Raw genomic sequence first — 114,215 nt, 5'->3', positions numbered from 1 at the left:
CGGCGTTTTCTGCGCGGTCAACGTGACCGACGATGGCAGCGTCGATGCCGGTTTCGCCAAGGCTCGCGCCGCGCATGGGCAGGAGCGGGTTCTGGTCAATTGCGCGGGCATCGCGCCTGCATCCAAGACCGTCGGCCGCAATCGCGAGACCGGGGCGCCGCGTGCGCATGACATGGCGCTGTTCGAAAAGGCCATTCTCATCAACCTCGTCGGCACGTTCCGCTGCATCAGCAAGTCGGCGGCGGGCATGGTGACGCTCGATCCGCTCGATGACGCCGGTTCCAGGGGCGCCATCGTCAACACCGCCTCCGTCGCGGCGCAGGACGGGCAGATCGGGCAGGCGGCCTATGCGGCTTCGAAGGGCGGCGTGCTGGCGATGACCCTGCCGGTGGCTCGCGACCTTATGAGCGAGGGCATTCGCGTCAACACGATCCTGCCCGGCATCTTCGAGACGCCGATGATGGCCGGTATGCCGCAGCAGGTGCAGGATGGGCTGGCGGCGATGGTGCCGTTCCCCAAGCGTCTCGGCAAGCCCGAGGAATATGCGAAGCTGGCGCTCTTCATGCTCGAACACGACTACATGAACGGCGAATCCGTCCGCCTCGATGGCGCGATCCGCATGGGCCCGAAGTAAGGGCGCGGGACTGAGAGATGGCGCAGGGCACTTCCTCGACCGAGCACGGCGCGCCGCCTCCCGGCGCGCGCGGGCAATTGCTGGATACGGCGAGCGCGATCATGCGGGATGGCGACGTGATCGACATCTCGCTGTCGGAGCTGTCGCTGCGTTCGGGGCTCAACTCGGCGCTGGTGAAGTATTACTTCGGCAACAAGGCCGGGCTGCTCAAGGCGCTGCTCGACCGGGACTGGCAGGCGATCGTCACCAGCGTGGATGCGCTGCTGGCGAAGGACGGCTGGGCGCCGGAGGCCAAGCTGCGGCGCCATCTCTGGAAGGTCGTCGATACCTTCTACGAAGTGCCTTATCTCAACCGTCTGACCATGCGCATGGTGCGCGAGAGCGACGATGCCGAAGCGCGCCGCATCGCCGACAGCTACCTCTCGCCGATCTACCGGGCCTACGAACAGCTTATCGGCGACGGGGTGCGGGCAGGGGTGTTTCGTGAAATCGATCCGCAACTCTTCTACTTTACGGTGACCGGCGCGGTGGACCGTTTCTTCTCGGCGCGGCTGGTGCTGAAGCATTGCTTCGACCAGGACACGTTGACCGAGGAGCTTCGCGACCGCTACCGCGAACACACGATCGACATCATCATGGCAGGTATCCTTGCGCGCTGAGAAAAGCAGCTTCTGGCATTTGGGCATCATCGGAGGTTCGGGTCTGGCGGCCGGAATCGAATTGGAGGACGCGCAGGAGATCCAGGTCTCCAGCCCGTTCGGGGCGGCCTCCGGGCCGGTCACGACGGGTCGGCTGGGCGGGGTGCGCTTCACGTTCATCGCCCGCCACGGCGCGGGTCATGCGATCCCGCCCTCGGCGGTGAACTACCGCGCCAATATCGACGTGCTCAAGCGCTGCGGGGTGACGGACGTGCTGGCGCTTTCCGCCATCGGTTCGTTGCGCGAGGAAATGGCGCCGGGGCACATGGTCATGGTCGACCAGTTCATCGACCGGACGACGGGGCGCGTCGGCAGCTTCTTCGGCACCGGGCTGGTCGCCCATGTCAGCCTGGCCGATCCGGTCTGCCCGCGTCTTTCGGGACTGGCAGGTGCGGCGGCGGAAGCGGCCGGGGCGAAAGTCCATCCTGCCGGGTGCTACCTCGCCATGGAAGGCCCGCAGTTCTCGACCCGCGCGGAAAGCCGCATGTACCGGGCCTGGGGGGCGGACGTGATCGGCATGACCGGCATGCCCGAGGCCCGGCTCGCGCGCGAGGCGGAGCTGCCTTACGCGATGCTCGGCATGGTCACCGACTACGATTCATGGCGCGAGGAAGAGGCGGGCGTCGAAGTCAGCCATGTCCTCGAAGTCATGCACGGCAATGCCCGCGTGGCGCGCGATTCGCTGCGCGCCCTCGCGGTAAGCCTGCCCGCCGAGCGCGCGCCAAGCCCGATCGACAGGGCGCTCGACCATGCTCTGATCACCGCGCCCGATGCGCGCGATCCCGGCCTGGTCGCGCGGCTCGATGCGGTGGCCTGCCGCTTGTTCGGCGAGCGGGGCTGAAAGGCTAGGCTAAAAGGGCGGTCAGCCGCCGCGTGTGACGGGAATCAGCGCGCCGGTAACCGCGCGCGCGGCGTCCGAGGCGAGGAAACCGATCACATCGGCAATCGCTTCCGGCTGAACCCAGGTCGAGAAATCGGCATCGGGCATGTCGGCCCGGTTGGCCGGCGTGTCGATGATGCTGGGCAGGATCGCATTGACGGTGACACTCGTGCCCGCGAGTTCTTCGGCCAGCGCTTCGGTCAGGCGGTGGACGCCGGACTTGGAGGCGGCATAGGCGCCCATGCCCATGCCGGCCTTGACTGCCGCCCCTGCGCCGATGCTGATTACGCGGCCCGCCGTCGATGCCTTGAGCCGGGGGAGGGCAAGCTGGGTGATCGTCGCCGTCGTCGTCAGGTTCATCGCCTGCATCCGCGCCCAGCTCGCCAGCGATCCGCCTTCCAGCGTCTCCCAGGTGAAGCCGCCCGCGACGTTGACCAGCACGTCGATGCCGCCGTGGGCCGCGACCACCTTGTCCAGCGCGGCCTGCGTGGCCTCCGCGTCGGTCAGGTCCACGCCGCCGATGTCCAGCGCGCCCGCAAGCGGTTCCTTGGCCACGGGCGCGAAGTCGATGCGGGTGACCTTGTCGCCGGCTGCGGCGAAGGCGGCGGCCACTGCCGCGCCGAGAATGCCGAAACCACCGGTGACGATAACCGAACGTGCCATGAGAACTCCTCGCTTTGACGCGACGCTAACCGCCTCTCGACGGCGCGGCAAGGCAGGCGGGACAGCCAACGCCCCGTCGATGCCGCGGATACGAAAAAGGGCGACCTTCCGGGAAGGAAGGCCGCCCCTCTTGCGCTATCGCGCCGAAATCAGAGCTGGCCGAGCAGGTGGTCGGCCGAGCTGACCTCGAAGGCACCCGGCGCTTCGACGTTGAGCTGTTCGACCACGCCGTCATTGACGACCATCGAGAAGCGCTTGCCGCGATGGCCCATGCCGAAGGCGGTGCCGTCCATCACGAGATCGATCGCCTTCACGAAGTCGCCGTTGCCGTCCGACAGCAGGGTCACGTCGGCCGAGCCATGGGCCTTGCCCCAGGCGCCCATCACGAAGGCGTCGTTCACGGCGGTGCAGGCGATCTCGTCGATGCCCTTGGCTTTCAGTTCTGCGGCCTTGTCGACGAAGCCGGGCAGGTGCTTGGCCGAGCAGGTCGGGGTGAAGGCGCCGGGCACGGAGAACAGCGCGATCTTGCGGCCTGCGAAGAATTCCGCGCTCTGCACGGGTTCGGGGCCGCTTTCACCGGCCTTGACGAGCTTCACGTCGGGCAGCGTGTCACCGATGGCGATGGTCATGGGGTAATCCTCCTCAAGCGTGGAAATATGCCGCGCAGATATAGAGGCGCGCGAGGCTCGGGCAATGCGGCTGCGCGATTTAGATGGCGATTACCCGGCTGGCGAGCCGGTCCACTTCGGCGCGGTCGTGGCTGACGTAGAGGATCGGCAGGGCGAGTTCGTCGCGAATGCGCTCGATCACGGTGAGGATCTCCTCGCGCCTTTCCGCGTCGACCGAGGCGAGCGGCTCGTCCATCAGCAGGAAGCGGGGGCCGGAGAGCAGGGCGCGGCCGATTGCCACGCGCTGCGCCTCGCCGCCGGAGAGCGTGGCGGGTCGGCGGTCCAGCAGATGGCCGATGCCGAGGAAGCCGAGCGCGGTGTCGAGGTCCATCCAGCACTGCTCGGGCGGGGCGAGGCGCCAGCCGTAGAGCAGGTTGTCGTGCACGCTCCGGTGCGGAAACAGGCGCAGGTCCTGGAAGACGTAGCCGCAGCGGCGCTGCTCGGGCTTGAGATCGATGCGCCGGGCTTTGTCGAACAGCACCCGATCCTCGACCATGATGTGCCCCTCGCTCGGCCGGGCGAGACCGGCGATGGCATCGAGCAGCGAGGTCTTGCCCGCGCCGGACGGCCCGAACAGGGCGGTCAGCCCGCCTTTCCCGGTCTGGAAGGCATAGTCGAGGCGCAGCTTGCCGCGCCGCAGGGCGATCGAGACGTCAAAGGGCATGGTGCGCGCTGCCCTGACCGCTTCGGCGGGCGAGCCATTCGGATGCGACGAGGGCGACGACCGAAACGAGGATCGACAGCACCGCTAGGCGCGTCACCTGCCACTCGGAACCGGGCATCTGGAGGGCGCTGTAGATCGCCAGCGGCAGGGTCTGGGTCTCGCCGGGGATGTTGGAGGCGAACGTGATCGTCGCGCCGAATTCGCCGATCGAGCGGGCGAGGCCGAGGACGAGGCCCGCCAGCACGCCGGGCATCGCCAGCGGCAGCGTCACGCTGGCGAACGTCCGCCAGCGCCCGGCGCCGAGTGTGCGCGCGGCGCTTTCGAGGCGGCGGTCGACGGCCTCGATCGAGAGACGCATGGCGCGCACCATCAGCGGCAGCGCCATGACCGCGGCGGCGAGCGCGGCGCCGGTCCAGCGGAAGATGAAGGTCAGCCCCAGCCAATCGGCGAAGAAGCGGCCGAGGGGGCCGTTCGTCCCGAAGGCGATCAGCAGCAGCCAGCCGGTGACGACCGGCGGCAGGACCAGCGGCAGGTGAACCAGCGCGTCGAGCAGGACTTTCCCCGGAAACCGCCAGCGCGCCAGCATCCAGGCGAGTGCGAAGGCGATCGGCAAGGCGGCGCCCATGGCCACGCCGCTGACTTTCAGCGACAGGACCAGAACCTGCCATTCCTCCGGAGTGAGCATCGCCACGCGCGTCGCGGGATCAGCGCGTACCGAAGCCGAAGCGGCGGAACACGGCCTTGCCTTCTGCCGAGATCAGGAAGCGGCGGAAGCCTTCGGCATCCTTGTGGCGCGAGGAGGCGAGCAGGGCGACCGGATAGCTGATCGGATCGTGCGATGCGGCGGGGAAAGTATCGACCACGCGCACGCCCGGTTCGGCGCGGGCGTCGGTGGCGTAGACGATACCGAGCGGCGCCGCGCCCCGGCTGACGAGGGCGAGGGCGGCGCGCACGTTCTCGGCCGGGGCGAGCTTGCCCTGCACCGAAGGCCAGACCTTGAGCCTGGTCAGCGCCTGCTTGGCATAGACCCCGGCGGGCACGGCATTGGGGTCGGCCACGGCCAGCCGGTTGGCCCCGAGCGCGGCGGCAAGGCGGAAGCCCGGCGCGATCTTGAGGCGCACGGGCTTACCCGCAGGAGCGATCAGCACGAGGTTGTTGGTGAGGAAAGACACGCGCGTCTTCGGCCGCAGCAGGCCTTTCGACTGCACTTCGTCCATCCACGGTTCGTCCGCCGAAACGAAGACGTCTGCGGGAGCCCCGGCCTCGATCTGGCGGGCGAGGGCGGAGGAGCCCGCGAACGAGATCTTCGGGCGCGGATGGCCTTTTTTCACCCAGGCGTCGGCAGCAGCGTTCATCGATTCCTGAAGGCTCGCCGCGGCCAGGATCAGCGGCCCGGATTGCTGCGCGGCGGCGGGCTGAACCAGCACCGCGAAAGCCAGGAAGAGCGAGGTGATGGAGGCAAGCAACCGGCGCATTACGGAACGTCTCCGGGAGAAAGTGGCTATATTCGCTCGTATATGGCCAAGGGCGGGCTTTGCAAGGCGCGGCACGAGGGAAAACGGGGCTTGTACGAGACTATGGGCAAGGCGCGGGGAAGATGTTAGCATCCCGATTCTGCGGGAAGGCTCGGGACGTTACGCCAAAAAGGTGGACGGCATCGAACCGGCGGAACAATCCGCCGCGCATTAGGGGATGTTGTGAATGAACGTCATTGACGAAGGTATGTTCGATCGCCGTTCGGATGGGTTCGCCGGCGTAAATCACGGAATCAGTTCAAGTCTCGTCTATGCCGCGCAAAGCGGAAGGCTGATCGATCGGGAGCACGATGCGCGCGGCCTCATCATCGCCGTCGCGCTCTGCGCCTGCTGCTGGCTCGGTCTGGGATATTTCCTGCTGACCTGAGGCGTTGCCGCTTACTCAGCGTGCGAGAAATGCCTTCACGTCGGCCATGAAGCGATCGAACTGGTCGTGATGCAGCCAGTGTCCGGCATTCTCGTACTCGATCAGCGTGGCACTCGGGAAATGGTCGATCCGACCGTCTTCCGCCGGGCTCTGGGCGAAGCTGTTCTTGCCCCAGAGCATCAGTACCGGACAGGTAATCGCCTGCCATAGGGAAACCACGTCGTCGGTAGGCAGGTCGGAAGCGGACCAGACGTTGACGTAGTTGTCGAACTTCCAACTCCAGGTGCCGTCCTCGTTGCGGCTGGCGCCGTGGATGGTGAGGTGTCGGGCCTGCTCCTCGGTGAGGAAGGAATTTTCCTCCTTCATGCGCTGGTAGGCGTCCTTGCGGGTCGCATATTTGCGCGGCGCCCGGCCCGAGGCGCGGCGCTTGTCCTCGATCCATTGTTTCAGCCGATCGCCGATCCCGCGTTCTTCCATCTGGCGGCGGATGTGCGGCGGCGGGCCGAGGCCCTCGATATTGACGAATTTCTCCACTTTCTCGGGGAACAGCCCGGTAAACCGCGTCGCGATGTTGCCGCCCAGCGAATGGGCGACGATCGTCACTTTCTCGTGCCCCAGCGTGTGGACCAGCTGCGCGAAGTCGTAGACGAAGGCGTCCATGCCGTAGTGCCCCTCGGGCGACCACTCGGAATCGCCGTGGCCGCGCAGGTCCGGACAGATGACGTGCCAGTCGTGCCGCAGCTCTTCGGCTACCCAGTCCCAGCTTCGGCAATGATCCCGCCCGCCGTGCTGGAGGATCAGCGGCGGCGCCTCCGGATTGCCCCAGTCGACGTAGTTAAGGCGCAGGCGCTGCGAGATGAAGCGGTTCGAGGTCGGTCCGAGCTGGCTTTTCATGACGGAACCGTGATCCGCCGCGTGACATAGGTCAATGGCGGGTTAGCCGGGATTTGCGGGGATCAAGATATTCCTTATGCCGCCTGCCGCTTGGCAAACCGGGGTGCTTGCCCCTATCTCGCGCCTCAACGATATTCGCCCATTCACGCCGGAGACTTTCACATGGCGACGACGCACAAGACCCGCATGCTCATCATCGGCTCCGGCCCCGCAGGCCTCTCGGCCGCGATCTACGCCGCGCGCGCCGGCATGGAGCCGATCGTGGTGCAGGGTCTCCAGCCCGGCGGCCAGCTTACCATCACCACCGATGTCGAGAACTATCCGGGCTTCCGGGAAGTCATCCAGGGGCCCTGGCTGATGCAGGAAATGGAGGCTCAGGCCGTCCACGTCGGCACCCGCATGATGTATGACATCATCACCTCGGTGGACCTTTCGGGGCCGCTCTTCACTGCCATCGCCGATTCGGGCGACGTCTACGAAGCCGATACCCTCGTCATCGCCACCGGCGCACAGGCGCAGTGGCTGGGCGTTCCCGGCGAGCAGGAACTGTCGGGCAAGGGCGTCTCGGCCTGCGCCACGTGCGACGGCTTCTTCTATCGCGGCAAGAAGGTCGTGGTGATCGGCGGCGGCAACACCGCGGTCGAGGAAGCGCTCTACCTCACCAACCACTCGGACGAAGTGACCCTGATCCATCGCCGCGACACTCTGCGCGCCGAGAAGATCCTCCAGGACCGCCTCTTCGCCAACCCCAAGATCAAGGTCGTGTGGGACAAGCGCGTCGAACGCTTCATGGAAGGCGAAAACGGCGAACTGCGCGCCCTCGCGCTGATCGACACCAAGACCGGCGAGCAGAGCGAAATCCTTACCGACGGCGCCTTCGTCGCGATCGGCCACGCGCCTGCGACCGAACTGTTCAAGGGCAAGCTCGCCATGGACGAGACCGGCTATCTCCTCGTCGAGCCGGGTACGCCCAAGACCGCCATCCCCGGCGTCTTCGCCTGCGGCGACGTGATGGACCACGTCTATCGCCAGGCGATCACTGCGGCGGGCACCGGCTGCATGGCGGCGCTCGATGCCGAACGTTACCTTGCGCATCGCGACTTTGCCGAAGCGGCGAAGGTCGAGGCCTGATCTAGGAACCGAAGGGAATCTGGGGGCTGAGCCCCCAGACCCGCGGAATGTCTACCTCGCGCGCGCAGCGTCGTTGGGTGCGCATCGTGACCGGGTGGAAGCGGCACGACCTTCTTGTCACTCTTCCCTCGTCATTGCGAGCGTAGCGAAGCAATCCAGAGCCGCGTAAACTGCCCCTGGATTGCTTCGCTACGCTCGCAATGACGACCAGGCTATTCTCCGTTCAGCACGTCCAGAATTTGCGCGACCAGCCAATCCTGCGCTTCGCGCTCGACATAGCTATGGGTAGCACCCACGCAGCGTCGCAGCCGCGTATCCGCCTTGTCCCAGTTTGCCAGGAAGGCGAGGCCGGTGCGGTCTCTTTCGGCAACTAGCAGGCGCACTTCGCCTGAGAATGACTCCAGCCCTTGCGCGATCTCCTGCGCCAGACCGGCGGGAGCCGCCGGAGCCGGACGCATTGCTGCAAGCAGGCTCCGCACCAGTCCACCGATCGCCACTTTCCCGGTCAGCAACCGCCGGATTGCCGCCGGATCGGCCAGGCGGCGGCGATAATGGTCGCGCACCACTTCGGCAGGCGCTTCCGCCGCATCGTTCTCGATGGTCCACGGATTGGACAATACCAGCGCATCCAGCCCTGCGCCCTGAGACAGCATGAGCGCACTGGCGGCATCGCAGTTGCCGAAACCCACCACGCGGCGGACTTCCGGGCATTCGGCGCGTAGGCCAGCGAGCGCGGCGCGGATATCCGGCCCGTTCGAACGGAAGCCGTGGTTTTCGCCCTCGCTGTCTCCCACTCCGCGCCGGTCGAAGCGGAGCACGGGGAACCCTCGGGCGGCGATGTCGGCGGCGAGACGCGCCTGTCCGTTCCACGCCCCGGCGCGCACTTCGTTGCCGCCGGAGACGATCAGCAGCGCCGTATCGCCTGCCGCTTCATCCAGCGTGGCGACAAGCTGCGCGCCCTCGCAGGCGAAGGTGAAATGCCGCCGCGTCATCCTTGCAGCGCTTCGGCAAGAATTGCGGCGAGAGCGTCGGCCTGGGCGGCATTCTCGTCCGGCTCGGCGCGTAGCCAGAGGCCGCTGCCGCCGATCCGGTCCTGCGCGATGACCTCTGCCGGACCGGCTTCCAGCGTTTCGAGTTCGCGGAAAAGCGCGGCGCCGAGCGGATATCCGGCCAGCACGATCCCTTCGCGCCGCGCCGTCTCGATCAGCGAATCGCGATTTTCCTCCAGCCCTGCCTCGCGGGCGGCGAGTATCCGGGCCCGGAGCAGACCCCGCAGGATTTGCGCGCCCTTGACCGGAGCATAGTGAAGGGCGGGCAAGTCCGGCGTGAACAGGCAGCCGCCGCGTAGGCCCAGCACATGGGTCGCAGCGAAATGACGCGCGGCATGCTGCATGGCTTCACGCCAGAGGCCCGCATCCTGCGTTTCGAGGCCGAGCAGGCTTTCGTTGGTGCCGGGCAGGTCGGGCAGCACGGTGTCGATTCCGGCCCGGTCTAGCCGCCGCATGACTTCCACCGTGAAGCGGCGCAGGCGATTGCCTTCGTCGAACAGCGCAGGGACGATCAGCAGGCGGCACGGGCGTGCACGATCGCAAACGAGGGCCATTTCCTCGCCTGTGTTTTCACCGGATAGCGGCCATGTCGCGGGAATCATGCGATGCTCCCCGCCAGCCGGATCATACCCCGAAGAGTCAGGCAGGGGCGCGCTTGGCTTTCGCGAATTCGAGCAGGCCGCCGAACGTCTCCAGCATCTCGCCGTCGATCTCGTCGTCCTCGATGATGATGTCCAGCCGGTCTTCCAGCTCGGTCAGCAGGCCGGCGACCGCCATCGAGTCCAGTTCGGGCAGGTGCCCGAACAGGCCGGTATCGGCATCGAACGTCTCGGCCTGACCCTGCTTGAGGCCCAGCACGTCCGTCAGGATGCGGCGCAGCAGCAGGTCGGTATCGTCTTGCATGGCCCCTCTCTTCGGGCATTTTTTCAGTACTCCGCGCCTCTAGCCGCGCTTCGCAGTTGCGGCAAGGTATTGCGCGCCCGATCTGAGCAGATCGCGACCCAGTATCGGCCAGTTTTTCAGCGACCATGGGCGGAACATGTCCAGCTTGTATCGCGGACGCACAATTTCCATCCAGTCCCGCTTGTAGGGATCGTCGCCGGTGCCGAAATCGACGAGATCGACCTGGTCCACGTCGATGACATGGCGCAGCAGCGCGGCGCTGAGCACCGAGCCGGGCGAGAGCGGCCTGGCCGCCTCGCGGTGCGCCAGCTTGTGGATCCATGCCGTGCCGCCCTCGACGGTCCACATCTGCGCCGCCACCGGCGCGCCCTCGGCAAGGGCGATTCCGAGCCGGAGCCTGCCCGCCTTGCCTTCCGCCTCGGCAAAGGCGCGCAGGAAGGCCGGGCTGCCTTCCTCGGGCTTCCAGCTTTCGGCATAGATCGATTCGTAGGCGCGCCAGACGTCCGCGTCGAAGCGATCGAGCACCCGCGTTTCGACTTTGCCGGACTTGCGCTTCAGCGTCGTGCGCAGCTTGCCGGGGCGCGAGACGAGATATTGCTCGTAGCTGCGGCCATCGACGGGCAGGACGTGGTTGCTGTCGCAGGGCTCGCGGCGGACCAGCCATCCGGTCTTGCGAAAGGCCTTTTCGAGGCGGGAGGCACTGCGGTCTTCCTCGGGAAGCCCCGAAAGCGTCACGCGGCGGGCCTTTCCGGCCAGATCCTGCGCGAGGGCGCCGAGCAAGGCGTCGGAATGCGAGGCGAGGGGGCGGTAGCGGAAGGTGTACCAGTTCGACAGCGCGTGGAGATGGTCCCCATCGCCCTGCAAAGGCAAGGCGGCTAGGTCGCCGCCTTCGCGCGCCACGGCGATCAATGGGGTCAGCCCGCAATGCTCGGCCAGCCCCGCAAACCATGCCAGCCGGTCGAAGGGCGCGCGCTGGTTGCTCTCGGAAAGCCATGCGGTTAGCTGGCCGTCCGATTGCACTTGCTTAAGATCGCGGTGATAATCGACCTGTACCAAACCCTTGTGGAGCCTTTCCCGTCATGATCCTGCCGCTCGACCATCTCGCACTGCGCGGAGAGGATTCGGCCGAGGCGCTCGTGCTGCGCGGAGATGTGCTGGACTACAAGGCATTAAGAACACGTGTCTCCCGACTTGCGGCATGGCTCGCGCAGGAAGTGCCGGAAAAGGGCGCGCGGGTGGCGTCGTGGGCGGCCAAGGGCGAACTGACCTGCCTGCTGCCGCTGGCCGCCGCGCGTGCGGGCCTCGTGCATGTGCCGATCAATCCGCTGCTCAAGCACGGGCAGGTCGCGCATATCCTGACAGACAGCGGCGCGGTCATGCTGATCGCCACGCCCTCGCGACTGGCCTCACTGGAGGAGGGCGACGTGCCCGCCGTCTGCCGCAGGATCGACGAAGGCGCGGCGCTGGCCGAAGCGCAGGCGCTGGGCGGGGACATGGCGCCCTCGCAGGCCGATCCCGAGGAACTCGCGGCGATTCTCTACACCAGCGGCTCCACCGGACGACCCAAGGGCGTGATGCTCAGCCATGCCAACTTGTGGCTGGGGGCGGAAAGCGTGGCCGACTATCTCGGCGTTACCCCCCAGGACCGGGTCCTGGCGGTCATGCCGCTTTCGTTCGACTATGGGCAGAACCAGTTGCTCTCGACCTGGCATGCGGGCGGCTGCGTGGTGCCGCTGGATTATCTGATGCCGCGCGACGTGATGAAGGCGGTGGACCGTCACGATATCACCAGCCTCGGCGCGGTGCCGCCGCTCTGGGTGCAGATCTGCGAGATCGACTGGCCCGTCGAAGTCGCCGCTAAGCTGCAGCGCCTGACCAATACCGGCGGGGCGCTGACCGTGGATCTCGTGCGCCGGATGCGTTCGTTGTTCCCCGAGGCGCGGCTCTTCGCGATGTACGGCCTTACCGAGGCGTTCCGCTCGACCTACCTCGATCCTGCGCTGATCGACACGCATCCGACCTCGATGGGCAAGGAAATCCCCCATGCCGAAGTGCTGGTGGTGAACGATGCCGGAGAAATCGCCGCCGACAACGAGGAAGGCGAACTGGTCCATTGCGGTCCGCTGGTCGCCCACGGCTACTGGCAGGACCCCGCGCGCACTGCCGAACGCTACCGGCCTGCGCCCACGGGATCGCGCTATGGCGGCATGGCGGTCTGGTCGGGAGACCGGGTGCGGCGCGATGCCGACGGCCTGCTCTATTTCGTCGGCCGCCGCGATGCGATGATCAAGAGTGCGGGCAACCGCATCAGTCCGCAGGAAGTGGAAGAGGCCGCGCTGGCCACGGGTCTCGTCACCGAGGCGGTGGCGCTGGGGGTGGCTGATTCGCGGCTGGGGCAGGCGGTCCATCTGGTGGTCCGCGCCGCACCCGGAACTTCGGACGGTGAGGCAGAATTGCCGCGTAAACTCATGCAGGAACTGCCGAATTTCATGCAACCCAAAGTGATTCACTGGCGTCAGGCCATGCCGATCGGGCCAAACGGCAAGATCGACCGCACCGGCCTTGCCGCGGAACTGGCGGGAGCCGGGGCATGAAACCGCTCGGTCCGCTTCCGGCCGGTTTTGCGCCCTTGGACGGCGTTCTTGCGATCGGCGGCAGGCCGGTGACGGGATGGGTGGAGCAGGCCGGAGATACCCCGCTGTTCCTCTACGAAGCGGACCGTATTCGCAGCCGGGTAGCAGAACTGCGCGCCGCCATGCCCGAGCGACTGGCGTTGCATTACGCGGTCAAGGCCAATCCGTTCCCGCCGTTGCTCTCGCTGATGAACGGGCTGGTCGACGGCTTCGACATCGCCTCGGGCGGCGAACTCGCCATCGTGACCGGCGCGGGAATCGATCCGGCGGCGGTCAGCTTCGCCGGTCCCGGCAAGCGCGACCGCGAACTGGAAGCGGCGATCCGGGCCGGGGTGACGATCAACCTCGAATCGGAAGCCGAGGCCCGGCGGGCCATCGCCATCGGCGAGAAACTGGGCCTGAACCCGCGTCTCGCCATCCGGGTCAATCCGGATTTCGACCTCAAGGGCTCGGGCATGAAGATGGGCGGCGGCGCCAAGCCCTTCGGCATCGATGCGGAGCGGGTGCCCGAACTGGTGCGGCATATCGTCGCCAGCGGTGCGGAATGGCGGGGCTTCCACATCTTCGCCGGAAGCCAGGCTCTGGACGCCGAGGCCATTGCCGAAACGCAGGGACAGGCGCTCGATCTGGCGGTGCGGCTGGCGCGGCAAAGCGGCGCGGCGCTGCCCCATTGCAACCTTGGCGGCGGGCTGGGCATACCCTACTTCCCGGGTGATACCCCGGTCGATCTGGCTCTGGTGGGCGAGCGTCTGGCCGCGCGTTTCGCCGATTTGCCCGATGTCTTGCAGGATACCGCATTCTGCATTGAACTTGGCCGCTATCTCGTTGGCGAATCGGGAATTTACCTGGCCCGCGTGGTCGATCGCAAGGAGAGCCACGGTGAGGTCTTCCTCGTCACCGATGGCGGCCTTCATCACCAGCTTGCCGCGTCCGGCAACTTCGGCACGGTGGTTCGCCGCAACTATCCTTCCGCCATCGCCACGCGCTTCGATGCGCCCGTGGAGGAGGAAGCCTCGATCGTCGGCTGCCTTTGCACCCCGCTCGACAAGCTGGCCGACAAGGGCGGTTTTCCGCGTGCCGAAGTCGGCGATCTGATCGCGGTGTTCTGTGCCGGAGCCTATGGCGCTTCGGCGAGTCCGGCGAACTTCCTGGGGCAGGGACCGGCGCTGGAAATGCTGGTCTAAGGGGGCTTCGATACCCGAAATCTCGCCGTTAGAACCCGACGTCCATGTTGTCCCATTCCGGGACCGCGCGGGAATCGCTGCCCCACGACTAACGCAATGTTCACCCTTTTGAGCGATAGGCGAGGCTGGAAATTTGCCCGGTCCGCCAGTCTGGTACGGCGGAAGAGACGGGCGCCTGAAGGGATTGGTCTATGCCGCATCGCCGCTTCACCGGACTGCTGACCGGCTCCGTGCTCACCAGCATGGTCTTGGCCGGCTGCGCCCATGCCGCGCCGAAGCCGGAGCTTCCGCCCGCGCAGTTCGTGGCCATGCAGGAAGGACCCAGCGAGGAATACGTGATCGGTCCGCTCGACCAGTTGACCGTGTTCGTCTGGCGCAACCCCGAACTCGGCGCCAAAGTGCAGGTGCGGCCCGACGGGCGGATCACCACGCCGCTGATCGCTGACATGCCCGCCGTGGGCAAGACGCCCGCGATGCTGGCCGAAGATATTCGCCTCCAACTCTCGCAGTACATCCAGGACCCGCTGGTCTCGGTGATCGTTGACGGTTTTTCAGGCACTTACAGCCAGCAGATCCGCATCGTCGGCGCGACAGAGAAGCCTGCCTCGATCCCCTATCGCGCCAACATGACCGTGCTGGACGCGATGATCGCGGTGGGCGGGCTGTCCGAATATGCGGCGGGTAATCGCGCCCGCCTGATCCGCTTCGACAAGGCGAGCGGCAAGCAGACCGAATATGCCCTGCGCCTCAGCGACCTGCTGAAGAAGGGCAAGAGCAAGGCCAACGTGATGCTCAATCCGGGCGATGTCATCATCATCCCGGAAAGCATGTTCTGAGGATCTGAGGGAGCGGCGCGGCGCGATGAACGGCCTCTACGAAGAACTGCTCGCGGCGCTGCACAGCGTCTGGCACCGGCGCTGGATCGCGCTGGCGGCGGCCTGGGCGATCTGCCTCTTGGGCTGGCTGGCGATCGCGCTGATCCCGAACACCTACGAGTCGCGCGCGCGCATCTTCATCCAGCTCGACGACGCGCTGGCCGAACAGGTGGGCATCGGCGTGGCCGACAAGAAGCGCGATATCGAGCGTATCCGCCAGACCCTGACCAGCGCGGTGAACCTTGAGAAAGTCGTGCGCGGCACCCGTCTGGGCGACACCATCCAGTCGCCCAAGCAGATGGAAGCGGCCGTGGCGGGGCTGGGCAAGAACGTCTCGGTGGTCGCCCAGCAGGACAACCTCTTCGAGATCACCGCGACCGCCAACTACGCCTCGTTTTCCGATGCCGAGAACGCCCAGCTCGCCCGCGAAGTGGCGCAGAAGCTGATCGACATCTTCCGCGAGGAAAACCTCTCGGGCGATCGCGGCGACATGGTCGAAACGCTGACTTTCGTGAACCAGCAGCTTCGCGCCCGCGAAAAGGAACTGGAAACCGCCGAGCAGCGTCGCACCGCTTTCGAGGCGCAGCATCCCGAGATGGCGCTCGGCGGCGCAGCGGTCGCGCAGCGGATGGAAAGCTCGCGCACCCAGCTACGCGATCTCGAGGCCGACCTTTCCGCCGCGCAAAGCTCGCTGGCGGCGATCGATGGACAGCTTGCCGGAACCCCGCGCTCTATCGCGGGCGGTGCGGCGGGCGGGGCTGCCGGCGCGCTTGCCGCTGCGCAGGCCGAACTGTCCAACCTAAAGGCCCGCGGCCTGACCGACAATCACCCCGACGTGATCGTGGCGCGCAACCAGATCGCCGGCCTTCGCAGCGCGGCGGCGCAGGAAGCGGCCAGCGGCGGCGGCACACCCAATCCGGCCTACAGCTCGCTCCAGTCGATCCGCGCCGAGCGGCTCGCCAATGTCCAGGCGCTGACCTCGCGCAAAGCAGCCTTGCAGTCCGATGTGGCCTCGCTGACCGCCTCGGCGATCCAGGACCCCGAACTCGCCACCGAGGCCCAGCGCATCAACCGCGACTATGACGTGCTGCGCCAGCAGTACGACAAGCTCCTCCAGGACCGCGAGGAACTGCGCCTGCGCGGCGAAGTGAAGACCGAGCGCGAGGCGGTGAAGTTCCAGGTGGTCGATCCGCCGACGACGCCGCGCAAGCCGGTGGCGCCGAACCGTCCGCTGCTGTTGGTGGGCGTGCTGATGGCCGGGATCGTCGGCGGTTGCGCGGGGGCTTTCGCGCTCGGCAAGGTTCGTTCGGTCTTCGCCACGACGGCGGGGCTGGAGCGGGCGACCGGCCTGCCGGTGCTCGGCGCGATCTCGCAGAACGTGACCGATCAGGTTCGCCAGCTTCGCCGCCGCCGACTCAAGTATTTCTTCGGCGCGGGTGCGGCGCTCTGCGTCTTTTGCGGGGTGCTGCTGGCGGTCGAATTCATCCAGCGCGGCATGGTGGCCTGAGGAACGGTTGATGACCCAGCACAGCAAGATTCCGCTCTCGGGCCAGAACGAAGCCGGTCAGGAAGAGTCCGGCCAGGAAGAGTCCGGTCAGGAAAAGCCTGGCACCCGGTCCGCGAAGACCCGCGCTCCGGGCGAATCGCTGATCGAGCGCGCCGCCGGACACTTCGATTTCAACGCGATGATCGCGCGCCCGGGACCGCTGCCCGCCGAACCCGTCCGCAAGGCGGCGGCTCCGGTTCCGGCTCCCGCTGAACCGGCCGTGCCGGTCGCCAGCGTTCCCGCCGCTTCTCCAGCGCCTTTCGCGCCTCCGCCGGGTGTCCGCACCGAACTTCCTGTCGAAACGCCGGGCCAGACTCCGGGCGAAACCGCGCCGCAGGTCGCGCCGGTTTTCAACGGCGAGCATCATCCGGTCGACCGCGAGCAGCTTCGCGAGCAGGGCCTGATCGTGCCGGAGGGCACCGTCACCACGCTGCTGGAGGAATTCCGCATCGTGAAGCGCCAGCTTCTGGTCCAGGCGGGAGACTTGCGCCGCCAGGGTGCCGGGGCCGCCGCGCAGCGCATCCTCATCAGCTCTCCCCATCCGGGCGAGGGCAAGACCTACTGCGCGCTTAACCTGGCTCTCTCGATCGCGGCGGAGAAGGAAAGCGAAGTCCTGCTGGTCGATGCCGATTTCGCCAAGCCCTCGATCCTTTCCGCGCTCGGTCTTCCGGGCGGGCCGGGGCTGATGGACGCGCTGATGGACGAGACGATCGATCCGGCGGCCTGCGTGCTCGGCACCGATATCCCCGGTCTCTGGGTCATGCCCGCGGGCGACACCACGATCAACGACAGCGAATATCTTTCGTCCTCGCGCACCGCGCGGGTGCTGGAGCGGCTGACCGAGAACGCGCCGCGCCGCATGGTGATCTTCGATTCGCCGCCCGCGCTTGCGGCTTCGCCCGCTGCCGAGCTTGCCAAGTACGTCGGCCAGACCGTCGTCATCGTGCGTGCCGACCGGACGGGGCAGGGTGCGCTGGAAGATGCGATCTCGCTGCTGAATGCCTGCCCCAATGTGCAGCTTCTGCTGAACGACGCGCAATTCAGCCCGAGCGGTCGCCGCTTCGGCTCCTATTACGGGTACAAGGGATGACGTCCCGCCAGATGAAATTGAGTACATTGAGTTTGGCGGCGCTGGCCGCTGCGTCTGCGCCTTGCGTGCAGGCGCAGACCGTGGGTTACGATCAGGTCGGCAGCGGTTCGGACGAAGCGACCGCCTCCTCTTCCGACGCGGGCGGGCATGGCAAGTCCGGTCGCGGCGAGCGGGGCGGGAAGCCGCGCCGCCTGGAAGTGACGCCCTATATCGAGATCGACCAGATCGTCGACGCGCAGCTCTCGCCCGGCAACGATGTGCTGACCTATACCCAGCTCGCGGCGGGCGTGGATGCGGGCATTTCCGGGCGCAACAACGCGGTTTCGGCCTCGGTCCGCTACGAGCGCTACATCGGCTGGGGGCGCAATGCGCGGGACGGCGACGCGATCAGCGGGCTGGTGCGCGGCTATACCACGATCACGTCGGGCCTGACGCTGGAAGCCGGCGCGCTGGCGACCCAGGCCCGCGTCGAGAACGGCGGCTCGGCGCTCTCCGGCGGGCTGGTGAACGACACCACCCGCACCAATATCTATTCGGTCTACGGCGGCCCTTCGTTCAAGACCCGCGCCGGGGACATCGACCTTTCGGCGAACTACCGTGCCGGTTTCACCAAGGTCGAGCAGCCCGACGCCTATGTCGCCATGCCCGGCGGCGCCGCAGCGGACCTCTTCGACAAGAGCGTGACCCAGATGGCCGATGTCCAGGCCGGTGTCGCGCCGCATGTGATCGCGCCGGTGGGCCTTGGCGTCGCGGGCAGCATCTACCAGGAAGACGTTTCCAACCTCGACCAGCGCGTGCGCGACATGCAGGCGCGCGGACTGGTGACGGTTCCGGTCAGCCGCACCGTGCAGGTCGTCGGCGCGCTCGGCTACGAAGACGTCGAGGTTTCCAGCCGCGATGCGTTGCGCGATGCCGACGGCAATCCGGTGGTCGGTCGCGACGGTCGCTACGTCACCGACAAAAGCGCCCCGCGCCAGCTGTCCTACGATGTCAGCGGGTTGCTCTGGGACGTCGCCGTCATGTGGCGGCCGAGCCGCCGGACCTCGCTTTCGGCGCATATCGGGCGTCGTTACGGCTCGACCAGTTTCGGCGGCACCCTGGCCTATGCGCCCGACGACCGCAGCCAGCTCAGCGTCGGCGTCTACGACAACGTCAGCGGCTTCGGCGGGCAACTCGGCCGGGCGCTCGACCAGTTGCCGAACGACTTCGTGGCCGTGCGCGACCCCGTGACCGGCGAATTGCGCGGCTGCGTGATCTCGCTCGACGGCAACAACTGCCTCTCCGGCGCGCTCGGCTCGGTCCGCTCGGCGGTCTATCGCGGGCGCGGCATCGCCGCGAGCTACTCGCGCGAGATCGGCCATCTGAACGCGGGGATCGGCGCCGGTTACGACCGCCGCGACTTCATCGCCGGGCGCAATACCGTACTCGCCGCCGCCGACGGCGTGATCGACGAGAACTGGTGGATCGCCGCCTTCGTCAACGGCCAGCTCGGCCGCGAGGCGGGCTGGTCGGCCAATGTCTACGCCAACTGGCTGAGCAGCACCGACGCCCTGACCGGCAATGTCGCGGGCTACGGCGCCACGCTCGGCTACTACCGCATGCTCGCCCGCCGTCTGCGCGCGAGCATGGCCCTTGGAATCGACGGGGTAACCCGCAGCGATCCGCTTTACGACGACTACTGGACCGCGTCTGCCCTGGCGGGCTTGCGCTACAGCTTCTGATTGCGAAGGAGAGCAGGGATGTTCGACCAATTCTACGGGTTCGAGGGCCGGCCTTTCCAGCTGACGCCCGATCCGGCCTTCTATTTCGAGAGCGCGACGCACCGCAAGGCGCTGTCCTATCTCGGCTACGGTCTGGCACAGGGCGAAGGCTTCGTGGTCATCACCGGCGAGGTCGGCGCGGGCAAGTCCACGCTGGTCTCGCACCTCATGGCGACGATCGATCCGGCGCGTCTTACCGCGGCCTGCATCGTCACCAGTGCGCTGGACGGCGAGGCGATCGTCCATGTCGTCGCGCAGGCCTTCGGACTTCCCGTGGCCGGACATGACAAGGCCTCGGCTCTCGGGGCGATCGAGGGCTTCCTCCATGCCGAAGCGCGCGCAGGCCGCCGCTGTCTGCTGATCGTGGACGAGGCGCAGAACCTGGCGATCGATGCGGTCGAGGAACTGCGCATGCTGTCGAACTTCCAGCTCGGTTCGCATCCGCTGCTTCAGACGCTGCTGCTCGGTCAGCCGGAGTTCCGCACGACCTTGCTGGAGAGCCCGCTGCTCGAACAGCTTCGCCAGCGCGTGATCGCCACCCATCACCTCACGGCGATGGAGCCGCGCGAGGTGCAGGCCTATGTCGAGCACCGCCTGAACTGCGTCGGCTGGAAGGGCAATCCGGGCTTCGACCACCGCGTCTTCGCCGAAGTGCACGAGGCGACCGGCGGCATTCCGCGACGGATCAACCAGATCGTCAGTCGCCTGCTCCTGCTGGGCGCGGTGGAGCAGCGTTCGCTGATCGATCTCGACATGCTGCACGACGTGCTCGACGAACTGGACGAGGACGGCACCCGCAACCTCGTCTGCCAGAGCGAATCTGTTGCAGAAGCCGAGGTGCCCGTCGCGGTCGCGCAAGGCGCTGCACCGCACGTTGACGCGCTCGATGCCAAGGCGGCCATCGCCCTGATCGAGGCGGCACTGGCCGGGCGCGATTCGCAGATCGACGAGCTTGAGCATGCGGTTCTCGAACTGGCCGCCAATGTCGAGCGCCAGAAAGATGCGGCCGCCCTCGGAGAAGATCCGCGCGTCACGACCTTGCAGGAGCAGCTTGCGCAGGCGGCCGCCGAAAGAGCCCGCATGGAAGAGCGTCTGGACGAGCAGGAACGCACCTTGCGCCACACGCTCACCATGTTGATCGAGTGGTTCGAGGGCGGCGAAGGCCATCGCCGGGCGGCCTGACCTCACACCCAGCCGATGAGGATGGACGCCATGAACGACACCCGCCCCATCAACGGCCTTTCGGTCGATGTCGAGGACTGGTTCCAGGTCGGTGCCTTCGAGACGGTGATCGACCGCGCCGACTGGCCCGCCATCCGCACGCGGGTGGAGCGCAATTGCGACGATATTCTCGCGCTGTTCGACGCGGCGGGCGTCAAGGGCACGTTCTTCACTCTGGGCTGGGTTGCGGTGCGCCATCCCCGGCTGCTGCGCCGCATTGCCGAGGCGGGGCACGAGATGGCCAGCCACGGCTGGGACCATGAGCGCGTGTTCCGCATGGACGCTTCGACGTTCGCGCGCGACCTTGACATGAGCCGCAAGGCTATCGAGGACGCCGCCGGGGTCAAGGTGAGCGGCTACCGGGCGCCCAGTTTCTCCATCGACGCACGCACGCCCTGGGCTTTCGAGGTGCTGGCCGAGCAGGGCTATGCCTATAGCTCCAGCGTCGCGCCGATCGCGCACGACCATTACGGCTGGCGCGAGGCGCCGCGCTTCGCGTTCCGGCCGTTGGCGGACAGTGCGCTCGTCGAGATTCCGGTGACGACCGCGACTTTTGCCGGACGGCGACTGGCGGCGGGCGGCGGCGGGTTCTTCCGCGTGCTGCCTTACCGCTTTTCGCGCTGGGCGATCCGTCAGGTGAATGGCGAGGGGCGACCGGCGGTGTTCTACTTCCACCCCTGGGAGATCGACCCGAACCAGCCGCGCGTAGCCAATGCGTCGCTGCGTTCGCGGCTGCGGCACTATACGAACCTCGGCGTCATGGCGGGCAAGCTGCGCCAGCTGGTCGGCGAGTTCCGCTGGGGGCGGATGGACGAACTCGCCGCCCGCGAGGCCGAGCGGGCGGTTCCGCTCGAAGCAGCGCTGGCGGCATGAACGCGCCTCTCGCTCCGCTTGCGGGCGCCGTGCGGCTTGTCGATCTGGACGACCCCGGCGAAGTCGCGCGGCTGGAACTGTTCACCGCCCACCATCCGCAGGCGACGCCGTTTCATCGACCGGCCTGGTTCGTCTCGGTCGCAAAGGCGACGGGTAACCGCGCGCTGGCGCTGATCGAGGAGCGGCAGGGCGAAATCCTCGCCTTCCTGCCGCTCGATGCCATTCATTCGCCGATCTTCGGGAGGCTCCTGGCCTCGTCCGGTTTCGCGGTCGGCGGCGGGCTGCTGACGGCCGAGGGCGCCGATTCCGCAGCGCTTTTCGCGGCGCTGGAGGAACTCGCGCTGCGCCAGTCCTGCCCGAGCATCGAACTGCGCGGCGGCGTGCTGCCCGAAGCGGGGCTGGGCTGGGCGCTCAAGACCGAAAGCCACTGCAACTTCGCACGGCCCCTCGCGGCGGACGACGAAGCGCAATTGCTCGACATTCCGCGCAAGCAGCGCGCCGAAGTGCGCAAGGCTCTGGCGAACGATCTCGACGTGGAGATCGGCACGTCCGAGCGCGACCGCGCCGCGCACTATGCGGTTTTCGCCGAGAGCTACCGCAATCTCGGCACTCCGGTATTCCCGCGAGCCTTGCTCGATGCCGTGCTCGATGCGTTCGGCGAAGAGGCTGACGTGCTGACCGTGCGTCACCAAGGGCGCCCCGTTGCCGGGGTCATCACCCTCTACCATCGCGGCGCGGCCATGCCTTACTGGGGCGGCGGCACCCACGAAGCGCGCGTACTGCGCGCCAACGATCGGATGTATTACGAGCTGATGCTCCATGCCCGGCGGCGCGGATGCACGACGTTCGACTTCGGCCGCTCCAAGACCGGCAGCGGGGCCTATCACTTCAAGCGCAACTGGGGCTTCGAGCCCGAACCGCTGACTTACGCCGCCTGGACCGCGCCGGGCGCGGCGAAGCGGGAGGCCGATCCGACCAGTTCGAAGCTCTCGCTTCAGATCAGGCTCTGGCAGCGCTTGCCGCTCTCCGTGGCCAACCGGCTCGGGCCGCTTATCGCGCGCGGAATCGGCTGATGGGCGAGATCCTTTTCCTCGCGCACCGCATACCTTTCCCGCCCGACCGGGGGGACAAGATCCGCTCGCACAACGTGCTCAAGGCACTGGCGTCGCTGGCGCCGGTGCACCTCGGCTGTTTCGCGGACGATGCTGCGGATCATGCCTGCGAGGGAGAAATGGCCGCGCTGGCGGCAAGCCATCTGCTGCTCGCTCGAGGCAAGTCCCTGCCGCGCGCCGGGATCGAGGCGCTCGCCGTAGGACTGCCGCTCAGCCTGACGGCTTTCCGCGATCCCCGCATGACGCGGTGGATCGAGGGGGTTCTGAAAAACCGCCCCATCGAGACGATCTTCGTGTTCTCCGGCCAGATGGCGCAATATGTGCCGGAGAGCTTTCGCGGGCGGGTGATCGTCGATCTCGTCGATGTCGATTCGGCCAAGTTCGAGGCCTATGGCGCCGTGGGACGAGGCTTTCGCAGCTGGATGGAGCGCCGCGAGGGGCGGCTCCTGCGCGCCGAGGAAGCGCGCATCGCGCGCCGTGCCGACCGCACCTTGCTCGTCAGCAAGGCCGAGGCGGCGCTCTTCGCTGCGCGACTGGACGATCGGGCCTCTACGGTCGAGGCCATGGGCAACGGCATCGACAGCGCGCTGTTCGATCCCACGGGCGTCGCACCGGAGCCGCGCATGGCGGCGATCTCGGGGCCGCGCCTCGTGTTCACCGGCCAGATGGACTACGCGCCCAATGTCGCAGCGGTGGAGCGGGCGATCACGCGCATCCTGCCGTTGGTCCGCGCCCGCTGCCCCGATGCCAGCCTGCATGTCGTCGGGCGCAATCCGCCGCCTTCGCTGCTCGCCCGGCACGGCCGCGAGAGCGTTCACGTCTGGGGCCGTGTCGAGGATATCCGGCCCTGGCTTACTGCTGCGGACATGGCGCTGGTGCCGCTGGAGATGGCGCGCGGCGTGCAGAACAAGGTGCTGGAGGCGATGGCGATGGAACTGCCGGTCGTGCTCTCGCCGGGGGCGGCAACCGGCATCGAGGCCGAGGATGGACGCCATTTCGTCGTGGCGGAAAGCGACGCGGCGCTGGCCGATGCCGTCATCGCACTGGCCGAGGACCGCGACCGCCGCCACGCCATGGGGCAGGCCGCCCGCGCGTGGATTTGCACCCATGCCAGTTGGGAGTCCGCGCTGGCTGTGCTGCCGCGCATGATCGGCATGGAGAAGGAAAGCCTGATCGATGCCGCCTGAAACCTTGGCTGCGAATGCGCCCCCGGGTTGGCACTGGCGGGACGTGCCCGCGCCGTGGCGCGCCGCTCTGATCCGCTGGAGTATCGCCGCATCCGCCTTGCTCGCCGCCTTCTTCGGCGACTGGGCGGCGATGGCGCGGCAGTGGTGGGATATCTCGACCTACAATCACATCGTGCTGATCCCGCCGATCCTCTGCTGGCTGGTCTGGCAGCGGCGCGGCGAATTGACGAAGCTGGTGCCGCTCTGCTGGTGGCCGGGACTGATCCCGATGGCGGGCGCGGCATTCCTCTGGCTGCTCGGCGCGCTGTCCGGCCTCGATCTGGCGCGGCAGGCAGGCGCGGTGGCGATGCTCGGCGCGACGGTTCCACTGGTGCTCGGGCCGCGGGTGACGGCGGCGCTGTTCTTCCCGCTCTGCTACATGGCGTTCCTGGTGCCGGTGGGCGAGGAACTGGTCGAAGTGCTCCAGACCATCACCGCGAAGATCACGGTAGCGCTCACCCATGTCAGCGGCATTCCCGCGACGATCGACGGCGTGTTCATCGATACCCCCGCCGGTCTCTTCGAAGTGGCGGAGGCCTGTTCCGGCGTGAAGTTCCTGATCGCGATGATCGCTTTCGGCGCGCTCGCCTGCAATGTCTGCTTCACCAGTTGGCGCCGCCGTGCGGCGATGATGCTGGCCTGCCTGCTGGTGCCGATCCTGGCCAACGGCGTGCGCGCCTGGGGCACGATCTACGCCGCGCAGATCGTCGGGGTGGAGAAGGCGGCGGGCTTCGATCATATCGTCTACGGCTGGGTTTTCTTCGCCGTCGTGCTCGCGCTGGTGATCGCGGGCGCCTGGCGCTTCTTCGACCGACCGCTCGACACGCCGATGATCGATGCCGCCGTCATCGCAAGTTCGCCGGTTTTGGGCCGGCTCGAACATGCGCGCGTGCCGGCCGCGATCGCACTGGCTGCTCTGGCGCTGATGCTGACGGGCGCAAAGGCCTGGGCGCATCTCGGTGACACGCTCGCCGCGCCGCTGCCCGACCGGATCGACTTGCCGCAAGTCCCCGGCTGGAAGCGCGTGGACTACACTCCGGCAATCTGGTGGGAACCGCGCGCGGAAGGCGCCGACCACCGCCTGCTCGGCCGTTATGCCGATGGCGAAGGTCGCACGGTCGATGTTTTCGTGGCGCTCTACGCCGGGCAGGGCGAGGGCCGCGAGGCGGGCGGCTTCGGGCAGGGCGCCCTGACTCCCGGCACCGCTTGGTCATGGCAGTCGCCCGGACCCGCATTCGGAGAAGGCCGCAGCGAGCGCCTGCTGGGCGGCGGCAAGGTCGAGCGGCTCGCCGTGACCTGGTATCGCACCGGAGACCTAGCGAGCGGCAGCAATGCGCGCCTCAAGCTCGCCGTCATCGGCGGAAACCTGCGTCTCCACGCACGGCCCACGGCCATGCTGATCCTCTCGTCGGAAAGCCGGGACGCCGCCGATGCGATTGCTCGTTTCCAGGCCGCGAATGGGCCGACCGGCACGTGGATGGACCGCGTGACCGGGCTCCGCTAGGCCAAGCACTTATGTGTGGCATCGCCGGTATCTATCATCTCGAAACGCCCAAGCCGGTGGACCCGGCGCGGGTAGAGGCCATGTGCGACGCGCTGGCGCATCGCGGGCCGGACGGCAGCGGCGTCTGGACCGCACCCGGCGTGGGGCTGGGCCATCTGCGCCTCTCGATCATCGACGTGGCGGGGTCGCCGCAGCCGATGCCCTCGCCGGACGGGCGGGCGATGCTCGTCTTCAACGGCGAGATCTACAACTACCGCGAATTGCGACGCGAACTGCGTGCGACAGGCGCGGAGTTCCGCACCGACGGCGACAGCGAGGTGATTCTCGCCGCCTGGCAGCGCTGGGGTCCGGACTGCGTCACCCACCTCCACGGCATGTTCGCCTTCGCGATCTACGATATCGAGGCGCGCACCCTGTTTCTCGCGCGGGACCGGTTGGGGGTGAAGCCGCTGTTCCTCGCACCGCTGAGCGACGGCAGCCTCGCCTTCGGGTCGGAACTCAAGGCGCTGCTCGCCCATCCCCTGCTGCGCCGCGAGATCGATCCGCTGGCGGTCGAGGATTATCTCGCCTGGGGCTACGTGCCCGATACGCGCTCGATCCTGAAAGGCGTGACCAAGCTGCCCGCGGGCCATTCGCTGCTGCTGCGCCACGGCGCGCCGCTGCCCCGGCCGGTCCAGTGGTGGGACATTTCCTTCGCCGAGCGCCGCAAGGGCAGGGTGGAGGACCTCGAAGCGGAACTGCTCCACCTGCTGCGCGAGGCGGTTACTTCGCGCATGGTTGCCGATGTGCCGCTGGGCGCCTTCCTCTCCGGCGGGGTGGACAGTTCCAGCGTCGTCGCCCTCATGGCCGAAGCGAGCGGGCAGCCGGTCAAGACCTGCTCGATCGGCTTCGACGTCGCCGCGCTCGACGAGAGCGGCTATGCGACACAGATCGCCCGGCAGTTCGGCACCGATCACCGCGCCCGGCAGGTCTCGCCCGATGATTTCGAGGCCATTGGCGGTCTTGCCGCGATGTTCGACGAGCCTTTCGCGGATGCTTCCGCGCTACCGACCTGGCGCGTCTGCCAGCTGGCGCGCGAATCGGTGACTGTCGCGCTCTCCGGTGACGGCGCGGACGAGGCTTTTGCAGGTTATCGCCGTCATATTTTCCAGCGCAGCGAGGATCGCGTGCGCGGGCTGATCCCGCAGGCGATTCGCGGGCCGGTGTTCGGCACGCTTGGGGCGCTCTATCCGAAGGCGGACTGGGCGCCGCGCCCACTGCGGGCAAAATCCACGCTGCTCTCGCTCGCGGCGGACAGTGCGGAAGGCTACGCCCGCTCCATCGGCTTCACGCCGCCGGAACTGCGGGACAGGCTCTATTCGGACGATTTCCGCCGCCTGCGCGGAGGCTATCGCGCCGAGCAAACCGTGCTCGACCTGATGCGTGCTGCTCCGGCCCGTTCGGGGTTGGACCGGGCACAATATGCCGATCTCAAGCACTGGCTTCCCGGCGATATCCTGACCAAGGTGGACCGTGCGAGCATGGCGGTCAGCCTCGAAGCGCGTGAGCCGCTGCTGGACCATCGCCTGATCGAATTCGCCGCGCGTCTCCCGGAAAGCATGCGCGTGCGCGGCGGACAGGGGAAGTGGCTGATGAAGCGCACCATGCGACGCTTCCTGCCGGAACCGATTCTCTATCGGCCCAAGCAGGGCTTCGTCACGCCGATCGCGCAGTGGTTCCGGGGACCTCTGGCGCAGTCCGCCCGCGAAATCGCTTCCAGCGCGACCCTGGCTCGAACCGGCTGGTTCGATGCACCGCGCCTCGGGGGGCTTGTCGAGGATCATATTTCCGGCAAAAGCGATCATTCGCGCCTGCTCTGGCAGCTGCTGATGCTCGAGCGGTCGCTGGCGCATTTGGGCATAGCCTGATTTTGCCCCTTTCCCCACGGTTTAGCTAAGCTAACCAGAGGCGGAAGAAATCTATCGTGAAGATGGATTAACCTAACTTCTTCTTAGGACCTTTGCTCTAGTCCGGGCAGCGACAACGCCATCGCAGGACGTCCATGAACAGAGCAGGTCGTCATTACACGATTGAAAAGCGGACGCTTTCCGCCGAGGACATCCATGTCCTGCGAATGAGCGCAGAGGGGAAGAATTTGCGAGGGCATGATGTCTGACCTCCGCGCGCGGATCGCGAAGATCTGGAAAAGCGCCCGGTTCCGGATCGTCTTCTGGGCGGCGCTGACCGGCGTCCTGCTGGGCGTGACCGGCGCGGCCCTGCCGCTCGAGGACGTTCTGGTGAACGGCCGCACCTGGCTGCGTATGCACCCATCCAAGGGCGAGATCGTCATGGTCTTGCAGGATGGCAAGACGCTTGAGGAACTGGAGGTTCTCGACGTTACTCGCGGGAACGATGCGCAGGTCATCCGCAACTTGCAGGGCGCCGGGGTCAAGCGCGTGTTCGTGGATCGCTTCCTGACCGATAACGCCAAGGATCCTGGCCGCGATGAGTTCCTGGAAGCACTCAAGGCGTTTCCAAACCGCGTGTTCCTGGGGGCCATGCCCGCCAAGGACGGGCCGCGGGGCAATTATGCCGCTGCGACCCCGTCGCACGCGTTTCTTGAGAATGCCGATGCCGTTTCGCTGCTGGCGCTGGATCATCCCTTCAACCTGAGCATCAGCCTGCCATTTTCGTCTGGAAGTCCGGTAGGCGACATACCGAGTCTGGCGGCAAAGATCGCCGGGGTGTCGAGACCCAGCGACCGCGTTTTTCGTCCGGATTACGCCATCGATTACACGACCATCCCGACAGTGAGCTACGTCGACATCCTGAAGGGACGGTTCGACAAGACAGCCATTCGCGGTAAGGACGTGATCATTGCACCGAGTGCGGAAGTCTATCATGACCTCCACACGTTGCCCGCGCAGGGTTATGCCCCCGGTGCATTTTTCCACGCTATTGCCGCGGAAACCCTGAAGGAAGGCGTTCCGATCGAATTGGGGTGGCTTCCCGCCTTCCTCGTGGTGTTTGGCGTCATCCTGACCGGCCTCGGACGCGGCCGTGTTCTCGATATCTATCGTTTTACGGGCCTGGTCGCCGTTCTGATCGTGGCGCCGCTGGCACTCGATCAGTTCCGTATCCAGGTGGACATCGTTCCCGCAATCGCCATGGCGGCCGTAGCTGTGTTCCGCATGCGCAATCTCGACCGTGTAGAGGTGGCTGGGGAGACCAATTCGGGTTCAGGCCTGCCCAGCGTGCAGGTCCTGCGCAAGTACGATGCGGTGTCGAGCCGCATTCTCGTGGCGCTTCAAATCCGCAACTACGGCGCGATCATCGGCAGTTTCGCGGAGCATGTCGAAGGCCAGGTCGCCAACGAGATCGTGCGCCGCATCCGCATCAGTGACAGCGAAGTCACGGTCTATCACGAAGGCGGCATGTTCATGTGGCTCTCGACGATCCGTAGTACCTTCGATTTGTTCGAGAATCTTGAAGGCCTGCACCGGATCGTCCAGAACGGCATTCAGGTCGGCGGACTCGATATCGACCTCTCGTTCAACTGCGGCATCGATTCGGAGTTTGACAGGCCGGTTTCCAGCCGCGTCGCCAGCGCCATGCAGTCGGCCGAGGAAGCCGTGCGCAACGACGAACTCGTCTACAAGTTCGACAGCCGCAAGCACGAGGCGCAGTGGGAAATCTCGCTGCTCACCCAGCTCGACCGCGCGATCGACAACGGCGAGGTATGGGTGGCCTATCAGCCCAAGCTCGACGTTGCCAGCAATCGGGTGACCGGCGCCGAGGCGCTTGTACGCTGGACCCACCCGGAGCGCGGTCCGATCAGTCCGGACAAGTTCATCCGCATTGCCGAGGAATTCCACCGAATCGAGCGAATCACGCGGTTCGTGATCGACGATGCCGTGCGCTCGGCGGTCGAACTGCGCCGCCATGGTTTCGACATGACGATGTCGGTCAACATCTCCGCCCAACTCCTGCGCAATCCGGGGCTACCCGGCATGATCGCGGAAATCCTCGCGACTTATGGTTTGCCCGCGGACAAGCTGATTCTGGAAATCACCGAGACCGACCGTCTCGACCGAAGCTCGCGGACGTTCCAGATGCTTCAGAAGCTCGTCCAGTCCGGTCTCCATCTCTCGATCGACGATTTCGGCACCGGCAACGCGACGATCGACTACTTGCGCTATCTCCCCGCGACCGAGGTCAAGATCGACAAGGTCTTCATTCAGGCGATGGAAGGGAACAAGGAAGACCTCCTGCTCGTGCAATCCATCATCGAAATGGCCCACTCGCAGGACCGGGTCGTGGTGGCCGAAGGTGTCGAGACCCAGGCGGCCCTGGAAATCCTGCGCGCGATGCAGTGCGACGCGATCCAGGGCTACTACGTCAGCCGTCCAGTCCCATTCCGGGATCTCCTCACGCAAATCGTGGGGAGAGAGCCGCGACGAACTGGTTAAAAAAGTCTTGATGACTTTTTAACCTATTGTTATCCATGTGCTCAGCCGCAACATAGCGGCGGTTCACATGGGGTAATGTTATGTACAGCTGGAACTGGGGCAGCCTCGGCCGCTAATAACCAATCGGGTGCGGCACTTCGCAAGAAGTGCCGCACTTTCTCGTTCTAGGCTCTCGAAAATCCAATGAATCAGGGCTTTAGTGCGGATATGGCGTGTTCGAAGAACATGCTGACGTCCTCTCCGACATCGGAGCAGGGCGTTTTTTATTGCTGCCAGTCTGTTAACGACTTGAAGCGGAGACGCTTTGTTCGGGCGAGAATCGTTGCTCGCGAAAGCATTTGGAAGCTCTCGCGTTAACGTTTGATTCGCAGACTGTTAACGATTTCAGTCTTCGCCGTGGCCCATGGCGAGGTAATCGGCGCTCTGCATCTCGTTGAGACGGCTGACCGTGCGCTCGAATTCGAAGCGGCCGTCTCCGGCCTCGTAGAGGTCTTCCGGAGCCGCATCGGCGGCTGCGATCAGCTTGACCTTGTTCTCGTAGAGCGCGTCGATCAGAGTCACGAAGCGCGCGGCTTCGTTGCGGCGGTCGGGGCCCATCTTCGGGATCCCCATGATGAGGACCGTATGATAGGCGCGGGCGATCGCCAGATAGTCCGCAGCACCGCGCGCCTCTCCGCAGAGGCGCTTGAAGCTGAACACGCCCACGCCCTTGAGGCTTTTGGGGACGTGCAGCATGCGCCCACCGCCTACATCGAGGTCGGCCGAGGGCACGTGTTCGCTGTCTTCCGGCGGATAGTCGGTCAGGCGATAGAAGACCTCACGCGCCTGTTCCGTGGCTTCCTCGCCCAGCGGATGGTACCAGGTCGCCATGCCGCCGAGGCGGTGTAGGCGATAGTCGGTCGGGCCGTTGAGCGTCAGGACGTCCAGTTCCTTCTCGATCAGGTCGATGAAGGGCAGGAAATGCTCGCGGTTGAGGCCGTTCTTGTAGAGATCCTTCGGCGCCCGGTTCGACGTGGTGACGATCGTCACCCCTTCGTCGAGAATGAGGTGGGTGAACAGCCGGCTCATGATCATGGCATCGGCTGAATTGTTCACGACCATCTCGTCGAAGGCGAGAACGCGCACATTACGGGCGATCGTCGCCGCGACGGGCGGTATCGGGTCGCCGCTTTCCTTGCGGCGCTCTTCACGCAGCAACGCGTGGACTTCCAGCATGAAGGCGTGGAAGTGAATGCGGCGCTTTTCTTCGATGTCGAGGGTCTGGTGGAACAGGTCCATCAGCATCGACTTGCCGCGCCCGACGCCGCCCCACATGTAGAGGCCGCGCGGGGAGGGGGCCTTCTTGCCCAGGAGCTTGCCGAACAGGCCGGTGGACGTCCGCGCCTTGTAGATTTCGCGCTGAAGCTGGTTCAGCCGCTCCGCGGCGGCGGCCTGTTCCGGATCGGAACGAAGCTCGCCGGTCGCGACCAGCGTTTCGTAGCGTTCGAGCATCGCGGTCATCGCACGTCCCCCTTGAAGGGACGGCCTGCGACGGGAGCTGGTTCGAACGACACGGGGTCAGTGCGCTTGAGAGAGGCCGGGTCCGAAGACTTAGACCTGACGCTCGGCCTGCATCTTCTTGATTTCGGCGATCGCACGCGCGGGCGAGAGGCCCTTGGGGCAGACGTTCGCGCAGTTCATGATCGTGTGGCAGCGGTAGAGACGGAAGGGGTCTTCCAGCTCGTCCAGGCGCTCACCGGTCATTTCGTCGCGGCTGTCGGCCAGCCAGCGATAGGCCTGAAGCAGGATCGCCGGGCCGAGGAACTTGTCGGAATTCCACCAGTAGCTCGGGCACGAGGTCGAGCAGCAGGCGCAGAGAATGCACTCGTAGAGACCGTCCAGCTTCTCGCGCTGTTCGGGGCTCTGGAGGCGCTCCTTACCCGAAGGCGTGGTCGAAACCGTTTGCAGCCAAGGACGGATCGAGGCGTACTGCGCGTAGAAGTGCGTGAAGTCGGGAACGAGGTCCTTGATGACTTCCATGTGCGGCAGCGGGGTGATGCGGATATCGCCCTTGAGGTCCTCGATCGCCGTCGTGCAGGCGAGGCCGTTCGAGCCGTTCATGTTCATCGCGCAGGAACCGCAGATACCTTCGCGGCACGAGCGGCGGAAGGTCAGCGTCGAATCCATCTCGTTCTTGATCTTGATGATCGCGTCGAGAACCATCGGGCCGCAGTTGTCGAGATCGATCTCGAAGCTGTCGTAGCGCGGGTTCTCGCCCGAATCCGGATCGTAGCGGTAGACGGTGAACTTCTTGACGCGGGCGGCGCCCTCGGCCTTGTGAACCTTGCCCTGCTTCTTGATCTTGCTGTTGGCCGGGAGGGTGAAGCTCGCCATGAAGAAATCCCCGTGATCTTGCACTGCGGCACGAACCGCGACTGTGAATGTCCCCTTAGCGATTCAACCGCGCGGGGCAAGGGCCAGAGTGCGTGTGATAGCGGTTTCGTGGTCTCAGGGTGTTGCAAATCGGTCCTGCGGGATTGCGGCAGGCGAATGATTCCCGGCGCGGAGCCGACGGAACGGGCGTATGATCGCCCGGTGCAATGGTCCGCGGGCCAGGCTCGCAGCCCAGTGCGCGGTCCCCAACCGATGGGAGAGCGACGATGATGAAGCGCTATGTGATCGAACGCGACTTGCCCGGCGTGGGCGCGATGAGCGGGGCGGAACTCGGCGGTGCGGCGCGGACCTCCAATGCGGCTCTGGCGCGAATACCCGGCGTGCAATGGGAGCATTCCTATGTCGCCGGCGACAAGACCTTCTGCATCTACCTGGCCGAGAACGAGGAACGGATTCGCGAACATGCGGAGCTGTCCGGCTTTCCGGCGACGCGCATTACCGAGATTGCGGCGATCATTGATCCGACGACCGAAAGCAGCTGCGCGATCTGAGAATTGGGCCAATCGGCCGGGATAACAAAAAGGCCCCGCACGCTGCCGTGCGGGGCCTTGATGATCTTGCCGGGAGGAGGGCGGCCTGGACCGCCCTCGCGCCGTCAATTGCCGAAGGTGCGCTGCCACCAGCCGCGACGGGGTGCCGAAGCGTCGTCCGAAGAATCGGCCGCGACGGTCTCGTCGTTGGCAGGGGCAGCCGTGACGGGCTCTTCCGTCACCGGCTCGGCAGCGGCCTTGGGGGCGGCAGCCTTGGGCTTCGCCCGGGTTGCGGTCTTGCGTGCAGGCTTGGCCGGGGTTTCGGCGGTGTCTGCCTTCTTGGCGCGGGTGCGCTTCGGCTTGGCAGGCGCTTCCTCGGCGGCCGGAGCTTCGACAGGTGCTTCGGCGGTTTCCTCGGCGACCTCTACCTTCTTGCGGCGGGTGCGCTTCGGCTTGGCCGGAGCCTCTTCCTCGGCGGCAGGCGCTTCGGCAGCAGGGGCTTCAGCCACCGTTTCGACCGTCTCGGCCTTCTTACGGCGGGTGCGCTTCGGCTTGGCCGGAGCTTCTTCCTCGGCGGCAGGCGCTTCGACAGCCGGGGCTTCAGCCACCGCTTCGACCGTTTCGGCCTTCTTGCGACGGGTGCGCTTCGGCTTGGCGGGCGCTTCCTCAGCCTCGACGACCGGTTCGGTGGCAACCAGCACTTCGGCGACGACTTCGACCGGTTCTTCGGCTTCGGTCACGGCCTCGGCCGCTTCCTCGCCACCGTTCTCGGCGCCTTCACCGTTCTCGTCGCGACGTCCGCGCCGGCGACGGCCACCACGGCGGCGACGCTTGCGCGGAGCCTCCGAGTCGTCACCTTCCGCGACAGGCGCGAATTCGCCGTCGGTTTCGGCATCCGCTTCGCCTTCATCGGCAGCGGCTTCAGCTTCGATATCAGCCTCACCTTCGCCTTCGGCCTCGAATTCGGAGCCTTCTTCCGAGCCGTTTTCGTCGCGGCGGTCGCGGCCGCGGCCCCGACGACGCTTGCGACGCTTGCGGCGCGAACCGCCTTCGTCATCGTCACGGGCTTCACCGCGCGATCCGCCCGAACCACGCGCTTCCTCGCGCTCTTCTTCCTCGAACTCGTCCTCGTCGTCGATGAAGTCATCCTCGACGTCTTCGGCGATCGGATCGAAGCGCGGAACGAACTCGTTGCGCGGGCCGGACGAGATCACGCGCATCTTCGCGCCTTCGTTCTCGCCTTCGGGGATTACTTCGACGTTGACGCCGTAGCGGTCCTCGATGTCGGCCAGGTCGGCGCGCTTGGCGTTGAGCAGGTAGATCGCCGCTTCGGTCGAGGCGAAGAGCGAAACCACGACGCCCTTGCCCTTGGCCGCTTCGTCTTCGATCAGACGCAGCGCCGAGAGGCCCGCCGAGCTGGCGGTGCGGACGAGGCCGGTGCCGTCGCAATGCGGGCAGGAGCGGGTGGTCGCTTCCAGCACGCCGGTGCGCAGGCGCTGGCGGCTCATTTCCATCAGGCCGAAGCTGGAAATGCGGCCGACCTGGATGCGGGCGCGGTCGTTCTTGAGCGCTTCCTTGACCGCCTTCTCGACCTTGCGGACGTTGGAGCCGTACTCCATGTCGATGAAGTCGATCACGACTAGACCGGCCATGTCGCGCAGGCGAAGCTGGCGGGCGATTTCCTGCGCGGCTTCGAGGTTGGTGGCGACCGCCGTCTGCTCGATGCCGTGCTCCTTGGTGGCGCGGCCCGAGTTGATGTCGATCGAGACCAGCGCCTCGGTCGGGTTGATGACGATGTAGCCGCCCGAGCGCAGCTGCACGACCGGGTCGTACATCGCGGTGAGCTGGTCTTCGGCGCCGTAGCGCTGGAACAGCGGCACGGGGTCGGAATAGGGCTTAACCTTGCGGCCGTGGCTCGGCATCAGGAGCTTCATGAAGTCCTTGGCCGCGCGGTAGCCTTCCTCGCCCTCGACCACGACTTCCTCGATATCGCGGTTATAGATGTCGCGGATGGCGCGCTTGATCAGGTCGCTGTCCGAATGGATCAGCGCCGGTGCGGCCGAACGCATCGTCTGTTCGCGCAGCTCGTCCCAGAGGCGGGCGAGGTAGTCGAAGTCGCGCTTGATCTCGGTCTTGGTGCGCTGGAGGCCGGCGGTGCGGACGATGCAGCCCATCGAGCGCGGCAGGTCCATTTCGGCGATGATCGACTTCAGGCGCTTGCGGTCCGAGGCCGAGCTGATCTTGCGGCTGATGCCGCCGCCATGGCTCGAATTCGGCATGAGCACGCAGTAGCGGCCCGCGAGGCTGAGGTAGGTGGTGAGGGCCGCGCCCTTGTTGCCGCGTTCTTCCTTGACGACCTGCACCAACAGCACCTGGCGGCGGTGGATCACGTCCTGGATCTTGTAGCGACGGCGCAGCGCCATGCGCTTGGCGCGCAGCTCGTCGGCTTCCTTCGAGCGACCGCCGCTGCGGCCACCCTGGCGGCGACCACGGCCGCGGCGGCCACGGCCACCGTTCTCTTCCTCGGACGCTTCTTCCTCGGCGGTTTCGAAGCCGTTCTCGACGGCGCCGTCCTCGATCGTGGCGACCTGGTCCTTTTCGGACGTGTCGACTTCGGTCAGGCCGCCGTCCGAGTAACCATCGGCATCGTAGCCTTCGCCGCCGTCTTCGTCCTCGTCGTCGCCTTCCGAAGCGCGCAGGGCGGCTTCTTCCTCGGCATGGGCGGCTTCTTCCGCCAGCAGGGCCTCGCGGTCCTCCTTGGGGATCTGGTAGTAGTCGGGATGGATTTCGCTGAAGGCAAGGAAGCCGTGGCGATTGCCGCCGAAATCGACGAACGCCGCCTGGAGCGAAGGTTCCACGCGGGTGACCTTCGCCAGGTAGATGTTGCCCTTTATCTGCTTCTTGTCGGCCGATTCGAAATCGAACTCTTCAATGCGATTTCCCTTGAGTACCGCCACCCGCGTTTCTTCCGGGTGGCGCGCATCGATGAGCATGCGCGTTGCCATTGTATAATCTCCGTACGCGCTCTGCCCCGGCCGGATCAGCCAGGGTGGCGCGTGTCTGTGCGATGGTGCCCGCCGTGAGGACATGAGGCCTGCCGGATGCGGCAAGGCCAGCCTCGAAACGGCTTGTCTCCAAGCGGGCATGGGTAAGGTGTGAAACGGGGCAATCCAGCGCCCCGAGTGCGACGGTTTTTCTGTCTGCCGCGCCGGAGGGCGCGGTGGTGCCTGCGGTCTTGCGGCGAAGTGCCGAGAGACTTGCGGGCGTGTCTGCGAGCGGAAGTGCGCGTGGCGAATTCGGACACGCGAAGAATTGCGCCCACACCGCCACCGCCCTTTCGGGCGTCGGCTGGCAAGGCGGCAATTGGCTTCTCATCTCTCGCGTCAACCTGTTCGATCCGGAACGAATTTTCCGGTTTTTGACGACCGGGACTGGCTCGACCGATCCTGCCCGGCACCATTCGAGAGGCGTCTTTCCGGATTGCGAGGACCGGAGCTTGTTTGGCCCGGGTCGGAACGGCCTAGCATCCAAGACACTGTACGGCAAGTTCATTGCCGAACTGTGTGTCATATCGCCTTCGGAATTGCGGGCAGTCGCGTGAAATCGGGGGAAAAGCGCGTGCCAGCGGGATTGCGGGGCGGGCGGGGCAATCCTAGGCAGAAGCGATGTCGCGCCCCGTCCAGCTCGCCATGATCCTGTCGGCGCCTCTGGCGCTGGTGATCGCGTTGTGGGTGCTCTGGCCGCGTTTCGTCCTTTCGCCCCGCGCTCTCGATTACGTCGTCCGCTTCGACCTGCCGGACGGCAACATGCCGGTCGATCTGCCGCGCGTGGACGGACCGCCCGACGCCAGCCGTCCGCTCGTGGTGATCGATGCCGGGCACGGCGGCTTCGATCCCGGTGCCGGGCAGGGCGATCTCAAGGAAAAGACCGTGGCGCTGCGGATCGCCACCGCCTTGCGCAATCGCCTGCTCGAAGGCGGCGGTATCCGCGTGGCGATGACCCGCGATGCCGACCGCTTCATCGCCCTGCCGGATCGGCCGGACATCGCGCGCCGTCTGGGCGCCGATCTCTTCGTGTCGATCCACGCCGACAGCGCCGACGCCGATTCCGCGCGGGGTGCCAGCGTCTATGTCCTCTCCGAGAAGGGATCCAGCGAGGCGGCCGAGCGTTTCGCCGCGCGCGAGAACCAGGCCGGGCGGGTCAACGGCGTGGCGCTGGCGCAGACCAGCCAGACGGTCGGCGCGATCCTGCTCGATCTTTCGCAGCGGGGGACGCAATCGGGATCGACGCAAGTGGGCGAACTGGTCCTGCGCGAGATGCGCGGCGCCGGACTCGGCCTGCACCGCGACGAGGTGCAGACCGCCGCGCTTGCCGTGCTCAAGGCCCCGGACATTCCCTCGATCCTGTTCGAGACCGGCTATATCAACAACCCGGCGGACGCCGAACTGCTTGGTTCGCGCAAGGGGCAGCAGGCGCTGGCCGACGCCGCCGCCCGCGCCATCCGTGCCTATTTCGCGCGCAAGGGCGGGGCGTGAAACGGAACTGCTGGCAGAGCCAGCGCTGCGACGAAAAGAGTGCCGGGCGTCTGGCCTTGCCGGAAAAGGGCGTGCTAGGGCGTGAGGCGTTCGACCGGAGCGGCTCAGTCTCCGATTAATCTGTTGTTGCCGCATTTTCCGGACGCTCGGTGTTTCCACCTGACCCGAAAATGCTCTAGAGGGCAGTCGAAATGACCGACGAGATCATCGACAACGGCGCCGAGCAGCCGCCCGAGGACGCCCATTATCGCATCCATCGCGGCGCCGGTTCGCGCTTTGCCCGCCCCTTCGCCGCGCTCGGCGGAGCCTGGCGCGAACGCAAGTGGCTGCGGCGTTTCACGTATGTCGGCGGGGTCGGCCTCGTCGCGCTGGGCGGGCTCTACATCGCCTTCACGCACGATCTGCCGGACGCGAACAAGCTGCTCGAATACCAGCCGCCGCTGCCGACCATGGTGCGCGGCGTCGACGGCGCGATCGTCTACAGCTATGCGCGCGAGCGCCGCGTGCAGCTTCGCTATGTCGATTTCCCCAAGCCGCTGGTCGATGCCTTCCTCTCTGCCGAGGACAAGACGTTCTGGACCCACGGCGGCGTCGACGTCACCGGGCTGGGGGCCGCGGTAATCGACTATGCCTCGAAGCTGGGCACCGGCAGCCGCGCGCGGGGTGGTTCGACGATCACCCAGCAGGTGGCCAAGAACATCCTGATCGGCGACGAATATTCGGTCACCCGCAAGCTTAAGGAAATGGTGGTCGCCCGCCGCATCGAGAGCGTGCTGAACAAGCAGCAGATCCTCGAACTCTACCTCAACGAGATTCCGCTCGGCCGCCAGAGCTTCGGCGTGCAGGCGGCGGCGCGTGCCTATTTCGGCAAGGACGTCGACCAGCTCCAGCTTCACGAGGCGGCGTTCCTGGCGATCCTGCCGAAGGCGCCCGAGCGCTACGGCCGCAAGCAGTACGAGGACATGGCGATCGAGCGCCGCAACTGGGTGCTCGACCAGATGGTGACGAACGGCTGGGCCAGCCGCGCCGATGCCGATACCGCCAAGGCGCAGCCGCTCGGCCTGATCGCCCGCCGTGTGGAGACTTACCCCACCGGCAACGGCTATTTCATCGAGGAAGTACGCCGCCGCCTGATCGACCAGTACGGCGAGAAGGCTGAGGACGGCCCGAACAGCGTCTATGCGGGCGGCCTCTGGGTGCGCACCTCGCTCGATTACCAGATGCAGGACGCCGTGCGCGACGCCTTGCGCGCGGGGCTGCTGCGCTATCAGGGCGCCCGCGCCTGGTCGCGGCCGATCGCCCATATCGACGACATGAGCACTTGGCAGTCCCAGCTGATCGTCTCCAACAAGACGATCGACTACAAGGACTGGCGCGTCGGCGTGATTATCGACCGCAGCGGCTCGACCGGGCGGATCGGCTTTGCCGACGGCAACATCTCCGCACTGACCAACATTTCCGATCTTGCGAAAGTGGGCGATCTCGTGGCGGTCGCGCCGGTTTCCTCCGGCACTTACGCGGTGCGCACGATCCCCGAGGTCTCGGGCGGCATGGTCATCGAGCAGCCCGGCACCGGCCGCATCATGGCGATGCAGGGCGGGTTCGATTCCGGGCTCGATTCCTTCAACCGTGCGGTTCAGGCCGAGCGCCAGCCCGGCTCCACGATCAAGCCCTTCGTCTACGCCACCGGCCTGCAATACGGCATGACCCCGGCGACGCAGGTGCTGGACGGCACCTTCTGCGTCTATCAAGGCGGCGCGCTGGGCAACAAGTGCTTCCGCAACTTCGGCGGCGAGGGCGGCTCCGGCAGCCATACGATGCGCTGGGGCCTCGAACAGTCGCGCAACCTGATGACCGTGCGCATCGCCAACGACACCGGCATGAACCGAGTGGTGAAGACCTTCAAGACGGTCGGCATCGGCGACTACAAGCCCTACCTCTCCTTCGCGCTCGGCGCGGGCGAGACCACGGTCTCGCGGATGGTGAACGCCTATTCGGCGCTGGCCAACAACGGCGTGCAGTTCGCCTCCTCGCCGATCGACTATGTCCAGGATCGTAACGGCAAGATCATCTGGAAGTCGGACAACCGTCGCTGCGACACCTGCAACACGCCCGAGTGGGACGGCAAGCCGATGCCGCGCATCCAGCGGCGGGGCAAGCAGGTGATCGATTCGGGCACGGCCTACCAGGTCGTGCACATGCTTGAAGGCGTGGTGACGCGCGGCACCGCCGTCGTCCTGCGCGATCTCGGCATTCCGATGTTCGGCAAGACCGGCACGACCAACGGCCCGACCGACGTCTGGTTCGTCGGCGGTACGCAGGACTATGTGGGCGGTGTCTACCTCGGTTATGATACGCCGCGTTCGCTGGGCGGCTATGCCCAGGGCGGCCGCATTTCCGCGCCGATCTTCAAGCAGGTGGTCCAGGCCACCAGGGAGCGCTGGGGCACGCAGCCCTTCGTCGCGCCTGCAGGTATCCGCATGGTCCGGATCGACCGGGTCAGCGGCAAGCAGGTCATGGGCGCGGAGCCGGGCAACGACCCCAAGGCCGCGGTGATCTGGGAAGCCTTCAAGCCCGACACCGAACCGCGCCAGTATTCGCCGGAAGACGAGTTCGCCCGTCGCCGCGACGCGCTCGTCGCGCAGATTCGCGGCGTGCAGGAGGCGCGTCAGGCTGCCGCTGCGGCCAAGGCCGGAGACGTGCAGGACTTTGCCGAACAACAGGGGGGCGTTTATTGATCCGGGCTGAGGACGCTTTCACGTCTTCCGCTCGCAAAGGTTGAACTGCGCCAGTACAAAGCTCCTTCAAAACAGGGAGGACAGGATGCAGTTCGTGATCGATACGAAGAAACGCGCTTCGACTTTCGCCTATCTGGCACCGGGGCTGGGTGCTTTGCTGGTACTGGCCGTACCGACAGGGCTTGCGGCCAAGGACGCCGCTCCGGCGGTCTCGACCGCAAGGCAGGATTCCGCCGGCACCCCTTACGTTCGCCCGGACGTGGCCGCCTATCTCAAGGCCTCCAATGCCCAGCCGATGCCGGCGCTGACGGCCGAGGTCATTGCCCAGATCCGCAAGCTGCCGCCTTCCGCCATGCCTTCGCGAGACCTGCCGATCGGCAATATCGCCGTGGTGAAGGATCTCACTATGCCGGGGGGCGAGGCCGGGCCGATCGCGCTGCGTCTGTTCGATAGCCGGACGGATCGTGGACCGGGGCCGGTCGTCGTCTATTACCACGGCGGTGGCTATGTGCTCGGCAGCATCGATACCCACGCGGCTCTGGCCGCCGAGATTTCCCGTCAGCTCGATCTCCCGGTGGTCTCGGTCGAGTACCGGCTTGCACCGGAACATCCCTGGCCCGCCGCTCCCGACGACGGCGAGGCCGCCGCGCGCTGGGTCGCCGCCAACGGCAAGATTCTGGGCCGCGAAGTTACCGGCCTCGTGCTCAGCGGAGACAGTGCCGGCGGCAACCTCGCGCTGATCGCCGCGGCGGCCTTGCGTGACAAGCCGGCGGCGGTGCCGGTCATCATGCAGGTGCCGATCTATCCGGCGACGGACTTTACCCGCGACTATCCCTCCATGAAGCAGTTCGGCAATGGCTACGGTCTGGATGACAGCATGACCGCGCTGTTCCGTCAGCACTACAAGGCCGATCCGCAAAGCCTGCGCACGTCGCCTATCCTCGGCGATCTTGCGGGCTTGCCGCCGACGGTGCTGGTGACGGCGGGTCTCGATCCCTTGCGCGATCAGGGACGGGCCTATGCGGCGAAGCTCGTGGAAGCGGGCGTGCCGACCACATATTACGAGGGTCGCGGCCTGATCCACGGCTTTGCGACCTTCCGCCGGGCCGTGCCTTCGGCGCAGGCGGACACCGTGAATTTCCTCAAGCTCGCCAAGACGATGCTGGACGAGATCCAGGCCGGAACGAAGTAGCGCCGCAAGGAAAAGGGCCTCGCGAGCGAACTCGCGAGGCCCAACCTGTTCGGTGCGACCCGTTCAGGCCCGGATCGAGGCCCCGGATTCAGGCTGCATGCGGAAGCTGTTCGGGTTCCGGCATGGCGACCGGATCGGGCAGGCACTTGCGCATTGCGTCGCTCAGCGACTGGAGCAGGGCCTCCGGATTGACCTTGTCGTCCTTGCCGTAGATCACGCTGATGACCAGCGGGTGGCCTTCGGGCTGGCGCGGGACAAGGCCGGAAAGCGCGTCGGCACCGCTGCCGAAACCGGCCGGGCCGAACACGTAGCGCGGATCGCGGCAGGCATCGACGCGCGCCATCATGTCCGAGAACTGGAACTTTTCGAGTTCGCTCGCTTCGGCATTGAGGCGGCGGACCATGCCTTCGCAGCGCTGGCGGGCAATGGTCGAGAGCATGAGCAAACCAGCGCCGTTGCGGGCCAGCGGTTCCTTGATGCCTCCGGCAAGCTCGCGCGTGGCGGCGAGGGCGCGGGGGCCGTGGCGCCAGTTCACGATCTGCACGTCGAGACCGACCATCGAGGTGAGCGCGACCGAAAGCCCGGTCTGCGCCACAAGGCGGTCCATCAGGCGCACGATGCGTCCGTCGCGAACCAGTTCGGGCTGGCCCGAAGTGCCGATCAGGGCGGCGCGCGGCGTCAGGCTATAGGCGCGGGAGTACGGATCCTTGTGAAGCAGGCCCAGTTCGACGAGGCTCGACAGCAGTTCCGAGGTGCTCGACTGCGGGCGGTTGTAGCGCCGCACGATGTCCATAACGGTCGCTTCACGATGGGAATCGTCGAAGTACTCCAGCACTTCGATGACACGGCGGGCGATCTTCGCCTTGTTCGATGAGGTCGTCTTTCCAGGCATGAGGTCTCTCCTCCCTTAGGGGTGGTTATGGTGAACTCACTTCTCTCCGCGAGTCGGCTTTTTAAAACTGAGGCCAATTCGTTTTTTGCTAAGCTTGGTTATCATCAAGGCGATCAGGCATCAATAGGCTTCGCGCATGCGATGAGTTTTGACCTTCGGGAACGAGGCCGGAACGGCGGAAAACAGCGATTTTTCGGGAAAAGGAATGCGTTCGGAAGCGTTTTTTCTGCGGCGGGCTGGCCAGGAAAGGACTGTCCGTTCATGCTCCAGGGGTAATGGGCGAGAGACCCGAAGCGATGCGGGGCACGATGATTCCGGAGCATGCGATCTTCCGATTGCGCGACTTGGCCGATCCGACCAACCTTCCGGATGTGCCGGTGGCCTTCGTGGATCTATCCCGGGAAGAGGCCGGGTTCGGGGCCGGTCTTTCCGCGCTTCCCGCCATGCCGGTGATCGGCCTGGGACCTTGCGATCATCCGCTGTCTGCGCGCCTGGATGCCGTGCTCGAACCGCGTTTCACGGCTGAGGCTTTGTTCCGTTCGATCTCCGCCAAGCCGCTTGCCGCGCGGGTCGTCACGCAACTGCTGCGTTTGCTGCCGCATCTGCCGGACGAAGAGGCCCTGAACGCGGAGTCGCTGGCTTATGCCACCTTGCAGGGAAGCGAGGCGCACCGCCGCTGGATCGCCGCGCGGTCCTGCGGTGCGGCTGCGGCGGCAGGCCGCGTCCGCCTCTCGCGCGAGGACGATGTTCTGACCGTGACGCTGGACCGCGCGGAAGCGGGCAATGCCATCGACCGCGCGATGCGCGATGCCCTGCACGAGGCTTTCGCGCTCGCCAATGCCGACACTACGATCGCGCGGGTGATCCTGCGGGGCGAGGGCAGGGCCTTCAGTCTCGGTGCCGAGCTTTCCGAATTCGGGACGACGACGGACCCCGCGACTGCCCATGCGATTCGCTGCGCTACGCTGCCGGCACGCGAGGCGGTGCGCTGCGCGGACCGTCTGGAAGTGCATGTCGACGGCGCCTGCGTCGGCTCCGGTCTTGAACTGGCGGCCTTTGCCCGGCGGATCACCGCGACACCGCGCTCGTGGTTCCAGCTGCCCGAACTGGCGATGGGCATTCTTCCGGGGGCGGGAGGCTGCGTCTCGCTGAGCAGGCGAATCGGACGCCAGCGGACTTTGCTGATGGTGCTAGGCGGTCGCCGCCTCGGTGCGCGTGAGGCGCTCGACTGGGGACTGGTCGATGCGCTGGTGGATGACCCGGCCTGAAGCCACGGCGATCCGTACATCCCGGCTGTCGAGCCGTTCGCGGGCTTCATGCCATGGGCGGTCGAGCAGGCAAAGGTCGGCAGGTTCGCCCAGGCCTACGCGGCGTTGACGCGAGAGGTCGAGCGGATCGGCGAGATAGAGCGCGAGGGCCTGTTCCGGCGTCAGCGCTTCCTGCGGCGTGAAGTCCGCGCCCTCGCGGGTTCGGCGCCGGACCGCGGCGCGCATGGCGGCCCAGGGATCGGTGCTGCCGTAAGGCGCGTCGCTTCCGCCCGCGAGCGTCAGTCCGGCGTCGAGCAGGCTGCGCAGGCGATAGAGGTCGGCGTGATGGCGCGCTTCGACCTCGGCGAGATAGCGATCTCCCCGCTCCGCGATGAAATGCGGTTGTACGCAGGCCATGAGGCGCAGGTCGGCCATGCGGATGGCAAGTTCGGGCGGGACGATCGAGGCATGTTCGATACGGTCGCCCTCCCGCGTTCCCGCCGCTTCGAGCAGTGCCAGCGAGAAGACCAGCTCGACCTCGGTCACGCAGTGGATCGCGACGCCGCGCGCCTGTTCGTGCGCGCGGGCGATCCAGCGGCAGGTTTCGTCGAAATCGGGCAGGGCGTTTTCGTGGAGGTGGAGTTTGGCGGGCCCAAGGCGCCAGCCGTCCTGCGGCGCCTCCGCCAGGGACAGTGCCCCGGCCAGGACAAGCGACTGCTTGAGCGCGCCGCCGGCGATCTGGCGGGCGAAATGCCGCGCCATATCCGGGTCGTTGCCGGGCGACATGTCCGTCACCCCGGTCACGCCGCAGGCCGCGAGGCGGTGGCTGGTCGCGGCGAAGTCCGGCGGGGTGGCGGCGAGGGCCTGCTGCAACCAGCGGTCCTCGTCGAACAGCCTGCCGGTGTAGGCTCCGTTCTCGCGTTCGAGACCCGGCGGCGGCGCGGCACGGCTGAGCAGTTCGGCGAGCGCCGCCGAGTTCAGGAACCACATGCGGCCGGTGCGATGCTGCATGCGGAGCGGCCGATGGGAGACGATGGCATCAAGCATCCGCGCATCCGGCAGAGTGCCGCCGAGCACGCTTTCGCAGAAGCCGATGCCGCGCAGCCAATCGCTGCCGGGGCGGGTGAGCGCGGCGGCGAGATCGTCGTGGCCCGTGACTTGCGGCGGCCCGCAGGCGATCGAGGCTTCCCGGACGGCCAGCGCCGCGAGGTGCAGGTGATGATCGTGAAGGCCGGGAAGGAGCGCGCCGCCCTGCGCCTTGATGACCGGTTCGCCCGGACGCGGTTCCAAGCTGCCGATGGCGGTGATGGTGCCGTGCTCGATGCGCATGTCGGCCCGGCCGTGGCCGTAGATCTCGGCATCGAGGATCAGCACGCCACGTTCTCCGTCAGATAGCGTTCGGTATCGATACCGAGGGGGCTGACCGGGGCCGATACTTCGCGCCTGGCGATCGCGGGGAAAGAAGACCCCGTGGCGTCACCCCAGGCGCGCAGTTCCCGCGCCAACAAAGCGGCATCGAAGCTGCGCTCTTCGGCGAGGGCCATCGCGGTGATCGCGCTCATCGACAGGCCGATGCGCTTTGCCGTGCCTTCGCGCAGCGTCCCGAGCACTTCGCGCGCGCCGACGATGCCGGTGAGCGGGTCGGCGATGGCATCCCCGACATAGCCGATCTCGCCGGTCACTTCCGCGAGGGCACGGGACAGGCCGCCCGCAACGCCGCAGTCGTTGCCGATGCCGACCCAGTTCGCCGCTTCCCCGCGCGCGCCGTGGCCCGTGACCGAGAGCCAGACAAGGCCCGGCACCTCGCGCACCAGGGCATCGGCATCGATCCCGAGATGGCGCAGCGCACGCGGCCGGGCGCTTTCGATCACCACGTCGGCGCGCCGGATCAGTGCGACAAGGCGCTGCTTGTCCTCGCGATCGGTCAAATCGACCAGCAGGCTCGCCTTGCCTTGGTTGATGATGTCGAACGTTGCCGGATCGTCGCGGCGGATGAGATCGGGGCGGGTGCGGCTTTCGACTTTCACCACTTCCATGCCCGCTTGCCAGAGCAGGTGTCCGACGAGCGGCCCGGCCCAGATCGCGGAGAGGTCCACGACGAGCGGGCGGCTTTCGCGGCGCGCCCGACAGGACCCGCGTTCGAGCACTTCGATGGGCGCGGAAACCGGCGTTTCGTCGGCACCGGCAACGGGCAGGCCGAGCGCCCGGCCGCGTTCGACGAGTTCGCCGCACGGGTGTTGCAGCACGGCGGCGGCGATGGCGTGGTTGTCGTGGATCGCCAGGTCCGCGTCGCCGAACAGGGCCGGGAGCAGTTCGCGGTCGTCTTCGCGGATCAGGGTCAGTGCGAACCAGCCGCCGTCCTTTGTCGCGAGCAAGCGGCTGCCGCCCAGTCCGGCGGAAATCCGGCCGCCGATGCGGTAGTCGCCATGGGCACCGCGTTCGCCGAGCAAGGTCGCGCCTGCGAGACGGGGAAGGCCGTGGTCGCGGGCGAGCGCCTCCAGTTGCCGGTCGGCCCAGCGCGCCAGCGGGATCGCCGGACCGGAGGCTTCCGCTTCAGCCAGCAAGGAGATCCTTGACCTTTCGCCGCAGCAGCTTGCCCATTTCGTTGTAGGGCAGCTCGGCGAGGAAGACGATCTTCTCGGGCACGCGCGAGGAGCGCAGGCGGGCACGGACGAGATCCTTGAGGTCCGGCTCGGCCGGTTCCGCATGGCCTTCGCGCAGGATCAAGGCAACGCCCACGGTTTCGCCCCATTCCACCGAGGGGATCGCGCAGGCGCAGGCATCGGCGATGGCGGGGTGGGTCAGCAGCACGTCCTCGATCTCGCCCGGAGACATGTTCTCGCCGCCGCGCACGATCACGTCGTCGGCGCGGCCGGAGAGGAACAGGTAGCCGTGCTCGTCCATGTAACCGGCGTCGCGGGTGGGGAACCAGCCCTCGGCGTCGAGCGCGCTCTTTTCCTTGTATTCGCCCGAGACCTGCTCGCCGCGCACGTAGATCTCGCCGGGCTCACCGGCCGGGAGTACCTCTCCGTTCTCGCCGCGAATCTCGATCTCGACGGTCGGGATCGGCTTGCCGAGCGAGGTCAGGCGGGCGCGAACGGCAGGATCGTCGGAGGCCAGCGCCGCGCGGTGGTCCTCCGGGCCGAGCAGGGCCACGGTGGAGCTGGTTTCGGTCAGCCCATAGGCATTGGTGAAGCCGGCTTGCGGGAACAGGTCCAGGGCCTTGCGGATCACTTCGAGCGGCATCTTGCCGCCACCATAGGCGATGGCGCGCAGGCTGGATACGTCGGATGCTTCCATGCGCTCCATCGCCTCGATGATGCGCGAAAGCATCGTCGGCACCACGAAGGCGTTGGAGACGCGCTCCGTGTGCACGAGTTCCAGCCAGCCTTCCGGCGAGAACGCGGGGAGCATGACGATCGTGCGCTGCGCATAGATCGAGGACAGCAGCGCCGAGATTCCGGCGATGTGATAGGGCGGCACCACCACGAGCGCGGCGTCGGCTTCATCGGCGGAGCCGAATTCGACAGTGCCGAGGATATAGCCCAGCAGGTTCGAGTGGCGCAGGATCGCGGCCTTGGGCGCGGCGGTCGTGCCGCTGGTGAAGAGCTGGATCGCGATGCCCTCGCCGGGGTCGTATTCGCGCGCATCCTCGGCGGGGACGGTTTCCTGCGCCTTGAGCGCGAAATCCTCGCGGGCGAGCACGGTGTGGCCCTGTCCACCGGCTATCCGGGTAATGCGCTCCTCGTCGCCGATCACGAGGGCCGGGGCGATGCGGCCGAGCAGGGCCGCCAGATCGGCGTCGGGCAGGCGGTAGTTGAGCGGGCAATAGGGGACGCCCGCCAGCGCCGCGCCGAACACCGCGATCACGGCTGCTTCGCTGCTTTCATCGAGCAAGGCGACATATTGGGCATCGCTTTGCCGGATCAGCTCGAAGGCCCCCCGGGCGGCGGCCAGCAGGTCGCCATATGTCCAACGCTTGCCTTCGCAGACGAGGGCCACGCGGTCGGGAGCGGCTTCCGCCGCCATTTCGAGAAGGAGAGCGATGTTCATCGGATACCCAGATGGTGCCGGAGTTCAGTCGGAGGCGGGGAGCGGTTTGGCGTCCTTGACGACCAGCGCCACCCCGTCGACCGCGAGCGATCCCTTGCCGGGCTTTACGCAGAGCAGTTCGTACTTGCCGTCGGCATCGACGTAGCGCTTGCCCATCAGCGTGCCCGCCGCGAAGTCGGCGGCGAGCGGCGCCGCATCGGCGGGCTTTGCCTCGCCCATCGGCGCGCCGCCACATTCGATCGTGCCCTCGGCGCTGCGGATCACCATGACTTCGGTGTCGCAGGCCGCGCTCTTGAGACGGGTTCCTGGCTTCATCTTCAATTCCTTGTTCGCGTATTTCGAAGGGCGTTCAGGCAATCGCGCCCCTGGCCTTGAGGTCCTCGATCCTGTCCCAGTCCACGCCCAGTTCCATCAGCACGATCTCGGTGTGCTCGGAGGCCTGGGGCGAGCGGGTGGTTTCCAGCGCCTCGCCGTTCCACTGCACCGGGCCGCGCACCAGCTTGAGCGGTTCGCCGCCATCTGCCGCCTCGACTTCCACGAGCAGGTCGTTGGCCAATGCCTGTTCGTCGCCGGAGAGTTCGAGCAGGTTGAGGATCGGCGCCCACTGGCCCTTCAGGGTCTTCAGATGCTCTCGCCAATAGGCGAACGGCTTGCTGGCGAACGCCTCGACCAGAATGTCGCTGGCGGCTTGCGCATTGCGGATCAGGCTGAGGACATCCTGGAAGCGCGGGTCTTCGGCGGCATCGGGGCGGCCGACATGTTCGAACGTGTCGCGGATCAGACCGGTCGGGCTGACCATGCACAAGTTGATCGTGCGTCCGTCCGAGGTCCAGAAATTGCCCATGAAGGGGTTCTTCGCGCTGCCGCCCGAAGAGGGCATCGCGTTGCGCGAGACTACGCCGGTTTCCACCACTTGCGCGATATTGGCGCCGGAGGCCCAGGCGGCCGTGCTCATCAGCGAGACGTCGAGTTCGGTGCCTTCGCCGGTCTTCGCGCGGTGATAGAGCGCGGCGGAGATGCCGCCGGCGATGAACATGCCGCCGATCGAGTCCCCGAAGGCGGGCATGCCCTGCGAGAGCGGGCCGGGCAGTTCGGGCGGGGTCATGCAGTCGGCAATGCCGCTGCGCGACCAGAACGCCGTGCCGTCGAAGCCGCCCTTTTCGCGCTCGGGTCCTTTGTTCCCCCAGGCGCTGCCGCGCGCGTAGATGATCGTCGGATTGGCCGCACGAATGTGCTCGACGTCGAAGCGGTTCTTCTGGCGCACTTGCGGCAGGTAGTTGGTGAGGAAGACGTCGCACTGCTTCGCCAGTTCGTAGAGCAGTTCCTGGCCTTCCTCGGTCGAAAGATCGATGCCGACGCTGCGCTTGCCGCGGTTGGGGTGCTCGAACAGGGTGTGGCGCAGCGGATCGAGCTGCACGCCGCCCATGTTGAGGAAGCCGCGCTGGGTGTCCCCGCGCACCGGGTGCTCGATCTTGATGACGTCCGCGCCCCAGTCGGCGAGGATCGCCCCGGCCGCGGGGGTAAAGGTGAACTGCGCCACTTCGAGGACACGCACCCCTTGCATCACCTTTGTCGACATTTTCCGCCTGTCCCGCCTGATTTTGTTGTGATCGGTCTTTGCACCGGACCTCGCATGGCAGGATTTCCGGGCCTGCCGAGGCCTCTTTCGATTTGAGCGCAAAGGGCAGGGCTGACAAGGCACGCGCCATCGCGGGCACGATCATGCCGGATCGGAGCCGCGCGATACGCTCCCGCGATCTTCCATGCTGTTCTGGCGCCCGGCAGGAGACACGGATTTTCGCGGAGGCGATGGTTGCGTAAACCTCCATGATGGGTGCGCGAAACGCAATTGACTATATGTTCAACAAAACCTAACCTAGGTTAGTAAGTTGAAAAAGCCGCGACGGCTTTCTTCGACAAGTCAAAAAGATCATACGGAGATGCCTAAATGAAGAAGTTCGTTGCGCTCGCTGCCGCTACTTCGGTTGCCTCGTTCGCCCTGGTTCCGGCTGCTTTCGCCGAAACCAGCCAGTCGGTTCAGGCCGTCACGGAAGCCGCCGCGACGCCGCTCGACCTGGCCGCGGGCAAGATGCTCTACATCGGCAACGGCGGCCGCCTCGCGCCGATCTACCGCGTTGCGGCCGACGGCAATCCGCAGGTCATCCTCAACGGCCGCCTCGTCACCGTTCCGGCCGCCAGCCTCGCTTCCGTGGACGGCAAGCTCACCACCTCGCTGTCGAAGAAGGACATCGCTTCGGCGAAGTGAGCCTCTCGCGAAAGAACGAAAAAGGGCGGCTCCATAGGGCCGCCCTTTTCTTTTGCGCGTGGACCGGGATCAGCCGCGGCTGACGTTGTCGTAGATCCGGTTCATGTAATCGCGAAGCTGCTCGACCTCGCTGTCCGAGAAACCGTGAAACATCTTCTCCTCGCCTTCGTCGGCGATCTTGCCGAGCTGGTCGAGCAGGGGGCGGGCCGCTTCGGTGAGATAGACGGCGCGGGCGCGGCGGTCGTCGGCGCGGTCGCGGCGTTCGAGCAGCCCTTCGGCGCAGAGCCGGTCGATCAGGCGACCTGCCGAGGCTTCCGACATTTCCAGATATTCGGCGATCGTGCGCTGGGTCGAACCCGGATAGCGCGAGACCACCGCGATCATCGCCCATTGCGAGCGGGTGACGTTGAGGACGGCCACCTTGCGGTCGAAATTGTTGCGCTGGAGGCGGGAGATCACCGTCATGCGCAGGCCGACCTGCCGCCGCGTGCTGACCTCGCCATCGCTCAGGGCCTCGCCCAGCCTGCCGGTCAGCTTGTCTTCCACCTCGGTTGCCAACTCGATACTCCTTGGACTGCGTTCACACGCGTTCGATGACGATGGCGGGTGCCATGCCCCCGGCAGCGCACATGGTGACGAGGGCATAGCGCCCCCCGCTGCGCTCCAGCTCGTCGAGCGCGGTGCCGATGAGGATGGCTCCGGTGCCCCCGACGGGATGGCCGAGCGCGATCGCGCCACCGTTCGGATTGACCTTCGCGCGGTCGAGGTCAAGGTCGCGGATGAACTTCTCGACGACGACGGCGAAGGCTTCGTTCACTTCCCAGACGTCGATCTGGTCCTTGGTCAGACCGGCCTTGGCGAGGACTTTCCTGGCGGCCGGGACCGGGCCGTTGAGCATCAGGGTAGGGCAGTCGCCGGTCTCGGCCATCGCCACTATGCGGGCGCGAGGTTTCAGGCCGTGCCTTTCGGCATAGTCCTTCGAGGCGAGCAGGATCGCCGAAGCGCCGTCGACGACGCCCGAGGAAATCCCGGCGTGGTGGATCGGCTTGACCTTGAGGTCAGGATAGACCTGGTGGACGAGTTCCAGATAGGTCTTGCCGCCGGGCGCGGAAGGCATGTCGAAGAACATCTCGAAGGCGGGCTTGAGCTGGGCGAGGCTTTCCATGGTCGTGTCCGGGCGCGGATATTCCTCGTGGTCGAGGATCACGTTGCCCTCGTCGTCCTTCACCGTGATCGTCGACTTGTCGAAGCGACCCTCGGCAATGGCGCGGGCGGCGCGGCGCTGGCTCTCGACCCCGAGCGCTTCCAGTTCCGCGCGGGTGATGCCTTCCATCGCGGCGATGGCGTCGGCGGCGACGCCCTGGTTGGTCTGCGGATGCCTGGCCTGGAGACGCGGATTGCCGGCGCCCATGCCCGCGCTGCCGACCCCGGCCTCGCGCATCTTCATGCCGTGGGCATTGGCATAGGAAAGCATGTCCATCCCGCCCGCGATCATGAGGTCGGACATGCCGGACAGGATCATCGCCGAGGCGAGGCTGGTGGCGGTCAGGCTGGAGCCGCAGAAGCGGTTTAGCGTGACGCCGCCCGCCTTCACGTCGTAGCCTGCGTCGAGCGCGGCCATGCGGCCGATGTCGCCGCCTTGCAGGCCGATCGCGGCGGAGACGCCCCAGATCACGTCGTCCACCTCGGCGGTGTCGAAGCGGTTGCGCTCCTTCAGCGCGGCGAGGACGGTGGCGGAAAGGTGCTCCGGGTGCATGGTGGAGAGGGCGCCCTTGCCCACCTTGCCGATGCTGCGCGGCGTGCGGACGGTGTCGATGATATAGGCCTCGGTCACGGTCTGCTCTCCTCCTGGTCCCGGCCGGAAAGCGTGCTGTGCGGCACCCGGCCTGTTCTGTCCGGGGTCATGCTGGCCCACTTGGGGAATTGCAATTGGAGGCCCGTTTCCTATCGCCTTGGCGATTGCTTTCAGGTGAAAGCATATCGCGGGGGCGCGCACCGTCCGGTCTGATGCCGTACCCGCCGTCTGCGCCGCGCCGCCGGGCACGACGGTCGATCTGCAGCAGATCCTGCCGATCTATGGGTAGATTTTCACGCTCCCGAAAAGGCGTGGTTGCGAAACAGCGCGATCGCGTCTTTCGCGGTCATCGGGCGGCCGTAGTAATAGCCCTGAATCTTGCGGCAGCCGAGCTTGCGGATCATCTCGACTTCCTTCTCGGTCTCAGCGCCTTCGGCGGTCGTCGACATGCCGAGGCTGTCGGCCATGGCGACGACGGCGCGGATGATCGCGAGGCTCTCCGCATTGTCGGTCGCCGCGCCCTGCACGAAGGAGCGATCGATCTTGATGGTCGAGAAGCGCAGCTTGCGCAGGTAGCCGAGCGAGGAATAGCCGGTGCCGAAATCGTCGAGCGCCACCTTGCAGCCCAGCGCCATGATCTTTTCCAGCGCCGATCGGGCGAGGGTGGCATCGCGCAGGAAGATGCTTTCGGTCACTTCCAGTTCGAGCCGCGCGGCGGGAAGACCGCTTTCGGTGAGCGCCGAGACGACGCCGGTGACGAAGTTCGGATCGAGGAGCTGCTCGCCCGAGACATTGGCGGCGACGCGGACATGGTCCGGCCAGTTCATCGCTTCCCGGCAGGCTTCGCGCAGCACCCATTCGCCGATCGGGACGATCAGCCGGGTATCCTCGGCCAGCGGGATGAATTTCACCGGGCTGATGGCGCCGTGCTCGCTGCTGTTCCAGCGCAGCAGCGCCTCGAAGCTGACCACCGTTTCGTTCTGCGCATCGACCACCGGCTGGAAATGCAGCGAGAATTCCTTGCGCTCCAGCGCGTTGCGCATTGCCGCTTCCAGCTTGCGCCGCTCCTCGGCATGGGCGTGGAGGGCAGGCTCGTAGGAGAAGTGTGCGTTGCCGCCTTCGTCCTTCGAGCGATAGAGCGCGAGATCGGCATTGCGCATCAGGGTTTCCACCGCCTCGCCGTCGCGCGGGCCGATGGCCGAGCCGATCGAGGCGCCGACGAACAGCGTGTGGTTGTCGATCTCATAGGCCTGCGACAGGCTCTGGATCACGCGCTGCGCCACGCGCTCGACATAGCCGAGATCGGAGGCGTCGCGGATGACGATGGCGAATTCGTCGCCGCCGAGACGGCCGCAGACTTCGCGTTCGGTCATCTGCTCCTTCAGCCGCTCGGCCACGCGGGCCAGCAGCTGGTCGCCGACATGGTGGCCCAGCGTGTCGTTGACCGCCTTGAAGCGGTCGAGGTCGATCATCAGGAAGGCGCAGCGCAGGCGCCACTGCGCGGCATGGGACAGCGCCTCGCCCAGCGCCTCGCCCAGCATCAGCCGGTTGGGCATGCCGGTAAGCGGGTCGTAGCGCGCGAGCCAGGCGATCTTGTCGGAATTCTCCCGCGCCTCGGTCATGTCGGAGCCGACGCCGCGAAAGCCGTCGAACTGGCCGTTCTCGTCGATCTGCGGGGTGCCGGAGAGTTCCCACCAGCGCGGCCTGCCGCCGATGGTGACGCGGATCAGCAGGTTGGAGAAGGTCTCTCGCCGCTTGAGGCGTTCGGCAAGGTCATGGAGGCTGGCCGGGAAGTCGCCGGCTTCCCAGTCCGATCCGGCAATGAGCTGGAGGAACGGCATGCCTTCGATCGCACTCGCTTCCTTGCCGAGCGCAAAGGCGAAGCGGGGGGACACGGCGCGGACGCGGCGGGCGGGGTCGATCTGCCACAGCCAGTCGGCCTCGCCGTCCTCGAACTCGCGCAAAAGCAGCGAGACCACTTCGTCCCGCTCGACCATGCCCGCTTCGGCGACTTTCCCGATCAGGAACTGCCGGGCGGACTGGACGGTGCCGGCCACGACGACGGTGATGAAGGCCGAGGCGACGAGGGCCATGTCGAACAGGCCGAGCAGCAGGAAACAGGCGATCGCCGAGCCGCCGGTGAGGCCGGTGAAAACCAGCGTACCGAGCGGAACGCCCGGGATCAGTACGGCGAAAGCCGTCATCAGCATGGCCAGCACGGTCCAGAGCTTGACCTGGACCTGGGGATCGAGAAACGGCCCGAAGCCGCAGACCGGGATCGACCAGACCAGGCCCTTTGCCAGAGTGGCCATGAGGTAGGAGCGGGTTTCGCCGGGGTGCAGGCTGCGTCCCTCGACAGCGGAAACGGCGCGGTCGACGCGGGCGCCGTACCAGGCGGCGGCACAGACGAGGACGGCCCAGCCCAGCACGATCACGGGATCAAGGTGCGGTGCCAGCAATCCGGCCGCGGCCAGCATCGCGGCCAGTTGCGTCACGGCCCGCGCGACGGGCGCGCGGCGCAGGCTGGAATACTGGATGCCGCGCAGGCGCGCCCAATCTCCTCCCGGTTCACCATCCGCTGGCTGATGCAGCCCGAGGATGGCGGAGACCGGCAGCTCCTTGGGGAGCGGTTGAATGGCGTGCGGCCGCTTTCTCACACCTAAAGACTTACCGGGCGAAGGGTTATCGACCGGTAAACCATAAGGCATTTCCGCGATGGGAGGAAACACCCCTGCGACGGGAGAAAACCGCCGATTTCATGATCTACCTATCCTAAGTCATCCTGAACTTGTTTCAGGATCCATTCCTGACCATCAGCGGCAGCCAGATCGGCGAGATGGATCCTGAAACAAGTTCAGGATGACGAAGTCATTTAGCCGGGCTGGGCTTTATAGCAAACAACCCCTAGCTATTCGACCGTGACGCTCTTGGCGAGGTTGCGCGGCTGGTCGACGTCGGTGCCCTTCACGCAGGCGACGTGATAGGCAAGGAGCTGCACCGGCACGGCATAGACCAGCGGCGCGATCAGCGGGTGGACGCGCGGCATCTCGATCGTGGCGATGCAGCCTTCGCCCGCTTCGGCAATGCCCTCGGCGTCGGAGATCAGCACGACCTTGCCGCCGCGTGCGCGCACTTCCTGCATGTTGCTGACGGTCTTTTCGAACAGCGGGCCGGAAGGGGCGAGGACGATCACCGGCACGGCCTCGTCGATCAGCGCGATGGGGCCGTGCTTCATCTCGCCCGAGGCATAGCCTTCGGCGTGGATGTAGCTGATTTCCTTCAGCTTCAGCGCGCCTTCGAGGGCCAGCGGATAGTCCGGACCGCGGCCGAGGTAGAGCACGTCGCGGGCAGGGGCGATGAGGTGCGCCATCGCGGCGATCTCTTCGTCGAAAGCGAGCGCGGCGTTGAGGCTGGCGGGCGTCTGCAGCAGGTGCTGGACGATCTCGGTTTCCTCGGCCCGATCCATGCGTCCGCGCTTGACCGCGAGATGGGCCGCGAGGGCTGCCAGCACGGCAAGCTGGCACGAGAAGGCCTTGGTGGAGGCGACGCCGATTTCCGGTCCGGCGTGGGTCGGCAGCAGCAGGTCCGCCTCGCGCGCCATCGTGCTGGTGGGCACGTTGACGACGACGGCGATGGTCTGTCCGGCCGCCTTGCAGTGCTTCAGCGCGGCGAGGGTATCGGCCGTCTCGCCCGACTGGGAGATGAACAGGGCAAGGCCGCCCGGCTCCAGCACGGGATCGCGGTAGCGGAACTCGGAGGCCACATCGATGTCGACCGGCAGGCGGGCGAAAGTCTCGATCCAGTACTTCGCGACCATGCCCGCGTAGAAGCTGGTGCCGCAGGCGACGATGGTGATGCGCTTGATCGCCGAAAGGTCGAAATCGATCTGCGGCAGGGCGACCGACTGGTCCACCTGGTGGATGTAGCTGCGCAGGGTCTGCGCCACCACGGTCGGCTGCTCGAAGATCTCCTTCTGCATGAAGTGGCGGTAATTGCCCTTCTCGATGGCGACCGCCGAAGCGCCGGAGGAGACGATCTCGCGCTCCACCGGGTTGTTGTCGGCATCGAAAATGCGCGCGCCGTCGCGGGTGATGACCACCCAGTCGCCTTCCTCAAGGTAGGAGATGCGCTGCGTCAGCGGGGCGAGGGCGAGGGCGTCCGAGCCGAGGTAGGTTTCGCCCTCCCCATAGCCCACGACCAGCGGCGAGCCGAGGCGGGCGCCGATCAGCAGGTCCGGGCTCTGGCGGAAGGCGATGGCGAGCGCGAAGGCGCCGCGCAGCTGCGGGAGTACGAGCTTCACGGCCTCTTCCGGCGAGAGCCCAGCTTCGACCTGTTCGGAAACGAGGTGGGCGACCACTTCGGTATCGGTCTGGCTCTCGAAGGTGCGGCCGCGCGATTCGAGGGCTTCGCGCAGCGGCTTGAAGTTCTCGATGATGCCGTTGTGGACGAGCGCGAGGTGCTCGGTCGCATGCGGGTGGGCATTGGCGGCGGTGGGGGCGCCGTGGGTGGCCCAGCGGGTGTGGGCGATGCCGATCAGGCCCTGTGCCGGATCGCGGGCCAGTTCGTTCACGAGGTTGACCAGCTTGCCCTGCGCACGGCGGCGGATCAGTTGCCCGTTCTCGACCGTGCAGACGCCGGCGCTGTCATAGCCGCGATATTCCATGCGGCGCAGGCCGTCGACGAGCCGATCCGCGACCTGTTCCTTGCCGACGATGCCGATGATTCCACACATGCGCTTGATGTACCCTGGTTCGAGCCGAAACTGCCTTGCCGATATACCGATAATGGTTGGCGTTTGGTGGCGCCACCATGAAGGCTTGGTAATGTGTGCAAAGTGGATGGGTTATCGGATGTAATCCACCCGTCTCGGAGTCTCTTCGAAAATCCGCCGCAGGCGGATTTTGGCGGCACCAGCCCACGCCCCCACCCGGTCTCCCATCCAGGATACACTAGTGGGAGGCCGGTGGGGCGTGGGCTGGTGCCGCCAAAAATGCTCTTTTGGGCATTTTTCAAACGGAATCTCAGTCGTCTCCGCTGAGCAAGGTCCCGATTCCCGCGACGGCACCCAGGCCGAGCAGGGTGCTCTCCCCGCGATTCTGTCCGCCATAGGGCACGGCGGCGGCCATCATCCGTCCCGCGAGGCGCGAGAAGGGCAGTGACTGGATCCACACCTTTCCGGGGCCGCGCAGGCGCGCGAAGAACACGCCTTCGCCGCCGAAGATCATCGACTTGACCGAGCCTGCGCGCACCACGTCGAAGTCGATGCCGGAGGTGAAGGCGGCGACGCAGCCGGTGTCGATATGGAGTTCCTCGCCCGGTCCCAGAGTCTTTTCGATCACGGTGCCGCCCATCTGCACGAAGACCCAGCCGTCGCCTTCGAGGCGCTGCATGATGAAGCCTTCGCCGCCGAACAGGCCGGTCATGATCTTCTGCTGGAAATGGACGCCGATGGAGACGCCGCGCGCAGCGCAGAGGAAGGCGTCCTTCTGGCAGATCAGGCGGCCGTCCACGTCATCGAGCTTGATCGGCACGATCGAGCCGGGAATCGGTGCGGCAAAGGCGACTCGCGCCTTGCCGCGTCCTTCGTGCGTGAACACGGTGGTGAACAGGCTCTCGCCGGTGACGAGGCGCTTGCCCGCGCCCAGCAGCTTGCCCATGAAGCCCCCGCCCTGCTGCTCGGAACCGTCGCCGAATACGGTGGACATGGCGATGGAGGAATCCTTCCAGACCATCGCGCCGGCTTCCGCCACCGCGCTTTCGCCTGGGTCCAGCTCGATCTCGACGAACTGGAGTTCCGCGCCCTTGATCTCGAAATCGACATCGTCGGCGATCGCGGAATTGCGGCTGTGGCTCCAGGGGTTGTTCGGCATGGATACTCCGGTGAACGAGAAAGATTCCGTGCCTGCTATCTGGGTTTCGTGAAAGTTCTTGTCAAACCGCGCTCGTCGGATAGTCTGGCCTCTTCGACGAACACTGTTCCGACGAAAATCGCCCGGCAAATACCTTATGGGGTCAAGAAGTACCCCGTGGATGCAAGACTGGGGCGTGATCGGTGTTCCTGGAGAGGATAACACCGATGAACTTCATCAAGAGGTCGGTTTCATTTGCTTTTATCGGGCTAGCCGCAGTGGCTTGCTCTGGACCTGTTTTCGCGCGCGACATCGGCGGGAGCGCTGCGGTGGTGAACACCGCGCTTCATGTCGAGAGCCGGAATGACGTGAGCAAGGGCTTCGCGTTGATCCGGGCGGGCAAGCCCGCGCAGGCGGTCAAGATGTTCGATTCGGTGATTCTCGCCAGCGAACAGGCGTTGGGCGGCGATGCCCGTCCGCGTCTCTGCCAGTCGTCCGCGTCCGATGCGCCGGTCGCGGCGGGCAAGGCGGTGGCGGTCAGCAGCGCCGTCTGCGATGCGCACTTCGGCAAGGGGTTTGCGCTTGTCGATCTCGGGCGCGGTGATCTGGCCGAGGCCGAACTGCGCCGGGCCACCGAACTGGCGCCGGAGAATGCGCACTTCGCCAACGAATACGCCGAACTGTTCAAGTCACGCCGGGAATGGCAGCAGTCTTACGACTTGTTTTCCCATGCCTGGGCGATCGTCGACAAGGCTCCCAAGGGTAGCGATGCGCCGGTAGCGGCGCGCGCGCTGCGCGGCATGGGCTACAACAAGATCGAGATGGGCCAGCTCGACGATGCGGCGAAGCTGTTTCGCCAGTCGCTGGACTATGACCCCGCCAATGTCGGGGCCAAGACCGAACTGGACTTCATCGCACAGAAGCAGGCCATCGGCGCCTGATCTCTGGGTTCGTCAGGGAGGGCGGGCGGTCCGGCTGGACCGCCCGTTTTCACGTCACTTGGCCGACTTCTCGGCCTTTTTCTTCTTCATCGCGTCGTGGAAGCGGTCGGCCCAGCCGGGCTTGACCAGCTGTTCGCCGCGCACGAGGCGAAGTTCGCCGTCGGCGACGTCGCGGGTGACGGTGCTTCCCGCCGCTACGATGGCGTCCGCGCCGATCTTCACCGGGGCGACGAGGGCGCTGTTGGAGCCGATGAAGGCGCGTTCGCCGATGACGGTGCGGTGCTTGAAATAGCCGTCGTAATTGCAGGTGATCGTGCCCGCGCCGAGATTGGCCTTGGCGCCGACGGTGGCATCACCGACGTAAGAGAGGTGATTGGCCTTGGCGCCTTCGCCGAGTTCCGCGTTCTTAACTTCGACGAAGTTGCCGACTTTCGATCCCTTGCGCAGCACTGCACCCGGGCGCAGGCGGGCGTAGGGGCCAATGGCGACGCCGCTTTCCAGCGTTGCGCCTTCGAGGTGCGAGAAGGCATGGATGACCACGCCGTCCGCCACGGTCACGCCCGGCGCGAAGACGACGTTCGGCTCGATGGTGACGTCGCGGCCGAGCTTGGTATCCCAGGCGAAGAACACGGTTTCGGGGGCGATCAGCGTCACGCCGTCGGCCATGGCGGCAAGACGACGCTTGGCCTGCCAGCGCGCTTCGGCTTCGGCCAGTTCGCCGCGGCTGTTGATGCCGCCCACTTCGTCCGGATCGGGCGTGACGATCACCGCGCAGGGCCGTCCTTCGAGCGTCGCGACATTGACGATGTCGACGAGGTAATATTCGCCCTGCGCATTGTCGTTGCCGACGCGGGCGAGCAGGTCGAACAGGTCGGCCGACTTCACCGCCATCAGCCCGGAATTGCAGAGGCGGCAGGCGCGCTGTTCCTCGGTGGCGTCCTTGTATTCCACCATCATCGCGATGCGTCCGTCGTCGTGGGCAAGCACGCGGCCGTACTGGAGCGGTTCCTCCGGCTCGAAGCCGAGCACGACAACGGCGGGTGAATCGTCGGCATGGAGCCGGTCGATCATCGCGCGCATCGTGGCGGTGCTGACGAAGGGCACGTCACCATAGAGAATCAGCACGTCGCCCGCGAAACCGGATAGCGCGGCTTCCGCCTGCTGCACGGCATGCCCGGTGCCGAGCTGCGGCTCCTGCACGGCGATCGCGGCGCGGCTGCCGAGGGTTTTCTCAAGCTGCTCGCGGCCATGCCCGGCCACGACGACCTGCCGCTCCGGGGTCAGCGCGGCTGCGCTTTGCAGCAGGTGTTCCAGCATCGGTCGGCCGGCTATGGGGTGGAGAACCTTGTGCAGGTCGCTCTTCATGCGGGTGCCCTTGCCTGCGGCGAGGACGACGATTGCGAGGGGCGTGGAGTGTTCGGCCATGTGCATCACTTGCCAGCAAATTGTTGCGGTTTCCACAGCGAGAGGCCACTGATCTGCGAATGACGGACTTCCCTTTCGATATCGTCGGTTTCGACCTGGACGGAACCCTGCTGGATTCGCTCGGCGATCTGGGCGTGGCGCTCAATCACGCCCTGTCGCTGGAAGGCCGCCCGGCCATTGCAAGAGACGCCGTGCGCGATCTGGTCGGCGGCGGCGCCAAGAAGATGCTGGCGAGGGGACTGGAAGTCACCGGTGGGCCGGTGTCGGACGAGCGGCTGAATGAACTGCACCAGGCACTGATCGACTTCTACAGCGACCATATCGCCGTGGAGACCCGGCTCTATCCCGGCGGCGAGGCCATGCTCCAGGGGCTGGCGGCGCGCGGCGTGAAGATCGCGGTCGTGACCAACAAGCTGGAACGCCTCGCGGTGAAGATCTTCGCGGAAATGGGCCTTTCACACCATTTCTTCACGGTGATCGGCGGCGACACGCTCGGGCCGGGCCGGGCGAAGCCGAAGCCGGACCTCCTCGAACTGATGCTGGAACGGGCCGGAGGCGAGGAAAAGCCGATCCGGGCGGCCTTCGTGGGCGACACGACTTACGATACCGGCGCGGCGGCGGCGGCGGGCATCCCCTGCGTGGCCGTCAGCTTCGGTTTCAACGACAGGCCGCCGCAGGAACTTGGCGCGACGGCGGTGATCGATCACTTCGACGAGCTGATCCCGACGCTCGAACGCATCGGTGCGGCAGCCGAAACGGCCTGATCGCAACGCCCCGCCGATAAGCGGGGCACCGACTTGTCGCCTCGGCGCAATCGTGCGAGCGCTCGCTCCATAAGAGCGGGAGAAAAATGCGATGCCGACGCCGGGTGAGAAACTGCGCGCACTGATCGAGAACGGCGAGCACTTCGTCGCGGCGGAAGCCTACTCGGCGCTGACCGGACGGATCGTCGAGCATGTCGGCTTCAAGGCCGCCTATCTCGGCGGGCATGCCTGTTCGGCCTTTCACTATGCGGTGCCGGACAACGGCATTTTCAGCCAGGTCGAGATGATCGAGCAGTCCGCGCGGATCGCCCAGGCCATCCAGATCCCGCTCATCGTCGATGCCGACACCCTCGGCGAGACGGTGGCCGACGCCTATCATTTCACCCGCCGTTACGTCGCCGCCGGGATCGCCGGATATCACGTCGAGGACGAGGTGAATCCCAAGCACTCCAAGCACGTAAACGGCTTGTGCTCGATTGAGGACATGCAGCTTCGGATCGAGGCCGGAGCGAAGGCGCGGGGCGATTCGGGCCTCGTCATCATCGCGCGCTGTGACGAACTCTACACCAGCGCCAACGGCGGCGGCGGCACCGGCTCGGTCGAGGAGGCGATCCGGCGCGGGCATGCTTATGCCGAGGCCGGTGCGGACGCGATCGTTTTCGCCAGCGCGCCGCCCGAGCAGCAGGCGGAGGTGATCCCGCACATGCCGATCCCGGTCTGCACTCTGGGCTTCAACCTTCCGGACACGGCCTTCACGCTCTCGACCGCATGGGGCTGGGTCTCGGCGGCGGTCGGCCATCTCGCCATGGCGCGTGAGCTGATGGAAACCGGCGCGGTAAAAAGCGCCATGGCAGCCTTTACGAACTTCCCCGAGAAGTACGACCTGATCGACCAGAAGCTCTATGACGACCTGATCGTGGAATGGGCGGAACGGACGGGGCGGCCGGTGAGGGGCAATCACGCCAGGTAGAAGAGAGAAGTCCTGGGGGATGATCCCCCAGACCCTCGGAATGTCAGCGCCGCGCGCCGCCTATCCGGTGTGCGCTCCCTGCGGCGCAGCCATTCAGTCTCCCGACGCCGCCATGGGCGCGCTACGAAGTTGGCCCGCGTGACCTGGACGGTAATGGGGTGCAGGGGTGTTAACCCCTGCCTTTCCCTTACTTCTTCGGAACGTCCACCCCTTCCGGCAGAACCAGCACTTCCAGCCCCTTCGCCGGATCGAGATAGCGCTGCGCCATCGCCTGAACGTCGGCAGGGGTGAGCGTCATCAGCCGTTCGCGGGCCTTACTGAAGCGTTCGATCCGGTCCGCCTGAGTCTGTGCGCGGTCGACTAGCGAGAGCCAGCCCGCATTGCCCTTGAGCGCGTTCTGGAAGGCTTCGGCCAGCGGCGCGCGGGCGCGTTGCAGCACGTCCTCGCTGACCGGCGCCGTGCCGAGTTCGCGCACGACCTTGGCGATGGCCTCGCGGCTGGCGGCCACGTCGGCCACGTCGACCGAGGCGTTGATCGAGAACGTGCCGTAACCCTTCCAGAAGTGGGAAAGCGCGCTGCCGGCGGAAGGTGAGTAGGCCTTGCCGAGGGCTTCGCGCAGGCTGTCGGTCAGTTCGATGCGCACCACCCGTTCGAGCAGTTCGAGCCTGAGCGCATCGAGCGGGTCCGAATCGTCGCGGGTCGGCCAGGTCAGGCGCAGGAGCGCCTGGTCGGCGGCGCCGGTGTGGCGCAGGATACGGGGGCTGCGGTCGGCGGTGAAGGTGCGCGGGGGCTGGCTGTCGTAAGTGCGGAAGGCGGTTTCGCGGGCGGAGAGGGCACCCAGCGTCCGGGCGACCATGGCGATGGCCTTCTCTTCGTTCAGAGCATTTCCATCGAAATCGCCAACAAGGCCGACCTCGATGGCGCCGTGTTCGAGGCGGTCGGCGATGTCCTGTTTGAGTTTCGCGTAAGTCAGGTGACGATAGGCCTCGACCGGCTGGAGGCTGAAGCGCGGATCGTTGTCCGAAACGATACCGCCGAGATCGGCCGCCAGAGAGGAAGCGGGTGTCGCACGGAGCTGCGCGAAGCTGTTGTTGACCTGCTGGCGGTACTGGACTTCGCCTTCCGAGCGATAGCCGGGATCGACGAGGAGCGCGGTTATCAGCTGGAGTTGCAGTTCCAGGTCGCGTGGGGTCGTGGCGGTCTGGGCGTCGAAGCTGGATGCTCCGTTGGAAAGGCCGAAACCGAGCGTGTGGCCGGACATGATCGTGTCGAGGTCGTCGCGGCTGTGCTTGCCGAGGCCGCCCTTGTCGAGCCAGTTCACCATGTCGGTGGCGAGCGGATTGTCGCGGGTGTCGAGCCGGTCGCCGCCGTCGATCGCGAGGCTGACGCGGATACGGTCCTTTTCCAGCTGGGTCGGCTTGAGGTTCAGCATCACGCCGTTGGCGAAGCGGATTTCGCGGATGCCGAGGATCGGATCGCGCGTGTCGCTGACGACGGTGCCGGGCGTGCCGAAATCGGTGTAGCCGAAGGCGGTTAGCGCCTGTGCGTCTTCGCGCGGGACCGGGCCGCGGGTGGCGCGCTGCCAGGCGGTGCGGATCGCCTGCTCTCCGCCTTCGGGCGCCTTGCGGCCTTCGAAGCGGATCAGCGGTTTGTCGAGGGCCAGCGCCTCGCGCTTGAGGGCTGCAAGCACGGCCTTCGGCGTGATCGTGGGGGCAAAGCCCTCGAATCGTTCGAGCGTGGAGGCGGGCGTGGAGGGCACGACTCGGTCGTCCACGAGGGCGAGGGCGATGGCCGCGAGCGACGCGTTGCTGCGGGTATTGGCGGAACCGGCGGCGTTGACGAGCGAGGTGCGCAGTTGGGCGAGCTGCTCGGCGATCTCGGCGGCGCTGAAGCCGTGGGCGAGGGCGCGGCGATATTCGCGGGCGATGGCGGCAAGGCCGTCCGCCCACTTGCCGTCCACGCTGTCGATGATGAGGCGGGTGGAGCGGGCGGTTTCGAAAACGTCGCCGGTGCCGAATCCGGCGCCCCGGAACGGCGGCTCGGCATTGCGGGAGAGCCGCTGGAGGCGGCGATTGATGACGGCATAGCCGATCGACCGGAGCAGACCTTCCCGGCGCTGGGCCACGCTGTCGGGTTCGTCCATCCACGCCCCGTTGCGCTGGATGACGACACGTTCGGACAAGGCGGGATCGATCCAGATGCCGGTGCGATCGCGGTCCTTGGCATCGACCGGGCCGGGATCGGGCTGGAGTTCGGCGGTAGCGCCGGTCCAGTCAGCGAAGTGGCGTTGGATTCCGGCTTCGACTTCGGCGGCGTCGAAATCGCCGATCACCACCAGCGTGACATGGGCGGGCACGTATTCGCGCTCGTAGAAGGCACGCAGGTTCTGCGCATTGGCGGCATTGAGCGTGGCGACGGTGCCGATCGGGAAGCGGCGGCCATAGAGGGCCTGCGGATAGAAGAAGCGCGTGGAATCGATCGCATTGCGCAGGCCGAAGGTATTGCGGTCCCGCATTTCCGAAAGGATCACGCCACGCTCGCGGTCGATCGCGCCCTGGGAGATGGTCAGTTCGCTCGCGGTTTCGCGCATCAGCATGAGCGCGGTGTCGAGTAGCTTGGCGTCGCTGCGCGGCAGGTCGAGCTTGTAGACGGTGCGCTCGAAATTGGTCGAGGCGTTGGTGTCGGCACCGAAGGCGAGGCCGTCGCGTTCGAGCAGCGGGATCATCTGGCCTTCGGGCACCCGCTTGCTGCCGTTGAAGGCCATGTGCTCGACGAAGTGGGCATAGCCCTGTTCGGCGTCGCTCTCGTCCAGCGAACCGGCGGCCACTTCCATGCGGACCACGCCGGTACCGGCGGGCGTCGCGTTATGGCGGATCACATAGCGCATGCCGTTCGAAAGGCGGCCGAATCGGAAATCGGGGTCGAGCGGGACGTCGCTCTTCTCGAAGGCCCAGCTGGTATCGTCGGTGCGCGGGGTCGCCTCGCGGGCGAGCACCGGAAGCGGCGCGGAGAGCAGAAGCGCGGTAATGAGAAGGGATCGCATGTCGTGCTGGTGCCCCAGTCGGTGCCCGATCACAAGAGGACGGGTGGCTGGGCGTTGACGTGGAACAGAGGGCCATCCGCAATCTGCTCCTCGGTTTTCCGGTCTGGTGCCTTGAAAATGCCAATTCCTCTCGTCCCCACAGCATCGTCATTGCGAGCGTAGCGAAGCAATCCAGAGTCGGTCTCAAGCCGCTCTGGATTGCTTCGCTACGCTCGCAATGACGAGGAGGGGGAAATGACGAGGAGGGGTGAGAATGGACTGCGGGCGCGTGTTTCGCGCTCCGTGAGGCAGATGAAAGAAAGCCCGGCACACCGTGAGGTGGCCGGGCCTTCTGCTAAATCGCTGCGGGCCTTACTTGCCGCGCAGCTTGCGATGCTTCGAGAGGTCGAGGACTTCGCTCGGGCCGTTGTCGTCCTGGAGCAGGCCGAGGCGGCGGGCGACTTCCTGATAGGCCTCTTCCTCACCGCCGAGATCGCGGCGGAAGCGGTCCTTGTCCAGCTTTTCGCCGGTGTTCATGTCCCACAGGCGGCAACCGTCGGGGCTGATTTCGTCCGCCAGGATCACGCGGCTGTAGTCGCCGTCCCAGATGCGGCCGAACTCGAGCTTGAAGTCGACGAGGCGGATGTTGATCGCGGCGAACATGCCCGCCATGAAGTCGTTCACGCGGATCGCCATCGCCGAGATGTCCTGCATCTCCTCGTTGGTGGCCCAGCCGAAGGCGGCGATGTGCTCTTCGGCGATCATCGGATCGCCCAGCGCGTCGTCCTTGTAGTAGTATTCGATCAGCGTGTGCGGCAGCGGCTCACCCTCGGGGATGCCGAGGCGCTTCGAGATCGAACCGGCGGCCACGTTGCGCACCACGACTTCGATCGGGATGATCTCGACCTGGCGGACGAGCTGCTCGCGCATGTTGAGGCGGCGGATGAAGTGGTTGGGCACGCCGATGTGGTTGAGGCGCGTGAACACGTACTCGCTGATGCGGTTGTTGATCACGCCCTTGCCCTGGATCGTGCCCTTCTTCTGCGCGTTGAACGCAGTGGCGTCGTCCTTGAAGTACTGGATCAGGGTGCCGGGTTCAGGGCCTTCGTAGAGGATCTTGGCCTTGCCCTCGTAGATCTGGCGGCGACGGGACATGCGTGTTCGTCCTTCGAAACTGTAAAAGAGCAAGCCCCGGACCGTGTGATGTCGCATCCCGCGAAATAAAAGGGCGCGACCGCGGGCCGGGGCGTTCGAGCGGGCATATAATGGAAGCAGGGGCAAAAGCAAACGGCGCTTGCGGCGGGGCCGCCATGTCGAAGGATCGCCCGCGGCGCCCTGTGCGTCAGTCCCGCGTTTTAGACAGTTCCGACACGAGGTTGCGGGCGGCTTCGCTGACTTGCCGCCACGTCGTCTCGAAGCCTTCGGGGCCGCCGAAGTACGGATCGTCGACATCCTGCCCTTCGAGACCGGGAACGTGGTCGAGCAGCAGCGAGAGGCGGGCCCTGTGTCCGGCAGGGTGTCCGGCAGGCGCGATGCGGCGCAAGTTCGCGAGATTGCTGGCGTCGAGCGCGACGATGCGATCGAATCGGTCGAAGTCCTTCGCCGTAACCTGACGGGCACGATAGGCGGAAATGTCGATACCGTGGCGCTGCGCTTCGGTGCAGGAGCGCGGATCGGGAGCTTTGCCGATGTGCCAGGAGCCGGTGCCCGCCGAATCGACCGCGATGTTCAGCCCCGCCTTCTCGGCTTCGTGGCGCAGCGCGGCTTCGGCCAGCGGGGAGCGACAAATATTGCCGAGGCAGACGAACAGGACGGATGGGGTTTGGGGCATGTGTCCGGCCTAGCGCCGGGCGGTGGGGATCTCCAAGCGGATTTCGAACCCGTTCAGCGGTGGCCGAACAGGCGCTCGATCAGGGTAGGCTGGTCCATCGGCTGGATCGGACCGTGAAAGCGGCGGCGCAGGCCGGGATCCTGCGGCGGGCGCGGAGTCCAGATGCGCTCGGTGCGATAAGTGCTGTCCTGGGTCAGGGCCATGGGCGGAAGGCTCCTCTGCCTCGATTTGTTCCTTGGGGAATAAACCGCTTTTCCGCCTGAAAGTTTCCTTAACCGATCTCCACCACGTCCCTCAGCCTGCCGGAGCAGCGGCTTCCTCCGCAAGCCGGCGAACGATTGCGCTCACTTCGCGGCCGAGGAACGGCTTGCCCAGCATCGGCCGCTGGTTGTGGCGACCGGGCAGGTGCTGGCGGTCGTAGCCGCTGACGAAAGCGAAAGGCGTGGAGCGGGAAGCCAGTTCGTCGGCCACGGCATCGATGCGCTCGCCGTTGAGATTGCCGTCGAGCAGGGCAAGGTCGGGCGCGGCCTCGCGGATCATGGCGATGGCCTGTTCGCAGGAAGTGGCCGGGCCGATGGCGATCGCGCCCGAATCCTCGATTTCCATCATCAGTTCCATGGCGACCAGAGGTTCGTCCTCGACGATCAGGACCTTGAGGCTCTTGGGTGTGGAACCGACGGGGGAGGGGGCTGCCGGAGCTGCCGTTTCCACGGGCGCGGTTTGCGCCGGTTCGGAAGGGACATCTTCGCCCAAGGGCAGGTCAAGCTGCCAGCAGACGCCTTCCGCGGCGTAGTCCGCGGCGATCCGCGCGCCGTCGGCTTTCATGCTGCTCTCGATCAGGGTGGAGCCGAAGCCCCGCCGTTCGGGCGCCACGACGGGCGGCCCGCCGCGCTCGGTCCATGTCAACGAGAGCACCTGCCGCGAGAGCGACCAGTCGAGCGCGACGGTGCCGGTCTCGTTCGAGAAGGCACCGTACTTGTGGGCATTGGTCGCCAGTTCGTGGAGGATCAGCGAGAAGCGCAGCGCCAGTTCGGGCGGCAGGTCCACATCCGGTCCGGACAGCCGCAACCGTTCCTCGCTCAGCGCGCCGAGCACGACCTGATCGGCGATCAGGCTGCGCAGTCCGGCCGGTTCCCAGGTCGTTGCGCTCAGCAACGAATGGGCGCGGGCGAGCGACTGGAGGCGGCCGCTGAACGACTGCTGGAAATCCTCAGCCGAACGGGCATGACGGAAGCCCTGAGAGGCGATGGCCTGCACCGTCGCCAGCGTGTTCTTCACGCGGTGGTTGAGTTCGCCGATCAGCAGGCGCTGGGTTTCCTCGGCGCGGTGGCGTTCGGTGACGTCGAGCAGTTCGATCATCACGCTGGCCCCGCGCGCGCCGGTTCCCGCCAGCGAAGAGCAGTACCATTCGCCCTCGCGCAAGGCGCCGTTCGCCCGCAGGAAGCGGTGGACCTGCGTTTCGCGGCGATCCTCGCCGCCGAGCAGCGCGCGCATGCCCTCCACGAAGCGCGGTCGGTCGGCAGGGGGCAGGAACGGCGCTTCCTCGACCTTCAGGCCGAGCACGTCCTGCGCGGAAAAGCCGATCTCGCGCTCGGCGCTGCGATACCAGCTGACGATCCGGAGATTGGCGTCGATCTCCAGCACCGCCAGCGGCGAATTGTCGCCATGCGCGCGCAGGCGGCCGAGTGCGAGGCCGAGTTCGTCGCGCTGGCGGGCGATCTCGCGGCGCTGACGGGCCAGTTCGACGAAGACCGCGACCTTGGAATTCAGCTCCACCATGTCGAGCGGCTTGAGCAGATAGTCCACCGCGCCCGCCTCATAGCCGCGGAAGCGGCGGCGCTCGTCGGTGGCGAGCGCGGTGAGGAAGATGATCGGCACGGAGCGGGTGCGTTCGGTGCCGCGCATCAGTTCGGCGAGTTCGAAGCCGTCCATCTCCGGCATCATCACGTCGAGCAGGGCCAGCGCGAAATCGTGGCGCAGCATGGCCTCCAGCGCCTCGAAGCCGGAGGAGACGGTGACGAGTTCGACGCCGGGCTGGTCGAGCGCGGCTTCGAGGACGAGCAGGTTTTCCCGGATATCGTCCACGGCCAGGATCTTGAGCGGCTCATTCAGCAAGGGCGTGCTCCTGGACGTTATGGGTGGTGCGTCGCCAGATCTTTTCGAGAGGCGCGAATTCGGCGAAGCTGTCGCCCTCGGCGGAGAAGTGCACGGTCTCCTTCGAACCCAGCCCGAGGAAGCCGCCGGGCGGCAGCGACTGGGCGAAAAGGCCGAGTGCGCGGTCCTGCAGGGCGCGGTCGAAATAGATCAGCACATTGCGGCTGGAGACCAGCTGGACTTCGGAAAACACCGCGTCGCTGGCGAGATTGTGGTCCGCGAAGACCGCCCGGCGGCGCAAGGTGGGATCGAACCGGGCGACGCCGTAGTTGGCGGTGTAGTAGTCCGCCAGCGAGGCCTTGCCGCCCGCCTCGATATAGTTGCGCGAGAACCCGGCGATCCGCTCGATCTCGTAGACGCCCGCCTCGGCCTTGACGAGCGCGGCGGGGTTTATGTCGGTGCAGTAGAACAGGGTACGCTCTTCCAGCCCTTCCTCGCGGAACAGGATCGCCAGCGAATAGAATTCCTCGCCGTTGGCGCAGCCTGCCACCCAGACCTTGATCGAGGGCCAGGTGCGCAAGTGCGGGATCACCTGCTCGCGGATCGCGCGGAAGTATTCGGGGTCGCGGAACATCTCGCTGACCTGGATCGTCAGGAAGCCGATCAGCACGTTCAGGCTGTCGGGATCGTGGAGGATGCGGTCGAGCAGGCTGGAGAGATGCGGATAGCCGAAATGGGACTGCGCGCGCTGGAGCCGCCGCAGCAGGGAGGCGCGCGAATAGTCGCGGAAGTCGTACTGGTAGCGCCGCCATATCGCCTCGACGAGGAGATCGACCTCGATGTCCTCCACCGCTTCGGCGGCGCGTCTGCCGATCGGTTTCATCGCGGCATCCAGACGCGCACGAGGCTGAGCAGCTTGTCGACGTCGAGCGGCTTCGACAGGTAATCGTTGGCACCTGCCTCCAGGCATTCGCGGTGGTCGCGTTCCATGGCCTTGGCCGTGAGGGCGATGATCGGCAGGTTCTGCCACTGGGGCTGCATGCGGATCTCGCGGGTGCAGGTGAGGCCGTCCATCTCCGGCATCATCACGTCCATCAGCACGAGGTCGATGGCGGAGCCGTCACTGTCGGCGGTGCGGGCCAGCTCGTTCAGCGCCTCGATGCCGTTGCGGGCGATGCGGACGTGGACGCCGTGGGGTTCGAGCACCGAAGTGAGGGCGTAGATGTTGCGGATGTCGTCCTCGACCACCAGGATCTGGCGGCCCTCCAGCGCGGCGTCGCGGCCGAGGGCACGGGCGAGGAGCTGCTGCTTCTCGTCCGGCAGTTCGGAGACGACCTGGTGCAGGAACAGGGTCACCTCGTCGAGCAGGCGCTCGGGGCTCTTGGCGCCCTTGACGATGATCGACTTCGAATAGCGCCGCAGCCGCATCTCCTCCTCTTCGGAAAGTTCGCGGCCGGTATAGACGATCACCGGAGGGAACCCGACGCTCTCGTCGTGCGAGAGGCGTTCGAGCAGGTCGAGGCCGGACATGTCGGGCAGGTTGAGGTCCAGCACCATGCAGTCGAAGGTCTCCTCGCCCAGGCGGGCAAGGCAGTCGGCGGCGCTCTGGACGTCCACCGTCTCGACATCGCGCGAGGCGAGCAAGAGGTGGATCGCCTCGGCCTGGCGGGGGTCGTCCTCCACCACCAGCACGCGACGCAGGCGCTGGTCCATCCGCGCCTCAAGGCCTTCGAGCATGTTGACGAGGGTGTCGCGGCTGACCGGCTTGAACAGGTAGCCCACGGCGCCGCTGGCGAGCGCGGCGTTGTCGTCGTGGTCGGCGGAGACGATGTGGACCGGGATATGGCGGGTGCGGGTATCGCGCTTGATGCGGTCGAGCACCGAAAGTCCGGTGTGATCGGGCAAGTGCATGTCGAGGATCACCGCCTGCGGCAGGTACTGCCGGGCGAGCAGGGCGCCTTCGTCGGCGGTGCCCGCGATCAGGCATTCGAAGCCGACTTCGTGGGCGAGGTCGCAGAGGATGCGGGCGAAGGCCGGATCGTCCTCGACGATCAGGATCACGCGGGAATCGCCCGAGAGCGTCTCGCGGTCATCCTGCGGAACGGGCGCGCGGCGGCTGGGCGGGGCGGTGGTTGCGCTGGCCGCCGGGGTCGGCGTCGGATTGGCGCGGCCGGGGATCAGCGGGGTGCTGGCGGCGTCGCCCGGCTTGAAGGCTACCGGCAGTTCCAGCGTGAAGGTGCTGCCCTTGCCCGGGGTGCTGTCGACGGTGATCGTGCCGCCCAGCAGATGCGCCAGTTCGCGCGAGATCGACAGGCCAAGCCCGGTGCCGCCGTATTTGCGGGCAATGCCGCCGTCGGCCTGGCGGAAGGCTTCGAAGATCGCGTCCTGCTGGTCCGCGGGAATGCCGGGGCCGGTATCGTGAACCGCGAAGGCAAGACGGCCCGGCGCCGTGGGCGCGACGACGAGCGAGACTTCGCCGTGCGAGGTGAACTTGACCGCGTTCGAGAGGAAGTTCTTGAGCACCTGCTCCAGCCGGAGGGGATCGGTCTCGATCTCGCTTGCGCCCTCGGTGGCCGTCATCGTCAGCGAAAGGCCCTTGCCGGAGGCGGCGGCGGCGAACGTGCTCTCCAGCTTGCCGAGCAGGGCGCTCACCGGCACGCGGTGCGGCTCCAGTTCCAGACGGCCCGCCTCGATCTTCGAGATGTCGAGCACGTCGTTGATGAGCGTCAGCAGGTCGTTGCCCGAGGACTCGATGGTCTCGGCATAGCGGACCTGCTCGCCCGAGAGGTTGCCGTGGCGGTTGTCGGCCAGCAGGCGTGCCATGATCAGCAGCGAATTGAGCGGGGTGCGCAGTTCGTGGCTCATGTTGGCGAGGAATTCGGACTTGTAGCGGCTGGCCTGTGCGAGTTCGTCGGTCTGGCTGCGCAGCCGCGCCTGCGAGCGCGTCAGTTCGTCGCGTTGGGCTTCGAGCGACTGGGCCTGCTCTTCGAGCTGCGAATTGCTGCGCTCCAGTTCGGCCTGCTGTTCCTCCAGCTGGCTCTGGGACTGGAGCAGGAGCTTGCTCTGGGCTTCCAGCTCGTCGTTGGTGGCGCGCAGTTCCTCGCTCTGGTTCTGCAGTTCCTCGGCCTGCTGCTGGGTTTCGGCCAGCAGATGCTCCAGCCGGGCGCGGTACTTGGCCGAGCGCAAGGTGACGCCCAGCGATCCGCCGACGATGTCGAGGAAGGCGGCGAGGTCTTCGGGGCGCGCGGCGGGGGCATTCGCGAAACCAAGTTCGAGCACGGCGTTGACGGTGTCGTCGACATGGGTGGCGCCCAGCACCAGCCGGGTCGGGCTGGCCTGTCCCAGCGCGGTGCCGAACGCGAGATAGCCGGCGGGAACCTGCTCGATCGTCGAGGTGCGGCCATGGCGGATCACTTCGCCCAGCAGGCTCTCGCCCGGCGCGATGGTATCGGGCACGGCGGCTCCGGCGGGCACGCCATAAGTAGCGACTTTGCCGAAAGCGCTGTCGCCCTTCACATAGATCGCCCCGGCGACGGCGCCGAAACGCTCGGCCAGGAAGGCAAGGGTGCGATTGCCCAGCTCGGCCAGCGACAGGCTGCCCGCGGTGGCGCGCGCGAGATCGGTCTCGCTCTCGCGCAGCCATTGCTGGTGCCGGTTGGCGTTGCGGTAGCGGATCAGCACGAAGCCGATCGCGGCCAGCAGCAGGTTGGTCGTACCCGAGAGCGCGCGATTGGCCATCGCCACTTCGAGGCCAAGTCCCTGCGGCGCGATCAGATAGGCGGCCATCGCGCAGCCGATGCCGACGATCGCGGTCAGCAGCGGGGTGATCGGGCGCCGTGCCACGAAGGCGATCACCGTCGGCAGCAGATAGAGCACGCTGACCCCGGTGCCGAGCGGGATGGTCGCGTCGATCAGGAGGCAGAACCCCAGGACGATGATGATGGCGAGCGCGAGCTGGACGTGAGGACTGAAGGCCTTGCTGGGCGACATTATGATTCTCAAGGAGAACGGCCGGTTGGAGGCGGGCCGCACCTCCCCCAAACTTCGGCGCGGTCCCCGGATCGAGGGGTTCAACGTCTTGTGAAGACTTCGGTTCCCGGGAAATTACGCAAAATTGCGTGATTCCCGGAAACCGGGCGGCTCCTGGGCCGGGCGCTTGAGGGTTTCATTAAGCAGTTCCCGTTAGAAAAGCCCGGTTCCACTGGGTTTCCTGCTGAAAGACGGCTCGCGCGATGCGTCACTTCCTGAAAGCTTCCTTGAAGATGGTCGCGGACCGCAGCGGCGCCGTGCTGCCGATGGCGGCGGTGGGCATGCTGGTGGCCGCGCTGATCGTCGGCGCGGCGGTCGATCTCAGCCGCCGCTACAAGGTGGAGAACCAGTTGCAGTCGGCTTGCGACTCCGCCGTTCTGGCCGGTCGCAGGACCGTGACGACCGCGGGGTTCGACCAGAAATCCGAGGATGCCGCGGACGCCTACTTCGCGACCAATTTCGACGACGCCTCGCAGGAAGCCTCAGGGACCGCGTTCAAGGCTAAATCCGACGATGACGGGCAGACGGTGAAGGGCGGGGCGACCACGACCGTGAACACCCTCATCATGCGACTGTTCGGCTTCGACAGCTTTTCGGTAGCGGTCAGCTGCACCTCTTCCATGGGCATGGGCAATTCCGACGTCATGCTGGTGCTGGACACTACAGGCTCGATGGCGAGTTCGCTCGACAAGACCACGCGCATCGCCGCGCTGCGGTTGGCGGTGAAGAATTTCTACAAGACGGTAAACACCGCAACCAAGGAAACCAACGCACGCGTGCGCTACGGTTTCGTACCTTACAGTTCGACGGTGAACGTCGGCAGGCTGCTGACGGGGCTGAGCCCGAACTACATCGTCGACAAGTGGAAGTATCAATCCCGCCTTGCCTGGCTCGTGGATTATTCCTCGGGAACCAAGACCAAGGGTTCGACGAACTATCAGAACGCATCCGTTTCGAATCCGAAGCAGTACAGCAGCACAAAATACAGCTCGGAGAGCAACTGTACTAAGGCCTTGCCCTCGGCGGGCAGTTACAGTTCCAATGGGTCCGTTTCCCAGACCTGGACTACGTCCGGCACGGCGCCCAACCAGACGATCGTTGTAACGGACTCTCAGCCGGTCAAGCGAACGGTCTACCAGTGCCAAAAGTCGGGTTCCAACTATTACATCTATTCGGGAACCGAAACCTCGGACGGTAAGACCGCGACGACTTATACGAAGTCGCAGTGGGTCAATGCGCCCACCACCAAGTCCGATTTCTACTACTGGGATTACAAGCAGGTCGAACTCCCGACGAGCGTCTTCAAGACTTTCGCGCCGACAACGACCTATACGGGCGATAACGGAGCGGCACAGTCGTCGACCTGGGCCGGGTGCATCGAAGAACGCGATACCGTCAATGCTGCCACAATCAGCTATTCGACTGTGGCCGGAATATCGCCTTCCGGCGCTTACGATATCGACATCGACACCGCGCCGGGTGCCACCGACGCCACCAAGTGGCGCCCGCTCTGGCCGGATATCGCCTATCGCCGAGCGGGGTCGAGTTCTTCGACGTATACGCAGGCGACCACGGCGACCGGTGCTCTGGGAGGTACGTATTGCCCGGTCGAGGCGAAGGCGCTCAGCGAGATGAGCCAGACCGATTTCGACACTTACGCCGACAAGCTTACGGCCGTCGGCGGCACCTATCTCGACATCGGCATGATCTGGGGCGGCCGGATGCTTTCGCCGAACGGCATCTTCCAGGATACCGTCAACCTGAAGCCGACAAACGGCGGCGAAGTCTCGCGGCACATCATCTTCATGACCGACGGCGAGATGGACCCGTCGAACTATGTGCCCCAAGCCTGGGGCATGGAGTGGTGGGACCGCAAGGTCACCACCGATGGATCGGAAAGCCAGGAGAAGGACCGCCACACCCAGCGCTTCCGTGCCGTCTGCGAGGCGGTGAAGGCCAAGGGTATCCGGGTCTGGGTCATCGCATTCACTTCGAAGCTGTCCGACGATCTCAAGGCCTGCGCTTCCGACGAAAGTTCCTATCTGGCCAGCAATTCGAGCGAACTCGACAGCGCCTTTCAGGAAATCGCCAAGCAGGTAGGCGAGTTGAGGATTACCCAGTGACGGCAAGAATGCTGTTCCTGCGCCGGGTTGCGGCGGACCGATCGGGCGTGACCGCCGTGGAGTTCGCGCTGATCGGGCCGGTGTTCCTGTTTCTGCTGATGGGCATCTTCGACATCGGCCACATGGCCTATGTCCGTTCCGTGCTTCAGGGCGCGGTGCAACAGGTAGCGCGCAGCGCTACGCTGGAAACTGCCGACACCGGCACGGGCGACGCCTATGTGCGCCGGGTGGTGGAAGGCGTCGCGCCGGGGGCGGAAGTCGAATTCTCGCGCTCCAGCTATTACGACTTTACCGATATCGCCCGGCCGGAAGTGTGGAGCGACAAGAACAACAACGGCCGATGCGACAACGGCGAGGCCTATACCGATGAGAACGGCAACGGCCGGTGGGACGCCGATATCGGCAAGAGCGGCAACGGCGGTGCCAACGATATCGTCGTCTACAAGGTGAGCGTTACCTACAAGCCGCTGTTTCCGGTGCCCGGCCTGACCGACCGCAATTCCGCACGCACGCTCACGGCCACGGCGGTGAAGAAGAACCAGCCGTTTGCGCTCCAGACCGAGTACGGCTCGGCAGCGAAGACCTGCAAATGATCGCGCTGCTCTCCCGTGTCCGCGCCGAAGGACAACGCCTGCTTGCCGACCGCAGCGGCGTTTCCGTCATCGAGTTCGCGCTCGTTCTGCCGATCCTGACAACGCTGGGCATGTACGGCACCGAAGTGGCCTATATGGCGATGGTCAATATGCAGGTCGGCGAAATCGCCACTTCGGTGGCCGACAACGCCTCGCGCCTCGGTCAGACGGACAACACCGCCGTTGCGCCGACGGTGAAGGAGTCGGACGTCGATTCGGTCATGTGGGGCGCGCTGTCGGAAGGCGCGAGCTTCAACTTCGTCGATAACGGACGGATCATCCTCTCTAGCCTCGAAGTCGATCCAACGACGAAGCGCGAGTATATCCACTGGCAGCGCTGTCGGGGCAGTCTGGCCCGGGCCTCGTCCTACGGCGTGGCCGACACCGGCAAGACCGGTAACCTGCTGAACGGCATGGGCAAGGCGGGTGCGAAGATCCATCCGGTCGCCAATTCGGCAGTAATGTACGTGGAAGTCTATTATCGCTACCAGCCGCTGTTCGGCACGATGTTCGTGAAGGACGCGGAGTTCAAACAGGAAGCGGCCTTCATCATCCGCGACAACCGCACGCTCAACCCGACCGGCACGACAGGCGGCGTCACCGGCGGAAACGGCAAGTCGCTCTGCACCTGAGCGGTGTGGCAAAGGCCGTGAATATGTGAAGAAATGGTCGGGGAGACAGGATTCGAACCTGCGACATCTTGCTCCCAAAGCAAGCGCGCTACCGGGCTGCGCCACTCCCCGACCCTTCGGGTGTCGATGATAATTTCCGAAGCCTTCGCTTCGGGGCCGTTGGTGGGCCCGGCAGGATTCGAACCCGCGACCTAGCCGTTATGAGCGGCCAGCTCTAACCGCTGAGCTACAGGCCCCAACTGCCGCGCCCGACCTCATCGACGATGCCGGGCGGATTGCGCGTTAGCCCGGCAATTCGTTCTGTGCAAGAGGCAGGCTGGAGATGATGTCGGTAACATGGCTGGGTTTTACACCGCGGCGTTCCAGATGGCGGAAAAGCGTGCTCCACCAATCATAAAGCGCGTCGAGATCGTGGGGCGCGCGGACATAGGGCGTGTAACCGGGAACCAGCGAGGGGCTGTGGAACGAGAACACCAGCACCGGCAGGCCCTGGTCGATCGCGACGTCCACGCCGCGCAGCGCTTCTTCCACGGTCACGCCTTCGGGGGTGAGCGGGATACGCTCCAGCAGGCCCGCGCGGGCGAGCGCGCCGCGCAGTTGCGGCGCGCGCCAGAGCGCCGGATAGATCGCATTGCCAAGCTGGCGCAGCGGTCCCCAGTAAACCGTCGTCAACGGCAGTTCGAGCAGGTCGCCCGCCCAGTAGGGCTGCAAGGGGTGCTGGCGATAGTTCGGCCCGCCGGAGGCGCTATAGTCGAACCGTGCGCGGACCGAGGAGTCGATGGCGATGCCGAATTCGGTGAGGATCTCGGCGGTGCGGGGGCCTAGGCCGTAGCGACCGGCGCGGTAGATCAGCGGCGCCTTGCCGAAGGCCTTCATGATTCGGGCATGGAGCCTGGCGAATTTCTCGCGCTCCAGTTCGAAGGGAAGATTGCCCGCGAAGGAGTTGAATTCGTTCACCGCCTCATCGAACGGCGGGTTGACCCAGGGGTGGAGCTGCACGCCGACTTCCGCGCGTCCGGCCGAGACGGCCTCGCCGATGGCTTCCACGGCGAAGTCTGAATCGGCGATGGGGAAGTCCACCAGGTAGATCGGCACGACGCCGAAGCTCTCGCAGAATTCCTGGAATGTGCGCAAGGCCGGTATCGTGCGGGTGCTGTGGCCGTCCCGGTTCAGCGGCGCGTTCCAGTCGAACTCCTCCTCGGTGTCGACGGTGACGATGAAGCGCTGGCCGAAGTCCTTGCCGAAGCGGGCAAGGTCATCCGGGCTGGGCGGCATGAGGAGGTTTGGCCCCGGCAAGACTGACATTTCCTCGATCGGGTCGCGTCCGACAAGGTGGCGACATGGAGTGATGATGTGACAGGAATGGCCTAGCCGTAAAGTGTTCCGCTTCGGTAAAGGCGATCCATCAAATGGCGCGCAGGTGCGCTTCCTGGACGGCGGGGAGCGAGAGCTTGAGATCGTTGTCCTCGCGTTCCAGCCCGCCCCCGGCTGCGCACGCCTCGGCGGCGGCGAGGCGCAAGGTGAAGCCGATGCCGAACATGCCGGTGGAGAGCGACTGACCGCGTTCGCTGACCGGTGTCTCGAACAGGCTCTGGGCGTCGCGGGCGATGAGCAGCGAGGGCAGGGCGATCCGCATCGCGATGCGGCCGTTTTCGACGGCGAGGCGGACGGGTAGCAGTTCCTGCGGTGCGGTCATGCCCGCAAGGACTGCGAAGACGCGCCAGAGCAGGCGCTCGATCTCGATGCGGTCCACGGCGACGAGAGCGGGGAGCGCTTCCGCAGGCGGCAGCAAGAAGCCGCTGCCGCGCGGCTCGGTCCAGGCCTTGAGGCGCGCGACCGTCTCGGTCAGCACCGAGGCGAGATCGCATTCGCCGGATTCGATTCCGAGCGCGCCGGCTTCGAGCTTCACCAGCCGGTCGAGTTCCTCAAATCCGGCAAGGATATGCGCACAGTCCCCGGCGATGGCGGCGGCAAGGGCGCGATATTCGTGCGGGGCGGGGCCGTAGAGCTGCTGCTGGATGATCTCGGCGGCGACCTGGATGGCATTGGCCGGGGTGCGCAGCTCGTGCAGGACCTGTCGCATGCGGTCCGCTTCGCTCGGCCCGTCCTCGGGTGCCGCATCGACGGCGGCGATCCTGCCGGGGCGGCGCAGGCGACCCGCATAGCCGGTGAAGCGGCCGCTGGCGGGATCGAAATGCGGCACCGCGTCGACCTGCCAGGCGCCGCTGACGGCGGGCGCGCCGGTCACCTCGATTCGCGCCGAGCGCAGCGGCTGGCGATGGCGCATAGACAGCGCGAGGCCGGGAGCATGCAGCGAGGCCGAGGCCAGAGGGCTGGGCGACAAGGGGGCGGAGGGATCGAGCGGCTCGGCCAGCGCCGGATCGAGGGCCGGAAGATTGAGACCGATGAGTGCGCTGGCATGGATGCCGTCGGCCCAGCTGATGCGCCCTTCCGCGTCGGTGGCGAAATCCATGGCGGCAAGAGCGGGGGCGGGCGAATCGGCAAGCGACAGCCGGGTGGCGCTGCCGCTTGCTGCCGTCTGGTTCTCGCGCGCCTTGCGGAACTCCTCGATGCGGCGGACGATTGCGCCGATCCCGGCTTCGTCTTCACTGGCGGGAGGAGCGAAAGTCCGGTTCGTGGCGGCCTGCTCCAACGCCGCAAAGGAGGCCGGTTCGGGGAGAATCAGTTCGGCGGGAAGGTCTTCCGGCTCAGGCAGTGCGGCTTCGTCGAGCAGTTCCAGCGGCTCGGGCGTTTCGATAGAAGCTTCGGCGGGCGGCAGGGCCCGGTCACGGATGCCGAGGCGATTGAGCAGGGCTTCCACTTCTGCACCGAGGTCACGGCGATGGCGCAGGATGCCGCGCGCGCGCACCGGTAGTGCGGGAACGAGGTTCAGCCATGCAGCTTCGTCCAGCCGCGCCGTGCCGATCGCGGCCATCGCGACTTCGGGTTCCGCTTCGGCGAAGAGAGCAAGCAGGCGCGGGTTGGTCAGCGGCTGGAGCGGGTGGCGCACCAGTCGCGCACGGTCGGCGGCTGGAATCGCCTTCGCCAGTTCCGCGACCCGCGCAAAACCGGCCTCGATCGCGTCGGAGCGGGCCTCGCCGGGCAGGCGGCCGAGGATGTCGATCAACTGCCGGTACTGGATGCGCGCCAGCGCGTCCCCGGAGGACGGCAGGCGCAGTACCGTGGCAAGGCGATCGTCGAAGTGCATTCCGGCTCCTTGGTGTCTGATCCGAAACTATCGTTTCGGATCGTTCGGCACCGGCCCACGCCCCCACCCGACCTCCCCATGATAATACCCTATGGGAGGTCGGGTGGGGGCGTGGGCCGGTGCCGAACCGAAATTCGCGTTTCCGCGGATTTCGAATCAGACCGTTACTCGCCCCGCAAGTGCTTGCGAAGACGCCCTATCCCTATCCTGCCCGGTTTACGCCCTGAGAGGTTAAGCCGAGGTCACCGGCCTTCTATCAAACTGTGCAGACGCTGTAAGTCGGTAGATTGTAGGCGTTGCAATGCGGGACGATTACGCTATGGGATAATAATATTACAGGGGTGTCGGCGTTTTCGAGTGGATATTGCATGCCGGATCACGCTGCGCGCCCCGCAAGGAAAGTTTCGCATGATTAATCTCGATGACATCGATCGCCGCCTGCTTGCAGAGTTGCAGGACGAGGGGCGGATCACCAATGTCGAACTCGCCCAGCGCGTCGGTCTTACCGCGCCGCCTTGCCTGCGCCGCGTGCGCAGCCTTGAGGAATCGGGCATCATCCAGGGCTACCACGCCGACCTCGACGCCTCGAAGCTCGGCTTCACGATCACCGTCTTCGCGCTGGTCAGCCTGAAGAGCCAGGCCGAGGAATCGCTGCGCGCCTTCGAAGACCACATGAAGGGTCTTCCCGAAGTCCGCGAATGCCACATGCTCAACGGCGAGATCGACTTCATCCTGAAGATCGTCAGCCGCGACCTCCAGAGCTTCCAGGAATTCCTGACCAGCAAGCTGACGCCCGCCCCGAACGTGGACAGCGTCAAGACCTCGCTGACGATCCGCACCGCCAAGAGCGTGCCCGGCGTTCCGCTGGAAGCCTGAGAGCGAATCACTTCGTGGCAATGACGAAAAAAACGCGCCGCGTCCTCCTTGTGGGCGCGGCGTTGCTGTTGGTGGGCGGGAACCTCTGGTGGTTCACGCGTCCGCCCGAGCCGCGGCTGCCCGATTTCGAATTGGGCGCGATCCCCTTGCAGGCACAGTTCCCAGCTGGGGAACTGGCGCATCTTCCGGTGTTTGACCGCGGCAAGGGGAAGTGGCTGGTCGAAGGGCGTCCGGTTGCCTCGCTTGCGGCGCTGCGTCGCCATGTCACCGGCGCGGATATGGGCGGCACGGATGGCAATTATCTGCTGGCCCGGGTGCCGGAATCCGGCTCCGCAGACCAGGTTCGCGCGATGCTGCTGTCGCTGAGCGAGCAGGGCGAGTGCATCGTGGCGCTGACCGACGGTTCCGCCAAGCCTGATTCCAATGGACGAATGGCGGCGCCTCTCCACCGGATCGTCACCGTACGTGACGATTCCGGCGAGATGCATCGCTGCAATGCGATTCAGAGTTCGGCCGCACCTTCCAGCGCCAGCAGGTAGCCCTTCGCGCCGAAGCCTGCGACGGTGGCCTTGGCGGCCATGCCGACCCACGACTTGTGGCGGAATTCCTCGCGCGCATGCGGGTTTGAGAGGTGGACCTCGATCACCGGCACCTTGATCGAGCGGATCGCGTCATGCAGCGCGACCGAGGTATGCGTATAGGCACCGGGGTTGATGAGCACTGCGTGGGCGCCTTCGTCCTCGGCTTCGTGCAGCCAGTCGACGAGGTGGCCTTCGTGGTTGGACTGGCGCATGTCGATCGTGCAGCCCAGAGTTTCGCCGCGCTCCGTCAGCATGGCGCCGATGTCGTCGAGCGTCTGCGAGCCGTAGATGCCGGGTTCGCGCTTGCCGAGGCGGTTGAGGTTGGGTCCGTTGAGGACGTAGACGAGCTTGCTGGCCATTTTGCGAATTCCCGGTGCGATTGTAATCCGCGCGCGGCTCTAGAGCATTTTCCGGCTCGCTGGAAACACCCGGCGGCGCGGAACATGTGAAGTGTGCGTCACTGCGGGGCGGGCATCTCGTCGCCGACAGGGCGGCCATCGGCCTGATATCCCGCGGGGGGCGGGCCTGCGGCAGGCTGCGCGCTCTGGTCCGGAGTGTCCTGCGGCGCATCGGCTTGCGGTTCGGCCGTATCGCCGGAGTAGAATTTCGCGAGTTCGGCAGCGTTGGCCTGACGCCGCGCGGCTGCTGTTTCGCGCTCGGCCTGCAGGCGGGCGTCGGCCTCCTGCTGTGCCGAGGCCTTGGCTTCCGCGAGCTGCCGCTCCAGCTCCTCCTCGCGGCTCGGCCCGCAGGCGGCCAGCGTCAGGGCCAGGATCAGGGGCGCGATGCGCGCTATGTTCCGAAACACTCTTGGCTCCTTGCAGGGATGGCGGAAGGCGCATCCCTGCAAGGAAATCTAGCGGCGAAGGCTTGGCTTTGTCTTAACGGCCGGAGTCCTAGCGATCGCTGCCCTTGGTCTTCCCCCACTGGCGCATCGCCGAATAGCCGAGATAGCCGGTGCCGAAGAGGGCGTAGAGCGGTTCGGGAATGCCGTTCAGATAGGCAGTCATGGCCTCACCGATGGCGCGGGCGGTCGCCGGGCTCAGTGCGCCGATCAGGCCCATCGGCAAGGCCCAGAGAATCATCGCGTAGATGACGTAGAGAAAGCTCGGCCGGGCGCGGCTGGTCCAGGGGTCGGGGGAAGACGCTTCTGCGACGATGGGTGAGAGGCTGGCCTGAAGCAGCTGCAATTCCTGAGAATTTTCGAGCTTCAGGAGTTCCAGCTTGGCGCGGCCGCGGGCTTCGGGGTCGGGAATCACCTTGTTGATGATCTTCGAGACCGGCGCGAGTATCGAATCGAACAGGGGCATTTCGGGCACTCCCTTGGATGGTGGCCCGCAACCAGATAACCGAAGCCGTCGATGTAGGAAAATGCGCCCCGTCAGCGTTTCCGGGCTGGAGTGCACATCGCGCCCGCCCGATCGGCAAGCGCGAAGTCGCCTGCTCTCAGCGCGGTCTTGCGGGCATCGGCGCAGCGCCCGTCCGCCACCAGCGCGCCGACTTCCTCGCGCAGGCCCTGCTGTCGCTGGGCCTCTTCGCGGTCCTCGTTCTCCTTGTGCAGGCGCTCGACTTCCTGAAAGCCCGAGTAGCGCTGCTGGATCGGGTTTTCGCCGCTGTTCGGCTGGACGGAGCAGGAGGCGATATTGCCGAGCCGGTAGCAGGTCGAGGTCTGCGCCATCGAAGGCGAGGCGGCGACTGCGCCCAAAGCGATACCGATCGCAACAAGAGTGAACTTCATCTGCACCCCTACTTTTTGACTTGAAGTATTGCTCCGAATGACCTTGCCGCATTCCTCCGTCAAGAACTTCCGGCGCGGGTGCATCGATGGAAATCGACGCAGGTTTCATCTGCGTATCATCAATGGATACTGGAGCGCTTTCAAGTAAGCGGCTTGAGGTGGGTGCTCGAAAGGCGCCGGATCAGGAGGTCCTGGAGGGGGGGCGGGCGAGGCAGCGCGGAATGGATCAGACATCCCGGGGGATGGGGCGATCAAGGTAGCTGGTTTCCCCGCGCTTGCGCGCTTCCCAGGCATTCGTGCGTTCGCGGGCATAGGCCTTCTGCACACGAACCCTGCTGATGCCGTAGCGTAGGGCCAGTTCGCCGAAGGTCGCGCCATCGATCACGGCAACATAGATAGCTGCATTGCGCTCTTGGTTGGGGCTGGCGTTTTCAGGGGTCATCGCATTCTCCCATTCTGGCGGTGCTGGAGTTTTATCCGGGCGCGCGCGATTCGTGTGCGGAAATCCGGGTATCCGGCCCATGTCCGGGATCGGTGCAGAGATCGCAGAAACGAAAATGCCGCCTCCTGCGCGAAGCAGGAAGCGGCATTTTTCATTGGTCGGGACGAGAGGATTCGAACCTCCGACCCCCACACCCCCAGTGTGATGCGCTACCAGGCTGCGCTACGTCCCGACCGGAGGGCGCCCTATAGGCAGCATATTTTGAGAGCGCAAGCGTCTCGATGAGACTTTCTTCATCGCGGTTGAAGCGCGCCTGTGGATACTTATCTGCGGAACGCATCGCGGGGGATGGGCGGGCAGGGCCGGAAGGCCGCGCGTTGCCAGTTCTTCGCTTTGTTGCTAACCGCGCCCATCCGGCAAAGTCCTTGAATGGATTTTCCCGGCGAGGCGTGTTGCACATCGGATGCGGCGCGCGATTCGCGCCGGGGATGAAACGACGAGAAGGCCCTTCAGTTCAATGCAAAGCTCGATTCTCAACCAGCTCGCCGCCGCCGCTCCTGCAGGCGTTCCTCCGGCATGGATCCAGTACCTGCCGTTCGTGGCGATGGCGGTGATCTTCTGGTTCCTCATCCTGCGTCCGCAGATGAAGCAGCAGAAGGAGCACAAGAACAAGCTCTCGGCGCTCAAGAAGGGCGACGAAGTGCTGACCGGAGGCGGCCTTGTCGGCAAGATCGTCAAGATCGACGACAACTATGCCGACGTCCAGCTGGCGCAGGGCGTGGTCGTGAAGGCCGTGAAGTCGACCATCGTCGACGTGATCCCGCCGGCCGGCTCGAAGCCCGCGAACGACTGATTTTCCGGCATCGCCGGGCTCTTCCGGCGATGCCAGACTGCATGGAGCGCCGGATATCGGGCGCTCTTTCGGAGAGAAGCCACAGGCTATGCTCGAATTTCCTACCTGGAAGAAGCTCTGGTACTGGGGGCTGACGATCGTCATCGCCCTTTGCGCCGTGCCGTCGCTGGTCTCGCTGACCAATGCGCGCTGGCCCGCATTCCTGCCTGAGCCCAAGATCAATCTCGGCCTCGACCTGGCCGGCGGCAGCCGCCTTCTGCTGGAGGCCAACCGCCAGCAGGTGGTGCAGCAGCGCCTCGAAGGCATGGAAGAATCCGTGCGCACGCGCCTGCGCCAGGCCAGCCCGACCATCGCCATCGGCGATTTCTCCAGCACCGGCGGGCAGCTTGCCTTCACCGTGCGCGACCCTTCGCAGGTCGACGCCGCGCGTGAGGCGATCCTGCCGCTGACCTCGGGTGCGGGCCTTACCGGCCAGCGCGACTGGGACATCACGGTGCAGGACGGCACGCGCTTCATCCTCGTGCCGACCCAGGCGGGCATCGACCTGGCGATCAGCAATGCGATGGAAACCGCCGTCGAAGTCGTGCGCAAGCGCATCGACGCGCTCGGCACCAAGGAACCCGACATCCGCCGTCTCGGCGGTACCCGCATCGACGTGCAGGTTCCGGGTCTCCAGGATCCGCAGGCGCTGAAGAACCTGCTGGGCCAGACCGCCAAGCTCGAATTCAAGCTGGTCGACGAGACCGCCGTGCCGAGCGACCTGGCCAAGGGCATCGTCCCTCCGGGCGACGAGATCGTGCCTTATGCCGATCCCAATTCCCCTGCCGCGGGCGGCGTTCCGGTCCTTGCGGTCAAGCGGCTCGGCGGCATCAAGGGCGATGAACTGACCGACGCCAAGCAGGCCTTCGAACCGAAGACCAATGCCGCAGTCGTTTCGATCACCTTCAACCAGCAGGGCGGCGAGAAGTTTGCCAAGCTGACGACCGAAAACGTCGGCAAGCGCTTTGCGATCATTCTCGACGGCAAGGTGCTTTCGGCGCCCAGCATGAACGAACCGATCCTGGGCGGCAGCGCTCAGATTTCGGGCAGCTTCAACGTCCAGTCGGCCACGCAGCTCGCCATCGCGCTGCGCTCGGGCGCGCTTCCGGTCGACCTTACGGTCGTCGAGGAACGCACCGTCGGTCCCGATCTCGGCGCCGATTCGATCCAGAAGGGCGTCGTCGCCATGGGCGTCGGCACCGTGCTGCTGATGCTGTTCATCTTCCTGACCTATGGCCGCTTCGGCGTCTATGCGAACATCGCGCTCTTCATCAACGTGTTGATGATCCTTGGCGTGATGGCCGTGCTGGGCACGACCCTGACGCTGCCGGGCATCGCCGGCTTCGTGCTCACCATCGGTGCCGCGGTCGACGCCAACGTCCTCATCAACGAGCGCATCCGCGAGGAACGCCATCGCGGACGCCGCGTCGTGCAGGCGGTGGAGCTGGGCTACAAGGAGGCGAGCCGCGCCATCTTCGACGCCAACATCACCAACTCGATCGCGGCCGTGCTGATGTTCGCCTTCGGCTCGGGTCCGGTTCGCGGTTTCGCGGTTGTGCTGATGATCGGTATCGTCACGTCGGTGTTCACTGCCGTCACGATGAGCCGCATGTGGGTTGCGGGCTGGCTGCGTCGCGCCCGTCCCAGCGACCTGAACGTATAAAGGTACTGGCGCATGAAGCTCCTCAAGCTCATTCCCGATCACACGAACATCCACTTCCTGCGCTGGCAGTGGCCGTTCTTCATCACCAACCTGCTGGCGATGGCCGCCTCGATCGTGCTGTTGTTCACCCACGGGCTGAACCTCGGCGTCGACTTCGTCGGTGGCCAGATGATCCGCGTGACGTTCGAACAGAGCGCCACCGCGCCGGTCGCCAAGCTGCGTGACAGCGTCGATGCGCTCGGCTTCGGTGAGCCGGTGATCCAGACTTTCGGCAAGCCGAACGAAGTCTCCGTGCGCATGAAGCTGCCGGAAGGTTCGGAGGACAATCCGAAGCTGGCCGACGGCATGGCCCGCAAGATCACCGCGAAGGTCCGTCAGGACTTCGCCGATGCCCGCGTCGACGGTGTCGATTCGGTCTCGGGCAAAGTCTCGGGCGAGCTGTTCCACACCGGGATGCTCGCGCTGGGTCTCGCGATGATCTGCATCTCGATCTACATCTGGATCCGCTTCGAATGGCAGTTCGCGGTCGGCGCGCTCTTCGCGCTGGTGCAGGATATCCTGCTGACCGTGGGCATGTTCTCGCTGACGCAGATGGAGTTCGACCTCAACATCGTCGCCGCGCTGCTGACGCTGCTGGGCTACTCGCTGAACGACAAGATCGTTGTCTACGACCGTATCCGCGAGAACATGAAGAAGCATCGCCGCATGCCGATGAACGAGCTGCTCGACCTCTCGGTGAACGAGACGCTGTCGCGCACGATCGCGACTTCGCTGTCGGTGCTGATCATGCTCGTGTCGCTGCTGTTCCTCGGCCCCGACGTGATCTTCGGCTTCACCGCTGCCATCACCCTGGGCATCTTCATCGGCACCTACAGCTCGATCTTCATGTCCGCGCCGATCCTGATCTGGCTGGGCGTGAAGTCGGACACGTTCGTGAAGCAGGAAAGCGATATCGATCGTCAGGATCGTCTCGCCCGCGAAGGCGGCGCGCGCCCCTGAGGGTAGCGATAGCTGAAAAACGAAAGGGCCGCTCCCGCAAGGAGCGGCCCTTTTTGATTCAGGCGGCGGCGGTGATCGCTTCGCCTGCGAGCACGTCGCGCCAGAAGCAGACGAGGTTCTGGGCATTCACGCCCCAGGAGAAGCGGCTGACATGGGCGGAAACGTCTGCCTGGCTGGGCGGATCGGCGAGGATATCGCGCACGGCTTCGGCGATGGCTTCGGGGGTGCGCGCGGCGATGCGTCCGGCGGTATCGTCCTGCACGACCTCGCGCGCGCCGCCGATATCGGGGATGACGATCGGGGTTCCGCAGGCAAGCCCCTCGATCCAGACATTGGCAAGGCCTTCGCTGGCGGAAGGTAGCACCAGCACGTCGGCGGCGCAGAGCACATGCGGCAGCAGGTCGTGGCCGACGAGGCCGAGGAATTGCACGCGCTCGGCCACGCCCAATCGCTCGGCGAGGGCATGCAGGGCTTTTTCGTCCTCGCCCGCGCCGGCGAGCGCAAGACGGGCGTCCGGAAGCCGGGCGAGCGCCTCGATCACCAGCCGTTGCCCCTTGCGCGGGATCAGCGAGCCGGGGGTGACGATCAGCGGGCCTTCCGGCCAGATGCCGAGATTGGGCATGGCCGAAACGAGCGCGCGCGCGGCACCGCGCTCGATGGGGTGGAAGCGTTCGTGGTCGAGCCCGGTGTAGTGGACGCCGATGCGCCCCTCCGGCATGCCGAGCGCGACCATGTCCTCGCGCAGGGCGCGGCTGACGGCCAGCATTCCGGTCGCCTGATGCGCAGCCTGCTGCATCTGCTTGAGGGCGGCCGGGCGACGACCCCAGTAATGGATATCCGCGCCGCGCGACTTGATCGTGAGGGGCAGGCCCAGTTCGCGCGCGACGATCGCGGCGGCGGGGCCGTCCGGAAAGAAGAACTGCGCGTCCACGAGGTCGAAGGGCTGCTCGGCATGGAGGCGGCGGACCAGCGGCAGCACGGCGCGGGCGATGCGGGCCGGATTGCTGTCGCCGCCGATCTTCGGGATCAGGGTGAACTTGGGATAGAGCACCGGCAGGCCCGAGGCCTCGCTGCGCTCCGGGATATCCGCGAGCTTGTTGTAGGGGTGGCGGCGGGAGAGCGGCCAGGGCGGAATGCCGATCGGGCTGACCATGGTGAGGTCCACATCACCGCTCGCGGCGATCGCCCGCATCTGGTTGCCGACGAAGATCCCGAAGGACGGCTTCACCGGATTGGGGAACAGCGTGGCGATGGAAAGGATGCGCATGAGCTGCCTTTAATGGCGGAAGGTTAGAGCTTTCTGACGAGCATGTCCGCAACGGCCAGCCATTGCGGATGTTCCACCGTGGCGACGGGCTGTCCGCTGGCCGGGGGGAGCAGGGTAAGCCGCTCGCGATGGCCGTCGATCAGGCGTCCGAACGCGAAGCGGCCGCCGGGCAGGGGGGCGAGTACGTCGCGGTTGAGCAGCTTCGGCGCATCCTGCGGGGGCGACCGGCGCAGCCAGACCTGATCCCCGGCGCGATACTCGCCGCAGGACTGTTCAACGTCCATCACCATCCAGGGCGTATCGGCGGCAAGGTCGCTCGGCAGGATCGCCTCGCGCCGTGTGCGCGGGCTGTCGGCGCCGCTTTCGGAGAGCACGGCCATGACCATGGCGGGCACTTCGCTCTCGCTGCGGAGTAGGCGCTCAGGCTCGATATCCAGCGCTTTCGCGATCCGGTTCATCCAGGCGAGCGAAAGGTTGCGCATGCCCGTCTCCAGTCGGCCGATGGTCTGTGCGGTCGTCGGCGGCTGGCAGGCGGCGGCGACGTCGGCGAGGGTCAGGCCCTTCTGGAGGCGAATGTCGCGAATGCGGTTTATCATCTTGAAGGCGCTCGCATAACCGTTCTGGCTTTCCAAGTCCTGTCATGGTGCCATTCTGGAGTCTGTTCGCGCAAGACTTCGGCTCGCTTCAAATTAATCCGTTTTGAAACCGGAGTTTCGTTGCGGTTCCGCGAAAGGAGCGGCACCTTCGGCGCCACCACCGCATCCCGGGAGAACAGAATGTACCGCCGCGAATTCATGGCCACGGCAGGCGCGGGCCTCGCCTGGAGCCTGCTTGCCTCGCGCAATGCGATCGCCGCCGTCACGGCGGGAACCGCCGCCGACACGGCGTTCTATGCGAAGCTCGACGGCCTGTTCTACGACGCGCTGGCGCAAAGCCCGGAAATGGCCAGTTCTCTCGGCCTCGATAAGGGCAAGTACGCGGGCCTGAAATCCCGCCTGTCCGACGGCAGCGCCAAGGGCCGCGCGGCCGATCTGGCGCTCGGGCACAAGGCGATCGCGGAAGTCGAGAAAGTCGATCCCGCACCGCTCAGCGAGGCGGGGCGGCGCAACCGCGAACTGGCGCTCTATCAGCTGCGCCAGCGGGTGCTGGCGCAGGACAAGTTCGACCTCGAAAGCGCCCAGCGGCCCTATCTCATCACCCAGCAGGGCGGGGCCTACTTCTCGCTGCCCGACTTCCTCGACAGCCGCCACACGATCGAGACCAGGGACGATGCCGAGGCCTATCTCGCGCGGCTTACCGCCTTCAGGACCGCGCTCGACGACGAGACTGAGCTCCAGAAGGAATATGGTGCGCGCGGCGTCGTGGCGCCGGGCTGGTCGCTCGATCTTGCGCTTGGGCAGATGGCGAAGCTGCGCGATACGTCCGCAGGTGAGAGCGGGCTGGTGACGTCGCTGGCCAAGCGCACGGCGGCCAAGGGCATTGCCGGCGACTGGGCGGCGCGGGCCTCGGCCATTCTGGAGAAGCAGGTTCATCCCGCGCTCGACCGGCAGATCGCGCTGCTGAAGGCGCAGCGTCCGACCACGGCGGCGGGCGACGGTGCCTGGCGCCTCAGGCGGGGCGACGAAATCTATGCCGAGGCGCTGAAGCAGGCGACCACGACCGACTATACGCCCGAAGAGGTCCACAAGATCGGCCTCGAACAGGTCGCCGATCTCACCGCGCAGCTCGACGCGATCCTCAAGTCGACCGGCCTTACCCAGGGCGCGGTCGGTGCCCGTCTCGATGCGCTGAACAAGCGGCCGGACCAGCTTTACGCGAACACCGATGCCGGACGCGCCGAACTGATCGCGGCGCTGAACGAGGGCATTCGCCAGATGTATGCGAAGCTGCCGCAGGCCTTCGACAATCCGCCGCAGCAGCCGCTCGAAATCCGCCGCGTGCCGCCGGAAATCCAGGACGGCGCCTCGAACGGCTATTACTACCGCGCGCCGCTCGATGGGTCGCGCCCGGCGATCTACTGGATCAACCTCAAGGACGTGGGCGACTGGCCGAAGTACACCCTGCCGTCGCTGACCTATCATGAGGGCGTTCCCGGCCATCACCTCCAGGGCGGCTTCGCCCAGACCGGTGGTGAGCTACCGATGCTGCTCAAGAACAGTTTCATCTCCGCCTATGGCGAGGGCTGGGCGCTCTATGCCGAGCAGCTTGCGGACGAGCTGGGCGGCTACAGCGGGCTGGAACGCGCGGGCTATCTCCAGAGCTACCTGTTCCGCGCCGCGCGCCTGGTGATCGACACCGGCATTCACCACTACCGCTGGAGCCGGGAGAAGGCGGCAGACTACATGGTCGAGACGGTCGGCTTCGCCCGTCCGCGCTCGCTGCGCGAGGTCGAGCGCTATTGCACGATGATCGGGCAGGCCTGTTCGTACAAGATGGGCCACACCGCCTGGGTCAAGGCACGGCAGCGGGCGCAGGCGGCGCTGGGCGACGGGTTCACCCTGCCGTGGTTCCACGCCATTCTGGCCGAAGGCGTGATGCCGCTGTCGATGCTCGACAAGCGGGTGGATGAGCGCATTGCCGAGCGCCTGGCCGGAAGCTCCAGAGGGAAATAAGGAAAAGGCCGGGGCTTTCACCCCGGCCTTCCATCAGCCTTCGACCTGTTCGGCGAGTTCCAGCCAGCGCTCCTCGGCGGCATCCTTCTCGCCGCGCGCCTTTTCGACGGCGGCGGAGAGGCTGGCGAATTTCGCCGGATCGCGGGTGTAGAGCGCCGGGTCGGCCATGGCCGCCTCGTCGCGCACGATCGCGGCTTCCAGGTCCTCGATCTTCTTGGGCAGCAGTTCGTAGTCGCGCTGGTCCTTGTAGGAGAGCTTGCCCTTTTTCGGCGGCATCGGCGGAGGCGGCGGGGCGGTTTCGCCCTTGGCCTTCGCCTTGCCCGCGCTCGTGCGTTCGCGGCGCTTGGCCTCCCAGTCGGCATAGCCGCCCGCGATCACGTCGATATGGCCCGAGCCGTCGAGGCCGAGCGTGACGTTGACGGTGCGATCGAGGAAGTCACGGTCGTGGCTGACGATCAGCACGGTGCCGTCGTAGTCCGCGATCACTTCCTGAAGCAGGTCGAGCGTTTCGAGGTCGAGGTCGTTCGTCGGCTCGTCGAGCACCAGCAGGTTCGAGGTGCGGGCGAATTCGCGGGCGAACAGCAGGCGCGAGCGTTCACCGCCCGAGAGCGTGCCGACTTTCGCCTCGACCAGGCCGGGGTCGAACAGGAAGTCCTTGAGATAGCCCTGAATGTGCTTGCGCACGCCGACGACGTCGATCCAGTCGCCGCCTTCGGCCAGCACGTCGCGGATGCGCATTTCCGGACTCATCCGGCTGCGCTGCTGGTCGATGACGGTGGCGTCCAGCGTTGCCGCGCGCGTCACCGTGCCCTCGTCGGGCTGAAGCTCGCCCATCAGGACCTTGAGCAGCGTCGTCTTGCCGGACCCGTTCGCGCCGACCACGCCGATGCGGTCGCCGCGCTGGATGCGCAAGTTGAAGTCCTTGATGACCGTGCGCTGATTCTCTCCGGCTCCGAACTTCTTGGTCACATGCTCGGCGACGATAACCGACTTGGTCTTGCTGTCGTCGGCCACAACCGCCAGCTTGGCGGCGCCTTGCGGCCCCATCATTGAGGCCCGCTGGGCGCGCATTTCCCAGAGCTTGGCAAGCCGGCCCTGGTTGCGCTTGCGCCGCGCGGTAACGCCGCGTTCCAGCCAGTGCGCCTCGATCTTGAGCTTGGCGTCGAGCTTCTGGGCGGCGCGCGCTTCCTCGGCGTAGACTTCCTCTTCCCACGCCTCGTAGCCCCCGAAGCCGATGTCGCGGCGGCGCAGGCCGCCGCGGTCGAGCCAGAGCGTGGCGTTGGTCAGGCGGGTCAGGAAAGTACGGTCGTGGCTGATGACCACGAACGCGCCGTTGTAGCGTTGCAGCCAGGATTCCAGCCAGTCGATCGCGGCGAGGTCGAGGTGGTTGGTCGGCTCGTCGAGCAGCAGCAGGTCCGGCTCGGAGGCGAGGGCGCGGCAAAGCGCGGCACGGCGGCGTTCACCGCCCGAGGCGCTCTTGGCCTCGCGCGAGAGGTCGATGCCGAGCTGGTCGGCGATCGCTTCCACTTCGTGCTGCTGCGGCGCGTCGTCGCCGTGGATGGCGAAATCGAGAAGGGTATCGAACCCGGTGAAGAAGGGGTCCTGTTCCAGTGTCACCACCCGCGTGCCGGGCTGGACCGAGCGCGTGCCCTTGTCCGCATCGACCGAGCCGGCGATCAGCTTGAGCAGCGTCGTCTTGCCCGCGCCGTTGCGGCCGATCAGGGCCAGCCGGTCGCGCGGGGCGATGTTGATGTCGAGGTCCTGGAAGAGCCAGCCGGAGCCCTGGATCAGGCCGAGGTTTTCCCAGCTGAGAATTGGTGCAAGTGCCATAGCTGCGCGCCCTACAGGGCGGAGCGGGGGGCTGGCAAGCTGGACGAGGGCATGGGGGCGCTGTGGGATTCGTGCAACAGTGGAAACGCGGCGCCACCTTCCCGCCACATTCAGGACTTGTTCAAGGCCAGAGGGTTAGGCAGCAAGTCGATATGAACAAGTCCCTTTCCTCTCTGACGGTCGCAGCCTCGCTGGCATTTGCCGCGTTTGGCATGGTCGGACCGTCGCTCACCGCCCGCGCCGCCGACCCCGGCGGCGAGCAGGGCGAAGTGCGCCGCGAACGCAGGGCCGGCAATGTTCTCTCCCTGCCCGATATCGAGCGCCAGGTGCTGCCGCGCATGTCCGGGATGCAATATCTCGGGCCGGAATTCGATTCCGCCGCCATGGCTTACCGCCTGAAGTTCATCCGTAACGGCAAGGTCTTCTTCGTCGATGTCGACGCCCGGACGGGGCGCGTGATCGGCCAGTCGCGTTAGTTGGGTGTATTGAGGTGGGGATGAACCGTTCTTGTTCATCTTTACGTTCATAATTGAACGCCTAATGCTAACAGCGAAGCCCAGGGGCTGGAACCAAGCCGGTTCCCGTCGCTTGACGCTCCGGGACCCCGGTCCCATTTCGGAAGTTCCATGCAGCCCCCCTCACTTAGGGAGAGACCGAATTGCGCATCCTGATCGTCGAGGATGAACCCACGCTCGGCAACCAGCTCAAGACCACGCTGGAGCAGACCGGCTATGCCGTAGACCTCTCGGTCGACGGAGAGGACGGCCACTTCCTGGGTTCGACCGAAGACTACGACGCCGTCATCCTCGACCTCGGCCTGCCCGAGATCGACGGGCTGACCGTGCTCGGCATGTGGCGCAGGGAAGGGCGCAATTTCCCGGTTCTCGTGCTGACCGCGCGTGATTCCTGGTCGGACAAGGTAGCGGGCCTCGATGCCGGCGCCGACGACTATCTCGCCAAGCCCTTCCAGACCGAGGAACTGATCGCGCGCCTGCGTGCGCTCATCCGCCGCGCCTCGGGCAATACCTCCAGCGAACTGACGGCGGGCGAGGTGCGTCTCGACACCCGCTCGGGCCGCGTCACGCTGGACGGCGAGCCGGTGAAGCTCACCGCGCAGGAATACAAGCTGCTGTCCTACCTGATGCACCACAAGGGCAAGGTGGTCAGCCGCACCGAACTGATCGAGCATATCTACGACCAGGATTTCGACCGCGATTCGAATACGATCGAGGTCTTCGTCACGCGCATCCGCAAGAAGCTGGGTGCCGATGTCATCACGACGATCCGTGGCCTTGGCTACAGTCTCGACGATCCTGCAGAGCCCGGTCGCGGCTAAGGCTGGGGCTGAGGTTGAAAACGCCGGGAGCGGTAAGGTGCAGGAAGGAGAGATGCGCGAAGAGGAGGCCTTGAACCAGGTCGGCCCGCGCATGAAGGCGTCCAACACCGGATCGCTGGCCCGGCGCATGATGCTGATCGCGGCGGGGTGGATCTTCATCCTGCTGCTGGTCGGCGGCCTTGCGCTCGATCGCACGCTGACCGGCCTCATCTCGCGCAATTTCGACGAACAGCTCGGCTACATGCTCACCGGCATGATCGGCTCGGCCGAGATCGGGCCGGACGGGGAAGTGTTCTTCATCCGCCCGCTCGGCGACCAGCGCTTCCTGGAGCCGAATTCGGGTCTCTACTGGCAGATCCGCGCCAAGGGGCACGAGGATTTCCCCTCGCGCTCGCTGTGGGACCGCACCCTGAACGTGCCCGCCGACCATTTCGACGCGCAGCCGCATGTCTATGACAGCGACCAGTTCGCCGGCGAGCCGCTGCGGGTGATGGAGCGCTCGATCATCCTGCCGGGCAGCGATTCGAAATGGATGTTCACCGTCGCCGCCAGCCGCGCGGACCTCAACGAACAGCTCAAGATGGTGCGCGGCATCCTGGTCTACAGCTTCGTCGCGCTGGGCTTCGGCCTGCTGCTGATGGCGGGGATGCAGACCTGGTACGGACTGTTCCCGCTGCGCCACGTGCGCCGCGCGATCCAGAAGCTGCGCACGACCGGAGCCAGCCGCGTCACCCAGCCGCTGCCGCAGGAAGTCCAGCCGCTCGTCGAGGAACTGAACGCGCTGCTTGCCCACACCGAACGCCAGGCCGAGGAAGCGCGCACCCATGCGGGCAACCTGGCCCACGCGCTCAAGACTCCGCTAACCGTGGTGATGAACGCGGCGACCGCCAAGGCGCCGGACCTTTCCGATACCGTCATTCGCGAGGCGGCGGTCATGCGGCGGCAGGTAGATCACCATCTGGCGCGGGCGCGGGCGGTCGGTCGCCGTGCCGTGGGCCAGTCGCGCGCGGAACTCTGGCCGAGCCTCGAAGCCGTGCTGCGCGCGGTCGAGCGGCTCTATGACCAGGCGCGCCTCGATCTCGACGGCAACCGCGAGGCGGTGGTGGCGCTGGAAAAGCAGGACCTTGAGGAAATCCTCGGCAACCTGATCGAGAATGCGGCGAAATATGGCGGCGGCAGTGTCTTCGTCACGGTCGATACGGACCGCGACGCGCCGCTCTGCGAAGTCTGGATCGAGGACGACGGCATGGGCATTCCCGAAGCCGAACGCATCCGCATCTTCGATCGCGGCGCCCGACTCGACACCGGCAAGCCCGGCACCGGGCTGGGCCTTGCCATCGTGCGCGATGTCGTGGAAATCTACGGCGGCACTGTCGAGCTCGACGAAAGCGAGGATCTCGGCGGTCTGCTGGTGAAACTCAAACTGCCGCGCGTGATCGGCTAGACCTGATTTTCGGGGGAACCGGAGCGGAGGCGGTTGCGGCTCCGGTCAATCGTCCCCATGGGCGCGGTTCGTCAGATCAAGGATTTCTCCCATGACCGATTCCATTACCCTTTCGCTTTCCTCCGACGAGATCGAGATCATCGTCGATGCCCTGGAAGCCGATCTCGAAGGCTATGTCGAGGCGGCCAAGGAAGCACGCGGCAACAACAACCGCGAAGACGTTACCACCTTCACCGAAGCGGCCACGCGCATCCAGACCCTGATGACGAAGCTTCAGGATCTGGTCGAAGAGTAAGATTGCTTTCGGCGTTGCCCCGGCCCTCGCTCGAAGGTGAAGGCTGGGGCTATCGCAGCGAGTTCCGTCATTGCGAGTCACGTTCGCAATGACGATAGCGGCGGGAATTACGCTTCGTTCTTCGCCCGCTCATGGTGGCGGATCACTTCATCGATGATGAAGCGGATGAACTTCTCGCCGAAGTCGGGATCGAGGTTCGCCTCTTCCGCCAGCTTGCGCAGGCGCACGATCTGGCGCTCCTCGCGTCCCGTATCGGAGGCGGGCAGGTCCTTTTCGGCCTTGTAGGCGCCCACGGCCTGGGTGATCCGGAAGCGTTCCGCCAGCATGTGGATGAGGGCGGCGTCGATATTGTCGATGCTCGCGCGGAAACCGGCGAGAACGGGGTCGGCTGCGGGAGTGTCCTGGGTCATCGCGAGGTCCGCTAGCACGGGATCGCCGCCGCTTCCAGTCGGCGTGTTTGCTTGGGACGTGGCATTCGCTCTTGCGTTACGAGCGCCGAACGCGCAATGCGCGGGGCGATGAGTGCCGAAGTCCTTCCCCTGCGCGCACGCGGGTCGCAGCCCACCCTCGCTCCCATGCTGGCGGTTACCGCTGCCGGCATGAACAGCGTCAACGCCGTCATCCTCGACCGGATGCAGAGCGAAATTCCGCTTATTCCGGCGCTGGCCGGCCACCTGATCGCGGGCGGCGGCAAGCGCATGCGTCCGATGCTGATGGTCGCCGCGGCGGAACTCTGCGGTTATCAGGGCACGCGTCATCACCGTCTGGCCGCGGCCGTGGAGTTTCTTCACACGGCGACGCTGCTGCATGACGATGTCGTCGACGGTTCGGACATGCGCCGCGGCAAGGCCGCTGCGAACATCGTGTTTGGCAATCCGGCGACGGTGCTGGTGGGCGATTTCCTGTTCACCCGCGCGTTCGAACTGATGGTCGAGGACGGCAGCCTCAAGGTTCTCAAGATCTTCTCGAAGGCCAGTTCGATCATCGCCGAGGGCGAAGTCGACCAGCTCACCGCCCAGCGCCGGATCGAGACGAGCGAAGAGCACTACCTCCAGATCATCGGCTCCAAGACCGCTGCGCTCTTTGCCGCCGCCACCCGCATTTCGGCGGTGGTCGCGGAAAAGACCGAGGCGGAAGAGCAGGCGCTCGATGCCTATGGCCGCAATCTGGGCATTGCCTTCCAGCTCGTGGACGATGCGATCGACTACGATTCCGAGGCCGCCGAATCGGGCAAGGACAAGGGCGACGACTTCCGCGAAGGCAAGATGACCCTGCCGGTGATTCTGGCCTATGCGCGCGGCAATGCCGAAGAGCGCAAGTTCTGGGAGGAAGCCATCGCCGGTTTCCGCACCGAGGACGAGGATCTTGCCCACGCGGTCGAGCTTATCAACCGCCACGGCTGCGTGGAGGCCACGCGCGAGCGGGCGCGGCTCTACGGCCAGCGTGCCATCGACGCGATCTCGATCTTCCCGGCCGGTGCCGCGCGTGACGCCATGTGCGAGGCCGTCGAGTTCGCAATCGCGCGTCGCTACTGAACCGATTTTCGCATTACCCTTTGGGGATCGAACGCCGGGCAGGTTCTGCCCGGCGTTTTCGTATGCGTTTGAGAAATACTCTGCGTCCGGGGTGAGGCAGATTCATCGGCCTATTCTTGCAAAAATCCTGGACGAATTGCCCGAATATCGGGATTCTATTCGGTTGATATAATAAGTAATCGTCTATAGGTTTTGGCTATTACGAATTCCTGTTTCGGGAGGTCGTTGATGGTGCATTCCTGCCTGTTCGCATTTCAGATGGTTTTTGCTGGCGGCTTGCTTGTCGGCCTCGGCAGCCTTTCCGGAGGGAAAGCCGAGGACGGCACTTACGGCATCGAGCGCGCGGAGACGGTATCGTCCCTTCAGCAGCAGCGCGGCCCGGTGCTCGGCCTCTCCATGCTGTTCTGACCGCGTTTCTTTCCCGTGAAGAGGAGAATGACCATGCGAGTGACGACGAAACTCGGCCGGGCGCTCGGCATGCTGGCAGTGCCGGGGCTTCTGGCCGCTGGCGTTGCCGCCGATGCCTGCACGCGCGCGGTCTATCTCGGTCCGAACGGCAATGTCATCACGGCGCGTTCGATGGACTGGAAGAGCGATATCGTTTCGAACCTGTGGATCCTGCCGCGCGGCATCGCCCGCACCGGCGAGGCGGGGCCGAACTCGATCAAGTGGACGGCCAAGTACGGCAGCGTGGTCGTCAGCGGCTACGATGTGTCGAGCACGGACGGCGTGAACGAGAAGGGGCTCAACGCCAACATGCTCTGGCTGGTCGAATCGGAATATCCGCATTTCGACGGCAAGGGTAAGCCCGGTCTGACCATCGCCGCCTGGGCGCAATATGCCCTCGATAACTTCGCGACCGTGGCGGAGGCCGTGGCGGCGCTGGAGAAGGAGCCGTTCACCGTCGTCACCGACAATGTGCCGGGCGAGAACCGGCTGACGACGGTGCACCTTTCTCTCTCCGATGCCACCGGAGACAGCGCCATTTTCGAGTATATCAAGGGCAAATTGGTGATCCACCATGGCCGCGAATATCAGGTCATGACCAACTCGCCGACTTACGACGGGCAACTTGCACTCAATTCCTACTGGCAGGGAATCGGTGGCACGGCGATGCTGCCGGGCACGAACCGCGCGGCGGACCGCTTCGCGCGGGCATCCTTCTACATCAACGCCATTCCCAAGAATGAGGACCCGAACAAGGCGCTGGCTTCGGTGTTCAGCGTGATCCGCAATGCCTCCGTGCCCTACGGCATCAACACGCCCGAGCAGCCCAATATCTCGTCCACGCGCTGGCGGACGGTGTTTGACCACAAGCGGCAGCTCTATTTCTTCGAATCGGCGCTCACTCCGAACACGTTCTGGGTCGATCTCAAGAAGATCGATTTCTCGAAGGAGACGGGCAAGGTGAAGTGGCTCGATCTTGGACATAACCAGGATCACACGTTCTCCGGCGAGGCTAACGGCGATTTCGTGGAGCATGCGCCGTTTCGCTTCCTCGGTCTGAACGGCTGATTTTTCGCGCTTCATGCTGCAGTCCGGCGGTTTTTTCGCACGGGACTTCGCCGTGCAATGATCCTGCAACAACCCTGCAATTGCAGTGGCATGGGAAGCGCCCTATTCAGGCGCCGCCATGCCCGCCGAATCCGAGATGGTGACATCGGGCTATCAGCCCGGTTCGCCGCGCCAACGCTTCGTCTCTTCGATCCTCTCTGGGGGATTGATCCTCATTGCGCTGCTTCTGGCGATCTACCAGACCGGCCTCGTCCCCCAACTGGTTGAGAAGACGACGTCGCTGACGACGTTCGATGTCGTCGACCATGATCGCGACAAGGGCGGGGAGGAGCCGGAAAAGCCCAAGCAGCGCGAGGAAAAGAAGACCGAGAAGACCAAGCAGGCCAAGGTCGTCCAGGAAAAGGTCCCGCCGACTCCGCCGGTCGAGAAGCCGGTGAAAGAGAAGCCGGCCTTCACGTTCCTCAAGATGTCCAGCCAGGACTTCGCTGCCGCCGATATCGGCAAGATGAAGGGACCGGAACCGGCCCAGGGGTCTGCTGCACCCAGCGGCGGCTCCGGCGGGACTTACGGACCGGGCGAAGGGCCGGGCGGCGCGACGCTCTACAACGCGGACTGGTTCCGCCGTCCGACCGATGCGCAGCTCGGCGGCTATCTGCCCGAAAATCGCCCACGCAGCGGCTGGGGCATGATCGCCTGCCAGACCATCGAGCACTACAAGGTCGAGAATTGCCAGATCCTGGGCGAATCGCCGCGCGGTTCTGGCTTCGGGCGCGCGGTTCTCAACGCCGCCTGGCAGTTCGAGGTGCTCCCGCCGCGCATCAACGGCAAGCAGCAGCTCGGAACCTGGGTGCGCATCCGCATCGACTACGGCACCAAAGGCGATATCTGAGATCGTCTGAAAGGGCGGCGCGGACAGTCGCTTTTCGGCGAACTTTCAAGCCAGCTGCCAGGCCTTGGACGAGGATTCGACCCGGCCGAGCATGTCTTCCAGCGACATGGGCCGGGCGATGTGGAAGCCCTGCGCCAGCGAGAAACCGGCGATCCGCGCGCTAAGGAGCTGGTCCTCTGTCTCGATCCCCTCGATCACGCATTCGAGCGACAGAGCGCGCGCGAGGTTGCGGATGGCCGAGATCAGGCGGCGGCCCACGGTCTCGTCGAGGCGCGGGGCGAAGCTGCGGTCGATCTTGACCATGTCCAGCGGCAACTGGTGCAGCGACGAGAGGCTGGAATAGCCGGTGCCGAAGTCGTCGAGCGCGATCCGAGCGCCGGTCGCGCGCAGGCGTTCGAGAACGGCGCGGGCGGTTTCGAATTCGGCGATCAGCGTCGTTTCGGTGATCTCGAAAAGCAGGCGCCGCGCGTCGCATTCGCTCCGGCGGATATGGTCCAGCAGGGTGGCGATCGTTTCCTCATCCGAAATGTCGTGCCCGGAGAGGTTGAACGAGACTGAAATCGGGTGCGGCAGCAAGGCCAGGGTATCGAGCGCGCGGCCGAACAGTGTCGCGGTTACTTCGCGGGCGCGGCCTACGCGCTCGGCGGCGGCGATCATCTGCTCCGGCGGCACCGCACCGAGCGTGGGGGAAGTCCAGCGGGCCAGACATTCGAAGCTGACCGGCTGATTGCTTTCGGTGGCGATGATAGGCTGATAGGCGACGGAAAGTTCCCGTGCGAGATCGGCGCTCTGCATGGCCGAATCAAGCGCCTGCTCCGAGCGGATCAGGGTTTCCAGCTGGTCCGAGAAGCGCACGCATTGCCCTCGCCGGTGGTTCTTGGCGTGATAGAGCGCGAAGTCGGCACGGTCATAAAGCGAATGGGCGTTGCGGGCGCTTTCCGGGTAGATCGAAATGCCTGCCGATCCGCCGACCGCCACCGTCACTTCGCCGAGGCGGGCGGGCATCCGAATGGCGGTGCAGAATTTCTGGGCGATCGCCTCTGCTTCCTCGGGGCCGCCGGGCACGATGAAACCGAACTCGTCGCCGCCGAGCCGGGCGATCGTCACGCTCGGGTCGCACTGCGCGATCAGGCGCGTGCCGATGACCTGGAGCAGGCGGTCGCCCTGGGCATGGCCATAAGTATCGTTGACCGGCTTGAAGCGGTCGAGGTCGATCAGCCCGACGCAGAAGACCTGCTCCTGCGGGCCTTCCAGCAGCCGTTCGAGCGCCGCGAAGAAATATCGCCGGTTCGGCAGGCCGGTCAGCGCGTCGGTCTGGGCGAGGCGGGCGTTCTCGTCGCCGAGCGCCTGGGCCTGCCTGCGCTCGACGCGAAGTTCCCGCTGGGCCATTTCCAGCTCGACGAAGGAATCGTAGGTGTCGCGCAGGATCTTGAGGATCACGGCGGCGACGAGGGCGATGTTGATCGCCACGGCGGTGAGCGTTTCCGACCCCGTCGTCATGCAGTAGACGAGGAACATGCCCAGCGCCGTGACGCAGATCAGCAGCGCCGCCGTGGGCAGGAACGTCAGGCAGAACACGCAGCCGAGCACGGTGACGGAGACGAAGACGGCGACGTGGCCGTGTTCGTAAGGCCCGCCGTAACGGTCGAGGCAGAGCGCCCAGACGGCGAAAGTCGTGGCGAAGATCAGCGAGAGCCAGACGGCCTGCTTCATCCGGCGATGCGCGACATCGGCTTCCAGATCGCGCTGGGTGACCGGACGCAGCCAGACCAGCATGCGAATCAGGCAGCAGGCGATGAGGATCGCGGGGATCGTGAGCGTCAGATAGCCGGGTGCCAGAGCGCGATGCGTATAGGCGAGAATGCCCGCGTTGATCGACAAAAGTCCGTAGAGCGGCGGGATTCGTTCGCGCAGGCGCAAGTACTGCGCGACGGGCAGCGGATAGTGCCCGGCGCGATGCATCTTGCTCTGGATTGAACTGGCATCGGGCAAAACGTGAACTCCTGAGAGTTTTGCTTAAGTACAATTCCTTGATGAAGCGTAGACGTCCCGCTTTATCTCTTCCGTTTCGGATTCGGCTGATGGCGGGGTGAAGCCTTTCCCCCCGACGCCGCCGGTCCTAAGGAGGCGGGCGTGAGCGAGCTTCCCATTCATTACGTATTGCCCGAAGTCCTGTCCGCATTGCGTGACGGTCCTCACGCGGTGCTGATCGCGCCGCCGGGGGCGGGCAAGACCACGGCGCTGGCCCCGGCTCTGCTGGGCGAGCCTTGGTGCACGGGCACGGTGATCCTGCTCTCGCCCCGCCGCGTGGCGGCCCGCGCCGCCGCCGAACGCATGGCCGAACAACTGGGCGAGAAGGCCGGGGAGACGATCGGCTACGTCACCCGCCTCGACGTGAAGCGATCGGCGCGCACGCGAGTCGTGGTCATGACCGAGGCGATCTTCGTTTCGACGATCGTCTCCGATCCGGAGCTATCCGGCGTCTCCGCCGTGCTGTTCGACGAGGCCCACGAGCGGCATCTCGATAGCGACCTCGGCCTCGCGCTCGCGATCGAATCGAGCCAGGTCCTGCGCGAGGATCTGCGCATCGTCGTGATGTCCGCCACGATCGACGGCGCGCGTTTTTCGCGCCTGCTGGGCGGCTCGGTCCCCGTCATCGAGAGCGAGGGCAAGGCCTGGCCGCTGGCGATTCGCTGGCTCGGCGGCTCGCCCGACCAGCGGATCGAGGATGCCATGGCCTCCGCCGTGCTGACCGCGTGGCGCGAGCAGGATGGCGACATCCTCGCCTTCCTGCCCGGCGTGCGGGAGATCGACCGCGTCGCCGAGCGACTCGCGGAGAAGCTGCCGGGGGCGCTGGTCCTGCCGCTGCACGGGCAATGCGAACCCGCCGCCCAGCGCGCGGCGATTCGCCGCGATCCGCAAGGGCGCCGCCGGATCGTGCTTTCGACGGCGATCGCGGAAACCTCGCTGACGCTGGAGGGCGTTTCAGTCGTGGTGGACAGCGGCCTCTCGCGCCGCGCCGAGTTCGACAAGGCCGCGGGCGTCACCCGATTGGCAACGCACCGTGCGAGTCGGGCTTCCGCCGCGCAGCGGGCCGGTCGCGCCGCGCGCCAGGGGCCGGGTACTGCCTATCGCCTCTGGGAAGAGGCCGCGCATCCGGGCCGTCCCGAGTTCGATCCGCCTGAAATGCTCACCAGCGACCTTGCGCCGCTGACGCTCTCGCTGGCGCAATGGGGCGCGGGCGATCCGGCCGCCATGGCCTGGATCGACCCGCCGCCGGTGCCGGCGCTGGAAGCTGCACAGCGCCAGCTAGAGGCGCTTGGCGCGCTGGATGGGGAAGGGCGAATCACTGAGTTCGGGCGCAAGGTCGCCAGTCTGCCGATGGATCCGGCGCAGGCGGCGATGATCCTCCATGCCTCCGAGCGCGGTGCTGCGGGCACCGCCGCCAAGCTTGCCCTGCTGCTTCAGGAGCGCGGGCTGGGCGGTCGCAGCGAGGATCTGGCGCAGCGGCTTTCGCGCTGGAACGGCGACCGCTCACCGCGCGCTGAAGCCTCGCGCAAGCTGGCGTCGGGCTGGGCGCGGCGGGCGCGTGCGCTGATCTCTGGCGATGGTGAGGGCGAAGACGTTCCCGCAGGCGTGCTGCTGGCGCTTGGGCGGCCCGACATGGTGGCGCGGCGGCGCGATGCGAGCGGCGAGAACTGGCTCTCGGCGGGGGGCAGAGGCTATGTGCTAGACCCCGCCTCGCCGTTGGCGGCGCGCGAGTGGCTGGTTATCGGCGATGCGCAGGGACAGGCCAAGGGCGCGCGCATCCTTTCCGGGGCTTCGCTGGAGATGTCGGAAGTCGAGCAGGGGCTAGGCGAGCGAATCGCGCGGCGCTCGGTCCTGCGCTGGAACGAATCGGAAGGGCGGGTCGAGGCGCGGCTCGAACGGCGACTCGGCGCGATCACGCTGGCGAGCGGTCCCGATCCCGCGCCCGACCCAGCCGCGATTGCCGCTTTCCTGCTGGAGCGCGTACGGGAGAAGGGTCTCGATCTCGTGCCGTTCGGAAAGGGCAGTCTCTCGCTGCTGCGCCGCGCGCGCTATGCGGGGATCGCGGCGCTGTCCGAAGCGGCGCTGGTAGAGGATCTGGACGATTGGCTCGGCCCGCTGCTGGGACGAAGGCTCGATGCGATCGACAAGGGCGCGCTGGCCGACGCCTTGCGCAATCGCCTGAACTGGGACGACCAGCAAAGCCTCGAAAAGCTCGCGCCGCCCGAGTTTCGCAGCCCGGCGGGGAGCACGCATGCGATCGATTATGAGGACGAAGGCGGCCCCAGTGTCGAGGTCCGCGTGCAGGCGCTGTTCGGGCTCGATCGTCATCCGACCTTCGGGCAGCCCGCGCAGCCGCTGCTGCTCAAGCTGACATCGCCGGCGGGACGGCCGATTCAGACCACCCGCGATCTCCCCGGATTCTGGCGCGGATCCTGGCGTGACGTGCAGCGCGACATGAAGGGCCGCTATCCCCGGCACCGCTGGCCGGATCAGCCCTGGACCGAGGATCCGAGCCTGAAGACACGCAATGCGTTTGAGAGATCAAAGGGCGAAGCATCCAACAACAAGTGATTTGCGCTTGATTCTCTCCCTGATTCGGAGGCAAAGCGCTCGATCATGAGTGCACGCATCTATCAGCGCCCGAAGAACGCCATGCAGTCCGGCAAGGCACTGCTGGACCAGTGGGTCCTCGAATTCGTCCCCGCCGAGGCGAAGAAGCCCGATCCCCTGATGGGTTGGGCCGGTTCGGGCGATACCCAGCAGCAGGTCACGCTGAAGTTCCCCGATCTGGAAGAAGCCAAGGCTTATGCCGAGCGCTACGGCATCGAGGCTGAAGTGCATGCCACGCCGCCGCGCCGCCTGAAGATCCAGGCTTACGCCGACAACTTCCGCTGATAACCCGGCGCCCAGGCGCATTTTTCTTTACGGCTGCAATCGGCCCGCGTTTCCGAAAGGGAGCGCGGGCCGATGCCGTTATGGGCTTCGCAAGGGGCGGGCGGTGGATCGTCCCGGCTAAAAAGTCAGGCAGGTGGGCTGGACAAACCGGTCGCCCCCCGCCATAGGCCCGCTCGGGAGTCGGGTGGACGTTTGCGTTCGCCAACCTGGTCAGGTCCGGAAGGAAGCAGCCACAACGGATAGCGGCGGGTCGCCCGGCTCCTTCAGCCCACATCATGACAATTCGATGCCAGACCCGCCGATAGGCCGAGGTTCGAGGCAAATCTCATGGTCTGGGCTGTGGAGCAAATTGCTTTTCCCCTGACATTCCGGCCGCCAGTCCCTAGTTTGGCAGGCGATGGACGATTCACGCGACATGTTCGGCGATACCCCCCCTTGGGACGACAAGGAGGAGGAAGAGGCCGCACCTAGCCAGGCCGAACTGGAAGAGGCCGGTCAGGCGTCGATGTTCGGCGAACCCGAGCCTGTTGCGGCTCCTTCTGCTCCGGCACCCCAGCCTGAACCCGAGCCTGCCCCTGAACCGAAAGCGACGCCTGCGCCGCGCGAATCGGCTGCGGTCGAGGCAAAGGCGGCCGCTGCCCCGGCCCCGAGCAGCGCATCAGGCAATGCTCCGGCGCAGCCCTACCGCGTGCTCGCGCGCAAGTACCGCCCGCAGACTTTTGCCGAGCTGATCGGCCAGGAAGCGATGGTGCAGACGCTGGCCAACGCCATCAAGCGCGACCGGCTGGCCCATGCCTTCCTGATGACCGGCGTGCGCGGGGTCGGCAAGACCTCGACCGCGCGCCTGATCGCCAAGGCGCTCAACTGCATCGGTCCGGACGGGCAGGGCGGTCCGACGATCGACCCCTGCGGGCAGTGCGAGCCGTGCCAGGCCATTGCCGAAGGCCGCCATATCGACGTGATCGAGATGGACGCCGCCTCGCATACCGGTGTCGACGACGTGCGCGAGATCATCGAGGCTGTGCGCTATGCCGCTGTCTCGGCGCGCTACAAGATCTACATCATCGACGAAGTTCACATGCTGTCCCGCAATGCTTTCAATGCCTTGCTGAAGACGCTTGAGGAGCCGCCGGCCCATGTGAAGTTCCTCTTCGCGACCACCGAAGTGGACAAGCTGCCGGTCACGGTGCTGTCGCGTTGCCAGCGTTTCGACTTGCGCCGCATCCCGGCGCCGATGCTGGCCGGGCACTTCGCCAAGGTCTGCGGCCTCGAAGGTGTCGAGGCGGAGGACGAGGCGCTCGCGATGGTCGCCGCCGCCGCCGAGGGATCGGTGCGCGACGGTCTGTCGATCCTCGACCAGGCGATCGCCCATGCCGATCTCGACGGAGAAGGCCAGGTTCGCGCCGAGAAGGTGCGCGACATGCTCGGTCTTTCCGACAAGAGCGTGCAGCGCAGCCTCATCACCGCCATTCTGGATGGAAAGGGCGGGGAACTGCTCGAACTCGTGGCGCGGCAGTTTGCGCTCGGCGTCGAGCCGATCGCGATCATGCGCGGGCTGATGGCGCTGGTGCACCGCATTGCCGTGGCGCAAGTCGCGGGCGGCGCCCACGATGCCCATTCGGCGGAAGAGCGCGAGGCGATCGAGGGTTGGGCGAAAGCGCTCAAGGCCGGGCAGGTCCATCGCATCTGGCAGCTCCTGCTCAAGGGGCATGAGGAAGTGAAGTCCGCGCCCGATCCGCTGGTGGCGGTGCAGATGGCGCTGCTGCGGATCATGCACGCCTCGGACATGCCGGATCCCGGCTCGCTGGTGAAGAAGCTGGAAGAGCTTGCCGCCCGTGCGCCGGTCGCCGCACCTTCGCCATCCCCTGGAGGAGAGGGCGGCGCTTCGGGAACTTCTCCCGCAGCCTTGGCCGCGCCTGCGCCGGCGCCCACAGCCGCCATGGCCCTGCGCCGCTGGGAGGAACTGGTCGAGGACGTCGAGCACGTGGGCGAGCTTTCGACCGCGAACACCATGCGCATGCAGGTCCGCGTCGTCGAACTCGGCGCCGGGCTGCTGCGCTATTCGCAGCCGCCGGGTTTCAGCGAGGATATCACGGCGCTGCTGCGGGCCGGCCTTGCCAAGGCTACCGGCGAGCGCTGGGAAGTCCACAAGGTCGGCGAGCAGGGCGGGACACCCCCAATGCCCACGCTGGTGGAGCAGGCCGAGGCGAAGAAGAATGCCGAAAGCGATGCCGTGAACCAGCACCCGCTGGTGCTGGCGACCAAGGCGGCGTTCCCGCAGGCCGTAGTTATCGAAGATGATCGTCCGCTTGCCGTCGGTGGCGGCGGACGCAACTGGAGACGTTGAGATGAAGTCGATGGAAGAGATGCTCAAGGCGGCGCAGCAGGCGGCCGAGACCATCCAGAAGCAGATGGACGAGGCGCAAACCAAGCTCGACGCGATGGAAGTCGAAGGACTTTCGGGCGGCGGCCTGGTGAAGATCCGCTGCTCGGCCAAGGGCCGCGTGATCGGCGTTTCGATCGACGACAGCCTGATGCAGCCGGGCGAGAAGCAGATTCTCGAAGATCTGGTCGCTGCCGCCTACAACGACGCGCGCGTGAAGGCGGACTCGGTCGCCGGCGAGGAACTGGCCAAGGCCCAGCAGGGCATGGGCTTGCCGCCGGGCTTCAAGATGCCGTTCTGATCCTGCGGTCTCTCTCGTTCCGGACCGCCTCGATGCGCGATTTTCAGGAGGTAATTTCCGTCAGGTCTGGCGGAAGTTCCGGGAAATCGCGCTATATTGGATCAAACCTCCGGTATTTTCCGGAGTTGCGATCTAGGGGAAAGGAGGAAGTGGTGCGACTATCGCTTCCACAGTCTTTCGGCGGCGGTGCCATTGCGCGGCGCGCGAGAGACCCCATATCGTCCCGCACCCCATGTCGTCTCGGGAAGGCCGGGGGGCTCTCAGCCGTCCCGCGTGTGTGTTGAAATGGAAATGACCTTGAACCTGCTTCCGCTGCTTCCCTTGCGCGACATCGTCGTGTTTCCCGGCATGGTCGTGCCGCTTTTCGTCGGACGCGAGAAATCCGTGGCTGCGCTCGAAGCGGCGATGGCGGGTGAAAAGGACATCTTCCTCCTCGCTCAGCTCGATCCGGGCTGCGACGATCCCGACCGCGACGATCTCTACGACACCGGCGTGATCGCCAGCGTGCTCCAGCTGCTGAAGCTGCCGGACGGCACGGTGCGCGTGCTGGTCGAAGGGCAGGAGCGGGCAAAGCTGGATACCCTGCGCACCGAGCAGTCCGCCGAGGGCGAGATGCTGGTGGCCCAGGTCGAGCGCGTCGAGCCCGTCGAGGCGGACGGCACCGAGACCGAGGCGATGATGCGCTCGGTGGTTGAGCAGTTCGGCGAATATGCGAAGCTCAACAAGAAGCTGTCGCAGGACGCGGGCGATCAGCTCGGCGAGATCGAGGATGCGGCCAAGCTGGCCGACACCATCGCCGCGCAGCTTTCCGCCAAGGTCGGCGACAAGCAGGCCGTGCTTTCCGAGCCGGACCCGCTGAAGCGCCTCGAAATGGTCTATTCCTTCATGGAAGGCGAACTCGGCGTCCTGCAGGTCGAGCGCAAGATCCGTGGCCGCGTGAAGCGCCAGATGGAAAAGACCCAGCGCGAATATTACCTCAACGAGCAGCTCAAGGCGATCCAGTCGGAACTCGGCGGCGGCGACGGTGAGGAAGCGAACGAGCTTCAGGAACTTCAGGAGCGCATCGAGGCCACGCGCCTGTCGAAGGAAGCGCGCGAGAAGGCCACGGCCGAGCTGAAGAAGCTCAAGTCGATGCAGCCGATGAGCGCCGAGGCGACCGTCATCCGCAATTATCTCGACGTGCTGCTGGGCCTGCCCTGGGGCAAGAAGAGCAAGCTCAAGCGCGACATTTCCTCGGCACAGGAAATTCTCGATGCCGATCACTATGCGCTCGACAAGGTCAAGGACCGCATCGTCGAGTATCTGGCCGTGCAGGCGCGCACCAACAAGCTGAAGGGGCCGATCCTGTGCCTCGTCGGCCCGCCGGGCGTCGGCAAGACCTCGCTCGGCAAGTCGATCGCCAAGGCGACGGGACGCGAATTCATCCGCCAGTCGCTGGGCGGCGTGCGCGATGAAGCCGAGATTCGCGGCCACCGCCGCACCTATATCGGCTCGCTGCCGGGCAAGATCGTCACCAACCTGAAGAAGGCTGGAAAGTCGAACCCGCTGTTCCTGCTCGACGAGATCGACAAGCTGGGCCAGGACTTCCGCGGCGATCCGGCTTCGGCGCTGCTCGAAGTGCTCGATCCGGAGCAGAACGCGAAGTTCCAGGACCACTATCTGGAACTGGACATCGACCTCTCGGACGTGATGTTCGTCTGCACCGCGAACAGCCTGAACCTGCCGCAGCCGCTGCTCGATCGCATGGAGATCATCCGCCTCGAAGGTTACACCGAGGATGAGAAGGTCGAGATTGCCGAGCGTCACCTCGTTCGCAAGCAGGTCGAGGCGCATGGGCTGAAGAAGGGTGAGTTCACGCTGACCCAGGACGGCCTGCGTGACCTGATCCGCTACTATACCCGCGAGGCGGGCGTGCGCACGCTGGAGCGCGAGATCGCCAAGCTGGCGCGCAAGTCGCTGCGCCAGATCCTGGAAGCCAAGGCCACCGAGGTCACGATTACCCCGGAAAACCTCGCCGAGTTCGCGGGCGTGCGCAAGTTCCGTCACGGCGTGGGCGAGGAAGAGCATCAGGTGGGTGCCGTTACCGGCCTCGCCTGGACCGAAGTGGGCGGCGAACTGCTGACTATCGAAAGCGTGACCGTGCCCGGTAAGGGCCAGATCAAGGCGACCGGCAAGCTCGGCGACGTGATGAGCGAGTCGATCCAGGCGGCTTTCAGCTTCGTGAAAGCACGCTCGCCCGCTTACGGCATCAAGCCTTCGACCATCCAGAAGAAGGACATCCACATCCACCTGCCCGAGGGCGCGGTGCCCAAGGACGGTCCCTCGGCCGGTATCGGCATGGTCACGTCGATCGTCTCGACCCTGACCGGCGTGCCGGTGCGCAAGGACGTCGCCATGACCGGCGAAGTCACCCTGCGCGGCCGGGTGCTGCCGATCGGCGGCCTGAAGGAAAAGCTGCTGGCGGCCCTGCGCGGCGGGATCACCACCGTGCTGATCCCGGAAGAGAACCGCAAGGACCTCGCGGAAATTCCCGACAACGTGAAACAGGGCATTGATATCATTCCCGTTTCGCATGTCGACGAAGTGCTCGCCAAGGCGCTGACCGAGCCGCTCGAAGCCATCGAGTGGACCGAAGCGGACGAACTGGCCGCAGCGCCTTCGCAGGCCCCGGCGACTTCCGCTACCGCGCACTGAATCTGTCGCGAGACGCTCTTTCCATTTCTGGAAAGGGCGTCTCTGCGGCAATTTTCGGTCGAGATTGGCGGTTGGAAAGAAAGTCTTTTGCGTAGAGCGCTTGTCACGGGGGAGCGCACGCTGTAACGGCCCCGTTCCTGCCGCGCGTCTTGCCGCAGGATTTTGCTAGAAGGATCTTGAAATGGGTTACCGGGTTGCCGTCGTCGGCGCGACCGGAAATGTCGGCCGCGAAATGCTCAACATCCTCGCCGAGCGCGAATTCCCCTGCGACGAAATCGCAGCGTTGGCTTCGTCGCGTTCGACCGGGACCGAGATTGAATTCGGCGAAACCGGCAAAATGCTCAAAGTAAAGAACATCGAGCATTTCGATTTCACCGGCTGGGATATTGCGCTCTTTGCCGCGGGTTCCGAGCCGACCAAGATCTATGCGCCGAAGGCCGCTGCTGCCGGCTGCGTGGTGATCGACAACTCGTCGCTCTACCGCATGGATCCCGACGTGCCGCTGATCGTGCCGGAAGTGAATCCGGAAGCGATCGACGGCTACAAGGCGCGCAACATCATCGCCAACCCCAACTGCTCGACCGCGCAGATGGTGGTGGCGCTCAAGCCGCTGCACGACAAGGCGACGATCAAGCGCGTCGTCGTCTCGACCTACCAGTCGGTTTCGGGCGCCGGTAAGCCGGGCCTCGACGAGCTGTTCGAGCAGAGCCGCGCGATCTTCGTGGGCGACGCGGTGGAACCCAGGAAGTTCACCAAGCAGATCGCCTTCAACGTGATCCCGCACATCGACGTCTTCCTCGACGACGGTTCCACCAAGGAAGAGTGGAAGATGGTGGTCGAGACCAAGAAGATCCTCGATCCCAAGATCAAGCTGCAGGCCACCTGCGTGCGCGTGCCGGTCTTCGTCGGCCACTCGGAATCGCTGAACATCGAGTTCGAGAACGAGATTTCGGCCGAGGAAGCACAGGACATCCTGCGCGAGGCGCCGGGCATCATGCTCGTCGACAAGCGTGAGGACGGCGGATACGTCACCCCGATCGAGAGCGTGGGCGACAGCGCAACTTACATCAGCCGCGTTCGCGAGGACCCGACCGTCGAGAACGGCCTGGCCCTGTGGTGCGTCTCGGACAACCTGCGCAAGGGCGCCGCGCTCAACGCGGTGCAGATCGCCGAACTGCTCGGCCGTCGTCACCTCAAGAAGGGCTGACGCGGCAGGCTTCGGCCTGAAGGAAAAGAAAAGGGCCTGCGGAGCATTCGCTTCGCAGGCCCTTTTCGTTCGGGGAAGCGCTTAACGACCTTCCGCAGCCGCGAAGTTCTTCATTTCCGCATAGGCTGCCTCGCGGGCCTCGTCGTCCAGCGACAGGAGATAGCGCGAGGCGTCCCTGTAGGTGAGGAACGGCAGCTCATCGGCGATGATCGGGGTCGTTCGGGCATTGTAGATTCGCTTGAGCAGGCGGCGCTGGGGCCTGCTCAAGGGCAGGGCTTCATCTGTCGTTTCCATGCGGCATTTTACCACGGTCGCGGTGCCATGTCTGTGGTTTGCTCCGGAGCGCGGGCAAGTTACTCTCCGCCCATGACCCAAACCATGACCGGCGGCTGCCAATGCGGCCGCATTCGCTACGAGGCCAAGGTCGAGAACGACGAGGCCTATCTCTGCCATTGCCGATATTGCCAGAAGGCGACCGGCAGCTTTGCGGCGGCTTTCGTCCAGGTGGCGAAAGCGGGTGTCGTCTGGACGCATGAGCCGGACTGGTATCAAAGCTCCGCCATCGCGCATCGCCCGTTCTGCTCGCAATGCGGTACGCCGCTGGGCTTCGATTTCATCGAGAGCAGCGGCAACATGGACCTGACCCTCGGCAGTTTCGACGCGCCGGAATTCTTCCGTCCCGCCGCGCATTCGGGCTGCGAAAGCTTGCATCCTGCGTGGCTCGATACCAAGGACCTGCCCAGGCATTACAGCGCGGCGACCGAAAGCGTCGCCTCGCGCTGGAAAGCGGCAGGACTGGAGGTTCCCTAAGTGAGCGATCTGCGCAAGGAAGTCATCGAAGGTTACGCGGGCACCGATCTGGCGGTGCATGTCATGGGCGACACCGGCGCGCGGCCGCTGCTGCTGCTCCACGGCCTGTTCTCCAGCGCCGACGTGAACTGGATCAAGTACGGCAACGCGAAGATCCTCGCCGATGCCGGGTTCGAGGTCTTCATGCCCGACCTTCGCGCCCACGGCCAGAGCGGCGCGCCGCACGATCCCGCCGCCTATCCGGCTGACGTCTTGGTCGAGGACCTCAAGCTGGTGATCGCGGCGCTCGGCCTCACCGACTACGACCTCGGCGGTTTCTCGCTCGGCGCGCGGACTTCGGTGCGCGGCGTGCTGGCGGGTCTCGCTCCGCGCAAGCTGATCCTCGGCGGCATGGGCCTTACCGGCCTTTCCGGATGGGCGCGGCGCAGCGCGCACTTCGTGGATGCCATCGATCGCTTCGGCACCATCGAACGCGGCGACAAGGCCTTCGTCGCGCAGGCCTTCATGAAGTCGATGAAGATCGACCGCGTCGCCGCGCGGCTGCTGCTGGGTTCGGTTGACGATACCGGCGCCGATGCCATCGCGCAGATCGCCATGCCCACGCTCTGCGTCTGCGGCGGTGAGGATCACGACAACGGTTCCGCGCCGGAACTGGCCGAGGCGCTGCCGCAAGGGCGCTATGTCGAGACTCCTGGGAATCACATGTCTTCGGTGACGTTCAAGGATATGGGGAGGGCCATGGTGGAGTTTCTGCTCGATTGAAGAACAAGGCAGATTCCGGGGGATGATCCCCCGGACCCTCGGAATGTCAATGTCGAGCACCACCTATCTGTCGGGCGCTCCTTGCGGCGCAGCCTATATGTCTCCCGACTCAGCCATGGGCGCGAAACGGATAGGCTGGGCGTGACCTGGACGGTAATGGGGGTGCAGGGGGGCTTTGCTCCCCTGCTTATTCCCTTCTCTTCCTCCCTCAACAGTTGATCTGACGCAGCGGGCGACTAGTCTCCCGCGCCATCAGAGAGACAAATGAGGACAAACCCATGAAATTCGCATCCACCGCGCTTGCCGCGCTTGCGGCCGGGCTTTCGTTCGGCATGGCCGCGCCGGCCTTTGCCGAGGACGCGCCCTCCTATCCGGAGACCGCGCAAGGCGCTGCGCAGTTCATCGCTGCCGCCGAGAAGGACCTGTTCGATTTCTCGGTCGACAATGCCCGTATCAACTGGGTGAACTACACTTATCTGACCGACGATACGGATGCTCTGGCGGCGCAATCGAACGGCCTGCTGACCGAGAAGCAGGTTGCCTATGCGGTGGAAGCGGCGAAGTTCTCGAAACTGCCCGGTCTCGATGCCGACGTTTCGCGCAAGCTCGGCATCCTGCGGCAGGGCATCGTCCTGCCCGCGCCGACCACGCCCGGTGCGGCAACGCAGCTCAGCGAGATCGGCACGCGTCTGGCGTCGACTTACGGCAAGGGTCGCGGCACGCTGGACGGCAAGGAAATCAACGGTTCGGACATCGAGTCGGAGATGGGCAACCTGACCCATACGCCCGCCGAGTTCGCCGAGATGTGGACCACCTGGCACGACAACGTCGGCAAGCCGATGAAGGGCGATTACGTCAAGATGGTCGGCATCGCCAACCAGGGCGCAAAGGAACTCGGCTATGCCGACGTCGGCGCCATGTGGCGGTCGGGCTATGACATGACGCCCGAGCAGTTCTCGGCCGAGACGCAGCGCCTCTGGGAGGAAGTGAAGCCCCTCTACCTCGCGCTGCACACTTACGTCCGCCACAAGCTCAACGAGAAGTACGGCGATGCCGTGCAGCCCAAGACCGGGGCGATCCGCGCCGACCTGCTCGGCAACATGTGGGCGCAGGAATGGGGCACGATCTATCCGCTGGTGGCACCGAAGGGTGCGGGCGATCTTGGCTATGACATCGGCGATCTGCTGAAGGCGCAAGGGCGCACGCCGATCGACATGGTGAAGGCGGGCGAGGGCTTCTACTCGTCGCTCGGCTTTGCTCCGCTGCCGGAGACGTTCTGGAAGCGCTCGATGATCGTCAAGCCCGCCGATCGCGAAGTGATCTGCCATGCTTCGGCCTGGGATGTCGACAACAAGGACGACGTGCGCATCAAGATGTGCACCAAGGTGGATTCGACCGACTTCGTGACGATCCACCACGAACTGGGCCACAACTACTACCAGCGCGCTTATAACAAGCAGCCGTTCCTTTACCTCAACGGCGCCAACGACGGCTTCCATGAAGCCATCGGCGACTTCATCGCGCTGTCGATCACGCCGCAGTACCTCGTGCAGATCGGCCTGCTCGACAAGACCAAGGTGCCGAGCGCCGACAAGGACATCGGCCTGCTGCTGCGCCAGGCGATGGACAAGGTGGCCTTCCTGCCGTTCGGTCTGCTGATCGACCGCTATCGCTGGGGCATCTTCGACGGTTCGATCCAGCCTGCCGACTACAACAAGGCCTGGACGAAGATGCGCCTCGATTATCAGGGCGTGACCCCGCCGTCCGCGCGCAGCGACGACGGCTTCGATGCCGGGGCGAAGTTCCACGTTCCGGGCAATACGCCTTATACGCGCTACTTCCTCGCCCGCATCCTCCAGTTCCAGTTCTACCAGGCGGCTTGCAAGCAGGCGGGCTGGAAGGGGCCGCTGCACCGTTGCAGCTTCTACGGCGACAAGAAGGTCGGCGCGAACCTGAACAAGATGCTGGAGATGGGCATGTCGAAGCCCTGGCCGGAGGCGCTCAAGGCCTTCACCGGCACCCCGCAGATGAGCGCCAAGCCGATGCTCGACTATTTCGCGCCGCTCAAGAAGTGGCTCGACGAGCAGAACAAGGGCGAGAAGCAGGGCTGGTAACGAGAACGGCCCCGGCGACGCAAGGTCGCCGGGGCCGTTTCGAGGCCGATAGGGGGAGCCGGTGCGTACCGGCTCCCCTTTTTCGTGAGCCTTAGAAGTCCACCGTGATGCCGGTGAAGAACGTGCGGCCGTAGACGTCGTACGTCGTCGGGTAGGTGTTCGCCTGTTCCTGGTTGTCGCCGAGGATCGGCGGCTTGCGGTTGAACATGTTGTTCATGCCGATGTTCCAGGTGAAGCGCTTGGCCACGTCGATCTGCGCGGTGAGATCGAAGTAGTCGTAGGCCTTGATCTTCTCGACGCTGTAGGTCGTCGAGGCATCGTCGTCCTTGACCGGCGAGAGATGGCGCCAGGCGAGCGAGAGCGTCTTGCCCTCGGTCGACCAGCTCACGCGGCCGTTGAGGCGCCACT

98 protein-coding genes, 3 tRNA genes, 1 other RNA gene and 1 pseudogene (1 of these 103 running past the window's edge) are annotated in these 114,215 nt (G+C 65.8%); 54 read left to right on the top strand and 49 right to left on the bottom strand.

The annotated features are described in order from the left end of the window. The 3 genes in view from V7066_RS09830 to V7066_RS09820 are tightly spaced (at most 25 nt apart) and all read left to right on the top strand, a layout consistent with a single transcriptional unit that may run on beyond the window. Window positions 1-634, top strand: partial view of an SDR family oxidoreductase gene (locus V7066_RS09830; protein WP_334182863.1) — the 3' portion only. Its footprint begins 152 nt before the window's first position; the window shows 634 of its 786 coding nt (coding positions 153-786); its start codon lies off the left edge, out of view; it ends in the stop codon at window positions 632-634. Between the two features lie 17 nt (window positions 635-651). After that, window positions 652-1,293, top strand: coding sequence for a TetR family transcriptional regulator (locus V7066_RS09825; protein ID WP_334182862.1), 642 nt, complete (start codon window positions 652-654; stop codon window positions 1,291-1,293). 25 nt (window positions 1,294-1,318) lie between these two features. Then, window positions 1,319-2,173: a phosphorylase family protein gene (locus tag V7066_RS09820; RefSeq protein WP_334182876.1), complete on the top strand. Its 855-nt coding sequence runs from the start codon at window positions 1,319-1,321 to the stop codon at window positions 2,171-2,173. Between the two features lie 21 nt (window positions 2,174-2,194). Here the strand turns inward: V7066_RS09820 and V7066_RS09815 are convergent, their stop codons facing one another. The 5 genes from V7066_RS09815 to modA form a co-directional block, all read right to left on the bottom strand. Further along, window positions 2,195-2,875 (bottom strand): SDR family NAD(P)-dependent oxidoreductase, encoded by a 681-nt coding sequence (locus V7066_RS09815; protein WP_334182861.1) that lies wholly within the window; start codon window positions 2,873-2,875, stop codon window positions 2,195-2,197. Between the two features lie 149 nt (window positions 2,876-3,024). Continuing rightward, a complete protein-coding gene (locus tag V7066_RS09810; protein WP_334182860.1) occupies window positions 3,025-3,504 on the bottom strand; it encodes a peroxiredoxin in 480 nt (159 codons plus the stop codon). A 79-nt stretch (window positions 3,505-3,583) separates the two neighbouring features. Beyond that, window positions 3,584-4,207 carry a molybdenum ABC transporter ATP-binding protein gene (locus tag V7066_RS09805; RefSeq protein WP_334182859.1) on the bottom strand — a complete coding sequence of 208 codons (624 nt, stop codon included), beginning with the start codon at window positions 4,205-4,207 and terminating at the stop codon, window positions 3,584-3,586. Beyond that, entirely contained in the window at window positions 4,197-4,892 is a 696-nt protein-coding gene (modB, locus tag V7066_RS09800) for a molybdate ABC transporter permease subunit (protein WP_334182875.1), read from the bottom strand. The genes V7066_RS09805 and modB overlap by 11 nt, the downstream gene beginning before the upstream one ends. Window positions 4,893-4,911: 19 nt before the next feature. Next, on the bottom strand, window positions 4,912-5,682 hold the full coding sequence (gene modA, locus V7066_RS09795) for a molybdate ABC transporter substrate-binding protein (protein WP_334182858.1): 771 nt from the start codon (window positions 5,680-5,682) through the stop codon (window positions 4,912-4,914). A 226-nt stretch (window positions 5,683-5,908) separates the two neighbouring features. Between modA and V7066_RS09790 the strand changes: the two genes are divergently transcribed. Then, entirely contained in the window at window positions 5,909-6,109 is a 201-nt protein-coding gene (locus V7066_RS09790; protein ID WP_334182857.1) for a hypothetical protein, read from the top strand. 15 nt (window positions 6,110-6,124) lie between these two features. Here the strand turns inward: V7066_RS09790 and V7066_RS09785 are convergent, their stop codons facing one another. Further along, window positions 6,125-7,003 (bottom strand): alpha/beta fold hydrolase, encoded by an 879-nt coding sequence (locus V7066_RS09785; RefSeq protein WP_334182856.1) that lies wholly within the window; start codon window positions 7,001-7,003, stop codon window positions 6,125-6,127. A 162-nt stretch (window positions 7,004-7,165) separates the two neighbouring features. Between V7066_RS09785 and trxB the strand changes: the two genes are divergently transcribed. Next, entirely contained in the window at window positions 7,166-8,134 is a 969-nt protein-coding gene (gene trxB / locus V7066_RS09780) for a thioredoxin-disulfide reductase (RefSeq protein WP_334182855.1), read from the top strand. A gap of 212 nt (window positions 8,135-8,346) precedes the next feature. On the opposite strand, the gene V7066_RS09775 is transcribed toward trxB, so the two are convergent. The 4 genes from V7066_RS09775 to V7066_RS09760 are packed head-to-tail and all read right to left on the bottom strand — an operon-like array spanning window position 8,347 to window position 11,142. After that, window positions 8,347-9,126, bottom strand: coding sequence for a hydrolase 1, exosortase A system-associated (locus V7066_RS09775; protein WP_334182854.1), 780 nt, complete (start codon window positions 9,124-9,126; stop codon window positions 8,347-8,349). Continuing rightward, entirely contained in the window at window positions 9,123-9,785 is a 663-nt protein-coding gene (locus V7066_RS09770) for a hypothetical protein (RefSeq protein WP_334182853.1), read from the bottom strand. Before V7066_RS09770 ends, V7066_RS09775 begins: the two co-directional genes overlap by 4 nt. Window positions 9,786-9,822: 37 nt before the next feature. Continuing rightward, window positions 9,823-10,086 (bottom strand): phosphopantetheine-binding protein, encoded by a 264-nt coding sequence (locus V7066_RS09765; RefSeq protein ID WP_147220069.1) that lies wholly within the window; start codon window positions 10,084-10,086, stop codon window positions 9,823-9,825. Between the two features lie 39 nt (window positions 10,087-10,125). Beyond that, on the bottom strand, window positions 10,126-11,142 hold the full coding sequence (locus tag V7066_RS09760) for a GNAT family N-acetyltransferase (RefSeq protein ID WP_334182852.1): 1,017 nt from the start codon (window positions 11,140-11,142) through the stop codon (window positions 10,126-10,128). Between the two features lie 23 nt (window positions 11,143-11,165). Between V7066_RS09760 and V7066_RS09755 the strand changes: the two genes are divergently transcribed. The 13 genes from V7066_RS09755 (at window position 11,166) to V7066_RS09695 (ending at window position 29,558) form a co-directional block, all read left to right on the top strand. Further along, the gene (locus tag V7066_RS09755; RefSeq protein ID WP_334182851.1) at window positions 11,166-12,680 is read left to right on the top strand and encodes an acyl-CoA ligase (AMP-forming), exosortase A system-associated; all 1,515 of its coding nucleotides are present in this window, start codon (window positions 11,166-11,168) and stop codon (window positions 12,678-12,680) included. Beyond that, the gene (locus tag V7066_RS09750; protein WP_334182850.1) at window positions 12,677-13,903 is read left to right on the top strand and encodes a pyridoxal-dependent decarboxylase, exosortase A system-associated; all 1,227 of its coding nucleotides are present in this window, start codon (window positions 12,677-12,679) and stop codon (window positions 13,901-13,903) included. Before V7066_RS09755 ends, V7066_RS09750 begins: the two co-directional genes overlap by 4 nt. Window positions 13,904-14,094: 191 nt before the next feature. Next, complete coding sequence (locus V7066_RS09745; RefSeq protein ID WP_334182849.1) at window positions 14,095-14,739, top strand: XrtA/PEP-CTERM system exopolysaccharide export protein; 645 nt, start codon at window positions 14,095-14,097, stop codon at window positions 14,737-14,739. Window positions 14,740-14,764: 25 nt separating this feature from the next. Beyond that, complete coding sequence (locus tag V7066_RS09740; RefSeq protein WP_334182848.1) at window positions 14,765-16,285, top strand: XrtA system polysaccharide chain length determinant; 1,521 nt, start codon at window positions 14,765-14,767, stop codon at window positions 16,283-16,285. Window positions 16,286-16,295: 10 nt separating this feature from the next. Next, complete coding sequence (locus V7066_RS09735) at window positions 16,296-17,414, top strand: capsular biosynthesis protein (RefSeq protein ID WP_442947319.1); 1,119 nt, start codon at window positions 16,296-16,298, stop codon at window positions 17,412-17,414. Between the two features lie 11 nt (window positions 17,415-17,425). Next, the gene (locus V7066_RS09730) at window positions 17,426-19,135 is read left to right on the top strand and encodes a preprotein translocase subunit YajC (protein WP_334182847.1); all 1,710 of its coding nucleotides are present in this window, start codon (window positions 17,426-17,428) and stop codon (window positions 19,133-19,135) included. Window positions 19,136-19,153: 18 nt separating this feature from the next. After that, window positions 19,154-20,356: an XrtA/PEP-CTERM system-associated ATPase gene (locus V7066_RS09725; RefSeq protein WP_334182846.1), complete on the top strand. Its 1,203-nt coding sequence runs from the start codon at window positions 19,154-19,156 to the stop codon at window positions 20,354-20,356. 30 nt (window positions 20,357-20,386) lie between these two features. Further along, the gene (locus V7066_RS09720) at window positions 20,387-21,268 is read left to right on the top strand and encodes an XrtA system polysaccharide deacetylase (RefSeq protein WP_334182845.1); all 882 of its coding nucleotides are present in this window, start codon (window positions 20,387-20,389) and stop codon (window positions 21,266-21,268) included. Continuing rightward, window positions 21,265-22,341 carry a FemAB family XrtA/PEP-CTERM system-associated protein gene (locus V7066_RS09715; RefSeq protein ID WP_334182844.1) on the top strand — a complete coding sequence of 359 codons (1,077 nt, stop codon included), beginning with the start codon at window positions 21,265-21,267 and terminating at the stop codon, window positions 22,339-22,341. Before V7066_RS09720 ends, V7066_RS09715 begins: the two co-directional genes overlap by 4 nt. Then, the gene (locus V7066_RS09710; RefSeq protein WP_334182843.1) at window positions 22,341-23,567 is read left to right on the top strand and encodes a TIGR03087 family PEP-CTERM/XrtA system glycosyltransferase; all 1,227 of its coding nucleotides are present in this window, start codon (window positions 22,341-22,343) and stop codon (window positions 23,565-23,567) included. Before V7066_RS09715 ends, V7066_RS09710 begins: the two co-directional genes overlap by 1 nt. Continuing rightward, window positions 23,557-25,110: an exosortase A gene (gene xrtA, locus V7066_RS09705; RefSeq protein WP_334182842.1), complete on the top strand. Its 1,554-nt coding sequence runs from the start codon at window positions 23,557-23,559 to the stop codon at window positions 25,108-25,110. The genes V7066_RS09710 and xrtA overlap by 11 nt, the downstream gene beginning before the upstream one ends. A gap of 11 nt (window positions 25,111-25,121) precedes the next feature. Next, complete coding sequence (locus V7066_RS09700; protein ID WP_334182841.1) at window positions 25,122-27,017, top strand: XrtA/PEP-CTERM system amidotransferase; 1,896 nt, start codon at window positions 25,122-25,124, stop codon at window positions 27,015-27,017. 237 nt (window positions 27,018-27,254) lie between these two features. Next, on the top strand, window positions 27,255-29,558 hold the full coding sequence (locus tag V7066_RS09695) for an EAL domain-containing protein (RefSeq protein ID WP_334182840.1): 2,304 nt from the start codon (window positions 27,255-27,257) through the stop codon (window positions 29,556-29,558). A 384-nt stretch (window positions 29,559-29,942) separates the two neighbouring features. On the opposite strand, the gene zapE is transcribed toward V7066_RS09695, so the two are convergent. Together zapE and V7066_RS09685 are read right to left on the bottom strand one after the other, a co-directional pair. Further along, entirely contained in the window at window positions 29,943-31,058 is a 1,116-nt protein-coding gene (gene zapE, locus V7066_RS09690) for a cell division protein ZapE (RefSeq protein WP_334182839.1), read from the bottom strand. A gap of 90 nt (window positions 31,059-31,148) precedes the next feature. Then, complete coding sequence (locus V7066_RS09685) at window positions 31,149-31,931, bottom strand: succinate dehydrogenase iron-sulfur subunit (RefSeq protein WP_334182838.1); 783 nt, start codon at window positions 31,929-31,931, stop codon at window positions 31,149-31,151. 266 nt (window positions 31,932-32,197) lie between these two features. On the opposite strand from V7066_RS09685, the gene V7066_RS09680 reads away from it, so the two are divergent. Beyond that, window positions 32,198-32,482 (top strand): DUF4242 domain-containing protein, encoded by a 285-nt coding sequence (locus V7066_RS09680; RefSeq protein ID WP_334182837.1) that lies wholly within the window; start codon window positions 32,198-32,200, stop codon window positions 32,480-32,482. A gap of 104 nt (window positions 32,483-32,586) precedes the next feature. Here the strand turns inward: V7066_RS09680 and V7066_RS09675 are convergent, their stop codons facing one another. Beyond that, window positions 32,587-35,466 (bottom strand): Rne/Rng family ribonuclease, encoded by a 2,880-nt coding sequence (locus V7066_RS09675; protein ID WP_334182836.1) that lies wholly within the window; start codon window positions 35,464-35,466, stop codon window positions 32,587-32,589. 660 nt (window positions 35,467-36,126) lie between these two features. Here V7066_RS09675 and V7066_RS09670 point away from each other — a divergent pair. The 3 genes from V7066_RS09670 (at window position 36,127) to V7066_RS09660 (ending at window position 40,926) form a co-directional block, all read left to right on the top strand. Further along, window positions 36,127-36,996 carry an N-acetylmuramoyl-L-alanine amidase family protein gene (locus tag V7066_RS09670; RefSeq protein WP_334182835.1) on the top strand — a complete coding sequence of 290 codons (870 nt, stop codon included), beginning with the start codon at window positions 36,127-36,129 and terminating at the stop codon, window positions 36,994-36,996. Window positions 36,997-37,187: 191 nt separating this feature from the next. Beyond that, window positions 37,188-39,734 (top strand): penicillin-binding protein 1A, encoded by a 2,547-nt coding sequence (locus V7066_RS09665; protein WP_334182834.1) that lies wholly within the window; start codon window positions 37,188-37,190, stop codon window positions 39,732-39,734. Window positions 39,735-39,819: 85 nt separating this feature from the next. Beyond that, window positions 39,820-40,926 carry an alpha/beta hydrolase gene (locus tag V7066_RS09660; protein ID WP_334182833.1) on the top strand — a complete coding sequence of 369 codons (1,107 nt, stop codon included), beginning with the start codon at window positions 39,820-39,822 and terminating at the stop codon, window positions 40,924-40,926. An 88-nt stretch (window positions 40,927-41,014) separates the two neighbouring features. Here the strand turns inward: V7066_RS09660 and V7066_RS09655 are convergent, their stop codons facing one another. Then, window positions 41,015-41,818 (bottom strand): helix-turn-helix domain-containing protein, encoded by an 804-nt coding sequence (locus V7066_RS09655; protein ID WP_334182832.1) that lies wholly within the window; start codon window positions 41,816-41,818, stop codon window positions 41,015-41,017. Window positions 41,819-42,093: 275 nt separating this feature from the next. On the opposite strand from V7066_RS09655, the gene V7066_RS09650 reads away from it, so the two are divergent. After that, window positions 42,094-43,086: an enoyl-CoA hydratase/isomerase family protein gene (locus V7066_RS09650; RefSeq protein ID WP_334182831.1), complete on the top strand. Its 993-nt coding sequence runs from the start codon at window positions 42,094-42,096 to the stop codon at window positions 43,084-43,086. On the opposite strand, the gene V7066_RS09645 is transcribed toward V7066_RS09650, so the two are convergent. The 5 genes from V7066_RS09645 to V7066_RS09625 are packed head-to-tail and all read right to left on the bottom strand — an operon-like array spanning window position 43,009 to window position 48,697. Continuing rightward, window positions 43,009-44,439: an amidohydrolase family protein gene (locus V7066_RS09645; RefSeq protein ID WP_334182830.1), complete on the bottom strand. Its 1,431-nt coding sequence runs from the start codon at window positions 44,437-44,439 to the stop codon at window positions 43,009-43,011. The genes V7066_RS09650 and V7066_RS09645 overlap by 78 nt on opposite strands. Next, complete coding sequence (locus tag V7066_RS09640; RefSeq protein WP_334182829.1) at window positions 44,433-45,629, bottom strand: CoA transferase; 1,197 nt, start codon at window positions 45,627-45,629, stop codon at window positions 44,433-44,435. Before V7066_RS09640 ends, V7066_RS09645 begins: the two co-directional genes overlap by 7 nt. Next, entirely contained in the window at window positions 45,619-47,118 is a 1,500-nt protein-coding gene (locus tag V7066_RS09635; protein ID WP_334182828.1) for a class I adenylate-forming enzyme family protein, read from the bottom strand. The genes V7066_RS09640 and V7066_RS09635 overlap by 11 nt, the downstream gene beginning before the upstream one ends. Window positions 47,119-47,142: 24 nt before the next feature. Then, complete coding sequence (locus tag V7066_RS09630) at window positions 47,143-47,433, bottom strand: hypothetical protein (RefSeq protein ID WP_334182827.1); 291 nt, start codon at window positions 47,431-47,433, stop codon at window positions 47,143-47,145. Between the two features lie 34 nt (window positions 47,434-47,467). Beyond that, window positions 47,468-48,697: a CaiB/BaiF CoA transferase family protein gene (locus tag V7066_RS09625; protein WP_334182826.1), complete on the bottom strand. Its 1,230-nt coding sequence runs from the start codon at window positions 48,695-48,697 to the stop codon at window positions 47,468-47,470. Window positions 48,698-49,066: 369 nt separating this feature from the next. On the opposite strand from V7066_RS09625, the gene V7066_RS09620 reads away from it, so the two are divergent. Then, window positions 49,067-49,384: a hypothetical protein gene (locus tag V7066_RS09620; RefSeq protein WP_334182825.1), complete on the top strand. Its 318-nt coding sequence runs from the start codon at window positions 49,067-49,069 to the stop codon at window positions 49,382-49,384. 69 nt (window positions 49,385-49,453) lie between these two features. Here the strand turns inward: V7066_RS09620 and V7066_RS09615 are convergent, their stop codons facing one another. The 5 genes from V7066_RS09615 to V7066_RS09595 all read right to left on the bottom strand — a co-directional run bounded on the left by V7066_RS09615 (window position 49,454) and on the right by V7066_RS09595 (window position 57,049). Then, complete coding sequence (locus tag V7066_RS09615) at window positions 49,454-49,942, bottom strand: MarR family winged helix-turn-helix transcriptional regulator (protein ID WP_334182824.1); 489 nt, start codon at window positions 49,940-49,942, stop codon at window positions 49,454-49,456. 22 nt (window positions 49,943-49,964) lie between these two features. Beyond that, a complete protein-coding gene (locus tag V7066_RS09610; protein WP_334182823.1) occupies window positions 49,965-51,218 on the bottom strand; it encodes an acetyl-CoA C-acetyltransferase in 1,254 nt (417 codons plus the stop codon). 254 nt (window positions 51,219-51,472) lie between these two features. Further along, a complete protein-coding gene (locus tag V7066_RS09605) occupies window positions 51,473-53,836 on the bottom strand; it encodes a putative bifunctional diguanylate cyclase/phosphodiesterase (protein ID WP_334182822.1) in 2,364 nt (787 codons plus the stop codon). Window positions 53,837-54,087: 251 nt separating this feature from the next. Beyond that, window positions 54,088-55,911, bottom strand: a complete 1,824-nt coding sequence (gene glmS, locus V7066_RS09600) for a glutamine--fructose-6-phosphate transaminase (isomerizing) (RefSeq protein WP_334182821.1) — start codon at window positions 55,909-55,911, stop codon at window positions 54,088-54,090. A 289-nt stretch (window positions 55,912-56,200) separates the two neighbouring features. Next, on the bottom strand, window positions 56,201-57,049 hold the full coding sequence (locus V7066_RS09595; RefSeq protein ID WP_334182820.1) for a TIGR00266 family protein: 849 nt from the start codon (window positions 57,047-57,049) through the stop codon (window positions 56,201-56,203). Between the two features lie 311 nt (window positions 57,050-57,360). Here V7066_RS09595 and V7066_RS09590 point away from each other — a divergent pair, with 311 nt between their 5' ends. Next, a complete protein-coding gene (locus tag V7066_RS09590) occupies window positions 57,361-57,969 on the top strand; it encodes a diguanylate cyclase (protein ID WP_334182819.1) in 609 nt (202 codons plus the stop codon). 54 nt (window positions 57,970-58,023) lie between these two features. On the opposite strand, the gene glmU is transcribed toward V7066_RS09590, so the two are convergent. Next, window positions 58,024-59,394 carry a bifunctional UDP-N-acetylglucosamine diphosphorylase/glucosamine-1-phosphate N-acetyltransferase GlmU gene (gene glmU, locus V7066_RS09585; RefSeq protein ID WP_334182818.1) on the bottom strand — a complete coding sequence of 457 codons (1,371 nt, stop codon included), beginning with the start codon at window positions 59,392-59,394 and terminating at the stop codon, window positions 58,024-58,026. Window positions 59,395-59,453: 59 nt separating this feature from the next. On the opposite strand from glmU, the gene V7066_RS09580 reads away from it, so the two are divergent. Together V7066_RS09580 and V7066_RS09575 are read left to right on the top strand one after the other, a co-directional pair. Continuing rightward, window positions 59,454-60,158 (top strand): HAD-IA family hydrolase, encoded by a 705-nt coding sequence (locus V7066_RS09580; RefSeq protein WP_334182817.1) that lies wholly within the window; start codon window positions 59,454-59,456, stop codon window positions 60,156-60,158. A gap of 91 nt (window positions 60,159-60,249) precedes the next feature. Then, a complete protein-coding gene (locus tag V7066_RS09575; protein WP_334182816.1) occupies window positions 60,250-61,128 on the top strand; it encodes an isocitrate lyase/PEP mutase family protein in 879 nt (292 codons plus the stop codon). 187 nt (window positions 61,129-61,315) lie between these two features. Here V7066_RS09575 and V7066_RS09570 read toward each other — a convergent pair whose 3' ends face one another. From V7066_RS09570 to V7066_RS09540, 7 genes are all read right to left on the bottom strand, one after another. Next, window positions 61,316-64,171: a M16 family metallopeptidase gene (locus V7066_RS09570; protein ID WP_334182815.1), complete on the bottom strand. Its 2,856-nt coding sequence runs from the start codon at window positions 64,169-64,171 to the stop codon at window positions 61,316-61,318. A gap of 351 nt (window positions 64,172-64,522) precedes the next feature. Beyond that, window positions 64,523-65,305, bottom strand: a complete 783-nt coding sequence (purC, locus tag V7066_RS09565) for a phosphoribosylaminoimidazolesuccinocarboxamide synthase (protein WP_147220107.1) — start codon at window positions 65,303-65,305, stop codon at window positions 64,523-64,525. Window positions 65,306-65,492: 187 nt separating this feature from the next. After that, window positions 65,493-65,981, bottom strand: a complete 489-nt coding sequence (locus V7066_RS09560; RefSeq protein ID WP_334182814.1) for a low molecular weight protein-tyrosine-phosphatase — start codon at window positions 65,979-65,981, stop codon at window positions 65,493-65,495. A 53-nt stretch (window positions 65,982-66,034) separates the two neighbouring features. Continuing rightward, window positions 66,035-66,184, bottom strand: coding sequence for a hypothetical protein (locus V7066_RS09555; protein ID WP_186830060.1), 150 nt, complete (start codon window positions 66,182-66,184; stop codon window positions 66,035-66,037). Window positions 66,185-66,275: 91 nt separating this feature from the next. After that, entirely contained in the window at window positions 66,276-68,096 is a 1,821-nt protein-coding gene (locus tag V7066_RS09550) for a response regulator (protein WP_334182813.1), read from the bottom strand. Continuing rightward, window positions 68,086-68,958, bottom strand: coding sequence for a CheR family methyltransferase (locus V7066_RS09545; protein ID WP_334182812.1), 873 nt, complete (start codon window positions 68,956-68,958; stop codon window positions 68,086-68,088). Before V7066_RS09545 ends, V7066_RS09550 begins: the two co-directional genes overlap by 11 nt. Further along, on the bottom strand, window positions 68,955-72,065 hold the full coding sequence (locus tag V7066_RS09540; RefSeq protein ID WP_334182811.1) for a hybrid sensor histidine kinase/response regulator: 3,111 nt from the start codon (window positions 72,063-72,065) through the stop codon (window positions 68,955-68,957). The genes V7066_RS09545 and V7066_RS09540 overlap by 4 nt, the downstream gene beginning before the upstream one ends. A 272-nt stretch (window positions 72,066-72,337) precedes the next feature. Between V7066_RS09540 and V7066_RS09535 the strand changes: the two genes are divergently transcribed. From V7066_RS09535 to V7066_RS09525, 3 genes are read left to right on the top strand one after another with little or no spacing between them, the layout of a single operon-like run. After that, a complete protein-coding gene (locus V7066_RS09535; protein ID WP_334182873.1) occupies window positions 72,338-74,227 on the top strand; it encodes a pilus assembly protein TadG-related protein in 1,890 nt (629 codons plus the stop codon). Next, complete coding sequence (locus tag V7066_RS09530; protein WP_334182810.1) at window positions 74,224-74,820, top strand: TadE/TadG family type IV pilus assembly protein; 597 nt, start codon at window positions 74,224-74,226, stop codon at window positions 74,818-74,820. Before V7066_RS09535 ends, V7066_RS09530 begins: the two co-directional genes overlap by 4 nt. Beyond that, window positions 74,817-75,491 carry a TadE/TadG family type IV pilus assembly protein gene (locus V7066_RS09525; RefSeq protein WP_334182809.1) on the top strand — a complete coding sequence of 225 codons (675 nt, stop codon included), beginning with the start codon at window positions 74,817-74,819 and terminating at the stop codon, window positions 75,489-75,491. Before V7066_RS09530 ends, V7066_RS09525 begins: the two co-directional genes overlap by 4 nt. Before the next feature lie 34 nt (window positions 75,492-75,525). Here V7066_RS09525 and V7066_RS09520 read toward each other — a convergent pair. From V7066_RS09520 to V7066_RS09505, 4 genes are all read right to left on the bottom strand, one after another. Then, window positions 75,526-75,602, bottom strand: a tRNA-Pro gene (locus tag V7066_RS09520). 49 nt (window positions 75,603-75,651) lie between these two features. After that, window positions 75,652-75,727: transfer RNA gene (locus tag V7066_RS09515), tRNA-Ile, on the bottom strand. 46 nt (window positions 75,728-75,773) lie between these two features. Continuing rightward, window positions 75,774-76,787: a polysaccharide deacetylase family protein gene (locus tag V7066_RS09510; RefSeq protein WP_334182808.1), complete on the bottom strand. Its 1,014-nt coding sequence runs from the start codon at window positions 76,785-76,787 to the stop codon at window positions 75,774-75,776. A 109-nt stretch (window positions 76,788-76,896) separates the two neighbouring features. Beyond that, on the bottom strand, window positions 76,897-78,699 hold the full coding sequence (locus V7066_RS09505) for a sensor histidine kinase (protein WP_334182807.1): 1,803 nt from the start codon (window positions 78,697-78,699) through the stop codon (window positions 76,897-76,899). A gap of 408 nt (window positions 78,700-79,107) precedes the next feature. Between V7066_RS09505 and V7066_RS09500 the strand changes: the two genes are divergently transcribed. Both V7066_RS09500 and V7066_RS09495 read left to right on the top strand, forming a co-directional pair. Continuing rightward, window positions 79,108-79,575 (top strand): Lrp/AsnC family transcriptional regulator, encoded by a 468-nt coding sequence (locus V7066_RS09500; protein ID WP_031342574.1) that lies wholly within the window; start codon window positions 79,108-79,110, stop codon window positions 79,573-79,575. A 14-nt stretch (window positions 79,576-79,589) separates the two neighbouring features. After that, window positions 79,590-80,114: a hypothetical protein gene (locus V7066_RS09495; protein WP_334182806.1), complete on the top strand. Its 525-nt coding sequence runs from the start codon at window positions 79,590-79,592 to the stop codon at window positions 80,112-80,114. Here V7066_RS09495 and aroQ read toward each other — a convergent pair. From aroQ to V7066_RS09465, 6 genes are all read right to left on the bottom strand, one after another. Beyond that, on the bottom strand, window positions 80,078-80,515 hold the full coding sequence (aroQ, locus tag V7066_RS09490; protein WP_334182805.1) for a type II 3-dehydroquinate dehydratase: 438 nt from the start codon (window positions 80,513-80,515) through the stop codon (window positions 80,078-80,080). The two genes, V7066_RS09495 and aroQ, sit on opposite strands and share 37 nt — an antisense overlap. Before the next feature lie 98 nt (window positions 80,516-80,613). Beyond that, window positions 80,614-80,961: a hypothetical protein gene (locus V7066_RS09485; protein ID WP_334182804.1), complete on the bottom strand. Its 348-nt coding sequence runs from the start codon at window positions 80,959-80,961 to the stop codon at window positions 80,614-80,616. An 88-nt stretch (window positions 80,962-81,049) separates the two neighbouring features. Further along, the gene (locus V7066_RS09480; protein WP_334182803.1) at window positions 81,050-81,463 is read right to left on the bottom strand and encodes a holin family protein; all 414 of its coding nucleotides are present in this window, start codon (window positions 81,461-81,463) and stop codon (window positions 81,050-81,052) included. Window positions 81,464-81,534: 71 nt separating this feature from the next. Continuing rightward, on the bottom strand, window positions 81,535-81,891 hold the full coding sequence (locus tag V7066_RS09475) for a hypothetical protein (RefSeq protein ID WP_334182802.1): 357 nt from the start codon (window positions 81,889-81,891) through the stop codon (window positions 81,535-81,537). Window positions 81,892-82,117: 226 nt separating this feature from the next. Beyond that, a complete protein-coding gene (locus tag V7066_RS09470; protein WP_334182801.1) occupies window positions 82,118-82,333 on the bottom strand; it encodes a hypothetical protein in 216 nt (71 codons plus the stop codon). Window positions 82,334-82,488: 155 nt separating this feature from the next. Beyond that, window positions 82,489-82,565, bottom strand: a tRNA-Pro gene (locus tag V7066_RS09465). Window positions 82,566-82,850: 285 nt separating this feature from the next. On the opposite strand from V7066_RS09465, the gene yajC reads away from it, so the two are divergent. From yajC to secF, 3 genes are all read left to right on the top strand, one after another. Further along, window positions 82,851-83,186: a preprotein translocase subunit YajC gene (yajC, locus tag V7066_RS09460; protein ID WP_334182800.1), complete on the top strand. Its 336-nt coding sequence runs from the start codon at window positions 82,851-82,853 to the stop codon at window positions 83,184-83,186. Window positions 83,187-83,274: 88 nt separating this feature from the next. Next, window positions 83,275-84,888 (top strand): protein translocase subunit SecD, encoded by a 1,614-nt coding sequence (gene secD, locus V7066_RS09455; RefSeq protein WP_334182799.1) that lies wholly within the window; start codon window positions 83,275-83,277, stop codon window positions 84,886-84,888. Between the two features lie 12 nt (window positions 84,889-84,900). Further along, the gene (secF, locus tag V7066_RS09450) at window positions 84,901-85,887 is read left to right on the top strand and encodes a protein translocase subunit SecF (RefSeq protein ID WP_334182798.1); all 987 of its coding nucleotides are present in this window, start codon (window positions 84,901-84,903) and stop codon (window positions 85,885-85,887) included. A 58-nt stretch (window positions 85,888-85,945) separates the two neighbouring features. Here secF and V7066_RS09445 read toward each other — a convergent pair whose 3' ends face one another. Both V7066_RS09445 and V7066_RS09440 read right to left on the bottom strand, forming a co-directional pair. Continuing rightward, window positions 85,946-87,154 carry a glycosyltransferase gene (locus V7066_RS09445; RefSeq protein WP_334182797.1) on the bottom strand — a complete coding sequence of 403 codons (1,209 nt, stop codon included), beginning with the start codon at window positions 87,152-87,154 and terminating at the stop codon, window positions 85,946-85,948. Between the two features lie 23 nt (window positions 87,155-87,177). After that, window positions 87,178-87,750: a helix-turn-helix domain-containing protein gene (locus V7066_RS09440; RefSeq protein WP_334182872.1), complete on the bottom strand. Its 573-nt coding sequence runs from the start codon at window positions 87,748-87,750 to the stop codon at window positions 87,178-87,180. A gap of 180 nt (window positions 87,751-87,930) precedes the next feature. Here V7066_RS09440 and V7066_RS09435 point away from each other — a divergent pair, with 180 nt between their 5' ends. Continuing rightward, on the top strand, window positions 87,931-89,766 hold the full coding sequence (locus V7066_RS09435; protein WP_334182796.1) for a DUF885 domain-containing protein: 1,836 nt from the start codon (window positions 87,931-87,933) through the stop codon (window positions 89,764-89,766). 33 nt (window positions 89,767-89,799) lie between these two features. On the opposite strand, the gene V7066_RS09430 is transcribed toward V7066_RS09435, so the two are convergent. After that, window positions 89,800-91,596: an ABC-F family ATP-binding cassette domain-containing protein gene (locus V7066_RS09430; RefSeq protein WP_334182795.1), complete on the bottom strand. Its 1,797-nt coding sequence runs from the start codon at window positions 91,594-91,596 to the stop codon at window positions 89,800-89,802. 152 nt (window positions 91,597-91,748) lie between these two features. On the opposite strand from V7066_RS09430, the gene V7066_RS09425 reads away from it, so the two are divergent. The 4 genes from V7066_RS09425 to V7066_RS09410 all read left to right on the top strand — a co-directional run bounded on the left by V7066_RS09425 (window position 91,749) and on the right by V7066_RS09410 (window position 94,671). Then, window positions 91,749-92,072, top strand: a complete 324-nt coding sequence (locus V7066_RS09425) for a PepSY domain-containing protein (RefSeq protein WP_442947318.1) — start codon at window positions 91,749-91,751, stop codon at window positions 92,070-92,072. Window positions 92,073-92,254: 182 nt separating this feature from the next. Beyond that, on the top strand, window positions 92,255-92,932 hold the full coding sequence (locus V7066_RS09420; RefSeq protein WP_147219799.1) for a response regulator transcription factor: 678 nt from the start codon (window positions 92,255-92,257) through the stop codon (window positions 92,930-92,932). A 52-nt stretch (window positions 92,933-92,984) separates the two neighbouring features. Further along, entirely contained in the window at window positions 92,985-94,376 is a 1,392-nt protein-coding gene (locus tag V7066_RS09415; protein ID WP_334182794.1) for a sensor histidine kinase, read from the top strand. Between the two features lie 91 nt (window positions 94,377-94,467). Next, window positions 94,468-94,671, top strand: coding sequence for a hypothetical protein (locus tag V7066_RS09410; RefSeq protein ID WP_334182793.1), 204 nt, complete (start codon window positions 94,468-94,470; stop codon window positions 94,669-94,671). A 107-nt stretch (window positions 94,672-94,778) separates the two neighbouring features. On the opposite strand, the gene V7066_RS09405 is transcribed toward V7066_RS09410, so the two are convergent. Beyond that, on the bottom strand, window positions 94,779-95,081 hold the full coding sequence (locus tag V7066_RS09405) for a chorismate mutase (RefSeq protein ID WP_334182792.1): 303 nt from the start codon (window positions 95,079-95,081) through the stop codon (window positions 94,779-94,781). 108 nt (window positions 95,082-95,189) lie between these two features. On the opposite strand from V7066_RS09405, the gene V7066_RS09400 reads away from it, so the two are divergent. From V7066_RS09400 to V7066_RS09385, 4 genes are all read left to right on the top strand, one after another. Beyond that, on the top strand, window positions 95,190-96,206 hold the full coding sequence (locus V7066_RS09400; protein WP_334182791.1) for a polyprenyl synthetase family protein: 1,017 nt from the start codon (window positions 95,190-95,192) through the stop codon (window positions 96,204-96,206). 228 nt (window positions 96,207-96,434) lie between these two features. Beyond that, complete coding sequence (locus tag V7066_RS09395) at window positions 96,435-96,614, top strand: hypothetical protein (RefSeq protein ID WP_334182790.1); 180 nt, start codon at window positions 96,435-96,437, stop codon at window positions 96,612-96,614. 33 nt (window positions 96,615-96,647) lie between these two features. Continuing rightward, window positions 96,648-97,721, top strand: coding sequence for a linear amide C-N hydrolase (locus V7066_RS09390; protein WP_334182789.1), 1,074 nt, complete (start codon window positions 96,648-96,650; stop codon window positions 97,719-97,721). 118 nt (window positions 97,722-97,839) lie between these two features. Further along, on the top strand, window positions 97,840-98,610 hold the full coding sequence (locus V7066_RS09385; protein WP_334182788.1) for a hypothetical protein: 771 nt from the start codon (window positions 97,840-97,842) through the stop codon (window positions 98,608-98,610). A 45-nt stretch (window positions 98,611-98,655) separates the two neighbouring features. On the opposite strand, the gene V7066_RS09380 is transcribed toward V7066_RS09385, so the two are convergent. After that, a complete protein-coding gene (locus V7066_RS09380) occupies window positions 98,656-100,602 on the bottom strand; it encodes a putative bifunctional diguanylate cyclase/phosphodiesterase (RefSeq protein WP_334182787.1) in 1,947 nt (648 codons plus the stop codon). A 141-nt stretch (window positions 100,603-100,743) separates the two neighbouring features. Between V7066_RS09380 and hrpB the strand changes: the two genes are divergently transcribed. The 7 genes from hrpB (at window position 100,744) to V7066_RS09345 (ending at window position 110,121) form a co-directional block, all read left to right on the top strand. Continuing rightward, on the top strand, window positions 100,744-103,212 hold the full coding sequence (gene hrpB / locus V7066_RS09375) for an ATP-dependent helicase HrpB (RefSeq protein ID WP_334182786.1): 2,469 nt from the start codon (window positions 100,744-100,746) through the stop codon (window positions 103,210-103,212). Window positions 103,213-103,257: 45 nt separating this feature from the next. Beyond that, complete coding sequence (locus tag V7066_RS09370; protein WP_334182785.1) at window positions 103,258-103,536, top strand: ETC complex I subunit; 279 nt, start codon at window positions 103,258-103,260, stop codon at window positions 103,534-103,536. Between the two features lie 173 nt (window positions 103,537-103,709). Then, an RNA gene (ffs, locus tag V7066_RS09365) (signal recognition particle sRNA small type) lies at window positions 103,710-103,804 on the top strand. 129 nt (window positions 103,805-103,933) lie between these two features. Further along, complete coding sequence (locus tag V7066_RS09360) at window positions 103,934-105,883, top strand: DNA polymerase III subunit gamma/tau (RefSeq protein ID WP_334182784.1); 1,950 nt, start codon at window positions 103,934-103,936, stop codon at window positions 105,881-105,883. 1 nt (window position 105,884) lies between these two features. Continuing rightward, the gene (locus V7066_RS09355) at window positions 105,885-106,220 is read left to right on the top strand and encodes a YbaB/EbfC family nucleoid-associated protein (RefSeq protein WP_334182783.1); all 336 of its coding nucleotides are present in this window, start codon (window positions 105,885-105,887) and stop codon (window positions 106,218-106,220) included. A gap of 291 nt (window positions 106,221-106,511) precedes the next feature. Then, window positions 106,512-108,914, top strand: a complete 2,403-nt coding sequence (gene lon / locus V7066_RS09350; protein ID WP_334182782.1) for an endopeptidase La — start codon at window positions 106,512-106,514, stop codon at window positions 108,912-108,914. A 181-nt stretch (window positions 108,915-109,095) separates the two neighbouring features. Continuing rightward, on the top strand, window positions 109,096-110,121 hold the full coding sequence (locus tag V7066_RS09345) for an aspartate-semialdehyde dehydrogenase (protein ID WP_334182781.1): 1,026 nt from the start codon (window positions 109,096-109,098) through the stop codon (window positions 110,119-110,121). An 81-nt stretch (window positions 110,122-110,202) separates the two neighbouring features. On the opposite strand, the gene V7066_RS09340 is transcribed toward V7066_RS09345, so the two are convergent. Beyond that, entirely contained in the window at window positions 110,203-110,415 is a 213-nt protein-coding gene (locus tag V7066_RS09340; RefSeq protein WP_334182780.1) for a hypothetical protein, read from the bottom strand. Between the two features lie 72 nt (window positions 110,416-110,487). Between V7066_RS09340 and V7066_RS09335 the strand changes: the two genes are divergently transcribed. From V7066_RS09335 to V7066_RS09325, 3 genes are all read left to right on the top strand, one after another. Beyond that, window positions 110,488-110,931: a GFA family protein gene (locus V7066_RS09335; protein WP_334182779.1), complete on the top strand. Its 444-nt coding sequence runs from the start codon at window positions 110,488-110,490 to the stop codon at window positions 110,929-110,931. Further along, window positions 110,932-111,693, top strand: a complete 762-nt coding sequence (locus V7066_RS09330; protein ID WP_334182778.1) for an alpha/beta fold hydrolase — start codon at window positions 110,932-110,934, stop codon at window positions 111,691-111,693. A gap of 278 nt (window positions 111,694-111,971) precedes the next feature. Beyond that, entirely contained in the window at window positions 111,972-113,807 is a 1,836-nt protein-coding gene (locus tag V7066_RS09325) for a M2 family metallopeptidase (RefSeq protein ID WP_334182777.1), read from the top strand. 91 nt (window positions 113,808-113,898) lie between these two features. Here the strand turns inward: V7066_RS09325 and V7066_RS09320 are convergent. Beyond that, window positions 113,899-114,215, bottom strand: a pseudogene (locus V7066_RS09320) (TonB-dependent receptor); the annotation flags it as partial.

It is taken from the genome of Novosphingobium sp., assembly GCF_036820275.1.
GTDB lineage: Bacteria > Pseudomonadota > Alphaproteobacteria > Sphingomonadales > Sphingomonadaceae > Novosphingobium.
This window is presented reverse-complemented; position numbering and strand designations above follow the sequence as displayed.

Excerpts from the sequence above, each read along its gene's own strand:
- V7066_RS09825 (WP_334182862.1), top strand. The coding sequence starts at position 652 with ATGGCGCAGGGCACTTCCTCGACCGAGCACGGCGCGCCGCCTCCCGGC.
- V7066_RS09815 (WP_334182861.1), bottom strand. The coding sequence starts at position 2,875 with ATGGCACGTTCGGTTATCGTCACCGGTGGTTTCGGCATTCTCGGCGCG.
- V7066_RS09810 (WP_334182860.1), bottom strand. The coding sequence starts at position 3,504 with ATGACCATCGCCATCGGTGACACGCTGCCCGACGTGAAGCTCGTCAAG.
- V7066_RS09805 (WP_334182859.1), bottom strand. The coding sequence starts at position 4,207 with ATGCCCTTTGACGTCTCGATCGCCCTGCGGCGCGGCAAGCTGCGCCTC.
- modB (WP_334182875.1), bottom strand. The coding sequence starts at position 4,892 with ATGCTCACTCCGGAGGAATGGCAGGTTCTGGTCCTGTCGCTGAAAGTC.
- modA (WP_334182858.1), bottom strand. The coding sequence starts at position 5,682 with ATGCGCCGGTTGCTTGCCTCCATCACCTCGCTCTTCCTGGCTTTCGCG.
- V7066_RS09790 (WP_334182857.1), top strand. The coding sequence starts at position 5,909 with ATGAACGTCATTGACGAAGGTATGTTCGATCGCCGTTCGGATGGGTTC.
- V7066_RS09785 (WP_334182856.1), bottom strand. The coding sequence starts at position 7,003 with ATGAAAAGCCAGCTCGGACCGACCTCGAACCGCTTCATCTCGCAGCGC.
- trxB (WP_334182855.1), top strand. The coding sequence starts at position 7,166 with ATGGCGACGACGCACAAGACCCGCATGCTCATCATCGGCTCCGGCCCC.
- V7066_RS09775 (WP_334182854.1), bottom strand. The coding sequence starts at position 9,126 with ATGACGCGGCGGCATTTCACCTTCGCCTGCGAGGGCGCGCAGCTTGTC.
- V7066_RS09770 (WP_334182853.1), bottom strand. The coding sequence starts at position 9,785 with ATGATTCCCGCGACATGGCCGCTATCCGGTGAAAACACAGGCGAGGAA.
- V7066_RS09765 (WP_147220069.1), bottom strand. The coding sequence starts at position 10,086 with ATGCAAGACGATACCGACCTGCTGCTGCGCCGCATCCTGACGGACGTG.
- V7066_RS09755 (WP_334182851.1), top strand. The coding sequence starts at position 11,166 with ATGATCCTGCCGCTCGACCATCTCGCACTGCGCGGAGAGGATTCGGCC.
- V7066_RS09750 (WP_334182850.1), top strand. The coding sequence starts at position 12,677 with ATGAAACCGCTCGGTCCGCTTCCGGCCGGTTTTGCGCCCTTGGACGGC.
- V7066_RS09745 (WP_334182849.1), top strand. The coding sequence starts at position 14,095 with ATGCCGCATCGCCGCTTCACCGGACTGCTGACCGGCTCCGTGCTCACC.
- V7066_RS09740 (WP_334182848.1), top strand. The coding sequence starts at position 14,765 with ATGAACGGCCTCTACGAAGAACTGCTCGCGGCGCTGCACAGCGTCTGG.
- V7066_RS09735 (WP_442947319.1), top strand. The coding sequence starts at position 16,296 with ATGACCCAGCACAGCAAGATTCCGCTCTCGGGCCAGAACGAAGCCGGT.
- V7066_RS09730 (WP_334182847.1), top strand. The coding sequence starts at position 17,426 with ATGAAATTGAGTACATTGAGTTTGGCGGCGCTGGCCGCTGCGTCTGCG.
- V7066_RS09725 (WP_334182846.1), top strand. The coding sequence starts at position 19,154 with ATGTTCGACCAATTCTACGGGTTCGAGGGCCGGCCTTTCCAGCTGACG.
- V7066_RS09720 (WP_334182845.1), top strand. The coding sequence starts at position 20,387 with ATGAACGACACCCGCCCCATCAACGGCCTTTCGGTCGATGTCGAGGAC.
- V7066_RS09715 (WP_334182844.1), top strand. The coding sequence starts at position 21,265 with ATGAACGCGCCTCTCGCTCCGCTTGCGGGCGCCGTGCGGCTTGTCGAT.
- V7066_RS09710 (WP_334182843.1), top strand. The coding sequence starts at position 22,341 with ATGGGCGAGATCCTTTTCCTCGCGCACCGCATACCTTTCCCGCCCGAC.
- xrtA (WP_334182842.1), top strand. The coding sequence starts at position 23,557 with ATGCCGCCTGAAACCTTGGCTGCGAATGCGCCCCCGGGTTGGCACTGG.
- V7066_RS09700 (WP_334182841.1), top strand. The coding sequence starts at position 25,122 with ATGTGTGGCATCGCCGGTATCTATCATCTCGAAACGCCCAAGCCGGTG.
- V7066_RS09695 (WP_334182840.1), top strand. The coding sequence starts at position 27,255 with ATGATGTCTGACCTCCGCGCGCGGATCGCGAAGATCTGGAAAAGCGCC.
- zapE (WP_334182839.1), bottom strand. The coding sequence starts at position 31,058 with ATGACCGCGATGCTCGAACGCTACGAAACGCTGGTCGCGACCGGCGAG.
- V7066_RS09685 (WP_334182838.1), bottom strand. The coding sequence starts at position 31,931 with ATGGCGAGCTTCACCCTCCCGGCCAACAGCAAGATCAAGAAGCAGGGC.
- V7066_RS09680 (WP_334182837.1), top strand. The coding sequence starts at position 32,198 with ATGATGAAGCGCTATGTGATCGAACGCGACTTGCCCGGCGTGGGCGCG.
- V7066_RS09675 (WP_334182836.1), bottom strand. The coding sequence starts at position 35,466 with ATGGCAACGCGCATGCTCATCGATGCGCGCCACCCGGAAGAAACGCGG.
- V7066_RS09670 (WP_334182835.1), top strand. The coding sequence starts at position 36,127 with ATGTCGCGCCCCGTCCAGCTCGCCATGATCCTGTCGGCGCCTCTGGCG.
- V7066_RS09665 (WP_334182834.1), top strand. The coding sequence starts at position 37,188 with ATGACCGACGAGATCATCGACAACGGCGCCGAGCAGCCGCCCGAGGAC.
- V7066_RS09660 (WP_334182833.1), top strand. The coding sequence starts at position 39,820 with ATGCAGTTCGTGATCGATACGAAGAAACGCGCTTCGACTTTCGCCTAT.
- V7066_RS09655 (WP_334182832.1), bottom strand. The coding sequence starts at position 41,818 with ATGCCTGGAAAGACGACCTCATCGAACAAGGCGAAGATCGCCCGCCGT.
- V7066_RS09650 (WP_334182831.1), top strand. The coding sequence starts at position 42,094 with ATGGGCGAGAGACCCGAAGCGATGCGGGGCACGATGATTCCGGAGCAT.
- V7066_RS09635 (WP_334182828.1), bottom strand. The coding sequence starts at position 47,118 with ATGAACATCGCTCTCCTTCTCGAAATGGCGGCGGAAGCCGCTCCCGAC.
- V7066_RS09630 (WP_334182827.1), bottom strand. The coding sequence starts at position 47,433 with ATGAAGCCAGGAACCCGTCTCAAGAGCGCGGCCTGCGACACCGAAGTC.
- V7066_RS09625 (WP_334182826.1), bottom strand. The coding sequence starts at position 48,697 with ATGTCGACAAAGGTGATGCAAGGGGTGCGTGTCCTCGAAGTGGCGCAG.
- V7066_RS09620 (WP_334182825.1), top strand. The coding sequence starts at position 49,067 with ATGAAGAAGTTCGTTGCGCTCGCTGCCGCTACTTCGGTTGCCTCGTTC.
- glmS (WP_334182821.1), bottom strand. The coding sequence starts at position 55,911 with ATGTGTGGAATCATCGGCATCGTCGGCAAGGAACAGGTCGCGGATCGG.
- V7066_RS09595 (WP_334182820.1), bottom strand. The coding sequence starts at position 57,049 with ATGCCGAACAACCCCTGGAGCCACAGCCGCAATTCCGCGATCGCCGAC.
- glmU (WP_334182818.1), bottom strand. The coding sequence starts at position 59,394 with ATGGCCGAACACTCCACGCCCCTCGCAATCGTCGTCCTCGCCGCAGGC.
- V7066_RS09580 (WP_334182817.1), top strand. The coding sequence starts at position 59,454 with ATGACGGACTTCCCTTTCGATATCGTCGGTTTCGACCTGGACGGAACC.
- V7066_RS09575 (WP_334182816.1), top strand. The coding sequence starts at position 60,250 with ATGCCGACGCCGGGTGAGAAACTGCGCGCACTGATCGAGAACGGCGAG.
- V7066_RS09570 (WP_334182815.1), bottom strand. The coding sequence starts at position 64,171 with ATGCGATCCCTTCTCATTACCGCGCTTCTGCTCTCCGCGCCGCTTCCG.
- purC (WP_147220107.1), bottom strand. The coding sequence starts at position 65,305 with ATGTCCCGTCGCCGCCAGATCTACGAGGGCAAGGCCAAGATCCTCTAC.
- V7066_RS09560 (WP_334182814.1), bottom strand. The coding sequence starts at position 65,981 with ATGCCCCAAACCCCATCCGTCCTGTTCGTCTGCCTCGGCAATATTTGT.
- V7066_RS09555 (WP_186830060.1), bottom strand. The coding sequence starts at position 66,184 with ATGGCCCTGACCCAGGACAGCACTTATCGCACCGAGCGCATCTGGACT.
- V7066_RS09545 (WP_334182812.1), bottom strand. The coding sequence starts at position 68,958 with ATGAAACCGATCGGCAGACGCGCCGCCGAAGCGGTGGAGGACATCGAG.
- V7066_RS09540 (WP_334182811.1), bottom strand. The coding sequence starts at position 72,065 with ATGTCGCCCAGCAAGGCCTTCAGTCCTCACGTCCAGCTCGCGCTCGCC.
- V7066_RS09535 (WP_334182873.1), top strand. The coding sequence starts at position 72,338 with ATGGTCGCGGACCGCAGCGGCGCCGTGCTGCCGATGGCGGCGGTGGGC.
- V7066_RS09525 (WP_334182809.1), top strand. The coding sequence starts at position 74,817 with ATGATCGCGCTGCTCTCCCGTGTCCGCGCCGAAGGACAACGCCTGCTT.
- V7066_RS09505 (WP_334182807.1), bottom strand. The coding sequence starts at position 78,699 with ATGCACTTCGACGATCGCCTTGCCACGGTACTGCGCCTGCCGTCCTCC.
- V7066_RS09500 (WP_031342574.1), top strand. The coding sequence starts at position 79,108 with ATGATTAATCTCGATGACATCGATCGCCGCCTGCTTGCAGAGTTGCAG.
- aroQ (WP_334182805.1), bottom strand. The coding sequence starts at position 80,515 with ATGGCCAGCAAGCTCGTCTACGTCCTCAACGGACCCAACCTCAACCGC.
- V7066_RS09480 (WP_334182803.1), bottom strand. The coding sequence starts at position 81,463 with ATGCCCCTGTTCGATTCGATACTCGCGCCGGTCTCGAAGATCATCAAC.
- V7066_RS09475 (WP_334182802.1), bottom strand. The coding sequence starts at position 81,891 with ATGAAGTTCACTCTTGTTGCGATCGGTATCGCTTTGGGCGCAGTCGCC.
- V7066_RS09470 (WP_334182801.1), bottom strand. The coding sequence starts at position 82,333 with ATGACCCCTGAAAACGCCAGCCCCAACCAAGAGCGCAATGCAGCTATC.
- yajC (WP_334182800.1), top strand. The coding sequence starts at position 82,851 with ATGCAAAGCTCGATTCTCAACCAGCTCGCCGCCGCCGCTCCTGCAGGC.
- secD (WP_334182799.1), top strand. The coding sequence starts at position 83,275 with ATGCTCGAATTTCCTACCTGGAAGAAGCTCTGGTACTGGGGGCTGACG.
- secF (WP_334182798.1), top strand. The coding sequence starts at position 84,901 with ATGAAGCTCCTCAAGCTCATTCCCGATCACACGAACATCCACTTCCTG.
- V7066_RS09445 (WP_334182797.1), bottom strand. The coding sequence starts at position 87,154 with ATGCGCATCCTTTCCATCGCCACGCTGTTCCCCAATCCGGTGAAGCCG.
- V7066_RS09440 (WP_334182872.1), bottom strand. The coding sequence starts at position 87,750 with ATGATAAACCGCATTCGCGACATTCGCCTCCAGAAGGGCCTGACCCTC.
- V7066_RS09435 (WP_334182796.1), top strand. The coding sequence starts at position 87,931 with ATGTACCGCCGCGAATTCATGGCCACGGCAGGCGCGGGCCTCGCCTGG.
- V7066_RS09430 (WP_334182795.1), bottom strand. The coding sequence starts at position 91,596 with ATGGCACTTGCACCAATTCTCAGCTGGGAAAACCTCGGCCTGATCCAG.
- V7066_RS09425 (WP_442947318.1), top strand. The coding sequence starts at position 91,749 with ATGAACAAGTCCCTTTCCTCTCTGACGGTCGCAGCCTCGCTGGCATTT.
- V7066_RS09415 (WP_334182794.1), top strand. The coding sequence starts at position 92,985 with ATGCGCGAAGAGGAGGCCTTGAACCAGGTCGGCCCGCGCATGAAGGCG.
- V7066_RS09410 (WP_334182793.1), top strand. The coding sequence starts at position 94,468 with ATGACCGATTCCATTACCCTTTCGCTTTCCTCCGACGAGATCGAGATC.
- V7066_RS09405 (WP_334182792.1), bottom strand. The coding sequence starts at position 95,081 with ATGACCCAGGACACTCCCGCAGCCGACCCCGTTCTCGCCGGTTTCCGC.
- V7066_RS09400 (WP_334182791.1), top strand. The coding sequence starts at position 95,190 with ATGAGTGCCGAAGTCCTTCCCCTGCGCGCACGCGGGTCGCAGCCCACC.
- V7066_RS09395 (WP_334182790.1), top strand. The coding sequence starts at position 96,435 with ATGGTGCATTCCTGCCTGTTCGCATTTCAGATGGTTTTTGCTGGCGGC.
- V7066_RS09390 (WP_334182789.1), top strand. The coding sequence starts at position 96,648 with ATGCGAGTGACGACGAAACTCGGCCGGGCGCTCGGCATGCTGGCAGTG.
- V7066_RS09385 (WP_334182788.1), top strand. The coding sequence starts at position 97,840 with ATGCCCGCCGAATCCGAGATGGTGACATCGGGCTATCAGCCCGGTTCG.
- V7066_RS09370 (WP_334182785.1), top strand. The coding sequence starts at position 103,258 with ATGAGTGCACGCATCTATCAGCGCCCGAAGAACGCCATGCAGTCCGGC.
- V7066_RS09360 (WP_334182784.1), top strand. The coding sequence starts at position 103,934 with ATGGACGATTCACGCGACATGTTCGGCGATACCCCCCCTTGGGACGAC.
- V7066_RS09355 (WP_334182783.1), top strand. The coding sequence starts at position 105,885 with ATGAAGTCGATGGAAGAGATGCTCAAGGCGGCGCAGCAGGCGGCCGAG.
- lon (WP_334182782.1), top strand. The coding sequence starts at position 106,512 with ATGACCTTGAACCTGCTTCCGCTGCTTCCCTTGCGCGACATCGTCGTG.
- V7066_RS09345 (WP_334182781.1), top strand. The coding sequence starts at position 109,096 with ATGGGTTACCGGGTTGCCGTCGTCGGCGCGACCGGAAATGTCGGCCGC.
- V7066_RS09340 (WP_334182780.1), bottom strand. The coding sequence starts at position 110,415 with ATGGAAACGACAGATGAAGCCCTGCCCTTGAGCAGGCCCCAGCGCCGC.
- V7066_RS09335 (WP_334182779.1), top strand. The coding sequence starts at position 110,488 with ATGACCCAAACCATGACCGGCGGCTGCCAATGCGGCCGCATTCGCTAC.
- V7066_RS09325 (WP_334182777.1), top strand. The coding sequence starts at position 111,972 with ATGAAATTCGCATCCACCGCGCTTGCCGCGCTTGCGGCCGGGCTTTCG.